At 62.9% G+C, this 111,855-nt stretch carries 114 protein-coding genes (1 of these 114 running past the window's edge); 55 read left to right on the top strand and 59 right to left on the bottom strand.

Features of this window, described 5'->3' with window-relative positions; all coding sequences use genetic code 11:
- Positions 1-300 precede the first annotated feature (300 nt).
- Positions 301-1,491 carry a Xaa-Pro peptidase family protein gene (locus EN885_RS04660; RefSeq protein WP_128244098.1) on the top strand — a complete coding sequence of 397 codons (1,191 nt, stop codon included), beginning with the start codon at positions 301-303 and terminating at the stop codon, positions 1,489-1,491.
- A gap of 353 nt (positions 1,492-1,844) precedes the next feature.
- Here the strand turns inward: EN885_RS04660 and EN885_RS04650 are convergent, their stop codons facing one another.
- From EN885_RS04650 to EN885_RS04630, 5 genes are all read right to left on the bottom strand, one after another.
- Positions 1,845-2,090, bottom strand: coding sequence for a hypothetical protein (locus tag EN885_RS04650; RefSeq protein WP_128244100.1), 246 nt, complete (start codon positions 2,088-2,090; stop codon positions 1,845-1,847).
- Between the two features lie 85 nt (positions 2,091-2,175).
- Positions 2,176-2,877, bottom strand: coding sequence for a Crp/Fnr family transcriptional regulator (locus EN885_RS04645; protein ID WP_128244101.1), 702 nt, complete (start codon positions 2,875-2,877; stop codon positions 2,176-2,178).
- A gap of 211 nt (positions 2,878-3,088) precedes the next feature.
- Positions 3,089-3,511 carry a cupin domain-containing protein gene (locus EN885_RS04640; RefSeq protein WP_128244102.1) on the bottom strand — a complete coding sequence of 141 codons (423 nt, stop codon included), beginning with the start codon at positions 3,509-3,511 and terminating at the stop codon, positions 3,089-3,091.
- Positions 3,512-3,515: 4 nt separating this feature from the next.
- Positions 3,516-4,442, bottom strand: coding sequence for a phosphoenolpyruvate hydrolase family protein (locus tag EN885_RS04635; RefSeq protein WP_128244103.1), 927 nt, complete (start codon positions 4,440-4,442; stop codon positions 3,516-3,518).
- Between the two features lie 11 nt (positions 4,443-4,453).
- Complete coding sequence (locus tag EN885_RS04630; protein WP_128244104.1) at positions 4,454-5,650, bottom strand: Tm-1-like ATP-binding domain-containing protein; 1,197 nt, start codon at positions 5,648-5,650, stop codon at positions 4,454-4,456.
- Positions 5,651-5,946: 296 nt separating this feature from the next.
- Between EN885_RS04630 and EN885_RS04620 the strand changes: the two genes are divergently transcribed.
- The 7 genes from EN885_RS04620 (at position 5,947) to EN885_RS04590 (ending at position 12,638) form a co-directional block, all read left to right on the top strand.
- On the top strand, positions 5,947-6,627 hold the full coding sequence (locus EN885_RS04620; RefSeq protein ID WP_128243652.1) for a TetR/AcrR family transcriptional regulator: 681 nt from the start codon (positions 5,947-5,949) through the stop codon (positions 6,625-6,627).
- A gap of 357 nt (positions 6,628-6,984) precedes the next feature.
- Positions 6,985-8,301, top strand: coding sequence for an ABC transporter substrate-binding protein (locus tag EN885_RS04615; RefSeq protein WP_095488235.1), 1,317 nt, complete (start codon positions 6,985-6,987; stop codon positions 8,299-8,301).
- Positions 8,302-8,374: 73 nt separating this feature from the next.
- On the top strand, positions 8,375-9,280 hold the full coding sequence (locus EN885_RS04610; RefSeq protein WP_029348308.1) for a sugar ABC transporter permease: 906 nt from the start codon (positions 8,375-8,377) through the stop codon (positions 9,278-9,280).
- A gap of 1 nt (position 9,281) precedes the next feature.
- Positions 9,282-10,241, top strand: a complete 960-nt coding sequence (locus tag EN885_RS04605) for a carbohydrate ABC transporter permease (RefSeq protein ID WP_128243651.1) — start codon at positions 9,282-9,284, stop codon at positions 10,239-10,241.
- A complete protein-coding gene (locus tag EN885_RS04600; protein ID WP_128243650.1) occupies positions 10,238-10,447 on the top strand; it encodes a hypothetical protein in 210 nt (69 codons plus the stop codon). Before EN885_RS04605 ends, EN885_RS04600 begins: the two co-directional genes overlap by 4 nt.
- Positions 10,444-11,553: an ABC transporter ATP-binding protein gene (locus EN885_RS04595; RefSeq protein ID WP_128243649.1), complete on the top strand. Its 1,110-nt coding sequence runs from the start codon at positions 10,444-10,446 to the stop codon at positions 11,551-11,553. The genes EN885_RS04600 and EN885_RS04595 overlap by 4 nt, the downstream gene beginning before the upstream one ends.
- Positions 11,553-12,638 (top strand): ABC transporter ATP-binding protein, encoded by a 1,086-nt coding sequence (locus EN885_RS04590; protein WP_128243648.1) that lies wholly within the window; start codon positions 11,553-11,555, stop codon positions 12,636-12,638. The genes EN885_RS04595 and EN885_RS04590 overlap by 1 nt, the downstream gene beginning before the upstream one ends.
- A 53-nt stretch (positions 12,639-12,691) precedes the next feature.
- Here the strand turns inward: EN885_RS04590 and EN885_RS04585 are convergent, their stop codons facing one another.
- Positions 12,692-13,663, bottom strand: a complete 972-nt coding sequence (locus EN885_RS04585) for an AraC family transcriptional regulator (protein WP_095488245.1) — start codon at positions 13,661-13,663, stop codon at positions 12,692-12,694.
- Positions 13,664-13,755: 92 nt separating this feature from the next.
- Between EN885_RS04585 and EN885_RS04580 the strand changes: the two genes are divergently transcribed.
- Positions 13,756-14,967, top strand: coding sequence for an MFS transporter (locus EN885_RS04580; protein WP_128243647.1), 1,212 nt, complete (start codon positions 13,756-13,758; stop codon positions 14,965-14,967).
- Between the two features lie 63 nt (positions 14,968-15,030).
- Here EN885_RS04580 and EN885_RS04575 read toward each other — a convergent pair whose 3' ends face one another.
- On the bottom strand, positions 15,031-15,603 hold the full coding sequence (locus EN885_RS04575; protein WP_128243646.1) for a helix-turn-helix domain-containing protein: 573 nt from the start codon (positions 15,601-15,603) through the stop codon (positions 15,031-15,033).
- Between the two features lie 94 nt (positions 15,604-15,697).
- On the opposite strand from EN885_RS04575, the gene EN885_RS04570 reads away from it, so the two are divergent.
- A complete protein-coding gene (locus EN885_RS04570) occupies positions 15,698-16,606 on the top strand; it encodes an SDR family oxidoreductase (protein WP_128243645.1) in 909 nt (302 codons plus the stop codon).
- Positions 16,607-16,643: 37 nt separating this feature from the next.
- Here the strand turns inward: EN885_RS04570 and EN885_RS04565 are convergent, their stop codons facing one another.
- Positions 16,644-16,991 (bottom strand): GFA family protein, encoded by a 348-nt coding sequence (locus EN885_RS04565; protein ID WP_127292778.1) that lies wholly within the window; start codon positions 16,989-16,991, stop codon positions 16,644-16,646.
- Positions 16,992-17,110: 119 nt separating this feature from the next.
- On the opposite strand from EN885_RS04565, the gene EN885_RS04560 reads away from it, so the two are divergent.
- Positions 17,111-18,406: an amidase gene (locus tag EN885_RS04560; RefSeq protein ID WP_128243644.1), complete on the top strand. Its 1,296-nt coding sequence runs from the start codon at positions 17,111-17,113 to the stop codon at positions 18,404-18,406.
- 11 nt (positions 18,407-18,417) lie between these two features.
- On the opposite strand, the gene EN885_RS04555 is transcribed toward EN885_RS04560, so the two are convergent.
- The 5 genes from EN885_RS04555 to EN885_RS04535 all read right to left on the bottom strand — a co-directional run bounded on the left by EN885_RS04555 (position 18,418) and on the right by EN885_RS04535 (position 22,671).
- Complete coding sequence (locus EN885_RS04555; RefSeq protein WP_164897780.1) at positions 18,418-18,804, bottom strand: hypothetical protein; 387 nt, start codon at positions 18,802-18,804, stop codon at positions 18,418-18,420.
- A 42-nt stretch (positions 18,805-18,846) separates the two neighbouring features.
- The gene (locus EN885_RS04550) at positions 18,847-19,827 is read right to left on the bottom strand and encodes a hydroxyacid dehydrogenase (RefSeq protein WP_128243643.1); all 981 of its coding nucleotides are present in this window, start codon (positions 19,825-19,827) and stop codon (positions 18,847-18,849) included.
- A 1-nt stretch (position 19,828) separates the two neighbouring features.
- Complete coding sequence (locus EN885_RS04545; protein ID WP_095488252.1) at positions 19,829-20,542, bottom strand: FadR/GntR family transcriptional regulator; 714 nt, start codon at positions 20,540-20,542, stop codon at positions 19,829-19,831.
- Between the two features lie 2 nt (positions 20,543-20,544).
- The gene (locus tag EN885_RS04540; RefSeq protein ID WP_128243642.1) at positions 20,545-21,714 is read right to left on the bottom strand and encodes a mandelate racemase/muconate lactonizing enzyme family protein; all 1,170 of its coding nucleotides are present in this window, start codon (positions 21,712-21,714) and stop codon (positions 20,545-20,547) included.
- A gap of 69 nt (positions 21,715-21,783) precedes the next feature.
- A complete protein-coding gene (locus EN885_RS04535; RefSeq protein WP_128243641.1) occupies positions 21,784-22,671 on the bottom strand; it encodes a sugar phosphate isomerase/epimerase in 888 nt (295 codons plus the stop codon).
- A gap of 397 nt (positions 22,672-23,068) precedes the next feature.
- Between EN885_RS04535 and EN885_RS04525 the strand changes: the two genes are divergently transcribed.
- The 3 genes from EN885_RS04525 (at position 23,069) to EN885_RS04515 (ending at position 26,551) form a co-directional block, all read left to right on the top strand.
- Positions 23,069-24,124 (top strand): sugar phosphate isomerase/epimerase, encoded by a 1,056-nt coding sequence (locus EN885_RS04525; RefSeq protein WP_128243640.1) that lies wholly within the window; start codon positions 23,069-23,071, stop codon positions 24,122-24,124.
- Positions 24,125-24,282: 158 nt separating this feature from the next.
- On the top strand, positions 24,283-25,470 hold the full coding sequence (locus EN885_RS04520) for a Gfo/Idh/MocA family oxidoreductase (RefSeq protein WP_126104829.1): 1,188 nt from the start codon (positions 24,283-24,285) through the stop codon (positions 25,468-25,470).
- Between the two features lie 226 nt (positions 25,471-25,696).
- The gene (locus EN885_RS04515; protein ID WP_126104830.1) at positions 25,697-26,551 is read left to right on the top strand and encodes a sugar phosphate isomerase/epimerase; all 855 of its coding nucleotides are present in this window, start codon (positions 25,697-25,699) and stop codon (positions 26,549-26,551) included.
- 20 nt (positions 26,552-26,571) lie between these two features.
- On the opposite strand, the gene phnE (EN885_RS04510) is transcribed toward EN885_RS04515, so the two are convergent.
- The 9 genes from phnE (EN885_RS04510) to EN885_RS04465 form a co-directional block, all read right to left on the bottom strand.
- Positions 26,572-28,131, bottom strand: a complete 1,560-nt coding sequence (gene phnE / locus EN885_RS04510; protein ID WP_128243639.1) for a phosphonate ABC transporter, permease protein PhnE — start codon at positions 28,129-28,131, stop codon at positions 26,572-26,574.
- Between the two features lie 4 nt (positions 28,132-28,135).
- Positions 28,136-29,110, bottom strand: coding sequence for a phosphonate ABC transporter, permease protein PhnE (phnE, locus tag EN885_RS04505; RefSeq protein WP_128243638.1), 975 nt, complete (start codon positions 29,108-29,110; stop codon positions 28,136-28,138).
- Positions 29,111-29,183: 73 nt separating this feature from the next.
- Positions 29,184-30,092, bottom strand: a complete 909-nt coding sequence (gene phnD, locus EN885_RS04500; RefSeq protein WP_126104833.1) for a phosphonate ABC transporter substrate-binding protein — start codon at positions 30,090-30,092, stop codon at positions 29,184-29,186.
- Between the two features lie 146 nt (positions 30,093-30,238).
- Positions 30,239-31,096 carry a phosphonate ABC transporter ATP-binding protein gene (phnC, locus tag EN885_RS04495; RefSeq protein WP_128243637.1) on the bottom strand — a complete coding sequence of 286 codons (858 nt, stop codon included), beginning with the start codon at positions 31,094-31,096 and terminating at the stop codon, positions 30,239-30,241.
- 123 nt (positions 31,097-31,219) lie between these two features.
- A complete protein-coding gene (locus tag EN885_RS04490) occupies positions 31,220-31,924 on the bottom strand; it encodes a DUF1868 domain-containing protein (protein WP_206616804.1) in 705 nt (234 codons plus the stop codon).
- Positions 31,925-32,001: 77 nt separating this feature from the next.
- The gene (locus EN885_RS04485) at positions 32,002-32,616 is read right to left on the bottom strand and encodes a DapH/DapD/GlmU-related protein (protein ID WP_128243636.1); all 615 of its coding nucleotides are present in this window, start codon (positions 32,614-32,616) and stop codon (positions 32,002-32,004) included.
- Positions 32,613-33,320 carry a phosphonate C-P lyase system protein PhnL gene (gene phnL, locus EN885_RS04480; protein ID WP_128243635.1) on the bottom strand — a complete coding sequence of 236 codons (708 nt, stop codon included), beginning with the start codon at positions 33,318-33,320 and terminating at the stop codon, positions 32,613-32,615. The genes EN885_RS04485 and phnL overlap by 4 nt, the downstream gene beginning before the upstream one ends.
- A 208-nt stretch (positions 33,321-33,528) precedes the next feature.
- On the bottom strand, positions 33,529-34,305 hold the full coding sequence (gene phnK / locus EN885_RS04470) for a phosphonate C-P lyase system protein PhnK (protein WP_065009749.1): 777 nt from the start codon (positions 34,303-34,305) through the stop codon (positions 33,529-33,531).
- Positions 34,302-35,201, bottom strand: a complete 900-nt coding sequence (locus tag EN885_RS04465) for an alpha-D-ribose 1-methylphosphonate 5-phosphate C-P-lyase PhnJ (protein WP_128243633.1) — start codon at positions 35,199-35,201, stop codon at positions 34,302-34,304. Before EN885_RS04465 ends, phnK begins: the two co-directional genes overlap by 4 nt.
- Positions 35,202-35,266: 65 nt before the next feature.
- Here EN885_RS04465 and EN885_RS04460 point away from each other — a divergent pair, with 65 nt between their 5' ends.
- Complete coding sequence (locus EN885_RS04460) at positions 35,267-35,470, top strand: hypothetical protein (protein WP_128243632.1); 204 nt, start codon at positions 35,267-35,269, stop codon at positions 35,468-35,470.
- A 2-nt stretch (positions 35,471-35,472) separates the two neighbouring features.
- Here EN885_RS04460 and EN885_RS04455 read toward each other — a convergent pair whose 3' ends face one another.
- From EN885_RS04455 to phnG, 3 genes are read right to left on the bottom strand one after another with little or no spacing between them, the layout of a single operon-like run.
- On the bottom strand, positions 35,473-36,585 hold the full coding sequence (locus EN885_RS04455; protein WP_128243631.1) for a carbon-phosphorus lyase complex subunit PhnI: 1,113 nt from the start codon (positions 36,583-36,585) through the stop codon (positions 35,473-35,475).
- A 1-nt stretch (position 36,586) separates the two neighbouring features.
- The gene (gene phnH / locus EN885_RS04450; protein ID WP_126104841.1) at positions 36,587-37,198 is read right to left on the bottom strand and encodes a phosphonate C-P lyase system protein PhnH; all 612 of its coding nucleotides are present in this window, start codon (positions 37,196-37,198) and stop codon (positions 36,587-36,589) included.
- Positions 37,198-37,659, bottom strand: a complete 462-nt coding sequence (phnG, locus tag EN885_RS04445; RefSeq protein ID WP_095488284.1) for a phosphonate C-P lyase system protein PhnG — start codon at positions 37,657-37,659, stop codon at positions 37,198-37,200. Before phnG ends, phnH begins: the two co-directional genes overlap by 1 nt.
- Before the next feature lie 123 nt (positions 37,660-37,782).
- On the opposite strand from phnG, the gene phnF reads away from it, so the two are divergent.
- A complete protein-coding gene (gene phnF, locus EN885_RS04440; RefSeq protein WP_128243630.1) occupies positions 37,783-38,526 on the top strand; it encodes a phosphonate metabolism transcriptional regulator PhnF in 744 nt (247 codons plus the stop codon).
- A 341-nt stretch (positions 38,527-38,867) separates the two neighbouring features.
- Here the strand turns inward: phnF and EN885_RS04435 are convergent, their stop codons facing one another.
- The 6 genes from EN885_RS04435 to EN885_RS04410 form a co-directional block, all read right to left on the bottom strand.
- Positions 38,868-39,887 carry a zinc-binding alcohol dehydrogenase family protein gene (locus EN885_RS04435; RefSeq protein WP_128243629.1) on the bottom strand — a complete coding sequence of 340 codons (1,020 nt, stop codon included), beginning with the start codon at positions 39,885-39,887 and terminating at the stop codon, positions 38,868-38,870.
- 68 nt (positions 39,888-39,955) lie between these two features.
- Positions 39,956-40,921 carry an ABC transporter permease gene (locus tag EN885_RS04430; RefSeq protein WP_095488290.1) on the bottom strand — a complete coding sequence of 322 codons (966 nt, stop codon included), beginning with the start codon at positions 40,919-40,921 and terminating at the stop codon, positions 39,956-39,958.
- Complete coding sequence (locus tag EN885_RS04425; RefSeq protein WP_128243628.1) at positions 40,918-42,471, bottom strand: sugar ABC transporter ATP-binding protein; 1,554 nt, start codon at positions 42,469-42,471, stop codon at positions 40,918-40,920. The genes EN885_RS04430 and EN885_RS04425 overlap by 4 nt, the downstream gene beginning before the upstream one ends.
- A gap of 92 nt (positions 42,472-42,563) precedes the next feature.
- A complete protein-coding gene (locus EN885_RS04420) occupies positions 42,564-43,559 on the bottom strand; it encodes an ABC transporter substrate-binding protein (RefSeq protein ID WP_128243627.1) in 996 nt (331 codons plus the stop codon).
- A 346-nt stretch (positions 43,560-43,905) separates the two neighbouring features.
- Positions 43,906-44,904: an aldo/keto reductase gene (locus EN885_RS04415; RefSeq protein ID WP_128243626.1), complete on the bottom strand. Its 999-nt coding sequence runs from the start codon at positions 44,902-44,904 to the stop codon at positions 43,906-43,908.
- Between the two features lie 64 nt (positions 44,905-44,968).
- Positions 44,969-46,474 carry an altronate dehydratase family protein gene (locus EN885_RS04410; RefSeq protein WP_128243625.1) on the bottom strand — a complete coding sequence of 502 codons (1,506 nt, stop codon included), beginning with the start codon at positions 46,472-46,474 and terminating at the stop codon, positions 44,969-44,971.
- Positions 46,475-46,745: 271 nt separating this feature from the next.
- Between EN885_RS04410 and EN885_RS04405 the strand changes: the two genes are divergently transcribed.
- The 7 genes from EN885_RS04405 (at position 46,746) to EN885_RS04375 (ending at position 53,040) form a co-directional block, all read left to right on the top strand.
- Positions 46,746-47,648, top strand: coding sequence for a GntR family transcriptional regulator (locus tag EN885_RS04405; RefSeq protein WP_126104849.1), 903 nt, complete (start codon positions 46,746-46,748; stop codon positions 47,646-47,648).
- 119 nt (positions 47,649-47,767) lie between these two features.
- Positions 47,768-48,124, top strand: a complete 357-nt coding sequence (locus EN885_RS04400) for a DUF2946 family protein (RefSeq protein ID WP_128243624.1) — start codon at positions 47,768-47,770, stop codon at positions 48,122-48,124.
- Positions 48,125-48,228: 104 nt separating this feature from the next.
- Positions 48,229-48,768: a copper chaperone PCu(A)C gene (locus tag EN885_RS04395; RefSeq protein WP_128243623.1), complete on the top strand. Its 540-nt coding sequence runs from the start codon at positions 48,229-48,231 to the stop codon at positions 48,766-48,768.
- A 57-nt stretch (positions 48,769-48,825) separates the two neighbouring features.
- Positions 48,826-49,344, top strand: a complete 519-nt coding sequence (locus EN885_RS04390) for a YcnI family protein (RefSeq protein ID WP_126104850.1) — start codon at positions 48,826-48,828, stop codon at positions 49,342-49,344.
- A 56-nt stretch (positions 49,345-49,400) separates the two neighbouring features.
- Positions 49,401-51,038 carry a copper resistance CopC/CopD family protein gene (locus EN885_RS04385; protein WP_128243622.1) on the top strand — a complete coding sequence of 546 codons (1,638 nt, stop codon included), beginning with the start codon at positions 49,401-49,403 and terminating at the stop codon, positions 51,036-51,038.
- A gap of 156 nt (positions 51,039-51,194) precedes the next feature.
- Complete coding sequence (gene gndA / locus EN885_RS04380; protein WP_128243621.1) at positions 51,195-52,622, top strand: NADP-dependent phosphogluconate dehydrogenase; 1,428 nt, start codon at positions 51,195-51,197, stop codon at positions 52,620-52,622.
- A 187-nt stretch (positions 52,623-52,809) separates the two neighbouring features.
- Positions 52,810-53,040 (top strand): hypothetical protein, encoded by a 231-nt coding sequence (locus EN885_RS04375; protein ID WP_095488311.1) that lies wholly within the window; start codon positions 52,810-52,812, stop codon positions 53,038-53,040.
- Positions 53,041-53,247: 207 nt separating this feature from the next.
- Here EN885_RS04375 and EN885_RS04370 read toward each other — a convergent pair whose 3' ends face one another.
- From EN885_RS04370 to EN885_RS04360, 3 genes are all read right to left on the bottom strand, one after another.
- Complete coding sequence (locus EN885_RS04370; RefSeq protein WP_128243620.1) at positions 53,248-54,156, bottom strand: alpha/beta hydrolase; 909 nt, start codon at positions 54,154-54,156, stop codon at positions 53,248-53,250.
- A 65-nt stretch (positions 54,157-54,221) separates the two neighbouring features.
- Complete coding sequence (locus EN885_RS04365) at positions 54,222-54,812, bottom strand: TetR/AcrR family transcriptional regulator (RefSeq protein WP_095488315.1); 591 nt, start codon at positions 54,810-54,812, stop codon at positions 54,222-54,224.
- Between the two features lie 79 nt (positions 54,813-54,891).
- Entirely contained in the window at positions 54,892-55,707 is an 816-nt protein-coding gene (locus EN885_RS04360) for an oxidoreductase (protein ID WP_337124255.1), read from the bottom strand.
- Between the two features lie 133 nt (positions 55,708-55,840).
- On the opposite strand from EN885_RS04360, the gene EN885_RS34650 reads away from it, so the two are divergent.
- A complete protein-coding gene (locus EN885_RS34650; RefSeq protein WP_280953389.1) occupies positions 55,841-55,966 on the top strand; it encodes a hypothetical protein in 126 nt (41 codons plus the stop codon).
- 237 nt (positions 55,967-56,203) lie between these two features.
- Here the strand turns inward: EN885_RS34650 and EN885_RS04355 are convergent, their stop codons facing one another.
- Positions 56,204-57,253, bottom strand: coding sequence for a LacI family transcriptional regulator (locus EN885_RS04355; protein ID WP_095488321.1), 1,050 nt, complete (start codon positions 57,251-57,253; stop codon positions 56,204-56,206).
- Between the two features lie 421 nt (positions 57,254-57,674).
- Between EN885_RS04355 and EN885_RS04350 the strand changes: the two genes are divergently transcribed.
- The 8 genes from EN885_RS04350 (at position 57,675) to EN885_RS04315 (ending at position 65,807) form a co-directional block, all read left to right on the top strand.
- Complete coding sequence (locus tag EN885_RS04350) at positions 57,675-58,913, top strand: ABC transporter substrate-binding protein (protein ID WP_128243619.1); 1,239 nt, start codon at positions 57,675-57,677, stop codon at positions 58,911-58,913.
- A gap of 114 nt (positions 58,914-59,027) precedes the next feature.
- Positions 59,028-59,921, top strand: a complete 894-nt coding sequence (locus EN885_RS04345; RefSeq protein ID WP_127204949.1) for a sugar ABC transporter permease — start codon at positions 59,028-59,030, stop codon at positions 59,919-59,921.
- Positions 59,914-60,849, top strand: coding sequence for a carbohydrate ABC transporter permease (locus EN885_RS04340; protein WP_127204948.1), 936 nt, complete (start codon positions 59,914-59,916; stop codon positions 60,847-60,849). Before EN885_RS04345 ends, EN885_RS04340 begins: the two co-directional genes overlap by 8 nt.
- Before the next feature lie 11 nt (positions 60,850-60,860).
- Entirely contained in the window at positions 60,861-61,970 is a 1,110-nt protein-coding gene (locus EN885_RS04335) for an ABC transporter ATP-binding protein (RefSeq protein ID WP_128243618.1), read from the top strand.
- Positions 61,971-62,038: 68 nt separating this feature from the next.
- Positions 62,039-62,785 (top strand): sugar phosphate isomerase/epimerase, encoded by a 747-nt coding sequence (locus EN885_RS04330; protein ID WP_127204946.1) that lies wholly within the window; start codon positions 62,039-62,041, stop codon positions 62,783-62,785.
- Between the two features lie 12 nt (positions 62,786-62,797).
- A complete protein-coding gene (locus tag EN885_RS04325) occupies positions 62,798-63,961 on the top strand; it encodes a Gfo/Idh/MocA family oxidoreductase (protein WP_127204945.1) in 1,164 nt (387 codons plus the stop codon).
- A gap of 150 nt (positions 63,962-64,111) precedes the next feature.
- Entirely contained in the window at positions 64,112-65,158 is a 1,047-nt protein-coding gene (gene mgrA, locus EN885_RS04320) for an L-glyceraldehyde 3-phosphate reductase (RefSeq protein ID WP_128243617.1), read from the top strand.
- Between the two features lie 244 nt (positions 65,159-65,402).
- Positions 65,403-65,807: a Fur family transcriptional regulator gene (locus EN885_RS04315; protein WP_127204944.1), complete on the top strand. Its 405-nt coding sequence runs from the start codon at positions 65,403-65,405 to the stop codon at positions 65,805-65,807.
- A gap of 7 nt (positions 65,808-65,814) precedes the next feature.
- On the opposite strand, the gene EN885_RS04310 is transcribed toward EN885_RS04315, so the two are convergent.
- A complete protein-coding gene (locus tag EN885_RS04310; RefSeq protein WP_127204943.1) occupies positions 65,815-66,303 on the bottom strand; it encodes a macro domain-containing protein in 489 nt (162 codons plus the stop codon).
- A 7-nt stretch (positions 66,304-66,310) separates the two neighbouring features.
- Entirely contained in the window at positions 66,311-69,277 is a 2,967-nt protein-coding gene (polA, locus tag EN885_RS04305; RefSeq protein ID WP_128243616.1) for a DNA polymerase I, read from the bottom strand.
- A gap of 403 nt (positions 69,278-69,680) precedes the next feature.
- Here polA and EN885_RS04300 point away from each other — a divergent pair, with 403 nt between their 5' ends.
- The 9 genes from EN885_RS04300 to EN885_RS04260 all read left to right on the top strand — a co-directional run bounded on the left by EN885_RS04300 (position 69,681) and on the right by EN885_RS04260 (position 77,860).
- Positions 69,681-71,066 carry a M20/M25/M40 family metallo-hydrolase gene (locus tag EN885_RS04300; protein WP_095488473.1) on the top strand — a complete coding sequence of 462 codons (1,386 nt, stop codon included), beginning with the start codon at positions 69,681-69,683 and terminating at the stop codon, positions 71,064-71,066.
- 118 nt (positions 71,067-71,184) lie between these two features.
- Positions 71,185-71,805 carry a ribonuclease D gene (locus EN885_RS04295; RefSeq protein ID WP_095488337.1) on the top strand — a complete coding sequence of 207 codons (621 nt, stop codon included), beginning with the start codon at positions 71,185-71,187 and terminating at the stop codon, positions 71,803-71,805.
- 52 nt (positions 71,806-71,857) lie between these two features.
- A complete protein-coding gene (locus EN885_RS04290; protein WP_127204940.1) occupies positions 71,858-72,106 on the top strand; it encodes a hypothetical protein in 249 nt (82 codons plus the stop codon).
- Between the two features lie 105 nt (positions 72,107-72,211).
- Positions 72,212-72,466 (top strand): GlsB/YeaQ/YmgE family stress response membrane protein, encoded by a 255-nt coding sequence (locus EN885_RS04285; protein ID WP_127204939.1) that lies wholly within the window; start codon positions 72,212-72,214, stop codon positions 72,464-72,466.
- Between the two features lie 25 nt (positions 72,467-72,491).
- A complete protein-coding gene (locus EN885_RS04280; RefSeq protein WP_127204938.1) occupies positions 72,492-72,638 on the top strand; it encodes a hypothetical protein in 147 nt (48 codons plus the stop codon).
- A gap of 303 nt (positions 72,639-72,941) precedes the next feature.
- Entirely contained in the window at positions 72,942-73,712 is a 771-nt protein-coding gene (locus EN885_RS04275; RefSeq protein ID WP_245492997.1) for a lactonase family protein, read from the top strand.
- A 198-nt stretch (positions 73,713-73,910) separates the two neighbouring features.
- Positions 73,911-74,300 carry a hypothetical protein gene (locus tag EN885_RS04270; RefSeq protein ID WP_095488347.1) on the top strand — a complete coding sequence of 130 codons (390 nt, stop codon included), beginning with the start codon at positions 73,911-73,913 and terminating at the stop codon, positions 74,298-74,300.
- A 453-nt stretch (positions 74,301-74,753) separates the two neighbouring features.
- Positions 74,754-77,003: a transglycosylase domain-containing protein gene (locus EN885_RS04265; RefSeq protein ID WP_128243614.1), complete on the top strand. Its 2,250-nt coding sequence runs from the start codon at positions 74,754-74,756 to the stop codon at positions 77,001-77,003.
- Between the two features lie 104 nt (positions 77,004-77,107).
- Entirely contained in the window at positions 77,108-77,860 is a 753-nt protein-coding gene (locus tag EN885_RS04260; RefSeq protein ID WP_023675240.1) for an SDR family oxidoreductase, read from the top strand.
- 20 nt (positions 77,861-77,880) lie between these two features.
- On the opposite strand, the gene EN885_RS04255 is transcribed toward EN885_RS04260, so the two are convergent.
- A complete protein-coding gene (locus EN885_RS04255) occupies positions 77,881-78,801 on the bottom strand; it encodes a zinc-binding dehydrogenase (protein ID WP_128243653.1) in 921 nt (306 codons plus the stop codon).
- Positions 78,802-79,041: 240 nt separating this feature from the next.
- On the opposite strand from EN885_RS04255, the gene EN885_RS04250 reads away from it, so the two are divergent.
- Entirely contained in the window at positions 79,042-79,851 is an 810-nt protein-coding gene (locus EN885_RS04250; RefSeq protein ID WP_128243613.1) for a helix-turn-helix transcriptional regulator, read from the top strand.
- A gap of 97 nt (positions 79,852-79,948) precedes the next feature.
- On the opposite strand, the gene ybaL is transcribed toward EN885_RS04250, so the two are convergent.
- Both ybaL and EN885_RS04240 read right to left on the bottom strand, forming a co-directional pair.
- Positions 79,949-81,727 (bottom strand): YbaL family putative K(+) efflux transporter, encoded by a 1,779-nt coding sequence (gene ybaL / locus EN885_RS04245; RefSeq protein WP_128243612.1) that lies wholly within the window; start codon positions 81,725-81,727, stop codon positions 79,949-79,951.
- A 203-nt stretch (positions 81,728-81,930) separates the two neighbouring features.
- Positions 81,931-82,380, bottom strand: a complete 450-nt coding sequence (locus EN885_RS04240) for a host attachment family protein (protein ID WP_128243611.1) — start codon at positions 82,378-82,380, stop codon at positions 81,931-81,933.
- Positions 82,381-82,820: 440 nt separating this feature from the next.
- On the opposite strand from EN885_RS04240, the gene cysG reads away from it, so the two are divergent.
- The 5 genes from cysG (at position 82,821) to EN885_RS04215 (ending at position 87,754) form a co-directional block, all read left to right on the top strand.
- Positions 82,821-84,272 (top strand): siroheme synthase CysG, encoded by a 1,452-nt coding sequence (gene cysG, locus EN885_RS04235; protein WP_128335160.1) that lies wholly within the window; start codon positions 82,821-82,823, stop codon positions 84,270-84,272.
- Entirely contained in the window at positions 84,269-84,574 is a 306-nt protein-coding gene (locus EN885_RS04230; protein WP_095488360.1) for a DUF2849 domain-containing protein, read from the top strand. The genes cysG and EN885_RS04230 overlap by 4 nt, the downstream gene beginning before the upstream one ends.
- Positions 84,575-84,620: 46 nt before the next feature.
- The gene (locus EN885_RS04225) at positions 84,621-86,291 is read left to right on the top strand and encodes a nitrite/sulfite reductase (protein ID WP_128243610.1); all 1,671 of its coding nucleotides are present in this window, start codon (positions 84,621-84,623) and stop codon (positions 86,289-86,291) included.
- A complete protein-coding gene (locus EN885_RS04220; protein ID WP_128243609.1) occupies positions 86,266-87,030 on the top strand; it encodes a phosphoadenylyl-sulfate reductase in 765 nt (254 codons plus the stop codon). Before EN885_RS04225 ends, EN885_RS04220 begins: the two co-directional genes overlap by 26 nt.
- 187 nt (positions 87,031-87,217) lie before the next feature.
- The gene (locus EN885_RS04215) at positions 87,218-87,754 is read left to right on the top strand and encodes a DUF934 domain-containing protein (protein WP_095488366.1); all 537 of its coding nucleotides are present in this window, start codon (positions 87,218-87,220) and stop codon (positions 87,752-87,754) included.
- A 202-nt stretch (positions 87,755-87,956) separates the two neighbouring features.
- Here EN885_RS04215 and EN885_RS04210 read toward each other — a convergent pair whose 3' ends face one another.
- Together EN885_RS04210 and EN885_RS04205 are read right to left on the bottom strand one after the other, a co-directional pair.
- Positions 87,957-88,979: a fatty acid desaturase gene (locus tag EN885_RS04210; RefSeq protein WP_095488368.1), complete on the bottom strand. Its 1,023-nt coding sequence runs from the start codon at positions 88,977-88,979 to the stop codon at positions 87,957-87,959.
- A 147-nt stretch (positions 88,980-89,126) separates the two neighbouring features.
- Entirely contained in the window at positions 89,127-89,363 is a 237-nt protein-coding gene (locus tag EN885_RS04205; RefSeq protein ID WP_095488370.1) for a hypothetical protein, read from the bottom strand.
- A gap of 238 nt (positions 89,364-89,601) precedes the next feature.
- Here EN885_RS04205 and grpE point away from each other — a divergent pair, with 238 nt between their 5' ends.
- Positions 89,602-90,237, top strand: a complete 636-nt coding sequence (grpE, locus tag EN885_RS04200; protein WP_095488372.1) for a nucleotide exchange factor GrpE — start codon at positions 89,602-89,604, stop codon at positions 90,235-90,237.
- A gap of 141 nt (positions 90,238-90,378) precedes the next feature.
- On the opposite strand, the gene EN885_RS04195 is transcribed toward grpE, so the two are convergent.
- From EN885_RS04195 to sppA, 11 genes are all read right to left on the bottom strand, one after another.
- Complete coding sequence (locus EN885_RS04195) at positions 90,379-91,254, bottom strand: GNAT family N-acetyltransferase (protein ID WP_164897784.1); 876 nt, start codon at positions 91,252-91,254, stop codon at positions 90,379-90,381.
- Between the two features lie 177 nt (positions 91,255-91,431).
- Entirely contained in the window at positions 91,432-93,720 is a 2,289-nt protein-coding gene (locus EN885_RS04190) for a PAS domain-containing hybrid sensor histidine kinase/response regulator (RefSeq protein ID WP_128243607.1), read from the bottom strand.
- Between the two features lie 110 nt (positions 93,721-93,830).
- A complete protein-coding gene (locus tag EN885_RS04185; RefSeq protein ID WP_128243606.1) occupies positions 93,831-94,820 on the bottom strand; it encodes an MDR family oxidoreductase in 990 nt (329 codons plus the stop codon).
- Between the two features lie 52 nt (positions 94,821-94,872).
- Positions 94,873-95,373 carry a signal peptidase II gene (gene lspA, locus EN885_RS04180; RefSeq protein ID WP_128243605.1) on the bottom strand — a complete coding sequence of 167 codons (501 nt, stop codon included), beginning with the start codon at positions 95,371-95,373 and terminating at the stop codon, positions 94,873-94,875.
- Positions 95,374-95,381: 8 nt separating this feature from the next.
- Positions 95,382-96,239: an RNA methyltransferase gene (locus EN885_RS04175; RefSeq protein ID WP_128243604.1), complete on the bottom strand. Its 858-nt coding sequence runs from the start codon at positions 96,237-96,239 to the stop codon at positions 95,382-95,384.
- 2 nt (positions 96,240-96,241) lie between these two features.
- Entirely contained in the window at positions 96,242-97,285 is a 1,044-nt protein-coding gene (locus EN885_RS04170) for a class I SAM-dependent rRNA methyltransferase (protein WP_128243603.1), read from the bottom strand.
- Positions 97,286-97,374: 89 nt separating this feature from the next.
- Positions 97,375-97,857 carry a DUF1772 domain-containing protein gene (locus tag EN885_RS04165; protein ID WP_128243602.1) on the bottom strand — a complete coding sequence of 161 codons (483 nt, stop codon included), beginning with the start codon at positions 97,855-97,857 and terminating at the stop codon, positions 97,375-97,377.
- A 168-nt stretch (positions 97,858-98,025) separates the two neighbouring features.
- On the bottom strand, positions 98,026-99,006 hold the full coding sequence (locus EN885_RS04160) for an ornithine cyclodeaminase family protein (RefSeq protein WP_128244236.1): 981 nt from the start codon (positions 99,004-99,006) through the stop codon (positions 98,026-98,028).
- Positions 99,007-99,142: 136 nt separating this feature from the next.
- Positions 99,143-99,475, bottom strand: a complete 333-nt coding sequence (locus EN885_RS04155) for a LapA family protein (protein WP_095488390.1) — start codon at positions 99,473-99,475, stop codon at positions 99,143-99,145.
- A gap of 76 nt (positions 99,476-99,551) precedes the next feature.
- Complete coding sequence (locus tag EN885_RS04150; protein WP_023797441.1) at positions 99,552-99,836, bottom strand: integration host factor subunit beta; 285 nt, start codon at positions 99,834-99,836, stop codon at positions 99,552-99,554.
- A gap of 69 nt (positions 99,837-99,905) precedes the next feature.
- Positions 99,906-100,859, bottom strand: a complete 954-nt coding sequence (gene sppA, locus EN885_RS04145) for a signal peptide peptidase SppA (RefSeq protein ID WP_127295441.1) — start codon at positions 100,857-100,859, stop codon at positions 99,906-99,908.
- A gap of 318 nt (positions 100,860-101,177) precedes the next feature.
- Here sppA and lptC point away from each other — a divergent pair, with 318 nt between their 5' ends.
- The 6 genes from lptC (at position 101,178) to ptsN (ending at position 106,492) form a co-directional block, all read left to right on the top strand.
- Complete coding sequence (gene lptC, locus EN885_RS04140; protein ID WP_128244237.1) at positions 101,178-101,891, top strand: LPS export ABC transporter periplasmic protein LptC; 714 nt, start codon at positions 101,178-101,180, stop codon at positions 101,889-101,891.
- On the top strand, positions 101,878-102,486 hold the full coding sequence (locus tag EN885_RS04135) for an LptA/OstA family protein (protein ID WP_095488394.1): 609 nt from the start codon (positions 101,878-101,880) through the stop codon (positions 102,484-102,486). Before lptC ends, EN885_RS04135 begins: the two co-directional genes overlap by 14 nt.
- Positions 102,486-103,304 carry an LPS export ABC transporter ATP-binding protein gene (gene lptB, locus EN885_RS04130; protein WP_095488396.1) on the top strand — a complete coding sequence of 273 codons (819 nt, stop codon included), beginning with the start codon at positions 102,486-102,488 and terminating at the stop codon, positions 103,302-103,304. Before EN885_RS04135 ends, lptB begins: the two co-directional genes overlap by 1 nt.
- 188 nt (positions 103,305-103,492) lie before the next feature.
- On the top strand, positions 103,493-105,019 hold the full coding sequence (gene rpoN, locus EN885_RS04125; RefSeq protein WP_128244238.1) for an RNA polymerase factor sigma-54: 1,527 nt from the start codon (positions 103,493-103,495) through the stop codon (positions 105,017-105,019).
- Positions 105,020-105,287: 268 nt separating this feature from the next.
- The gene (gene raiA / locus EN885_RS04120; protein WP_095488399.1) at positions 105,288-105,872 is read left to right on the top strand and encodes a ribosome-associated translation inhibitor RaiA; all 585 of its coding nucleotides are present in this window, start codon (positions 105,288-105,290) and stop codon (positions 105,870-105,872) included.
- Positions 105,873-106,027: 155 nt separating this feature from the next.
- Entirely contained in the window at positions 106,028-106,492 is a 465-nt protein-coding gene (ptsN, locus tag EN885_RS04115) for a PTS IIA-like nitrogen regulatory protein PtsN (protein WP_095488401.1), read from the top strand.
- An 82-nt stretch (positions 106,493-106,574) separates the two neighbouring features.
- Here ptsN and EN885_RS04110 read toward each other — a convergent pair whose 3' ends face one another.
- Together EN885_RS04110 and EN885_RS04105 are read right to left on the bottom strand one after the other, a co-directional pair.
- On the bottom strand, positions 106,575-106,832 hold the full coding sequence (locus EN885_RS04110; RefSeq protein WP_095488403.1) for a DUF1150 family protein: 258 nt from the start codon (positions 106,830-106,832) through the stop codon (positions 106,575-106,577).
- A 63-nt stretch (positions 106,833-106,895) separates the two neighbouring features.
- Positions 106,896-107,321, bottom strand: a complete 426-nt coding sequence (locus EN885_RS04105) for an Hsp20 family protein (protein ID WP_023797450.1) — start codon at positions 107,319-107,321, stop codon at positions 106,896-106,898.
- A 143-nt stretch (positions 107,322-107,464) separates the two neighbouring features.
- On the opposite strand from EN885_RS04105, the gene EN885_RS04100 reads away from it, so the two are divergent.
- Positions 107,465-108,406 (top strand): nucleoside hydrolase, encoded by a 942-nt coding sequence (locus EN885_RS04100; RefSeq protein ID WP_128244239.1) that lies wholly within the window; start codon positions 107,465-107,467, stop codon positions 108,404-108,406.
- A gap of 153 nt (positions 108,407-108,559) precedes the next feature.
- Here the strand turns inward: EN885_RS04100 and EN885_RS04095 are convergent, their stop codons facing one another.
- The 4 genes from EN885_RS04095 to EN885_RS04080 form a co-directional block, all read right to left on the bottom strand.
- Positions 108,560-109,174 carry a LysE family translocator gene (locus EN885_RS04095; protein WP_095488407.1) on the bottom strand — a complete coding sequence of 205 codons (615 nt, stop codon included), beginning with the start codon at positions 109,172-109,174 and terminating at the stop codon, positions 108,560-108,562.
- A gap of 110 nt (positions 109,175-109,284) precedes the next feature.
- Positions 109,285-110,733 carry an amidase gene (locus EN885_RS04090; RefSeq protein WP_095488409.1) on the bottom strand — a complete coding sequence of 483 codons (1,449 nt, stop codon included), beginning with the start codon at positions 110,731-110,733 and terminating at the stop codon, positions 109,285-109,287.
- A gap of 9 nt (positions 110,734-110,742) precedes the next feature.
- A complete protein-coding gene (locus EN885_RS04085) occupies positions 110,743-111,651 on the bottom strand; it encodes a ribokinase (protein WP_095488411.1) in 909 nt (302 codons plus the stop codon).
- A 159-nt stretch (positions 111,652-111,810) separates the two neighbouring features.
- A protein-coding gene (locus tag EN885_RS04080) for a methylated-DNA--[protein]-cysteine S-methyltransferase (RefSeq protein WP_095488413.1) crosses the window boundary here: on the bottom strand, positions 111,811-111,855 show its end. It continues 834 nt past the right edge of the window; only the last 45 of its 879 coding nucleotides appear in the window; the start codon falls outside the window, past its right edge — the gene reads right to left on this strand; the stop codon is at positions 111,811-111,813.

Raw genomic sequence — 111,855 nt, 5'->3', positions numbered from 1 at the left:
GATTATGAGCCTTGCCGAGGGTTTCGCCAGAGAGGGAATTGGCGCATCCTGGCGTGGCTTTGAAAATTTCGTCCGCTGGACCAGTTACAGGGAAGCGGTTCATTGGAGCTTATCTGGTAGGACCAGATCAGGTTAAGCATCGCGATATACGACGACGGAGTGTGCCGAAACGGGCGTTTCACCTATTCTGGCTGGACCAGACTGGGCAAAGTAGTGCAGATTTGTCCGACAGCCGGAGTATCGTGACCAAGACAACCGGCGATGCGACCGGCCGGCCAGGGAATTCAGGGAGAAAGAAAGATGAACGTCGCCCCGGGCAAGAATGCCGTCAGCACCATTCCGTTCGATCATGCCAGGGTCGATCGGCTGATGGAGGAGGCCGGCATCGATGTGCTGCTCGCCACCTCCAAGCACAACACGCAATATCTGCTTGGCGGCTACAAGTTCATCTTCTTCGCCGCCATGGATGCGATCGGCCACAGCCGCTATCTGCCTGTTGTTGTCTACGAGAAGGGTGGGCCCGAGCATGCCGCCTATATCGGCAACCGCATGGAGGGCGGCGAGCACCAGAACAACCCGTTCTGGACGCCGACCTTGCACGCCGCCTGCTGGGGCACGCTCGACGCCGCCAATCTTGCGGTTGAGCACCTGACGAAAATCGGCAAGGGCAACGCCCGCATCGGCATCGAGCCGGCTTTCCTGCCGTCGGATGCCTACACCCTGATCCGCAAGGCGTTGCCGGACGCCAAGCTGATCGACGCGACTGATATGCTGGAGCGGATGCGTGCCATCAAGACGGAAGCTGAGCTGGAGAAGCTGCGCATCGCCTCCGAACTGATCACCGATTCCATGCTGGCAACCACTGCCTGGGCACGCGAAGGCACGACCAAGACCGAGATCATCGAGCAGCTCAGGCGCGAGGAGACCAATCGCGGCGCGCATTTCGAGTATTGCCTGCTGACGCTCGGCGCCAGCCATAACCGCGCCGGCTCACCACAGGCGTGGAAAAAGGGCGAGGTGATGTCGATCGATTCCGGCGGCAATTATCACGGCTATATCGGTGACCTCTGTCGCATGGGCATCTTAGGCGAGCCGGACGCTGAACTGGAGGATTTGCTGGCCGAGGTCGAGACGGTGCAGCAGGCTGCCTTTTCCAAGGTGCGCGCGGGCATGCTTGGCGGCGATATGATTTCCTATGCCGAGGGCGTGCTGAAAGCGTCGAAGGTCGCGCCGTATACCGATTTCTTTGCCCATGGCATGGGATTGATCACGCATGAAGCGCCGTTCCTGATGACCAACCATCCGGTGACATATGAAGGCACTTACGCCGAAAAGCCGCTGGAGAAAAACATGGTGCTCTCGGTCGAGACGACGATGCTCCACCCGACGCGCGGCTTCATCAAGCTCGAGGACACAGTGGCGGTGACAGATGCCGGTTACGTCATGTTCGGCGATCGGGGCAGGGGCTGGAACAGAGGTGGGATGGCTTAGCACGCGCTTTGCGATCAAAACCCAATCACTCTGAACGACCAAGGTCGACCCAAGCAGATCTTGCCAACGTTGTTCCTGGAAGCACGGCGTGAAATCGTTGGTGCGCCTCGACAGATCTCAGGGCTCCGTCGCGTCGAAATCAATCGCAAATCCAGCGTCGATCGCCCTTCGTGCAATGAGATCGCCAAGTTCCCAATCCGTGAGTTCGCAAAGCGGAAACATTCTCCTCACGGAGTGGTTAACCTCGGATATCGAAATGCTCGGCCTGCCGACGTTGTCGATCAGGTATCGGACGATCGCCTGGCGAACGTCCGATAAGGTAGGCGTCTGCCCCAGCGCGGGCATCTCCGGCCCTACGAATGAAGCCGTGGTTCTACGCCAACGGCCGTTGTTACGTCGAAAGCGACGGGCACACCGTGAGCGATGCATGCCTCCGCCAGCATCTCCTCCAACTCGAGATCGGTGGCCTTGCAAGCCGGCATGAGTGTTCGGATGGCGCGGATTGCCTGTGCGATCGAAAGGAAGCGGGCCTTGCCTCTGGAAAGGACATAGGCCTCGGCAGCCCTTTCAACCGTGACGGTGTGAAAAGTATTGGTCATCAAGATTTCCTCCCTGAAACCCGTTGCCAACATGATTTACGGCCAACTCGCGGCGGTCTTCAAGATTATGTCTGAAAGCGGACAATCAAGCGGAGGCCAGGCCGAAATAGCGTTGCTCCTCCTCGCCGTAAGCGCCATGGGTTAGCTTTATCATTCCGGCGCGGTCGACGATGGTGATCTCGCCGCGCTTGGCGTGAACCAACCCCCGATATTCAAGCATTTGAAGGGCAGTGGTAACCCCTGGGCGGCGAGAGCCAAGCATGGTCGCCAGAAATTCATGCGTCAGGTAGATCTTATTGCCTTCAGCGCGGTCATGGACCATCAGCAACCAGCGGGCCAGCCGTTCCTCGATTTTCGAATGACCGTTGACGAGTGCCGTCCGGGACGACTGGATAAGGAACGCGTGGGCATAGCGGAGCAGTGACTCGCGAAGGGTGGAGCTTTCTGCAACCGCAGAGCGAAGATTTTCAGCCGGCAGGATCCAGCCATTGCCGGCGACCTGGATATAGGTTTCATTGGAAGAGCTGTCCTGGCCGAGAATGACTGCAACCCCCGTCATGCCGTCATAGCCGATGATGCCGACTTCGCTTTGCCGGCCTCCGGTCATGGTGGCGACCACCGAAGCGATACCGGCTTCTGGAAAATACACATGCTCGATCGGCTGATAAGGGATTTCCAGCCGGGCTTTAATGCCCAGTTCGACGTGACGCATTGTCGGCTGCAAAAGCGCGAAATCCTCTGAGGAGAGGGCTTTCAATACCTGGTTGCGAAGCGGGAATTGAGGCACAGCTCTCTCCCTGACGGGCAAGAGCGCGTGCCTCTTACTGTCGGCTGCATCCGAAGCCGCTGGCGGCCGATATGGAATCATAGGCTTTTAATGCGCGATTGGCAAAGCCTCGCCGGCGCCGAAGCTGAGTTTCCTCACGAAGCGAGGCGAGATGGTTTGCCAGCAAACCGGCGGGAGGCATTCGACCTGCCACCGGCGACCCAGTTGCTAATTAATGACTCCCGCCGGGCGGCAGCAGTCTGAAATCCGGCAGGTCGCGCAGCGCCAGTTCCGGCCCGGCCGGCGAATAGACGACGAAGAGTTGCATGGGTCCGTCGCCGGTGTTCAGCGTCGAATGGAATCGGCTTTCCGGCACATAGATGGTGCAGCCGGGGCCGACCTTCGCAACGACCGGATTGCCCGTCTCGTCCTCGACCATCTGCTCGCCATTGCCCGATATGACGAAGATGATCTCCTCGGCACCGGGATGGTTGTGGCGCGTGTGGCCCTTGCCGGACGGCAGGTCGACGACGCCGCCGGAAAAACGCGTCGCGCCGTTCACCTCGGGCGCCACCGTCAGCGACAGTCTGCCCCAGTCGAAGCCGAAAGCGCTGACATCCTTCGGATAGACGAACACCTTGCTCTGGTCGGTCATCGTCTCATCCCTTCTTTTTCTTCGCAGTCGTTTTGGCACCGCTTTTTTTTGTTTGCGCATCGGATTTTCCCAAAACCGGTTCCCACTTTTGGGTCCGATGCTCGAGCGTGACGGCCTTGAAATCGGTGGTCTGCCTGGCGATCGCCGCTTCTGCCGGCAGCCGTTCCATGGAGCTCGCGCCATAGAAGCCATGCAGGCCCTTGCAGCGTTCGAGGATGTATCGGGCGTCGTCCGGCATCGAGATCGGCCCGCCATGGCAAAGCAGGATAACGTCCTTGCGCACCGAGCGCGCAGCGGCTGCGATCGCGTCGATCTCCGTCACGCAGTCGTCCAGCGACTTGGCCGACGTGGCGCCAATCGAGCCGCCGGTGGTCACCCCCATATGGGCGACAACGATGTCGGCGCCGGCCTTGGTCATGGCGCGCGCCTCGTCGGGGTTGAACACATAGGGCGTGGTCAGGAGGTCGAGCTCGTGTGCTGCGGCGATCATGTCGACCTCGAGGCCGAAGCCCATGCCGGTTTCCTCAAAACTCTGCCGCATCTGGCCGTCGAACAGGCCGATGGTCGGAAAGTTCTGCACGCCGGAAAAACCCATCGTTTTCAACTCGGCCAGCAGCAGCGGCATGATGACGAAGGGATCGGTGCCGTTGACGCCGGCCAGCACCGGCGTCTTCTTGACCACCGGCAGCACCTCGTAGGCCATTTCCTTGACGATCTCATTGGCGTTGCCATAGGCGAGAAGGCCGGCGGCCGAGCCGCGGCCGGCCATGCGGTAGCGGCCGGAGTTGTAGATGATGATCAGGTCGATGCCGCCGGCCTCCTCGGCCTTGGCCGACAGGCCGGTGCCGGCGCCGCCGCCGACGATCGGCACGCCGCCGGCAATCATCTTGCGGAACTTTTCCAGGATTTTCTTGCGCGGTATGGCGGCCATGTTTTCTTCTCTCACTGTCCGGCGATGTCGAGAAAGGCCGCTGTTGCCGCCTTGGCGAATTCGGAGTCGTTGATGTGCAGCGGCAGGCGCGTCACGCGTCGCGTGTTATCAGGCACGATCGTGCGCTCAATGGCCTCGAAGAGTGCTGCATCGGCTTCAGGGTCGAAAAAGGCGCCGCCTTCGATGTCGAGCGCCGAGACGCCCTTTTCGGGAATGAGGAACCGGACCGGTCCCTGACAGAGGCTCAGCCTTGCGCCGATCCATTCGCCGATCTTGCGGCTTTCGTCAGGTGTCGTGCGCATCAGCGTCACGTTCGGATTGTGCTCGTAAAACAGCCGCCCGCTATAGCGTTCCGGAATGGTCGGCGGCGCCCAGAAATTCACCATGTCGAGCGCACCGACCGAGCCGACATAGGGCAGTTTCGTGCGGGCGATCGCGCCGAAGCGGTCTTCGGTTGCAGGCAGCACGCCGCCGAACAAGAGGTCGCAGACCTCGGTTGTGGTAATGTCGATGACGCCGGACAGCAAGCCGCTGTCGGCCAGCTTTTCCATGGTGCGGCCGCCGGTGCCGGTGGCGTGGAAGACCAGGCAGTCATAGGTCGAGCGAAGCTGCTCGGCGATGGACGTCACGCATGGCGTGGTGACGCCGAACATGGTGAGCCCGATCGACGGCTTGCCGTCGGGCGGCGCCGCCGGTTTTGCAGCCATGCCTGATATCGCCTGGGCGGCATTGTGCAGCACGACACGAGAAAGCCGGTTCAGGCCGGCCATGTCGGTCACCGACGGCATCATGACGATGTCTGAGACATCGATGTAAGGCGCGGTGTCGCCCGAGGCGAGCGTCGAGACCATGATCTTCGGCAGGCCGAGCGGCAGAGCGCGCATGCCTGATGTGATGATCGAAGTGCCGCCACCACCGCCGATGCCGATCACACCTGATATATCGGTGCGCGATTGGACAAACCGGGTGAAGGCGATGGCCATTGCCGCGACCGCGGTGCCGCGGTCGTCGATGCCCAATACGGCACTGCTGCCACCGGGATGGTAGCCGGCGACCTCTTTGGCCGGGACATCGACCGGCACGGTGGCATCGCGCGTTCCGACATCGACACGGGCGACAGCAGCACCGGTGGCAGCGACCGCATCGGCCAGAAAAGCTAGTTCCTCACCCTTGGTGTCGGCGGTGCCCACCACATAGACGCGCTTCATGGGCGTGCCTCCCTGGGGGCTGGCTGAACGGTGGCCGCGTTCAGTACATGAGAACGGAGTGCGCTACGGCGCCCCCCTCTGTCCTGCCGGACATCTCCCCCACTTGGGTGGAGATCGGCAGTTCGCTCGATCGGCGCCTTCCATGCGATGTAGGAGATTGGCGAAGGTGCAGATGACAGCCAATCTCCCCCCTCGTGGGGGAGATGTCCGGCAGGACAGAGGGGGGCGCCGTGGGGCTTCAACGTAACCAGAGGGATGGCCATTGCAATTTTTTGAGACGCGCGTATCGTATTGACATGAATGTCTCACGTCAACAAGCGGCGGTTTCCGAAGACGCCGGCTCTGCCGCGCGCGGACCGCGGGCGCGCACAAGGCGGTTGATGCTGGAGACGGCGACAAGGCTGATGCAGGCGGGCGCCACGCCCTCGGTCAGCGAGGTCGCCGAAGCGGCGGAAGTCTCGCGCGCCACTGCCTATCGGTATTTTCCAAGCCAGGCGGCGCTGGTGCAAGCGGTGGTCAACGAAGGCCTCGGGCCGATCCTCACCTGGAGATCAGCCTCGACCGATCCCGAGCGCCGGGTGGTCGAACTGTTCGACACGGCCATGCCGCGCATCGAGGCCTTCGAGGCAACCTTCAAGGCGGCGCTGAAGCTGTCGCTCGACCAGTGGGCGCGGCGGCAGGCCGGCACACTGGGCGGCGAGCCGGCGTTTACGCGCGGCCATCGCGTCGATCTGCTCAAGGACGCAATCGCGCCGCTCAAGGACAGGCTGCCGCCACGCGAATTCAAGCGCCTGGCCCAGGCCCTGTCGCTGATCTTCGGCGTTGAAGTACTCATCGTGCTGAAGGATATATGGGGGCTGGACAGCCGCAAGATGATGTCGGTAGCGCAATGGGCGGCCGGCGCCCTGGTACGAGCTGCGGTGATGGAATCGATGACCGAAGGAGACAGAAGCGCGCCAGCGACAGCCACGAAATAGTCTTGATCTGGTTCGACCAGATGGCGTTGCCAGTTGCTGATAATAGTCGTGGTGCCGTAGCCAAAACAAGGCTCTTGCGTATCAAGGAGTAGGAAAATTTAAGAAAAACAGGCAGATGTTGCTGGAATCCGCTTGTCTGAGGGCCTGCCATCGTCCAAGAAAGAGCTTGACGTGCGCCGGAAATTGGTAATACCAGATCAGGACAATAAAGCGGATTAAAAGTGAGGGCTGCGAGCCATTTTCGGCTGGGCGAGGAGGCTCAAAACCGGAACGCTGCCGTCACGGGAGGAACTACCAGGGTCGGCTCGCCGCCGGCTCGCATGATACGGTAGAATGCGCACAAGGGAGGAAATCATTATGCGCAAGACAATGACCAGTATGCTTGCTGGTATCGGCTTAGTGCTCGCCTGCGGAACGTCCGTCTACGCGCAGGATAAGGAACTCACCATATTCTGGGCTGAATGGGATCCGGCAAACTATTTGCAGGAACTCGTCAACCTTTACGAGGCCGAAAGCGGCGTGAAGGTCACGGTCGAAACCACGCCTTGGCCCGACTTCCAGACCAAGGCGTTCACCGAGTTCAACGCCAAGGGCAGCGCCTACGACATGGTGGTCGGCGACTCCCAGTGGATCGGCGCCGCCTCTGAGGCCGGCCACTATGTCGACCTCACCGACTTCTTCAACAAGCACAATCTGAAGGAAGTGATGGCGCCGGCGACGGTGAAATACTACGCCGAATATCCGTCCAACTCCGGCAAATACTGGTCGATCCCGGCCGAGGGCGACGCGGTCGGCTGGTCCTATCGCAAGGACTGGTTCGAGGATCCGAAGGAGATGGAGGCCTTCAAGGCCAAGTACGGCTACGATCTCGGCATACCGAAGGACTGGAAGCAGCTGCGCGACATCGCCGAATTCTTCCACCGTCCCGACGAGAAGCGCTACGGCGTCGCCATCTATACCGATAACTCGTATGACGCTCTGGTGATGGGCGTCGAGAACGCCATCTTCTCCTTCGGCGGCGAACTTGGCGACTATGCCAGTTACAAGGTCGACGGGATCATCAACTCCGAGCAGAACGTCAAGGCGCTCGAGGCTTACAAGGAGCTCTACTCCTTCACTCCTCCTGGTTGGGCCAAGAGCTTCTTCATCGAGGACAACCAGGCGATCACCGAAAACCTGGCGGCGATGAGCATGAACTATTTCGCCTTCTTCCCGGCGCTCATCAACGAAGCCTCGAACCCGAATGCAAAGGCCACCGGCTTCTTCGCCAACCCTCCAGGACCGAACGGCGACCAGTTCGCCGCGCTCGGCGGCCAGGGCATCTCCGTCATCTCCTATTCCCAGAATCAGGAAGAGGCGATGAAGTTCCTGGAATGGTTCATCAAGGAAGATACGCAGAAGAAATGGGCGGAACTCGGCGGTTACACGGCAAGCGCCAAGGTGCTCGAGTCGCCTGAATTCCAAAACGCCACGCCTTACAACAAGGCCTTCTACGAAACCATGTTCAAGGTGAAGGACTTCTGGGCGACGCCGGAATATGCCGAGCTGCTCATCCAGATGAACCAACGCGTCTATCCGTACATCACCGGCAATCAGGGCACGGCCAAGGAAGTGCTCGATTCACTCGCCGCGGATTGGAACGCGACGTTCAAGAAATACAACCGCGTGAAGTAAACGGCATTAACGCTCGGAGGGGGCGGTAGCCTGCCCCTTCCGTTTTCTTTTCCGGACAAGGAAGGAACGGGCCTTGGCCACTGCAGTCATGACCACCCTGGATCCCAACTCGCGCTCCGCCGCCCGCGGCATGAGCGATCTCACGATCCGCAATCTCTTCATCATTCCGACGATCGTTTTCCTGATCGTCTTCAACATCTTTCCGCTGATCTATTCGCTCGGCTATTCGTTCACCGACTTTCGCGCATCGAGCCCGGCGGCGGCCAATTTCGTCGGACTGCAGAATTACCGCGAGCTGCTCAACGACCCGTTCATCTGGTCGAATTTCGCCATCACCGCCAAATATGTCATCGTCTCCGTCGTCGGCCAGGTCATCGTCGGCTTCGGCGTGGCGTTGCTGCTCAACCGCGATATCCCGTTGAAGGGCCTGCTGACGACCCTGCTGCTGTTGCCAATGATGCTGTCGATGGCTGTCGTCGGCCTGTTCTGGAAGCTGCTCTACGATCCGTCCTTCGGCATCATCAACTATACGCTCGGCCTCGGCTCCTTCGAGTGGCTGTCCAACCCCGACATGGCGCTCTACGCGGTTGCCATCACCGACATCTGGATGTGGTCACCCTTCGTGATGCTGCTGTCGCTCGCCGGCCTGTCGGCAGTGCCGAAGCACCTCTACGAGGCGGCGGCGATCGACCGCGCCGGCTCGTTCTACACCTTCTTTCGCATCACGCTGCCCTTGGTCGCGCCGATCCTGATGATCGCGATCATCTTTCGCACCATGGAGGCGTTCAAGACCTTCGATCTCGCCTACATCCTGACCAGCCAGCCAACCACCGAGGTGATCTCGATCCGGCTCTACAAGATGGCGTTCCAGGAGTGGCAGACCGGGCGCTCCTGCGCGCTAGCCTACATCGTGCTGATCATGATCCTGGCTATCACCAACATCTACGTCAAATACCTGAACAAGGTGAAGGAGCGCTAGAATGGCCGCTGTCACCACCTCTACCGAGCGTTCGCTCAACAAGCTCGCCATCGTCGGTGTGCTGATCATCACGATGATCTTCCTGGCGCCGATCTACTGGATAGCCTCGACGGCCTTCAAGCCGCGCAACCTTGCCACCACCATTCCGCCGACGGTGATGTTCCAGCCTGAGATATCACCCTTCGTAAAGCTCTTCACCAAGCGGTCGCAGTTGCGCACTGCGCCGACGCCGGAACAATACGCCGCCGCCCCGTGGTGGGAGCGGCTGGTGTTTGACGGCGGCGAGAAGGTGGTGCGCTCGGGCAGGGGCGAGGTGCAGTGGTCCGGTTATCCGAGCCGCTTCATGAACTCGCTGATCGTCGCCATCACCTCGACCGTCCTGGCCGTCGGCATGGGCACCTTCACGGCTTACGGGTTCTCGCGCTTCAAGATAAAGGGGGAACAGGACCTGCTCTTCTTCATCCTGTCGACGCGCATGCTGCCGCCGGTGGTGGTGGCGATCCCGATGTTCCTGATGTACCGGGTCGTCGGCCTCAACGACACGCATTGGGGCCTGATCATCCTCTACACCGCCTTCAACCTCAGCTTCTCTGTATGGCTGATGAAGGGGTTCATGGACGAAATTCCGAAGGAGTACGAGGAGGCGGCGCTCGTCGACGGCTACACGCGCATGGAAGCCTTCTTCAAGATCGTGCTGCCTGAGGCCGCCACCGGCATCGCCGCCACCGCCGTGTTCTGCTTCATCACGGCGTGGAACGAATATGCCTTCGCGCTGATCATGACCAACCGACGCGCCCAGACGGCACCGCCCTTCATTCCCAGCCAGGTCGGCTCCGGCCTGTCGGACTGGACGGTGATCGCCGCCGGAACCTTCCTGTTCCTGCTGCCTGTCGCGATCTTCACCTTCCTGCTCCGCAACCACCTCTTGCGCGGCATGTCCTTCGGAGCGATCCGCAAATGATCCGCCATGCTACAATCCAACGCACGGCCGAGATCGTGATGGTGTGCGGCATCATAGCGCTCTGCCAGCCGTGGAATCTCTTCCTGCATCGCTACGGGCTGACGATCATCATCGTCGGGCTGGTGACGTTCATGATCACCGGCTGGGTCGGTCCAAGGCAGAAGCCGCAGGCGACCCGCACCCCGGAAAAAGAAGGTCACGCATGACCCAGATCGAGCTTCGTGGCGTCCAGAAATTCTTTGGCGCCGTTCAGGTCATCAAGGACCTCAATCTCAAGATCGACGACAACGAGTTCATCGTGCTGCTCGGACAGTCGGGCTGCGGCAAGACGACGACGCTTCGCGCCATCGCCGGGCTGGAGACGATCGACGGCGGCGATGTCCTCATCGACGGCAAGCCGGTTCAGCATCTCAAGGCTGCCGACCGCGACATCGCCATGGTGTTCCAATCGTTCTCGCTCTATCCGCATATGAGCGTCTACGAGAACATCGCTTTTCCGTTGCGCGCCATGCGCAAGAGCAAGGCGGAGATCGACGGCGAGGTGCGCTCGGTCGCCAAAGTGCTGCAGATCACCGACCTGCTCGGCAAGAAGCCGTCGGCGCTGTCGGGCGGCGACATGCAGCGCGTGGCCATTGGCCGGGCGCTGGTGCGGCGGCCGAAAGCGATGCTGATGGACGAGCCGATCGGCGCGCTCGACGCCAAGCTGCGCGAGGAGATGCGCGCGGAGATCAAGCGGCTGCACATCAAGCAGGGCTCGACCACCATTTACGTCACCCACGACCAGATCGAGGCGATGAGCCTAGCCGACCGCATCGTCATCATGCATGAGGGCGTTCTGCAACAGGTAGGCAGCCCATCGGACGTGTATACGCACCCGGCCAATTTGTTCGTCGCGCAATTCGTTGGCTCGCCTGTGATGAACGTCGCCAACGCGGCGGTGACGATGAACGGCTCCGGCGCCAGGGTCACCGTCGACGGGGCCGCGGAAGGGTTCCTTTTCCCGTCCGAGCTGGTCGGCCAGCTCGACGCCGCGAACGTCGGGCAGGACCATCTTGCGCTCGGCATCCGCCCCGAAGGAGTGATGGTCTCGCGCGAGGCGGCGGACGGTTATCTGCCGGTCGAGGCGCACATCATCGAACCGCTAGGCTCCTACGACATTGTCGACCTCAAGGTTGGGGCACAGATGTTGCGTGCCCGCACCCGTTCCGGTTTCGTCGGCAAGCCGGGGGTCCAGGTCTTCGCCAAGCTCGACCCGGCGCAGGCGCACTTCTTCGACACGACAAGCGGCAATTCGCTGGGGGTGAGACTCTGATGGCCCATATCCAGCTCAAGAACATCTCGAAGACATTCGGCAATCACACCGCATTGACCGGGCTCAATCTCGACATTGCCGACGGCGAGTTCTTCGTGCTGCTCGGCGAGACCGGAGCCGGCAAGACGACGACGCTGCGCATGATCGCCGGCCTGGAAAAGCCGGACGAGGGGCAAATACTCATCGACGGCGCTGACGTCGCTGACTGGGGTGCGGCCGAGCGCGACGTGGCGCTGGTGCTGCAGCAATATTCGCTCTATCCGCGCTACACGGTGCGCGAAAACCTCGAATTCCCGCTGAAGCCAAAAATCCGCCGCATCGAGCCGGACGAGATCAAGACGCGCGTCGACCGCGTTGCCAAGACCTTGCGCATCGAGCATCTGCTCGAGCGCAAGACGGATCGCCTCTCTGGCGGCGAGATGCAGCGCGTCTCGATTGGTCGCGCCATCGTCAGGAAGCCCCGCGTATTCCTGATGGATGAGCCCCTTTCGGCGCTCGATGCCAAGCTGCGCGAGGCGCTGCGCACCGAGTTGAAGAACATCCAGATGAACCTTGGTCAGACGTTCCTGTTCGTGACGCACGACCAGATCGAGGCGATGTCGATGGGCGACAAGGTCGGCGTGCTCAACCATGGCCGCATCGCCCAGACCGGCACGCCGTATGAGATCTACAACAATCCGCGCGACACCTATGTGGCGAGCTTCGTCGGCTCGCCGCCGATGAACCTCATCGACGGCAAGCTCGTCAACGGCCGCGCGGTGATGGCACCGCTGAATTTCGAACTGCCTTTTGCGGGGGGGGCCAAGACGAGCGGTGCGACCGACGGTCGCCCGCTCGTCTTCGGCATTCGTCCCGAGGATGTCTATCTCGAGAGCGGGGCCCCGGTGGAAGCGCGCGTCCACGATGTCGAGAACCATGGCGTCGAAAAGATCCTGACGCTGCGGGTCGGCGATGCCATGCTGCGGGCCACGGTGCCGGCCAGAACCGATGTCGAGATCGAGCAGCCGGTGCGCTTTGCCTGGGATCCGGACAAGGTGGTGCTGTTCGACAAGGCTAGCGGAATAAGCCTCCGTCACGCGGGCTAGAGCGCGTCTGTTGGGCAGCAGGATGCTCGGCGGCTTGAAGCCCCTGGCCAGATTTAGCCGGCTTGGCGGGTCTCAGCCTGTTCCTCGGCCCGGAAATGGCTGGGAGCCGACCCGATGACGCGCTTGAACGCCCGACTGAAGGACGCGTCGGATTCATAGCCCAGGCGAGCGGCGACGACGGAAATCTTCAGCCGGTCGCGGACCAGCCATTGCCGAGCCTGGTGCATTCTCACCTGGGTGACATATCTGGCCGGGGTTTCACCGACGATCGTCGCGAAGCGTTCCGCGAAACCCGATCGCGAGGCGCCCATCATCCTGGCGAGCGTTTCCACGGTCCAATCGCGGTCCGGTTCGAGGTGGATTGCCGCCAGCACGCGGCCGATCTCGCGGTCTCTCACCGCCGCGATCCATCCGGACGAGTCGCCGCAGCCGCGCTCGACCCACGAGCGGATGACGGTGGCGGCGAGCACATCGGCAAGCCGTGCGAGGATGCCGCCGGATCCGACGCGCTCCATCGTCACTTCGCGGGCCATGGCTTCCAGCAGATGCGGGATGCCGGGTTCATAGGCTTCCAACTCGTGCGCGCGCATCACGTCCGGCATCATGCCGAGCAATGGGTGCAAACCGTCGAGATTGAAATACATGCTGCCGAAAAAAAGCAGCGTCCCCGGCCGGCGACCTTCATTGGACATGCAGTAAACGTCCTTGCAGACCTCGGCGACCTTGTAGCCCTGGATCGGCGAAGCCTCGATACCCGGCTCGCTCGCCAGGACGTGTGCTGCACCACGCGGCAGCAGCACCGCGTCGCCCGCCTTGAGCTCCACCCATTCGCCGGACGGCTGCAGCAGCCAACATCCCTTGCGGCCGATGAAATGAAACCGTGCCGCCGTCTGGGCCGGAAACTGGAGGCCCCAGGGCTCCTGCATTTCACAGCGGCCGTATTCGACGCCGTCGAGCCGTAACCCGCGCAATATGTCTGTCAGCGGATCGCCGGTGATCGGAACTTTGGACGAATAGTCAAGCATGATGGTGTTTCTAGCATGGAAACTCCAGGCGGTCACTCCCTATGTTGCATTGCAGCCAAATGCTGCGCTGCAAACAGACCGGAGATTCCATCATGACCGAACCCGCGACAGGCGTCATGGACGCCGTTCTTGATCCCGCGGAAACCGACGAACGAGCCGAGCCGGCGTGGGGGGCGGTCGTGTCCCTTGCGCTTGGGGTGTTTGGGCTGGTGACCGCAGAATTCCTGCCTGCCAGTCTGCTGACGCCGCTGGCGCAGGACCTCGGCGTGACGGAAGGGACTGCGGGCCAAGCGGTGACAGCGACGGCCGTTGTCGGCGCGATAGCCGCTCCGACCATGGCCATCATCACCAAACGCCTGGACCGCAGGCTGGTCATGTGGGGACTGACGGTGCTGCTGATCCTGTCGAACCTGGTGGCGGCGTTTGCCTCCTCGCTTCCCGTTCTTCTGATCGCTCGCATCATGCTCGGGATCAGTCTCGGCGGCTTCTGGTCGATGTCGGCGGCCATGGCGATGCGGCTTGTTCCGATGCGGCTGATGCCGCGCGCCATGTCGATCATTCTCACCGGCGTTTCGGTGGCGACGGTCTGCGCCGCCCCGGTCGGCGCCTATGTCGGCGACATCTGGGGATGGCGAACGGCCTTCATGATCGCGGCGGTTGTCGGCGCCCTGGCGCTGCTCGTGCAGATCGCCACCCTTCCGAATCTGCCGCCGGCGGGCGTGGCAAGTGTTCGGACCTTGCTGGACGTGATGAAGCGCCCGATGATCAGGATTGCGCTTCTGGTGGTCCTGCTGGTCGCTTCGGGACATTTTGCCGGCTTCACCTATGTCCGCCCGTTTCTCGAGAAGGTGCCTGCGCTGGACATCGAGACGATCTCGCTTGTGCTGCTCGCCTACGGCATCGGTGGCTTCTTCGGCAATTTTGCCGGTGGCTTCATGGCCGAGCGCAGCCTCAAAACCGCCGTCGGCCTGGCGCCTTTGCTGATTGCTGTGGCCGCGGTGTTGCTGCTTACTCTCGGAGCCTCGCCAGTCGTTGCGGCGATAGCGGTTGCCGCCTGGGGCTTTGCCTTCGGCGCGGTGCCGGTCGGGCTGCAAACCTGGCTGGTGCGAGCCGCTCCCGACCAGGCTGAAAGCGCCGGCGGGCTGATGGTCGCCACGTTCCAGGTGGCCATCGCGCTGGGCGCCGTTTTCGGCGGCCTGCTGGTCGACAACGCCGGCGTTGCCAGTGCGTTCGCCTATTGCGGGATCGCGACGTTGCTGGCGGCCTTGGCGGCGTTCTTGCTTGGCCCGAGGAGCGCAACCTAAGCCATCCGCACGTGCGTCCAACGTAGGACGCCTCTTGCCTCCAAGAAATGGCCCGAAAATCGGTTATGGTTTTCGGGCCGTGGCGATTGCGGCGACGAAACGGCCCAGACTGTCTTCGACATAGGATGCAACTTCGACTTTCGGGTCGAAACTCCACCAAAGCAGCGAACCTTGCCAGTGCGATGCCATCAGCAGGCCGATATCCAACGGCGTGTTGGCCACCGAAGCAAAGCAAGAGTCGAGGATGTCGCACAGGGATGCCTTCCACGATGCCCCGCGCGCGCGAAGCACGGGATCGCGCAGATCTTCACGCAGGACGAGCAGGCCCTCGGCATAGGATTCAATGCCGCCATAGTCTCGCGATAGCGCCACCAGCAACCCGATCGCGCCAGCAGGGGTTCTCTGTATCGCATCGGCAAGCTTCGTCGTCTTCTCATCCAGCCTATCCCATGCCTGCAGCAAGGTTCTTTGCCGGAGCGTAGCCTTGTTCTTGAAACGCTGCACCAGGGTCGAGCCGGAAAGTCCGCAAGCCTTGGACAGCCGTTCGAATGTGAGGCTCTCCGGGCCATGCGCGTGGATCAGCCGGTTCGCCGCTTCGAGCACGTCTTCGTCGGACTGGGTTTTTGGCCGGGGCATCTTGACATCCATTTATAACCGAATGATCATTTATATATTATGGCACCGGCAGAGACCTGCACCTCCTGGTCGAATCGAGCTTTGGGAGAGCCTAATGACGCTTCGTGGAAAAGTCGCTCTGGTCGCGGGCGCCACGCGTGGCGCCGGCCGAGGCATTGCAGTCGAACTGGGCGCTGCCGGCGCGACTGTTTACGTCACCGGCAGGTCGACGCGCGGGCATCCGTCCGAATATGCGCGTCCTGAAACCATCGAGGAAACGGCGGAACTGGTTTCGGCGCTTGGCGGCAAGGGCATTGCCGTGCAGGTCGATCATCTGATTTCGGAAGACGTGCGCAAATTGGTCGACCGAATCCGTGCGGAGCAGGGCCGTCTCGATATACTGGTCAACGACATCTGGGGCGGCGAAAAGCTGTTCGAATGGAACAAGCCGGTCTGGCAGCACAATCTCGAGAACGGCCTGCGCATGCTCAGGCTGGCAATCGACACGCACCTGATCACAGCTCACCACGCGCTGCCCTTGCTGATCGAGCGTCCGGGTGGGCTGCTTGTCGAGGTCACCGACGGCACCTCCGAGTATAATGCAGACCACTATCGGCTTTCCCCGTTCTATGACCTCGCCAAAGTGTCAGTGACCCGCATGGCCTGGGCCCATGCCCAGGATCTTGCCCCGCACGGTGCCACCTCGATTTCGCTGACACCCGGCTGGCTGCGTTCGGAAATGATGTTGGAAGCTTTTGGGGTGACGGAGGATAACTGGCGTGATGCGACAGCGAAGGTGCCGCATTTCATCATTTCGGAGACACCGCGCTTCGTCGGCCGCGCGGTGACGGCGCTGGCGACGGACGCCGATCTCTCACGCTGGAACGGGCAGTCGCTGTCCAGCGGCGGGCTGGCGCGGGTTTATGGCTTTACCGATCTCGACGGCTCGCGGCCCGACGCGTGGCGCTACGTTCCCGAGGTTCAGGACGCCGGCAAACCTGCCGATGCGACGGGGTACCGTTAGACCGCTCGAACGCTGGGAGCCGGCAATAGTTTCGGTTTCAGGCCGCGCGGCCGTCGAAGTCGAAAATCGACACAGCGTCCAGATCGAGATCGTCTATGCAATGGATGTTGACGTAGGCGCTTCGTTCGCTCCCTTCGCTGACATCCTCGGCGAAGGGATGGATGCCGCAGGTCCGGCAGAACCGGTGGGCGATGACATGGTTGCCGAAAGTGTACCGGCCAAGATCGTCACCCCAGGCAAGCACCCGCAATGCCGCATGCGGCACGGCCCATAGCAGTGCGCCCTTGCGCGAGCAGATCGAGCAATTGCATCGCACGGCTCCGGTCAGATCGCCTTCGACCTCGAAGGCGATCTGACCGCAGTGGCAGCTGCCTTTGTAGAGCATCAGGTCTCCTCCTTCTTTCGACAGGGTGCAAATGTGCTTGTGCCGGGTTATGTCTCTGCAGGTCACGCACCAGTCGTTGCCTGTAAGACGTTGCAGGCGTCCGGAGTCCGACACCGAAAATGCAATCTGCCCGCGACCGCCTCGAAGTCGTCCTTTCGCGTCTCGCCGTCCGCGCGGACAATGAAAGCGTATTCGTAAAACTCTATCCGGAAGCCGGGCGGGCAGCAGCCGATGCCGCCGATATCAGGCGCAAGGCCGGCGTGACGCTCGGACCGCTCGACGGAGCGATCGTGTCGATCAAGGATCTGTTCGACGTCGCCGGCGAGCCGACCACAGCCGGTTCGTTGTTGCTCGGCACCGCGGCGCCGGCGCTGCGGGATGCCGTCATCGTTCGACGATTACGGCAGGCGGGTGCCGTCATCTTCGGCAAGACCAACATGACCGAATTTGCCTTCACCGCGATCGGCGTCAATCCGCATTACGGCACGCCTGGCAATGCGACCGACACCAGCCGGATTGCGGGCGGCTCGTCCTCAGGCGCCGGCGTTTCGGTCGGCGAAGGCACGAGCGAGATCTCGATCGGTTCCGACACCGGCGGCTCGGTCCGCATTCCGGCGTCGCTGAACGGTGTCGTCGGCTTCAAGCCGACCGCACGGCGTGTGCCACGCGATGGCGTTTTCCCGCTGTCCAACACGCTCGACTCCATCGGCCCACTCGCGCGCACCGTTGCCGAATGTGCCGCAGCCGACGCGGTGATGGCGGGCGAGGAGCCTGTGGCACTGGTTCCGCTTCCGCTGGACGGCCTGCGCATCGGCGTTCCACGCGGCGTGCTCTTCGAGGATATGGAAGAAGAGGTCGCGGCGGCGTTCGACCGATGTGTTGGCAAGGTAGAGCTTGCGGGTGCGCGTCTCGCCGATCTGTCCATCGATGACCTCCTTGCCGATTTGCGCGCGGTAACCAAGCGGGCCTCGATCGCGGCAATGGAGGGCGCCGAGGTCCATGCAGATTGGCTGGCGGCAGGTGCGACGACACCGGTCGATCCGCGGGTGAGCGAGCCGCTGTCGCGCGCTGCCGCCGTTCCGGCCACAGCCTATATAAGGGCAATCCGCCGCCGCACGGCGCTTGTCGCCGCCATGGACGAGCGGCTGGCGTCGATCGATGTGCTGGCCCTGCCGACCACGCCGGTCACCGCCCCGACCATCGTGTCGATGACCAGCGACGAAGTTCTATGTGAACGTACGGAAGGCCTTCTGCTGCGCAACACGCAAGTCGCAAACCAGTTCGATCTCTGCGCGATCTCGCTGCCGATGCCGGGAATGGCGCGCCCGGCCGGGCTGATGCTGGTGGCGCGCAACGGCCACGACCCCCGTCTGCTGCGCATTGCGGCTGCGGTCGAGGCATTGCTTGGCCGTTGAAGACGTGAACGTCAGTGTGACGAACAATGGCCGCGTTCGCTGTCCCTGGACGCTCGTTCGATACCGGTCGCGACCAGCCATGGCAGAGTGTATCGCTTGCCGTTGAGGGTCTGGGTCCGGTTCTCGATCGAGCCGAAAACCACGACCTTGCCGGCGTAGAGCTTGTCCGAGAGATCGAGCGCCTTGTCCTCCCGCGGCAATTCATCGATGTCGATCGACACGCCCTTGATGATCTTACCCGTGGCAAGATCGAGCGCGCTGTTCGATGGAGAGGGCGCCATCACGCAGCGCAAGCCGTTGTCGCAATAGACATAACTGCTCTCCGCCACAGCGAGCGAGGGCAGGACGCAGATCGAAAAGATGGCAGCAAGCAGCGCCATGCGGCGAAGAACGAGCATGGGTCCAGCGTCGTGGAGAAATAGGGCGAAACGGCGGTGACGCTACGCGTCGGCCGGAAACCGCCGCCGGTAGTGCTCGACCACTTCGGGATTGCGCAGGTTGACCGGCAATTTGTTGGCCAGCACCAGCAAGGTTTCATCAGCCGACCCGACGCCCATGCGCATCATCGACTGCTCGGTGATCCCTGCCATATGCGGGGTGACGATGACATTGTCGAAGCCGAAATAGGGATGATTGGAAGGCAGCGGCTGCGTCGCGAAGACGTCGAGCGCGGCACCGCCGATACGGCCCTTGTGCAGCGCTTCGATCAGCGCGTCGTCGTCGATCACCGGCCCGCGCGAAATATTGATCAGCAGCGCATGTGGCTTCATGCGGGCGATGCGCTCGCGGTTGATCAGGCCGCGCGTCTCCGGTGTCAGCGGGCAGCACAGAACGATGATGTCGCTCTGCTCGACCAGCGCGTCGATCGACAGAAAGCCGACCCTGTCCAGCGCCGGCCCCATGCTGCGCGTCGTCGCCACCACGTTCAGGTCGAAACCATGCGCCGCGATATGGCCGACTGCCTGTCCGATGGCGCCGAAGCCGACAATGCCGATCGTCTTGCCGGCGAGCTCGCTGGCGAGAGTGGTGTGGTCGCGGCCGGCCAGCCAGCCCTTCGCCCGCAAGTCGCGGTCCACCATGCGGAAACGCCGAAGCAGCGCCAGGGCCGCGAACATCACGTATTCGGCGACCGACCGCGCATTGACTGCCGGCACGTTGGCGACCAGCACGCCGGCTGCAGTGGCCGCTTCCATGGGGACCACGTCGAGCCCAGCACCATGGCGGATTGCGGCCCGGAGCTTCGTCGTGCCCTCGAAAAGCGCTGATGGCAGCGGAGCGCGAACGATGATGATATCGGCGTCCCTCGCCTCAGTCGCCAGCGTGTGCGCATCGAGGGCGGAGGCGACAACGAGTTCACCGGCACCGGTCAGCATGGCGGAGGCGCGCGGGTGCAGCGTGTGCGTCGACAGGATTCTAGGCATATCAGACCTGTTCGAGCGCTGGGCTTTGAGCTTCTTCGCGGCCTTCGATCAGGCCTTTCCAATAGCTCTCCGCGCCTTGCAAATGGGCGCTCATCAGCGCCTGGGCGAGGTTGCCGTCGCGGCGCAGCAGCGCCTCATAGATCTGGATGTGCTCCGCATGCGAGCGCACGCTGCGTTCGGGATCGTTGAAATAGATCGGCAGGCGTTGCTCGCCCATCATGTAGTAGACGCTGCATATGTTGTGAAAAACGCTGTTCTTGGTTGCTCGCACGATCTCAAGGTGAAACTCGCGGTCCTCCTTGGCGAGGCCTTCGCCCGCAGCAATGCGATCCTCCGAAGCCTTCAGGATTTCGCGCAGCCGCTCGAAATTTTCCTCGGTGGCACGCGAGCAGGCAAGCTCAGCGGCCTTGATTTCGTGGATCTTGCGCAACTCGACCGTCTCGTAGATCATAATCGGGTCGAGCGGCAGGCCGGCCCGCGCAAACAGTGCCATCGCCTCAACGCTGGGCTGCTTGGTGTCGATATAGATGCCGGATTTGGCCCGGCGCTCGACGATGCGCATGGCTTCGAGGATGGCCAGCGCCTCGCGGATCTGGCCACGGCTGACGGCGAAATGCTCCGCCAGTTCACGCTCAGACGGCGTTCGGCCCGTCGCCTTGTCGGAATGGGAGAACAGATAGGCGGCGAGTTCCGCGAGGAGGTTCTTTTCTTTCATGATCAGCCGCGTAGCGCGTGCGCCTCCAGGAACCGTTCCGAAAGGGTGAATCCCAGTCCGGGCTTCTCGGGGATCGCTATCATACCGTCCTTTGCTTCGACAGTCTCTTCGATAAGATCGTGGATCATCGGGTTGGCGCCGAGCGAATATTCGACGGTAAAGCTAGCCGGCGAGGCAGCGCAGACATGCAGCCCGGCAAAGAAGCAAGGGGCGCCGGCCCACAGATGCGGCGCGAAGCGCAAATTGAAGGCGCTGGCGATGGTGCCGATCTTCATCGCCTCGCTGATGCCGCCGCAGAAGGCGGGATCCGGCTGGAAAATATCGGCCGCTTTGAGCATGGCGAGGTCGCGGAACGCGTAGCGCGTCGCTTCGCTTTCGCCGGTGGCGATCGGGATGGAGCCGGACGCCCGCACTTCGGCCATCCCAGGCTTATCGTCGGCGATGACCGGCTCTTCGAACCAGGCCAGATCGAGATCGCCGGCAAGATGGATGAAGCGCTTGGCCTCCGCCACAGTGTAGGTGCCATGCGCATCGACCATCAGGTCGACTTCGGGGCCGAGCGCCTGTCTGGCGGCGCGGACGCGGGCGGCGGAATTGTGCGGGGTGCCGTCCATCGCGCCGATCCGCATCTTCAGCGCCTTGAAGCCACCCTTGGCGATATAGGATTTCAACTGGTCGCCGATCGCCTCGGTGGACGCCCAGCCACCGGAAGCATAAGCCGGCATGCGTTCGAGCTTGCGGCCGCCGAGCAGCCGCCAGACCGGCACCCCCAGCGACTTGCCCAGAATATCCCACAATGCGATGTCGACGGCACTGATCGCCGCGACACTGATGCCGCGCCGCGCCAGTTGCGGCATGGCGTGGCCGTTTTGCGCGGCGCTGTCGTGGCGCACGCCATTGTAGAGCATCTCCCAGATCACCCCGATGTCAGCCGGATCGCAGCCAATCAGCTGCGGGCCGACCTCGTGGTTCAGCATGTGGACGAGGGCGCCATAGCTGCCGGTGCTGCCGGCGGCATTCTTGCCTTCACCCCAGCCGACCAGCCCATCGTCGGTCTCGATGCGCAGGATGGCGGCGTCGAACGTCGTCACCTGACCGAAGTCGCTGCGGTGCTGCTTCGCGGCTTCGATCGGTACGCGGACCCACCAGGCTTGGACCGTCTTGATGCGCATGTTCATCCTCTGCCTTGCCGCCGTTAGGGGCCGCCGTCAGGGCGGAAAGGCTCATTTCCAGACGATCGATTACTTGATCAGCGGCAGCAGCGTTTCAGCGTTGATGCGCATCTGGTCGGTGTAGAATTTCTCCGTGAGCACACTGGAACCGTGGTCTTGGATGAACTTGAGCTGCTCCGGCGAGATATCGACGGGATTGCGTTCGACCATGTCGGGATAGGGAGCGGCCGGCGTGCGGTCGACAGGGGCGACGAATTCGTTGGTCAGAGCGCCGTCGTAACCGACTTCCTTCAGCGTGCCGACGATCTTCGGCCAGTCGATCTGTCCAAGACCGGCGGCGAAGCGGTTGTTGTCGGCGACGTGGAAGTCGAACAGGCGCTTGCCGACCTGCCGGATGGCGTCATAGACGTTAAATTCTTCCATGTGGATGTGGTAAGCGTCGAGGCAGACACCGCATTCGGGGCTGACCGCATCGGCCAGCGCCAGCGCCTGAGCGCCACGGTTAAATAGATAGGTCTCGAAGCGGTTGAGCGGCTCGACCGCGATCTTGACGCCGACCTTCTTGGCATGGGTGAAGCACTCCCTGGTGGCGTCGACCACCCATTTCCATTCTTCTTCTTCGGTGCCGTCCGGCACCACCTTGCCGACGGTCGCGGGAACGAGCGTGATGATCTCGCCATTGAGCTCGCTGACCATGGTCAGCACGTCCTTGACGTACTGCACGGAGCGCTCGCGCTGGCCCTGGTCCTTGGCGGCGAGGTTGCGCTCGCCCAGCATCAACGTCACCGCCCCCCAGCAGCGGATGCCGTGCTCCTTCAGGAGCGCACGCGTCTCGTTGGTCTTGTATTGCTCGGGCTCGCCGGAAATCTCGATCGACTCATAGCCGAATTTCTTGATGCGCTTGAGCGTCGTCTCCAATGGCTCCGCCCGCATCCAGTTGTGCGTCGAAAGATGCATGGTCTGTCCTTCCCAGAATTCGCCTGTAACAGCTCGCCTGCAACGCACCCATCGGAGCGCGCAGCACGATTCCTCCCCAAGGCGCTCCAGCGTTCTTCGTAAACTGGTTCGACCAATTGGGCCTGAAGCGAGGTCTACAGCAATTTGATCTGAACGGCAAGAAGCGCAGGATTACCGCTCTGATTGCCTGGCTTACCTCGTTGATTCCATTGCAATATGTCGCGCAACTCGGTATAGTTGCAGGCTTCGGATGGCAAGCAAGGTGGCTTGACGAGATTTCGACATTTGGTAATACCAGAATAGCGGTGCGTAACGCACTGTGCGAAAAGACCAAAGAGGCTGGCCCTGCTTTCAATCGGCGCTATGCTTGGTCGTGGAAAAATTAGGGAGGATGCCGATGCCGTCGACGATGAAGGGGCCTGGGCTGTTTCTGGCGCAGTTCGCGGGCGATGCCGCGCCGTTCAACTCGCTGCCGTCGATCACCAGATGGGCGGCCGGCCTGGGCTACAAGGGCGTGCAGATCCCGACCTGGGACAGCCGGCTGTTCGACCTCGAGAAAGCGGCGTCTTCCCAGGCGTATTGCGACGAGGTGAAGGGCATCTGCACCGAGGCCGGCGTCGAGATCACCGAGCTGTCGACGCACCTGCAGGGGCAGTTGGTGGCGGTGCATCCGGCCTATGACGCGCAGTTCGACGGTTTCGCGCCGCCAGCGGTGCACAACAATCCTAAAGCCAGGCAGCAATGGGCGGTCGAACAGATGAAATTCGGTGCCCGGGCCTCGAAGAATCTTGGGCTCAAGGCGTCGGTGTCGTTTTGCGGAGCGTTGGCCTTTCCCTACCTTTATCCGTGGCCGCAACGGCCGGCGGGATTGATCGAGGAAGCATTTTCCGAACTCGGCAAACGCTGGAAGCCGATCCTCGATGTCTATGAGGACAATGGCGTCGACCTTGGCTACGAGATCCATCCGGGCGAAGACGTGTTCGACGGCGCGACGTTCGAGATGTTCCTCGACGCGGTGGGCGGCCACAAGCGCTGCAACATCAATTACGACCCGTCGCATTTCCTGCTGCAGCAGCTCGACTACCTCGAATTCATCGACATCTATCACGAGCGGATCAAGGCGTTCCACGTCAAGGATGCCGAGTTCAATCCGACCGGCCGGCAAGGCGTCTACTCCGGCTATCAGAGCTGGACAAACCGGGCCGGGCGTTTCCGCTCGCTCGGCGACGGGCAGGTGGATTTCGGCGGCATCTTCTCCAAGCTTGCTCAATATGACTATGATTCATGGGCGGTGCTGGAATGGGAGTGCTGCCTGAAGCATCCGGAGGACGGCGCGGCCGAAGGCGCGCCCTTCATCGAGCACCACATCATCCGGGTGACGGAAAAGGCCTTCGACGATTTCGCCGGCGGCGCGACCGACAAAAAGGTGCTGCGCGCCATGATGGGAATCTAGCACGGCTGTCCCTCCCCCTCGAGGGGAGGGTCGATCCGCGTAGCGGATCGGGGTGGGGTCGCTGGGCGTAGAGCTCGGCATGAACCGACCCCTCCCGGCCCTTCGGGCCACCCTCCCCTCAAGGGGGAGGGGTATCTCAGACGACGAGGGAGAAAATCATGGTCGGCGCATCGAAGTCGGAAACGGGAGGCGGCCCGATCCGCTACGGCATGGTCGGCGGCGGGCAAGGCGCCTTCATCGGTGCCGTGCACCGGATCGCGGCGCGCATGGACAATGAGTTCGTGCTGGTGGCAGGTGCCTTATCGTCGGATCCGGCACGTGCGAAAGCGTCCGCCGCGGAACTCGGGCTCGATCCCACGCGCAGCTACGGCTCTTTCGCTGAGATGGCCAAGGCCGAGGCCAAGCGACCGGACGGCATCGAAGCGGTAGCCATCGTCACACCCAACAATGTGCACGTGCCGGCGGCGAAGGCATTTCTCGAAGCCGGCATTCACGTCATTTGCGACAAGCCGCTGGCGACGACGTTGGCGGAAGCGAAGAAGCTGGCGGCACTGGTTGAAAAGACCGGCAAGGTCTTTGTGCTCACCCACAACTACACCGCCTATCCGATGATACGGCAGGCGCGCGAGATGGTGGCCAAGGGGCAGCTCGGCGACATCCGGATCGTGCAGTCGGAATATCCGCAAGACTGGCTGACCGAAGATCTCGCCGCCACCGGCCAGAAGCAGGCGTCCTGGCGCTCCGACCCCAAGCAGGCCGGCGCTGGCGGTGCGCTGGGCGACATCGGCACGCATGCCTACAATCTCGCGCGCTTCGTCTGCGGGCTGGAGCTTGATTCGCTATCGGCAGATCTCGATGCCTTCGTGCCGGGGCGGCAGCTCGACGACAATGTCAACGTGATGCTGCGCTTCAAGCCGGTCGGCAAGTCGCACCCGGCCAAGGGCATGATCTGGGCGAGCCAGGTGGCGCCCGGCCACGAGAACGGGCTGAAGCTGCGCATCTATGGGTCGAAGGGCGGGCTTGAATGGGTGCAGGCCGATCCGAACTATCTCTGGTACACGCCGTTCGGCCAGCCGAAGCAGTTGATCACCCGAAATGGCGCCGGCGCGCTGCCCGTCGCCGGGCGCGTCAGCCGGGTTCCGTCAGGCCATCCGGAAGGCTATCTCGAAGGCTTCGCCAACATCTACCAGGAGGCCGCCCGCGCCATCCGAGCGGCGCGCCGCAAAGGCGGCAAGCCGGCTAAGGATGTCGTCTTCCCGACCATACAGGATGGCGTCGAAGGCATGGCCTTCATCGAGGCCTGCGTGAAGTCGTCGAAGAAGAATGGAGCCTGGACGAAGCTTTAATCGCTGCGCCCGGTTAACGGGAAGCCCCCTCACCCGGATTGCCAGCCGAATTGCAAGGGCAATTCGGGGCAATCCGACCTCTCCCCGAGGGGAGAGGAGATCGCCGGCGCTGGCGTCTGCCTCTTCTCCCCAGCGGGGAGAAGGTGGCCGCGAAGCGGCCGGATGAGGGGGCTTGTGGCGAAGTCGGCGGAGGAGCCAGCCGGCTGTCAAAGGGGAGGGAGCGTCGATGAAAATCGGCATGTGCATGTTTTTGTGGACGACGGCCGTATCGAAGAAACACGAGTCATTGCTCAGAGATATCAAGGCGACCGGCTTTGATGGTGTCGAGATTCCGGTCTTTTCCGGCACGCCCGACGACTACACAAAACTTGGCGCGCTGCTCGACCGCATCGGACTGGAGCGCACCGCGGTTTCGGCAATGGGCGATCCGGCGATGAATCTGATCTCGGCCGATGGCGGAACGCGCAAGGCCGGCATCGATTATATGAGATGGGCGATCGACTGCTCCGCTGCGCTCGGCGCCAGCACGCTGAGCGGCCCGCTGCATTCGACACTCGGCGCCTTTTCCGGCAGTGGGCCGACGGCGGCGGAGAAGAAGCGCTCCGTTGCCTCGCAACGCGCCATCGGCGACCATGCCGGCAACAAGAACGTCACCATCGGGCTGGAAGCACTCAACCGCTTCGAATGCTATCTGCTCAACACGATGGACGACTTGTCGGAGCATGTCGACGCAATCGACCGGCCGCACATCAAGGCGATGTACGACACCTTCCACGCCAATATCGAGGAAGCCGACCCGATCGGCGCCTATACGCGCAACCGCAGGAATATCGTCCATATCCATATTTCGGAGAACGATCGCGGCGTGCCTGGGCGCGGCCACATTCCGTGGAAGGAGACGTTTTCGGCCATCCGCAAGAGCGGCTATGACGACTGGCTGACGATCGAGGCCTTCGGCCGCTCGCTCAGAGATTTGGCGGCGGCAACCAAGGTCTGGCGCGACTTTTCGGAAAGTCCGGAAGCCGTCTATCGCGACGGCTACAAGCACATCAAGAGCGGCTGGAAGAGGGCTGGTGCTTAGCACGCAGCTAAGCCTTCCTCTCAGGCGACCCGAGCTGCCGGCGGCAGGCCGGCGGGCGCTCGCTCGCGCCGCTCCTCGTTGCCGTTTCCGACCGATCCCATCAGTTTGCGGCGGAGAAAACTGGAAATGTTGTCGAAGATAAAGACGACAACCAGGATCAACAGAACCATATAGAAAACATTGGCCCAATTGGTGTTGGTGCGCATGGCCTCCCACAATTTCAGGCCGATGCCGCCGGCGCCGACAGCGCCTATGATCGTCGCTGACCGCGTGTTCGATTCCCAGAAATAGAGGGATTGGCTAAGGAATACCGGCAGAACCTGGGGCAGCACGCCATAGCGCTGCACCATTGCCGGCGTGGCGCCAACCGAGCGGATGCCCTCGCGCTGCTTGTCGTCGATGTTTTCCAGCGCCTCGGAATAGAGCTTGCCCAGGGTTCCGGTGTCGGTGAAGAAGATCGCCGACATGCCGGCCAGCGGCCCCGGACCGAAGCCACGCGTGAAGAACAGCGCCCAGATCAGCATGTCGACCGAGCGCAGGAAATCGAAGAAGCGTTTTGTTGCCTGGTTGGCAATCCGGCTCGGCGTGACGTTGCGCGCAGCCAGGAAGGCGAGCGGAAAGGCGACGATCGATGCCAGCACCGTGCCGACGAAAGCCATGACGACGGTCTGCAAAAGCTTCAGCCAGACGTCGCCGTGCTGCCACTCGGCGTTGTTGAGGATGTTGTCCCAGGCGAGCGCCGCGTTTGATCGCGACGGATCGATGCGTGCTCCGGAGATAATCAGTGAAGCGACCTCGCCGAACGGCTTTCCCCAGAATGGCGAGTTCGTGTCGAACACGAAATTGGCCCAGCCGAAGAAACGCCTCCAGGCAACGACTTCGTCGTTTTGGACTTCAGCGCGACCGAGAAATCCGAACGAGACATAGGCTGTCGAGCCTGGCCTGCGCTGCTCGATCCAGTCAGGCAGCGGTGTGCGCGGCGTCACAGAGCTGTCCTTGGCAATGTCGAAAATGACGCTTTCGGCGCCGCGCGTCACGGTGACAAGGTCTGGCGCGATGGCGATCTGACCATTGCCAAGAGTGACAGTCGCGGCCACGACGGCGTTTTCGCGCACCGTTTCAGGCACAGCCGGAGCGGATTGGCCTGACGGGACGGCTGGATTCTCGGCGGTCGGCGCGCCAGGCGCCATAAACGAATCCTGCGACGACTTGCCGGTCGCGCTCGCCGGTGCTGGCGCTGCGTCGACCCGCCGCTCGATCACCGCCATCTGCTTGGCCACCCAGTCGGGATTTGGATTGGATCCCAGCTTGGAAAAGCGGGAGTAGTCGATCGTCAGATGGTTGTCTTTGAATTCGATGTCAGGCCGGATTTCGTAAGACACCCAGTCGGCGAGATACGCGCCGGCAAGGTTCCAGTTCGCTTTTTCGAGAACGGTGACGATCGAGAAGAACCACGCGCAATAGAATGTGTAGAGGATGCAGAGAACGATACCGAGCGGGGTGGCGTAGCGCTTCCATAGGGATCGCCGGAACGCATTCGGATGGCGAGTGGCGATGTCGTTGATGGCGTCGGCGTTCATCGCATTACTCTCCGCGCCCGTATGCGAACGCTTGCCGGCCGACAAGACGATGTCTCAGCCACGCCGAAAACTGATCGACGGCGACAATCGTGCAGAACAGCAGGAAGACGATGGCGATGGTCTTGGCCTCATGGCCCCGGCTGATCGAAAGACGCAGGGATTCGCCGATGCCGCCGGCGCCGACGGCGCCGAGAATGGTCGAAGCGCGCACATTGATCTCGAAGCGGAGCAGGAAATAGCTCATGAAGTTGGGCAGAACCTGAGGCACGATGCCGAACCACACGCGTTCGACCCAGTTGGCGCCAACGGCTCGCAAACCTTCTTCAGGCTTCATGTCGGCATTCTCGACCACTTCGAAGAACATTTTTCCGAGTGCGCCGACGGTGTGGATGCTGACCGCGAGGATCGCCGGAATGGGTCCTAGCGAGAAGACCGCCAGAAAGAAGCCGGCGATGACGATTTCCGGAAAGGCGCGGACAATTTCAAGGAAGCGGCGCGTGGTGAAACGGAGCCAGCGGCTGGCCGTGATATTGCCCGCAGCCAGGAAGCAGAGCAGGAAACCGAATGTGGAGCCCACCAGCGTCGAAAACAGGGCAATGTTCAGCGTCTCGATCATCCGGTAGAAGTATTCCGGAACGTAGATGCTTTGGGTCAGGTAGACCCGGCCTTCGGGGTAGTCGAACTTGAGGCTGCCATCGTCGTAGGGGGACGGCAGGTCGAACAGCGCGCGCACCGGATCGAACCAGTCGCGCGGCTTCAATTCCGTGAAAAAGTCGGCGATATATGGAAGGCGGTCGAAGACCTTTCCGGCGTTGGTTTCGTTGGCGAACCAGAGCGAGCCAGAGAGCGCGAGAAACAGGAAAACCAGGCCTCCGATCGTGTAAAGGCGCCGGCGGGCGGCGAGGTCGCGCCAGTGCCGCTCGACAGTGGCTCCCTCCGGTGAAAGCGCAGGCGCACGGTAAACGTCGGTCGCACTCATTTATCGATCCCTGGCCCATGATGCGGCAACGCCGCCGGCGGCACATGGCCCCGGCGGCGTTGTGGCAGTTTACTTACGAGCCGATCTTCGCCTTACGGGCGTCGATGATTGCCTGATAGAATTCCGGGGTGACCGGCGAATAGCCCTTGAAGTCGCCGCCCTGTATCGCCGAGAAACAGGCTGGATCGGTTTCCGGAAGCTTGGTCAGGAAATCGGTGACCTTCTGTTTGGCGCCGGCATCGATCGACGCACGCAGCACCAGCGGGCCGTTCGGGATCATCGGCGACTGCCACAATTCGACAAGATCGTCCATCTTGAGGACGCCCTTGTCGACCATCTTGCGCAGATTGCCCGAGCTGTAGCCGTCCTTGAAGTCGCCGACGCCGGAAGCCCAGGTGGTGCCGGCATCGAAGGTGCCCTTCAGGACCTCGAGGACGAGCTGTTCATGGCCGCCACCAAAACCGGTCGACGCGAAGTAGCTCTTCACATCCATGCCGATGTCCTTGGGCAGTGAAGTGACCGGGATCAGGTAACCCGAAGTCGAATCGGGATCGGCGAAACCGAGTTTCTTGCCCTTCATGTCGGCGAGCGTCTTGATGCCGGAATCGGCACGGGCGACCATGACCGAATGATAGCCGGTCGAACCGTCGGTCTGGACCGTCGTCAGGATAGGCTCAACCGCGTCCTTGTTTTCGAGATAGATCTTGGCATAGGCGGAAGCGCCGAGCTCGGCATAGTCAAGCGTGCCGCCGAGCAGGCCCTGGATGACGCCGTCGTAGTCGGCGGCCGGGAACAGCGAGACTTTCTCGACGCCCAGCACTTCCTTGATGTGGTCGGCGAAGCACTGGTAGTTGCGCAGACGGTCGGCTTCGTTCTCGCCGCCCAGAATGCCGACGCGGAATTCCTTCAGGTCCTGTGCCTGAACCGCGCCCATCGCCATGGCGATGATGGAAACAGCACCGAAAAGCATCTTTCTAAACATGTCGCGTCTCTCCTGTTGGTTCCGGCATCGCGCCGGTAGCGTTCGAATTTTGACAGCGCCCTTGACGCGGGCTGGCGATCCAGGCGCTCTTTTGTTTGTCCGTGGTCTTTTCCGGATACCGGTATCCACTTGTCGGGATCATGGAACTAGTAGCCGGGAAATGCGGGCTCGAGCGGTCCGGCGGATGCGGCGATTTTTTGCTTGATGGTCACGCTGGTCGAGGTGATGGCCTCGGAGATCTCGCCGCCATTGCTGTCGGCGCCGTAGACCATGCGCACGGCTTCGCGGTTGAGGTCTTCGGGTGGGCCGTCGAACACGACCTTGCCGGCGGCCATGCCGATGATGCGGTTGCAATAGGTGCGCGCGGTATCCAGCGTGTGCAGATTGGTGACGACGGTGATGCCCTCGCGCAGATTGATGTCCTGCAGCGAATCCATAACCACCTTGGCGTTGAGCGGGTCGAGCGAGGCGATCGGCTCGTCAGCAAGGATCACCTTCGGCTGCTGCATCATGGCACGGGCAATCGCAACGCGCTGCTGCTGGCCGCCGGACAAGGTGCCGGCCGGCTGCAGCGCCGTGCGGGCAATGTCGAGACGCTCGAGCGCCGCGATCGCCTCGGCCCGTTCCTCGCGAGAAAAGACACCGAGCAGATTGACAACGGTCGAGCGGTGATTGAGCCGGCCGAGCAAGACGTTGGTCAGCACGTCGAGACGCGGCACCAGGTTGAACTGCTGGAAGATCATGGCGCAGTCGCGCTGCCAGCGCCTGAGCAGCGAGCCGCGCAGGCTGGAGACTTCGGCGCCGTCAAAGAAAATCGACCCTTGGCTGGGATCGATGAGGCGGTTGATCATGCGCAAAAGGGTCGACTTGCCGGCACCGGAACGGCCGATGATGCCGACCATCTGACCATGCGGGATCGAGATATCGACATTGCTGACGGCGGTGTTCTTGCCAAACCGGCGGGTGACGCCGCGGATTTCGAGCGTGGCTGAGGTTGTTGACATAGGCAAGTTCCAGTCCAGTCGCGTTTCGAAGGTCTGTTAACCTTCGCTAGCGCAGCCGCATGAACCTGCGGTGTCGGATTGATGTCAGTTTTGTTACTGCCCACAGGCAGAGACGTCGCGCCGTCAGCCCAGGACAAGAAGCTCCTCGAAATGCTTCATGTCCTTGAAGCTGCAAAATGCCGGAGGCCGCAGCTCGATCACCGGAGCCTGAAGGGCGAGCAGCGAGAGGTAGTCATCGAATAGCTGTTGCCATTGCGAGGCCCTTTCGTCGTCGAGGCGCCGGATCTGGTAGGCGAAAGTTATGTGGAAAGTATAGCTGTCGTGATCGGGATGCCGGTATCCGAACGGCACCGACAGGGCATCGCGCCACGCGCGCATGATGCGCTCGTCCTGGTCCGACACGCCGGTAACGGTAAGCCCGGTCGGCACGACATCGACAACCCTGACTTTGAACGCGCCATGGTCCCCGACGCCATTCAGGCGCTCCAGATAGAGCCGGGTCATGTCGTCGATGCTTGTGTCGAGGGGCACATCCTCAGGCCAGTAGGGAAGCCGGCGGCGATATTCGATGATGCCCTGGAACAGCGTCATATGCAGGCTGGAGATCGGCGTGAAGGCCAGCCTGTCGGCATCGGGCATAAGGCGCATCCGCTCACGCACTTCGATGACCGCCGTTTCGGAAGCTGAGCCGCTGACGAGATGGCAGACGACCGTGTTGCCGGGCTCGGTCAGGAAATTGCCTGACGTGTCGTAGCGCGTGCCGAGATGCACGGGAGGGTTCGGGTTCGAGCCGGCAAAGAATCCGGCGAGCGAAGGTTTGATGGGCATGGCGATCTCCAGGGAAAGACCGCCTTTGTCCGAGTCATGTGTCAGAGGTGTGAAACGGGCGTGGTCGCCCGCTTCGGTCAGCCGTATTTTTCCAGAAAGCCTTCTGCCGAAAGCGCGCGGAAATCGTCGAGCGCGGCGCGCAGGCGGGCATGGTCCCAGTCCCACCAGGCAAGTGCCTGATAGCGTTCCGCCGTGCGGCGGTCGAAGCGGTCGCGGATCGGTTTCGCCGGCACGCCGCCGACGATGGTGTAGGGCGCGACGTCCTTCGACACCACGGCGCCGGCGCCGACCGCCGCGCCATCGCCGACGGTGACGCCGGGCAGGATGGTCGAGCCGTGGCCAAGCCAAGTGTCGTGGCCGATGGTGACGCGCTTGGCGCGACGTTGGGCGAAGAATTCGCTCTCGTGCTCGGCGTCATCCCAATAGTCCGAAGCACGGTAGGTGAAATGATGCAGCGTCGGCCGCCATGTCGGGTGGTTGGTGGCGTTGATGCGCACATTGGCGGCAATGTTGGCAAATTTGCCGATCGTCGCGCACCAGACGCCGCAGTCCTGCATCATGTAGGAATAGTCGCCAATTGTGCTCTCGGAAACCCGGCAGCGGTCGGCGATCTCGGTCCAGCGGCCGAGCGTCGAGTTCTCGACTTCGGCCGTCTCGTGGACAAGCGGCGCTTCCGACAGTTTTCTGGTCATGCGGCGATTTTCCCGGGGGCAAAAGCGGTCACGTCGATGACGCGGTCGGCGACCGCCTCGCGCACGTCGTGGTCATGGAAGATGCCAAGCAGGGCGACGCCGGCCGCCTTCTTGGCCGCGATCAGCGCAATCACCACGTCGCGGTTCCTGGCATCGAGCGAAGCGGTCGGCTCGTCGAGCAGCAGGATCGGGTGCTCGGTGATGAAGCCGCGCGCGATGTTGACGCGCTGCTGCTCGCCGCCTGAAAAGGTCGCCGGCGGCAGCATCCAGAGTTTTTCGGGCAGGTTGAGCTGCGCCAGCAAGGCGCGCGCCTTATTGCGCGCGACCTCACGGTCCGCGCCGCGCTCGACCAGCGGTTCGGCGACGACATCGAGGGCGGAGACGCGCGGCACGGTGCGCAGGAATTGGCTGACATAGCCGATCGTGAGCCGGCGCACGGCAAGCACGGTGCGCGGGCTGGCCGTTGCGAGATCGATGAGCCCATCCTCGTGCTGGACGATGATCTGGCCTGCGTCGACGGCGTAGTTGCCGTAGAGCATCTTCAGGATCGAGCTCTTGCCGGCGCCAGAGGGGCCGCCGAGCACTGCACATTCACCGCTCCTGATCGAGAGCGAGACGCCGGCGACGACAGGCAGTTTGATGCCGTCGCGCAGATGCATGGTGAAGCTCTTGGCGACATCGGAGACGACGAGAGGGGTTGCCATCAGAAGGTGCTCCAAGCGTCGTTCGTTGGCGGGACAGCACCCCCCTCTGGCCTGCCGGCCATCTCCCCCTCAAGGGGGGAGATCGGCTGTCGTATTCGGTTTCGCCATTCTCCTGCGTTGCAGAAGGGGCGAGGCATGAAAGCTGCTAATCTCCCCCCTTGAGGGGGAGATGGCCGGCAGGCCAGAGGGGGGTGACTTGGCGCCATCGTCAAACCTGCAAAATCGAGGAAACCAGCAATTGCGTATAAGGCGCGCGCGGATCGTCGAGCACGCGGTCGGTGAGGCCGCTTTCGACGACGCGGCCATCCTTCATCACCATCATGCGTTGCGATAAAAGCCGCGCCACCGCGAGGTCGTGGGTGACGACGATGGCCGCGAGGCCAAGATCGGTGACCAGCCCGCGCAACAAATCGAGCAGGCGTGCCTGCACCGAGACGTCGAGGCCGCCGGTCGGCTCGTCCATGAACACCAGCCGCGGCCCGGTGACCAGGTTGCGGGCGATCTGCAGGCGCTGGCGCATGCCGCCGGAGAAGGCGCGCGGCTCGTCGTCGATGCGGTCTTCGTCAATCTCGACGCGCGACAGCCAGTCGACTGCGGTGGCGCGAATTTTTCCATAATGGCGGTCGCCCACCGCCATCAGCCGCTCGCCGACATTGGCGCCGGCGGACACCGTCATGCGCAGTCCGTCGGCGGGGTTCTGGTGGACGAAGCCCCAGTCGGTGCGCATCAGGAAGCGGCGCTCGGCCTCGCTCATCCGGTAGAGCTCGCGAAACTGGCCGTCGCGCATGCGGTAGCTGGCGGTGCCGGAGCTCGGCAACAATCTGGTCGAGAGGCAGTTCAGCAGCGTCGTTTTGCCGGAACCGGATTCGCCGACCACCGCCAGCACCTCGCCCGGCCACAGGTCGAAGGTGACGTTCTCGCATCCGACGCGCGAGCCATAGAATTTGGAGAGCGCTGAAACGCGCAGCAGCGGCTCGTCGGTCATTGCGCCGGCTCCGTTTTTTCCAGGGCAAGAGGGGTTTCAGGCGCAAGGTGGCCGCGATGGCCTTGTTCGCGCCGCTTCTCGCAATGGTCGGTGTCGGAACACACGAACATGTGGCCGCCATGGTCGTCGAGGATGACCTCGTCGAGATAGACGTTCTCGGCCGCGCACAGCGCGCAGGGCTGGTCGAAGGTCTGCACCTCGAACGGATGGTCCTCGAAGTCGAGACTGACCACCTCGGTGAAGGGCGGCACTGCATAGATACGCTTTTCGCGGCCGGCGCCGAACAATTGCAAAGCCGGCGAACGGTGCATCTTCGGATTGTCGAATTTCGGCGTCGGCGAGGGATCCATCACATAGCGGCCCTCGACCTTGACCGGATAGGCGTAGGTGGTGGCGATGCGGCCGTGCCTGGCAATGTCCTCGTAGAGCTTCACATGCATGAGGCCGTATTCCTCCAGCGCATGCATCTTGCGCGTTTCGGTCTCGCGCGGCTCGAGGAAGCGCAGCGGCTCGGGGATCGGCACCTGAAAGACCAGCACCTGGCCTGATGTCAGCGGATGTTCTGGGATGCGGTGGCGGGTCTGGATGATGGTCGCCTTCGCCGTCTCGGTGGTGACGGCGACATTGGCGACCTTCTTGAAGAAGGCACGGATCGAAACCGCATTGGTGGTGTCGTCGGCGCCCTGGTCGATGACTTTCAGCACATCGTCCGGGCCGATGATCGAAGCGGTGACCTGGACGCCGCCAGTGCCCCAGCCATAGGGCATCGGCATTTCGCGTGAGGCAAACGGCACCTGGTAGCCGGGAATGGCGATGCCCTTGAGGATCGCCCGGCGGATCATCCTTTTGGTCTGCTCGTCGAGATAGGCGAAGTTGTAGGTGGCGATGTCGGTCATGGCGATCACATCCGCACTGTGCTATCGAATCGGCGTCCAAGACGCGGAAACAGGGGCGAAATCGGATGACCCAAACCGGTTGGATGTATCTCGGAATTCTCCTGCTGGTGTTCGCCTGCGTGGTTGCCTTTATCCTTCGAAGAATGGTTTTTCCCGCAGCCAGGGTAGGCGCGCACAGCGATAGCATTGGCCCCAGCGGCGGCTACAGCGGAGGGCATGGCGACCATTCGCACGACAGCGGTGGCGGTGATGGCGGGTCGGGCGACTAGGCTCATTCCGCGGCCTCCTTCTTTTCTTCCAGCATGTCGGCATTTTCGCGGGCATCGTGCTCGGCGCGCATGCGGCGCACCAGGTCGAGCTCGGCCTGGAAATCGACATAGTGCGGCAGCTTCAGATGCTCGACGAAGCCGGTCGCCTGGACATTGTCGGAATGCGAGATGACGAACTCCTCGTCCTGGGCTGCGGCGACGACATCTTCGCCGAATTCCGAAGCACGTAACGCCCGGTCGCACAGCGCCATGGCCATCGCCTTGCGCTCGCTCTGGCCGAAGACGAGGCCGTAGCCGCGGGTGAATTGCGGCGGCGCCTTGGCTGAGCCCTTGAATTGGTTGACCATCTGGCACTCGGTGACACGCACGAAGCCGAGCGGTACGGCGAAGGGCAGCTCCGGCACGTCGAGTTCCAGCTCGACCTCGCCGATGCGAACCTCGCCGACGAAGGGATGGTTGCGGGCATAGCCGCGCTGGGTGGAGTAGCCGAGCGCCAACAAAAAACCCTCGTCGCCGCGTGACAGCGCCTGCAGGCGGATGTCGCGCGCCATCGGAAATTCTAGCGGCTCGCGGGTGATGTCGCCGGGGACATGGTCCTGCGGCATGTCGCCGTCGGGCTCGATCAGGCCTTCGCGGGCGAGGATCGCGGAAACGCGCGGCATGGCTTCAGCCTCGCTCTCGCGCTTCAGCGGCTCGGCGACGTCGCCGCCCGCGGCAAGCTCGGGATCGAGCAGCCGGTGGGTATAGTCGAAGGTCGGGCCGAGCAGCTGGCCGCCGGGCAGATCTTTGTAGGTCGCCGACACACGCCGCTCGACCAGCATCGCGCCGGTGTCAATCGCCCGTGTGTAGCCGAAGCGCGGCAGCGTCGTGCGATAGGCGCGAACGAGGAAGATCGCCTCGATCATGTCGCCGCGCGCCTGGACGATGGCGAGCGCCGCCAACTCCCTGTCGTAGAGCGAGCCTTCGCTCATCACCCGGTCGACACCGAGCGCCAGTTGCTCGACGATCTGGTCGAGGCGCAGCGCCGGCACGGAACGGTCGCCGCGCCGGCGGTCGGCGAGCAAGGAGTGGGCGTTGGCGATGGCCGCTTCGCCGCCTTTTACCGCGACATACATATCACGCCTCCATCGTCTTGATGCGCGTCGTGCGCGGCAGACAGGCAACGCCGTCCGGGGTGGCGAGGACGATGTCGACGCCACGCGGAAAGCGTTGGTTGTTCTGCTTCCACTGTTCGACGAAATGGCGCGGCATCTGCGCCGGCGCGATGCTTGCAGTCTTTTCGATGCCGGGACCTTCGAGCAACAGAGGGGCACCTGAAACGAGATCGCCGACTTGCAGGATCAGCGTCGTGGAGCGGTCGGGATAATCCTGGGTGCCTTGTGAGAAGCCGTCGAGCGCCATCATTTCGGCCGGCGTGGCGATCAGCGCGAAATGCGCATCGGCCGGCGTGTTGGCCAGGGGCGCGCCGGTGTGGAAGCCGAGCCAGGATTTCACCGCTGCCGGGGCCTGCAAAACGGGGTCGAGCCACAGCGGCGTGTCGTTGTCGCACAGCGCCAGCGCAATGGCGCCCGCGGTGGCTGACAGCGGCGCCGGCGGGCGGGCAAAGACCGGCAGAGGCTGCAGGGTGCCCGGCCGCGCCATCGCATCCATCACGGCGCGGAACACCGTCTGGGCGTTGAACACCGGATCGGCAAAGCCGCCTTCGATCGCTTGCGTTACGATGTCCATCAGTCTTCTCCGCGTACCATGGTGAAGAAATCGACCTTCGTTGCCGCCGTCTCGGCGCGACGCCGTTCACGTGCGCTGGCCAGTGCGGCCTGCAGCGGCGCAATGAGTTTGGTCTCGACCTCACGGCGCAGGGCAGGGTCCTGCCAGAGCGCGTCGGCGATCGCCGCCAGTTTTGCTTTCTGCCTGTCACGGCCCAGCGCGTAGCAGTGGCCGACCTGTCCGGAGGCGAGCCGGACGGTAGCGCGGGTGACCGTCGCCTCGCCAACGTTGAACGGCGCGCCGCCGCCGCCGATGCGGCCGCGCACGGTGACCAAGCCGGTTTCGGGGCCGCGCAGGAGTTCCGCCTCAGAAGGCAGGCCGGCCTCGTTCCACAGACGGACGATATCGTCGCCGGTCGATTGCGCCAGCGTTGCCATAACGGCCTTGCGCTGAGCCTGATCGCGCGCTTCCTGTCCTCGCATGGTTAACATTCCCTTGCATCGAAAATTTGTCTATTGATATAGACAACTATACAAATTATACCTATTATCTAATGCGTGTCTATGACGGGTGCATGACACGGGCGAAAAAGATCGGGGCAAGACATGATCGGGCAGCCCGGCAGCATAGAGCGGCGCAGCGGCGTCTCGCTGTGGCGGCAGATCGCCGACCAGATCCTGCATTCGATCGCCGTCGGCGACTTTGCCGAGAATACCGCGCTGCCGCCGGAAGTCGCACTGGCCGAGCGCTATGGTGTCAACCGCCATACGGTGCGCAGCGCCATCGCAGCACTGGTGCAGGATGGCGTGCTCAGGGCCGAGCAGGGGCGCGGCACTTTCGTGCTTTCGCGCAAGCGGCTGTCCTATCCGATCGGCGCCCGCACCCGTTTTTCGGAGGGCTTGCAGGGGCAGGCGTCCGAGCGCCGCAGCGTGCTGCTCGAATCGGCGGTCGAGCCGGCCAGCCGGCGCGTCGCCGAAGGGCTGGGGCTTGCCAAGGGTTCGAATGTGATACGCCTTGAGACACGCGGCGAAGCCGATGGACAGCCGGTCTCGCGTGCCACCGGCTGGTTCGAGGCGGGACGCTTCGCCGGCATCGATGCTGCCATGGCTGAAACAGGATCGATCACCGCCTCGCTCCAGCGTTTCGGCATCAGTGACTATCTCAGGCAATCGACGGTGCTGTCGGCGCGCCATGCGGATGCCGCCGACCTTGCCGATCTCGATCTGCAGCCCGGCGCCATCGTGCTGGTCACGGTCGCCGTCAACGTCACGCCGGACGGCCAGCCGATCCAGTTCGCCGAAACGCGGTTTCCGGCTGAGCGCGTCGAGTTCAAACTGTCGGCGCTGTAGGTAGTGCCGGCCTTATACGAGACCGTGATTTATCTGACCCACGCCGATATCATACCAGCTCGGTCGCGCTTACATGTCAGCGGCTTGGCGTTTGAGGACCGCCTTCCCCCACTCCGTCTCGGCTTCGCCGAGCCACCTCTCCCCCCTCCGGAGGGAGAGGAAGGGAGCCCGCTGACGGCGAGAGAAGTAGGGAGTCTGGTTGAGGAGCGTTGGCTGCAATAGGCTCGCACCCTTCCTCTACCCCGTCGATCGGGGGAGAGGTGGCTCGGCGAAGCCGAGACGGAGTGGGGGTCGACCTGCGCGGGGCGTTGTCATTCGGGCCGGGTTCACCGCCTGCCGTGTTATGACCCGACCTCGATTACCGCCTTGATCAGGCCGGATTTCTCATGCGCCCAGCGGGCGAGGTCGCGCGGCGTCTCGCCAAGCGTCGTGCGATGGGTGACGAGCTTTGCCAGCGGCACAGCACCATCGCGGATCGAGGCGGCGACATGGTCGAAGTCGGCGCGCAGCGCGTTGCGGCTGCCGATCAACGTCATCTCGCGCTTGTGGAATTCGGGATCGGAAAAGACGATGTCGTCCTTGACGACGCTGACCAGGACCAGCGTCCCGCCATGGGCGACATGGGCGAAGGCCGACTGAACGGACTGGGTGTTGCCGGTGGCGTCGAAAACCACGTCAAAACCTTCGCCGCCGGTCGCCTCCCGCACCAGATCGGTCGCAGACGCCTGCGAACCGTCGAGGGTCGCGAAGCCGAGTTCGTTTGCGGCGAAACCCAGCCTCTCCGCGCTCATGTCGAGCAGCGTCACGTCGAGACCGGCGATGCGGGCAAACAGCGCCGTGCCGAGGCCGATCGGCCCAGCTCCGATGACCAGCGTGCGCGCGCCTGGCTGCGCCAGCGAGCGCCGCACGGCATGCGCCCCGATCGCCAGGAATTCGACGGCGGCGGCATCGGCCAGCGACAGGCCGTTTGCCGGATAGAGATTTTGCGCCGGCACCAGGATCCGTTCGCACATGGCGCCGTCGCGGTGGACGCCGAGCACCTCGATCTTCACACAGCAATTTGGCTTGCCTTGCCGGCAGGCGATGCATTTGCCGCAAGCGAGATAGGGGTTGATGATCACTGGTTCGCCGACGGACAGATCGACGCCTTCGCCGGCCTGGATCACAGTGCCAGAAACCTCGTGGCCCATGATGCGGGGATAGGCGAGGAACGGATGCTTGCCCTCGAAGATGTGATAGTCGGTGCCGCAGATGCCGACATGACTGACCGCGACCAGCGCCCAGCCAGGGGGCGGAGTGCCTGGCGCCGGGCGGTCTTCCAGAACAAGCTCACCGGGCGAGCGGCAGACGACGGCTTTCATGCTTTGATCCAGTCGGTTCATGGCACCGCCGGCCCCGGTTGCGCCGGGCCGGCGGTTGTTAAGATAGTCTACTTGCCGCGGCGGCGCAGGCCGTCGAAATAGACGATGACGATGATCAGCACGCCGGTAATGATGCGCTGCCAGAAGGCATTGACGTTCAAGAGATTGGCGCCGTTGTTGATGGTGGCGAGGATGAAGGCGCCGAGCAGCGGCCCGTGCACCGAGCCGACGGCGCCGAACAGCGAGGTGCCGCCGATCACCGACGAGGCGATCGCCTGCAACTCCCAGCCCTCGGCCTGCGTCGGATTGCCGATGCCGATGCGCGACGCGAGCAGCACGCCGACGAAAGCCGCACACAGGCCCGACAGCGTATAGGCCATGTAGATGGTGCGCTGGACATTGACGCCGGACAGACGCGAGGCCTCGGCGTTGGAGCCGACCGAGAACAGATACCGGCCCCAGCGGCTGTGATGCAGGAAGATGTAGGCGGGGATGCCGACCAGGATCACCATCCAGAACAGATTGGGGACGCCGAGAAACGAGCTGCGCGAAAACAACTGGAAGGCGTCGTTGTTGATCGAGATCGAGTTGCCGTTGGTCATCAAAAGGCCAATGCCACGCAGCGAGGTCAGTGTCGCCAGCGTGATGATGAAGGGCGGCAGGCCCATCCTGACGATGCCGAAGCCGTGGAACATGCCGATGGCGACACCGACCAGCAAGGTGACCAGGATGGCGAGGAAGACCGGCACCCCGGCGTTGATCAGCATCGCCACGATGACGGTGGCGAAGCCGACCACGGCGCCGACGGAAAGGTCGATGCCTCCGGTGATGATGACGAAGGTCTGGCCGACCGCCAGGATGGCTATCATCGAGCCCTGCCGCAGCAGGTTCGAGATATTGTTGGCGGAGGCGAAGCTCGGCGTCGCCACCGACAGGATGATCCACAAAAGAACCAGCAGCGCCAGCAGCGTCAGCCCGAACAGCGCGTTGTAGTTGCGTTTCGGCCTTTCGGCCGGGATCGCCTCGGTGCTCATATCTGTCCTCCCGGTTTTTCTTGTTTCTCGGCGAGCGCCTGATTGAGAATGTCCTCATGATTGGCGGTGCGGAAACCATGCGTGGCCACCAGCTTGCCGCGCCGGAATACATGCAGCGTGTCGGCCAGTTCATAGACCTCGGGCAGATAGGACGAGATCAGGATGATGCCGGCGCCCTTGGACAACAGTTCGCCGAACAGACGGTAGATCTCCGCCTTGGTGCCGACATCGACGCCAACTGTCGGCTCGTCGAAGATGAACAGCTTGGCGCCGTGCGCCAGCCATCTGCCGATGACGATCTTCTGCTGGTTGCCGCCGGACAGGCTGGAGGCGAGCGCGTTGCGCGTCGGCGTCTTGATCCTGAGATTGGCGATCTGGCGATCCGCCTCGGTCTTCTCCTGTGCGCTGGAGATCAGCAGATTGCTGGAGATGCGCTTGTAGATCGGCAGATTGAGATTGAGGCCGACCGGCAGGTTGAGGCAGAGGCCCTGGTCACGGCGGCTTTCCGGCGCCAGCGCCATGCCGAGCCTGATAGCGTCATGCTCGGAGTTGACCTGAACCTCCTTGCCCTCCCAGAGGATCTGGCCGGCCAACTTGCGATGACGGCCGTAGAGCGTGGTGACGAACTCGCTGCGCCCGGCACCGATCAGGCCGTAGAGCCCGACGATTTCGCCGGCCCGGACCGTCATCGAGACATTTTCGAAGCCCTTGCCGGAGAGATTTCTGGCTTCGAGGAGCGTCGCGCCCGGGGTAAAATGCTCCTTGTGGTAGACTTGCTCGATCGAGCGGTTGATCATCATCTTGACCAGCTCGGCGTCGTTGGTCTCGGCGATGTTCCTGGTGCCGACAAGCGTGCCGTCGCGCAGCACCGAGACGCGGTCGGCGAGCTCGAACACCTCTTCCATGCGGTGGCTGATGTAGATGATGGTGACGCCTTCGCCCTTTAGCCGGCGGATCAGCGTGAACAGCTGATCGGCTTCCTTCCGGGTGAGATAGGCAGTCGGTTCGTCGAAGATCAGGAACTTGGTGCCGCGCACGGTGGCGCGGGCGGCGGCGATCAGCTGCTGCTGGCCTATGGTCAGGTCACCCAGCACGACATGCGCCGGCAGATCGAAGCCGAGATCGTCGATGATGTTCTGCGCTTCCCTGACCATGGCCCGCTGCTGCAGGATGCCGAAGCGGGAATCCTCCTCGCCAAGGAACATGTTGGCCGCGACAGTGAGATGGCGGCACAGAACGACCTCCTGATGCACGGCATTGATGCCGAGCGCCATCGCCTCATGCGGCGTCGCCAGCGCTGCCGGCTTGCCCTCCCAGATGACGTCGCCGGAGGTGCGCGGCATGACACCGGTCAGCAGCTTGATCAGGGTGGATTTGCCGGCACCGTTCTCGCCGACAATGGCGTGGATTTCGCTGGCCTTGAAGGCGAGGTTAACCGGCTTCAGCGCGTGCGTGCCAGGATATCGCTTTTCCAGTCCCTTGAGTTCGAGGATCGTCCTGCCCGGCTCCAGCGTTAGGGCCGGATGCAGTTCCTGCGCCGTCGACGTCATGACAATCCTCCCAGATTGGCCTCACGATTGGCACTTGGTTGGAGTGTTTCCGGGGCAGAAAGGCCCCGGAAACAATGCACCTACGCCGATGCTCAGTCGAGTTTCGGATTGAGCAGCGCGTCGATCTTCGGATCCTTCATATTGGCCTTGGTGACCAGGTTGGCGCCGGTGTCGACATTGGCCTCGACCTTCTCGCCCTTCGAGGCGGCGAGCGCCGTCTTGATACCGTCATAGCCCATCCGGTACGGATCCTGGACGACGAGAGCCGAAATGACGCCGTCGTTGAGGAACTTGATCAGCTTCTCGTCGCTGTCGAAGCCGACGAGCCCGACCTTGCCGGCCAGGCTGTTCTCGGCGATCGCCTGACCGACGCCCTGCGCCATGATCAGGTTGGAGGCGAAAATGCCCTTGAGGTTCGGATTGGCGGTGATCAGGTCGGTCGCGATGTTGAGGCCGGTCGTGGCCTGGCCGTCGGCATATTTGTCGGCGACGAGCTTGAGGCCCGGATATTTGGCGGCAAGCTGCTCCTTGAAGCCCTGGGCGCGCTGTTCGAGCGACCCGGCACCCGGAAGCGCGGTGATCAGGGCGACGTCGCCCTCGACTTTGCCGCCATTGGCCTCGCCGATGGCTGCCGCTAGGCCGTCGGCGGCGACGCGGCCGCCCTGGATATTGTCGGTGGTCAGGAACGAGGTGAAGGCCTTGGAGTCGGCGCCGGAGTCGATGCCGATGATCTTGACCTTGGTGGCTGCCTCATCGATCGGCTTGCCGAGCGCCTTGGCTTCGGTCGGTGCGATGACGACGGCAGCTGGGTCGCCGGCGACGGCGTTTTCAAGGATCGAGATCTGGCCGTTGACATCGGTCTCCGCCTGGGCGCCGAGTTCCGGCACGTTGACGCCGAGGTCCTTGCCGGCCTTCCGGGCGCCGGCCAGGACGATCTGCCAGTAGAAAGAGGTGGTGTCCTTGACGATGATCGGAATGGTCACGTCCGCCGCCGAAGCCGGCGGCGAATGCATCACGCCGGCAAGCATCGAGGCGGCAGCGAGCGCAACGAATGCGCGGCGGTTGAGAATGCTGGTCACGAATTTCATTAGGTTTCCTCCCTAAGTCGCCCGGTGAACGTTGCGGAAGCTCGGTTTGGATAGGCGCTGCCCGAACGGAACTTTATCAATAAAAAACATTTACCGCATTTTGATAGTGCATAGGATGGGCCGGCGCAAGCGGTGTTTCGTATCGGTCTCCAGATGGCTAGACCGGAAGGAGCCTCCTTGCCGATCCTCATTTCCACCCCTACAGATCCTCTTCGAAAGGTATGGAATATTAATTCCACCAACCAGTCAATATGGAATATTCATTCTTTTTTGAGGCGTACGATTGTGACGCCTCCTGATCGCACCGTCCACCGTTTAACCGGCGAACGGCGAAGGCCGCAGCGCATCAGCCAAGTTTCTGTACGACTGTGTAGGGATCATATTTGGCGAACTCTGTTTCGGGCACCGGGATGTCGAGCAGTTGAAGATTTCGCGCCAGATTGGCCGGTTTGGCGGTGCCCGTCAGCACAGAAGCTACCACAGGCTCATGCAGCGGGAACTGGAACGCCGCCGCGGCAAGCGGATAGCCGCCCTCGGCAGCGATTTTTTCCATGGCACCGACGCGGTCGAGAATGTTCTGGGTGGCCGGCAGGTAGTCGAAATGCGCACCCGGCACCGGGCCGGTCGCCAAGATGCCGGAATTGAAGACGCCACCGATGATCAGCGAGGTCTGCCGCTGTCGGCAAAACGGCAGCAATTCGGCTTCGGCGGTGCGGTCGAGCAGCGAATAGCGGCTGGCAAGCAGGATGCAGTCGAGCGGTGCCTGGCGCAGTACATCGAGACAGATCTGCACCTCGTTGACGCCAAGGCCGTAGGCGGAAATGACCTTGGACGACTTCAGTTCTTCCAGCGCCTTCAGCCCGCCGTCCATCAACTGGCGGAAATGCAGCTTCGTTTTCTCGACGCCATGCGTGTAGACGCCGATGTCGTGGACGAACAGGATGTCGATTCGATTGAGGCCAAGCCGCGCATAGCTGAACTCGACCGAGCGCATGATGCCGTCGTAGGAATAGTCGTAGTCGAGCGCAAAGGGCAGCGGATCGACATAGGAGTGGTCCGGAACCTGGTCTTCCGGCACCGGCCGGAACAAGCGCCCAACCTTGGTCGACAGCACGTAGGAGTCCCGCGGCTTGTCGCGCAGGAAATCGCCGAAGCGGCGTTCCGAGAGGCCGAAACCGTAGAAGGGCGCCGTATCGAAATAGCGCAAGCCGGTGTCCCAGGCGACCTGCAGCGTCTGCATCGCCGCCTCGCGCGGGCAAGCTCGGTAGAGGCCGCCGACCGCCGCGCCGCCGAAGCTGACCTCGGTTATTTCCAGCGCGGTGCTGCCGACACGGCGTTTCTTCATGCAAAGCCTCCCACCGGCCATTTTGCCTGGCCCGTCTATTGTCGTAAGTCAGTTAGTGGCTGGTCTAGAGGGTCGCGCCGAGGTGCCAGGGCACGAACTCGTTGTCGCCGTAGCCGAACTCCTCGCTCTTGGTCTTGCGGCCGGAAGCCGTCGCGACGATCAGCTCGAAGATCTCGCGGCCCATGCCGGCAATGGTCTTTTCGCCCGAGGCGATGACGCCGCAATTCACGTCCATGTCCTCTTCCATCTGATGATACATGGTCGAGTTGGTGGCGACCTTGATCGACGGTGTCGGCCGGCAGCCGAAGCAGGAGCCGCGGCCGGTGGTGAAGACGATGACATTGGCGCCGCCCGCAACTTGGCCGGTGGCTGAAACCGGATCGTAGCCGGGCGTGTCCATGAACACTAAGCCGTGTCCGGTGACCTTCTCCGCATAGCCGAAGACGCCGTTGAGCGGCGTCTGGCCGCCCTTGGCGACCGCGCCAAGCGACTTCTCCAAAATGGTGGTCAGGCCGCCGCGCTTGTTGCCGGGCGAGGGATTGTTGTCGATGGAGGCGCCATGCTTGGCGACATGGTCTTCCCACCACTTCACATAGCCGTCCAGCTTGGCTGCGATCTCCGGGGTCGCCGCGCGATAGGCGAGCAGATGCTCGGCGCCGTAGATTTCCGTGGTCTCGGAGAGGATGCCGATGCCGCCGACGCCCGCCAGGATGTCGACCGCGGCGCCCAGCGCCGGATTGGCGGTTATGCCGGACATGCCGTCCGAGCCGCCGCATTGCAGGCCGACGACGATTTCGCTGACCGGGATAGGCTCACGCTCAAGCTTGCCGACCTCCTCGGCGATCTCGGCCAGCACCAGCATCGCCTTCTCGACAGATTTGCGCGAGCCGCCGGCTTCCTGGATGTTGAAATGGCGTTTTCCGGCGGCGACACCCTTCTGGCCATAGAGGGTGAGCTGATTGACCTCGCAGCCGAGCCCAACCATCAGCACGCCGCCGAAATTCGGATGGCGGGCATAGCCGGCAAGCGTGCGGTGTAGCACCATCATGCCGTCGCCGGTGGCGCTCATGCCGCAGCCCTGGCCGTGAACGATAGGGACAAAGCCGTCGATCCCCGGATATCTGGGCAGGAGCGTGCGGTTCGCCTCATCGGCGATGGCGTGGCAAACGGTGGCCGAGCAATTGACGCTGGCGAGAATGCCGATGAAGTTGCGCGTGCCGGCGCGGCCGTCGGCGCGGCGATAGCCCATGAAGGTGCGGGTGCGATCGGCCTCGGTCGCGTGCACGGCTTCGCTCGGCGGCACCACCGGCAGACGCCCGGACTCGAAGACCAGATTGTGCGAATGAACATGCTCGCCAGGCGCGATGGCTTCAGTGGCGCGGCCGATCGCCTGAGCGTATTTGACCACGGCCTCGCCAGCGGCGATCGGCTTGATCGCAACCTTGTGCCCGGGTTCGATCAACGCTGTGGCAACGGCGCCGCCCGGCAGCACCGCGCCGATCTCAATGCGGCCATTGGCGACCGCGACATTGTCAGCGGGAGACAGAAGAATGCTGTTTGCGGCGTTCACGGGCAGTTTCCTGGGTGTTCCTGGGATGTGCGAGCGGATTGACACGCGCCTGTTAAAAGATAATGTCTTTTATCGTGAAAAAACAGTTTTGCGTCAATTGTTTTTTCGCGAAAGCGTCGTGCGTTCTTAATGGATGTGCAGAAGGGCCGGACACTGGAACCTGGGCTGACTTCCGAAAAGCGATTCCGCTTCTTGGGGGCCTGCGCTAGCAACGTTGTCCATATTGCGCTTCAAGCCGGCCGCCGCAAGCGCTGGCGCAATGAGGCAGGGGATGTCAAAGAGCAACAACGTCTACAAGGACGCCTACAATCGCGGTCTGCGGCTGCTCGATGAAACGAAAAGTCTGCCGTCGGAGCCCGAGTTGGGCACGCTGCTCGGCGTCAGCCGCACGACCATCCGCACCATCCTTGCGCGCATGGAAGAGACGGGGCTGATCGCCTGGAACAAGCGTAGCAAGACGGTTTTGCGCGTGCCGCGACCGGACGATTTTTTCCCCGAGGAAGAGACCGACACGCTGTCGCAGATCATCGAGCGCTCTTTCATGCGGCGGCTGCTTGCCGGCGGCGCCGAGCCCGGCATGCAGATCAACGAGCTCGAGCTGGCGCGCGAGATCGGCGTCGGCACCACCAGCGTGCGCGAGTTCCTGATCCGCTTTTCCCGCTTCGGGCTGATCGAGAAACGCCGCAACAGCCATTGGGTGCTGAAAGGTTTTACCCGCGCTTTCGCGCTGGAATTGACCGAAATCCGCGAGATGTTCGAATTGCGCTCGGCCGCCGCCTTCGCCGCCCTGCCCGAAGACAGCCCGGTCTGGGCCGACCTCGACCTCCTGGAAGGCGAGCATCGCCTGCTGGCGCGCGAGATCGCCACGCGCTTCAATGAATTCTCGGAGCTCGACGAGCGCTTTCACCGGCTGATCCACCGCGCATCGCACAACCGCTTCATCGTCGATTTCTACGACGTCATCGCCATGATTTTCCACTACCACTACCAATGGAACAAGGCGCAGGAGCGCGAGCGCAACGAGGTGGCCGTCACGGAGCATCTGGCCTATATCGCCGCGCTCAAATCGCGCGATCTCGGCAAGGTCGACGCCGCCTGCCGCAAGCATCTGAAGTCGGCGCGCAATACGCTGCTGACTTCGATCCCCGAGGGCCAGCAGCCGCACCGGGCTTAAAGCGCCGCGTTGCCGCAGCAATGATTTGGCGATTTTCCACCTGCTGAGCCCGTGCTAGATATCTGGCCGTTGCTGCGTGGAGAGGCAGGTCTTTGAATATCCGGCGGAGACGATGGAGCATGCCGGCCGCGTTCGCCGCGGCCTATTTGCTCGTGCTCCAGTCGGTACTTGGCGCATTCGCCTTCGGCACTGAGCCGGATGCTTCGCAACTCGACGCTTTCGGCAATGTCATCTGCACCCAGGAGGGCGCCGCCCAGCTTCCGGGCGGCGATCCGCACCAGCAGCACATGCCGGCCTGCTGCATGCTTGGCTGCGGTGTGGCCTCGGCTACTTACGTGCCGCCGCCCGCTGCCGGGATGGTGTCCGGCAATTTTCCCGTCGAAACCGTCGCGTTTGTGCTGCCGGCGTTCCGGCACCTCGATTTCAGCCGCGACCGCTCGCCGTCGAATCCGCGCGCGCCGCCGGCGTCGGCCTGATCCGTTCCAGATCGCCTTGCGAAAGCCTTCGCAAGCGCATTCATTCAACATCGAAACTGTTCGCGACCGGCCGACGGCGCGATTTCTCAGTTCTTGGAGCTATCATGTCTCACTCTTTCCGCGCGCCGTTCGGCCGCAACAGCCTCTTCCTGCGCCGCTTCGAGGAGCGGCTCGGCATCACCGTGTTCGTCCTCGCCCTCCTGTTCGTCAGCGCCCAGGCCGTTTTCGCGCATGAGTTCAGGGTTGGCGACCTCGAGGTCGGGCATCCCTGGTCGCGCGCCACACCGCCCGGCGCCAAAGTGGCTGGCGGCTATTTCACCGTCACCAACACCGGCAGTTCGCCGGACCGGCTGTTGTCGATTTCCTCCGACATTTCGGCCAAGGCCGAACTGCATGAAATGGGCGTGAGCGATGGCGTCATGACCATGCGGCCGGTCACCGGCGGCCTTGAAATTCCAGCCGGCGGTAAAGTCGCGCTGGCACCCGGCGGCTATCATCTGATGTTCGTCGGGCTGAAACGGCAACCAAAGCAAGGCGAGACGTTTCCAGCCACGCTGACCTTCGAGAAGGCCGGCGCCGTCACCGTCGACTTCGCTGTGGAAGTCATCGGTGAAACGGGCGGTATGGACAATCACGCTAACTGATCCGGCACGCCAACTGACGCGGTCAGATCCGGATAATTCGAAATTTGAGGGACCATCATGAACAGATATCTTTTGTCGGCCGGCGCGTTTTTTGTCTTGGGGACAAGCGCGGCCTTTGCCCACATCACACTCGAAACGCAGGAGGCGGCGGTCGGTTCGACCTACAAGGCCGTCCTGCGCGTGCCGCATGGCTGCGACGGCAAGGCGACGACCGCCGTGCGCGTGCAGATCCCGGAAGGGGTGATTTCGGTGAAGCCGATGCCGAAGCCGGGCTGGACGCTGCAGGTCAAGAAAGGCAGATACGAGAAATCCTATCAGCTCCATGGTCAAGAGGTGAGCAACGGCGTCAAGGAAGTCGACTGGAGCGGCGGCAGCCTGCCGGACGAATTCTACGACGAATTCGTCTTCCGCGGGACTCTGGCGGTAGACCTGCCGGCCGGCCAAATGCTCTACTTCCCGGTGGTGCAGGAATGCGACGGCGTTGCCGAGCGCTGGATCGAGATTCCGGCAGGCGGCCAGGATGAGGATGCGCTGGAATATCCGGCGCCCGGCCTCAAGCTTTCGCCGAAGAAATGATTTTTTGGCGGCGCGCTTTGTTCGAAAGAGCGCGCCGCCGCCTTTGTGACATTGACATGAGCCTGGCATCTTTTCGGTGGACGACCTGCAGGTTCGGCAAGCGCGCCGGTTGGCTTGCCATTGGCCTGCTGACCGCGATCGTGCTGCTCGCCGTCATTACCGCGCCAAATCAGGCTTTTGCCCACGCAGCGCTGGTCACAGCCGACCCGGCCGACGGCACGGCGCTGGCACAGAGCCCAGCGCAGTTCTCGCTGACCTTCAGCGAGCCGGTCTCGCCGCTGGTGCTGACCCTGGTGCGGGCTGACGGGACGCCGGTTCCGCTGACATCCTTTCGGCTCAATGGCCAGACGGTCGAGATCGACAATCCGCAGACGCTTGGATCCGGCACACATGTGCTGAGCTGGCGGGTGATTTCCGCCGATGGCCATCCGGTCGGCGGCTCGGTGCTGTTTTCCATCGGCGCGCCGAGTGCTGAGCCGGCCGTGCCCGAAGCTGTCGACCGGGGTCTGAGGTCGGCGATCTGGATCGGCAAGGTCTTTCTCTATGTCGGCCTCTTTCTCGGCGTCGGCGGTGCCTTTGCCATCGCCTGGCTGGCGAAGGGCGGGCGTTCCGGCCAGCGCTTCGTCATCGCCGCAATCCTGTGCGGCCTTGTCGCGGCACCCTTGTCGCTCGGCTTGCAGGGACTGGACGCGCTCGGTGCGCCGCTCGTCCGGCTGGCGCAGCCCGGCGTCTGGCAGGCCGGGCTCGGCACAAGCTTGGGCTGGACCGTGCTGGTCGCGCTGGTGGCGCTCGGGCTTGGCCTGCTGTCGCTGGTCGGGCCGCGCGGCGGGGCAAAACTCTCTGCCCTTGCCGGCTTGGCCGGTGTCGGTGCCGCTCTCGCCGCCAGCGGGCATGCAAGTGCCGCCGAACCGCAATGGCTGACAAGGCCGATGGTGTTTCTGCACGGTGCCGGCATTGCCTTCTGGGCCGGGGCGCTGGCGCCGCTCGGTCTCGCCATCAGGTGGAAGCCGGTCGAGGCCGCACCTTTCCTGCGCCGGTTTTCCCAAGCCATCCTGCCTGTCGTGGCCATGCTCGCAGCGACCGGCATCGTGCTCGCCATCATCCAGGTGCAGGCGCCCGCAGCTTTGCTCGAGAGCGCCTATGGCCGGTTGCTGCTGGTCAAGCTGGCGCTGCTGTTCTTTCTGCTCACGCTCGCTGCGACCAACCGCTGGAAACTCACCGCTCCGGCCGAAGCGGGAGAGACGGAAGTGCAAAGGAGGCTGGTCCGCTCCATCGGCGTTGAAATGCTGATCATTCTGGCGATCTTCGGCGTTGCCGCCGGCTGGCGCTTCACGCCGCCGCCACGCGCCCTGGCGATCGCAGCAGCGCAGCCGGCATCGATCCATATCCACACGCCGAAGGCGATGGCCGACCTCAGCATCACGCCCGGCCATGTTGGGCCGGTTGCGGCGTCTATCGTCATCATGACCGGCGATTTCGGCCCGCTAGACGCTGAGCAAGTGACGTTGGTGTTGTCAAAACCCGATGCCGGCATCGAGCCGATCAAACGCGCGGCGACAAAGCGCGGCGATGGCACCTGGCGTGTCGACGATCTCGTCGTCCCGGTCCCGGGCCGATGGACGGCGCGGCTCGATGTTCTCGTCTCGGATTTCGAGATCGTGAAGATAGAGGCCCCGATCGATATCAGGCGATGAGGACCAGCCGGCAGTCTGCGCAACACATTTCGGCGAGGCGGTTGACGCAGGCTTGAAGGCCCGTCATTCATTTTCGACAAGAATGGCATCCCAAGAAGAACGGGCATCGCTACAAATCGCGGCCTCAACAAAAGATCCGAAAGCAGGGAAGAAACGATGGAAAAAGCCGAAATCGGCCTGATCGGCCTTGGCACGATGGGCTCCAACCTGGCGCTCAACATCGCCGAGAAGGGGCACCGCATAGCCGTCTTCAACCGCACCGCCGCGCGCACCGACGCCTTTGTCGAGAATGCCGGCGCGCTGAAGAACATGGTCGTGCCCTGCTACAGCCTGGAGGAGCTCGCCGCCGCCATCCGGCCGCCGCGTCCGATCATCATCATGGTGCTGGCCGGCAAGCCGGTCGACGAGCAGATCGCGGCGCTGCGCGGCGTGCTGTCGGCCAACGACATCGTCATCGATGCCGGCAACGCCAATTTCCGCGACACGATGCGGCGCTTTTCCGAGCTTTCCGATTCGGGTCTCACCTTCATCGGCATGGGCGTGTCCGGCGGCGAGGAGGGCGCGCGCCATGGACCGTCGATCATGGTCGGCGGCACGGAAGAGTCCTGGAAACGCGTCGAAAAGGTGCTGACCGCCATTTCGGCCAAGTTCAGGGATGAGCCCTGCGCGGCATGGCTTGGCACCGATGGCGCCGGGCATTTCGTCAAGACCATCCACAACGGCATCGAATATGCCGACATGCAGATGATCGCCGAGATCTACGGCATCTTGCGCGACGGCTTAGGCATGGGGCCGAAGGAGATCGCACAAGTGTTTGCCGGCTGGAACAAGGGCCGGCTCAACTCCTATCTGATCGAGATCACCGCCAAGGTGCTGGCCGCCGACGATCGGAAGGCCGGCAAGCCGATGGTCGACATCATCCTCGACCGCGCCGGCCAGAAGGGCACCGGCAAGTGGTCGGTCATCGAGGCGCAGCAGCTCGGCATTCCGGCCACAGCGATCGAGGCGGCGGTGGCGGCGCGCGTCTTGTCGTCGATCAAGGACGAGCGCCTGGCCGCCCAAAATGCCTATGGCAATGGCGGCGTGACCAAGATTGCCGGCGACAAGGCTGCTCTTCTCGGGGATCTCGAACTGGCGCTGTTCGCCGGCAAGATCGCGGCCTACGCGCAGGGCTTCGCGGTGATGAGCGGCGCCTCGAAGGAGTTCAACTGGAACCTGCCAATGCCGACCATCGCCAAGATCTGGCGGGCCGGCTGCATCATCCGTTCGCAAATGCTGGACACGATGGCAGAAGCCTTCGGCGCGGGCGGGGCGGTCACCAATCTGCTGACGGCGCCGGCCTTCATTGCGATGATGCAGGAGGCGCATCCATCGCTCCGCCGCATCGTGGCAAGGGCGTCGGAGGCTGGCTCGCCAGTGCCGGCGCTGTCGTCCGCGCTGGCCTATTTCGACAGCTACCGACAGGGTCGCGGCACCTCGAACCTGATCCAGGCGCAACGCGATTTCTTCGGAGCGCACGGCTTCGAGCGCATCGACGAGCCGGGTGCATTCCATGGCCCGTGGGGGAGCGGAGCGGCGGGTTAGCGCCGCGACTTGGACCTAGAGTCCAATTTTGCGGTTGCCAGAAAGCAGACATCTCCAGCGACCAACTGGGTGTCGGGTCGCGCCAGGAACCTGCTATGCCGGTAGAGACGATTGACCGTCTCATCGGTATCGGCGGAGCCGCGAATCTGTGGTAAGCCGCCGCTCAACCAACCAAAGGACGACACCTGTGAGCGAACCGACCGTGGCCCAGGCGACCGAAAGTATCTATGCCTCCCTCCGGGCGGACAATGCCGACATCGACGCACATATCGCGACGCTTAAAGCGGCGCTGACACGAGAAGGGATAAAACAGGCGGTGTTCGATCCGACCAAGCTGGCGCAGAACAACCGCTCGGGGCGCAAGTTGATGCAGGCCTATTTTCGGCAGCGCGGCGTGAGCGTGAGGTTTTCGGACTAGTAGAGCCGCGCGCGGGTGATCTCAAGCGCGCCGTTGGGAGGTTCTTGGGCCGGTCCGGCGGTTCGCCATCTGGACGTCGGGACTGCGCCTGGTATTGGCCGTTGAGGCCGCCTTGAGGCTGTCGTGAAAGCTGCCGGTCACCTGCCGATATGCAGCGTGGTGCAGGCATGGCCGGCCTTGGGCGCGGTCATCGGAGTTCCGCACCGTTCAGCCGCTGTTGAGTGCTTCGTCCAGTGCCGTCGTCTGGGCCTTGACGAAGGCCCGGGAGATGGCGGCTTTCGCTTCGATGGCGTCGAAGTTGTGGTAGGCGCCGGGCACTACGTGCAGGGTGCTGGCGACGCCGGCCTGCTGCAGTCGCCGGGCGTAGGTGACGTCCTCGTCGTGGAACAGGTCGTTGGTGCCGACGCCGATCCATGCGGGCGGCAGGCCGGAGAGGTCGTCATAGCGGGCCGGCGCGGCTAGCGGGGGCACGTTGCCGTCCGCGGTGGCTGGGCCGAGGTAGGAGCGCCAGCCGAACCGGTTGCTGGCCGGGCTCCAGAGGCGGAGCCGCCGCGGGTCGATGTCGATGCGGGTGGTGGTCCGGTCATCCAGCATTGGGTAGGACAGCAGTTGCAGGACCGGACGGATCTCGCCGCGTTCCTTCGCCAGCAGCGCCAACGCGGCGGCCAGACCGCCGCCGGCGCTGGCGCCGCCGATGGCGATGCGTGCGGGGTCGATGTCGGGTTGGCCGGCGAGCCATTGCAGCGCGGTGTAGCAGTCTTCCAGCGGCGCCGGGAACGGGTGCTCGGGCGCGAGCCGGTACTCCACCGAGACGACGACGATGTTGAGCTGATCGGCGATCAGGCGGCAGAAGGCGCTGTCCTGCGCCGCGTCGCCGAGCACCATTCCGCCGCCGTGGATCCACAACAGTGCAGGAGTCCGAGGCCGGGCCGAAGCCGGGCGAAAGACGTGTACCGACACGTTGGCGTCCACGGATACGACCTGCGCGTCCGGCCGCCGGGTGATCCCGGTGAGCTTGGTGAGGACACGGAGCGCGGGAAGCGTTCCGGCGGTGATGATGGTGCGGGGAAGGAACCGCGCGGCTCGCAGTTGTGGGTTGAAGGGTTGCTCGGTCATCGTGGTTCCTGTCTGATGGAGGGCGACGTCGCCGGGTGTGCCGGGGCTTGTCACAGAAATGAGGGTCATGGTCGGAGCTCGGCGTCCACCAGGGCCAGGGCGTTGCGGAGGCCCTGCTCGAGGAGGTCGTCGGAGAGTTGTCGGTCGGTCAGGGCGCGGCAGAGTTGTAGCGTCCCGGCCATCAGGCCGAGGAGGCTGAGCGCCTTCACGCGGGCCGAGGGCGGATCTTCGGGTGCCATGCGGGCGGCGAGGCCGTCGATGACGACCAGCACGCCGTCGGTGTACGCCTGCCTGATTGCGTCCGCGCTGCGCCCGATCTCGTCGAGCAGGGCGGCGTTGGGGCAGCCGTCGCCGGGGTTGTCACGGTGGTGGGCCGACAGGTACCAGCGCACGATCTGTTCGAGGCCGGCCAGGCCGGGCTCCGCCAGCTCGACGATGTTCGCGTGCAGTGTGTGCAGTTGGTCGGTGACCGCCTCCGCGACGAGGCCGTCCTTGGATTCGAAGTGGGCGTAGAAGGCGCCGTTGGTCAGGTCCGCGTCCTTCATCAGCGTCGCGACTCCGGAGCCGTCGATACCGTCCCGCTTGAGCCGTCGACCGGCCGTCGCAACGATCCGCTGCCTTGTCTCCTGCTTGTGTTCTTTCGTGTAACGCACCATGCGTTCCTCCATCTCAACCGGGCTTCGCGCTCCGGATACCGCTATGTCTTGGTCAGTTGTCAGTGGATCTAAGCAGCGATCAGCTCGGCATCCGGTTGAATCTGCGGATGACGCGGTCGAAGATCCGGGCCGGGGCGACGCGGTGCACCGCGTTGATGATCCGGGCGGTCGTACCGGCGGTGCGCCGTAGTTTTGGGTTCCGGTCGGTGGCCGCCGCGACGATCACCTTGGCGACGACGGCGGGGTCGTCGCCGCTGCTGAGGTTCTTCTCCAGCAGCTCGTCGTAGTTGCGCCGTCCCGCCGCGTAGAGCGGCATGGGGGTGTCGGCCTCCACGCTGTGGCCTGCGAACGGAGTGTTGATCGGGCCGGGCTCGACGAGCAGGACCCGGACGCCGTAATCGCGAACCTCGTGGTCCAGCGATTGGGAGTAGCCTTCGACCGCGTGCTTGGTCGAGACGTAGAGGGCCATGAACGGGCTGGGGACGAATCCGCTGAGGGAGGAGACATTGATGATGCGTCCGCGGCCTTGGACGCGCATGTGCGGCAGGACCGCCTTGGTCGTCCGCATGATGCCGTAGACGTTAATGTCGAAGATGTCCTGCGTCTGGGTAATCGAGAACTCCTCGGCTGCGCCGGTTGTGCCAACGCCGGCGTTGTTGACCAGGACGTCGATGTGGCCGAGCCGATCGATCACCTGCTTGACCGCTGAGGCGACCGATTCGTCGCTGGTCACGTCGAGGTCGAGGTAGGTCACCCCGGCGGGCGCGGTGAGTTGCGCGGTGTTGCGGCCGGTTCCGATCACCTGGAAACCTGCGGCGGCCAAGGCGATCGCTGTGGCCTTGCCGATGCCTGAGGTGGCGCCTGTTACGAGCGCAACCTGCGGAGTTGTTGTCATCATGAGCTCCTGAAGTTTTGAATTACGTTCGTACGACAATAGCCGTTTGGTAGTCGCAAAGCAACGATTAAATTATGTTCGTACTTTCATGGAGGGCGAGACGAGGACCACAGCGGGCCGGACGGGCGAAGGTATGCCGGTCTCGCATGAGCCGGCCTTCGTGGCCGACGTGGATTGCATCTGCGATCCAGCGACCGTGGTCGAGATCCTGGAGGGCTATCTGGCGAGGCTGATCGTCGATGGCCGCAGCCTCTGTTGAAATCATTGATGTTGCAGCTGATTTGCAATCCGGTGCGTGTGCCATCCGAACGGTGGTCCCGTCGGAGTGACCGCTATCCGCGTTTCGACGCCAAAAAGCAGACAGGCGCTTTCGGCCCCAAGGCTGCCAGTCAGCAGCGCGTTTTTTGCAGGCAAGTGGAATCACTGGCGTCGCAGAAATGCGGCTAAGGCAAATAGATGGAGCCGGATGCCCAGTTCAATTTGAACGTATCCCGCTCTAGTCGGGACGGCGATAGGCCAGGACTTCGGTCGGCACGCTCAGGCTCTGCAGTGAGCCAGGTGCGGCGCCGCCGATCCAGCCCAGCACGGAACGGGCCAGCTCGGCGCCGGCCAGCCGGAAGTCCTCGTTGACGACCAGCAATTCCCTGCGGAACAGATGCAGCAGGTCCGACGATTGCTTGGACACCACATCGACGTCCCGGCCGAGCTTGAGGCCGGCGTCCTCGATGCCGGCGACGATGGCGAGTGTCGCGGCGGCGGCGCTGCTGACGAAGCCATCCGGCCTGACGTCGCGACGCATCAGCTGCGCGGTCCTCATCCTGATCTGCTCGATCGAGTGGTCGATCGAAACGGTGTTGAACGGGATCTCGCTGGCGCCGACCTCGCTCAGCGCATCGGTAAAGCCGTTCAGCGCATGGCGGTGATAGGTCAGCTCGACTGGTGGTGCCAGCAGAGCCAGCCTGCGGCGGCCGATGCCGGCCAGGTGGCGCACAGCCTCGGTCGCGAACGCGTAGTTGTCGAAATCATGATAGGGGTGGATCAACCCCATATCGGTGCGGCCGTGCGTGGCAAAGGGGATGCCACGCTCCAGCAGGTAACGGGCCCTGGGGTCATTCGGCTGGGTTCGCGAAATGATGACGCCGTCGGCGGAGCCGGTTTCCACCAGATAGCGTATCGGGTCCAGGGGATCCTGCGAGCGTGAGTACGGCGTGACGATCAGGTGATAGGGCGTGTCGGCGATGACTTCCGAGACACCGTAGATGATATCCGAGACAAAGCTCATGATCTCGTGCTCGGTGTTGAGCACGAGACTGATGACGTTGGTCTTTCCGGTCCGCAGGCGCACGCCGGCACGGTTGGGGCGGTAGCCGATCTGCTTGGCGACGAGCTGGACGCGCCGCCTGGTCTCGGCGCCGATTTCGGGCGCGTCCTTCAGCGCCCGCGACACGGTGGTGACGCCCAGCCCGGTCATGAAGGCAAGCGTCTTCAGCGTCGGCCGGCCCTGTCCCGACGCCTCGTCGTCCTTTTCCGTTCGATGTCTGTCCATTCACCCCGCCCGTCAGGCGCATAGCAGTTGCCGTGCAGGCCGGCAATCGGCGGATTGCGGCTCGCCAGCGACTCTCCGCCTGGTGAACATCCTATATACTGAAACGTTACAGATTGTCACTTGCCATCGCGCAGCGGTTCGGGGCAGGTTCTCTGCACGCGCGACGTTTCATTCGAGGCAAAGTCGTTGGACGTTGGCAAGGGCTTGCCAGCGGGAAACAGAATTTGGCCGACTTTCATGCGTGCAGCATCATTTTTTGCGGTGCAACCTGTCTTGCTGCGACGCAACGGCCGGCAATTGGCCTGCGGATTTGTTCGCGGCTCGAAAAAAATGTCGAGCCGCTCCTATTTCGGGGGTTGCACGCCCAACGCAATTGCCGTATCGAAAATCTGTAACGTTTCAGATTCTGGGAGGAGCCGAAATGCGATACCAAGTCATGACCGCTGCGTTGGCGGTGACAACCGCGCTGCAATTCGCCGGCCCGTCGGCAGCGACGGATCTGGAAGTCACCCATTGGTGGACTTCGGGCGGCGAAGCGGCGGCGGTCGCCGAGTTCGCCAAGGCATTCGACGCGACAGGTAATCATTGGGTCGACGGCGCTATCGCCGGCTCCGGCGGCACGGCACGGCCGATCATGATCAGCCGCATCACCGGCGGCGATCCGATGGGCGCCACCCAGTTCAACCATGGCCGGCAAGCGGAAGAATTGGTGCAGGCCGGTCTGATGCGGGACTTGACCGATCTCGCCACCAGGGACAAGTGGGCGGAAATCGTGCAGCCGAAGAGCCTGCTCGACGGCTGCACCCTCGACGGCAAGATCTATTGCGTGCCGGTCAACATTCACTCCTGGCAGTGGCTGTGGCTGTCGAACGCGGCATTCGAAAAGGCCGGTGTGCCGGTGCCGAAGAATTGGAATGAATATGTTGCAGCTGCGCCCGCGCTGGAGAAGGCAGGCATCATACCGCTCGCGCTCGGCGGGCAGCCCTGGCAATCCTCGGGCGCCTTCGATGTGCTGCTCACGGCGGTCGGCGGCACGGACACTTTCTTGAAGGTTTATCGCGACAAGGATGCGGAATTCGCCGCCGGGCCCGAGGTCGCCAAGGTGTTCAAGGCCGCGGACGATGCCCGCAAGATGGCAAAGAACACCAATGTGCAGGACTGGAACCAGGCCACCAATCTCGTCATCTCCGCCAAGGCCGGCGGCCAGATCATGGGCGACTGGGCGCAGGGCGAGTTCCAGGTTGCCGGCCAGACCGCCGGCAAGGACTATACGTGTCTTCCCGGCCTTGGCCTGAACGAGGTCATCGCCACCGGCGGCGATGCCTTCTACTTCCCGCTGCTGCAGGACGCTGAAAAATCCAAGGCGCAGGAAGCGCTGGCCGAAACGCTGCTCGATCCCAAGACGCAGGTCGCCTTCAATCTCAAGAAGGGCTCGCTGCCGGTGCGCGGCGATATCGACCTCAAGGCCGCGAACGACTGCATGAAGAAAGGGCTCGACATCCTGGCCAAGGGCAGCGTGATGCCCTGGACGGACCAGCTGCTGTCGCAGGACACCCAAAAGCAGAAAGAGGACCTTTTCTCCGAGTTCTTCGCCAAGCCGGACATGACCGTGGAAGAAGCGCAAAAGCGCTTCGCCGACATCGTCGCCTCAGCGGACTGACGATCGACGAACCGCTCGCTCCCGGCCCGCCGCGGGGCCGGGAGCTCAGGGTCAAGGCCCTAACCCTTCGGCCTTGACCCTCCCGTCCTTACCCAATCCAGCCCGGCTGTGCAGATGAGCAAGAGCGAACGTCCCAATCAACTCTTCCGCAACCTTAACGCCAAGGTTGCCTCTATTCCGATGGTCCTCACCGCACTGGTGATCTTCGTCGGCGGCAGCGCGTGGACGGTGCTCTATTCCTTCACCAATTCGAAGCTGCTGCCGCGGCTGAACTTCGTCGGGCTCGACCAGTATTATCGGCTATGGTCGACGCCGCGTTGGCTGGTCTCCATTGAGAACCTCCTGGTCTACGGCGTGCTGTCGCTGGTGTTCTCTCTCGTGATCGGCTTCCTGCTGGCGGCGCTGCTCGACCAGAAGATCCGCTTCGAGGACACGTTCCGCACCATCTTCCTCTATCCCTTCGCGCTCTCGTTCATCGTCACCGGCCTTGTCTGGCAATGGCTGCTCAATCCGGAGTTCGGAATCCAGGGGGTGGTGCGCGGCCTCGGCTGGGAGAGCTTCAACTTCGATCCGCTCTACAATTCCGACATCGTCATCTACGGCATATTGATCGCCGCGCTCTGGCAAGGCACGGGGCTCATCATGTGCCTGATGCTGGCAGGCCTGCGCGGCATCGACGAGGATATCTGGAAGGCCGCGCGGGTGGATGGGATACCCACCTTGAAGACGTATCTCTTCATCATCATTCCGATGATGCGCCCGGTCTTCATCACCGCGCTGGTCATCATCGCTGCCGGCATTGTCAAGGTCTATGACCTGGTTGTCGCGCAGACCAGCGGCGGTCCCGGCATCGCCTCCGAAGTGCCGGCCAAATATGTCTATGACTACATGTTCTTCGCCCAGAACCTGGGCCAGGGCTTCGCCGCCTCGACCATGATGCTGCTGTCGGTGGTGGTCGTCATCGTGCCGTGGGCCTATCTCGAATTCGGAGGCAAGAAGCGTGTCTGACCATGCCGTTTCCCTGCCTGCCGGCACGGGCTCTATCGGGCTTGAGGCATCCGGGCCGCGAGGGCCGAAGCCGCGGCATGTGTTCTCGCGCCGCAACATCTTCCTCTATGGCACGCTCATCGTGGTGGCGCTGTACTATCTCCTGCCGCTCTATGTGATGGTGGTGACGTCGCTCAAGGGCATGCCGGAGATCCGCCTCGGCAACATCTTCTCACCGCCGCTCGAGATCACCTTTGAGCCTTGGGTGAAGGCCTGGTCCAGCGCCTGCACCGGCCTCAACTGCGACGGGCTCTCGCGCGGCTTCTGGAATTCGGTGCGCATCACCGTTCCGTCGGTCATCCTGTCGATCGCGATCGCTTCCGTGAACGGCTATGCGCTCGCCAACTGGCGCTTCAAGGGGGCCGACACTTTCTTCGTCATCCTGATCGTCGGCGCCTTCATCCCCTATCAGGTGATGATCTATCCGATCGTCATCATCCTGCGCGAAGTCGGCCTCTACGGCAGCCTAAGCGGCCTGGTGATCGTCCATTCCATCTTCGGCATGCCGATCCTGACATTGTTGTTCCGCAACTATTTTTCTTCCATGCCGGAGGAACTGTTCCGGGCGGCGCGCGTCGACGGCGCCGGCTTCTGGGGCATCTATTTCCGTATCATGCTGCCGATGTCGCTGCCGATCTTCGTCGTCGCCATCATCCTGCAGGTGACCGGCATCTGGAACGACTTCCTGTTCGGTGTGGTCTACACCCGCCCCGACACCTATCCGATGACGGTGCAGCTCAACAACATCGTCAACTCGGTGCAAGGCGTGAAGGAATACAACGTCAACATGGCCGCCACCATCCTGACCGGCCTGGTACCGCTCGTCGTCTACTTCATTTCCGGCAAGCTCTTCGTGCGTGGCATCGCCGCCGGCGCGGTGAAAGGATGATGATGACAAGAATGGAAAATCCCATTGGTTCAATCCAGAATCCCAGTGTCTCGATCCAGGACCTGTCGCTGAATTTCGGCGCGGTGTCGGTGCTGGAGACGCTCAACATCGATGTCGCCGAGGGCGAGTTCATCGTGCTGCTCGGGCCGTCCGGCTGCGGCAAGTCGACCTTGCTCAACTGCATCGCCGGCCTGCTCGACGTTTCGGACGGCCGCATCTTCATCAAGGGCAAGAACGTCACCTGGGAGGAGCCCAAGGACCGTGGCATCGGCATGGTGTTCCAGTCCTATGCGCTCTATCCGCAGATGACGGTGGAGAAGAACCTGTCCTTCGGGCTGCGCGTCGCCGGCATCGCCAAGGACGAGATCGCCAAGCGGATCGCGCGGGCCGCCGAGATCCTGCAGATCGAGCCACTGCTGCAACGCAAGCCGTCGGCGCTTTCGGGCGGCCAGCGCCAGCGTGTGGCCATCGGGCGGGCGCTGGTGCGCGACGTCGACGTCTTCCTCTTCGATGAGCCGCTCTCCAATCTCGACGCCAAGCTGCGGGCGGAGCTGCGTGTCGAAATCAAACTGCTGCACAGCAAGCTGCAGAACACCATGATCTATGTCACCCACGACCAGATCGAGGCGATGACGCTGGCCGACCGCATCGCGGTGATGAAGGGCGGCGTGATCCAGCAGCTCGACGCACCGCAGACGATCTACAATCGCCCGGTCAACCGTTTCGTCGCCGGCTTCCTCGGCTCGCCGGCGATGAATTTCCTCGACGGCCGGCTGGAGAAGGACGATGGCAACTGGCACTTCGTCGTGGAGGATGTGCGGATCCCGCTTGCCACCTACGCTTTCGAAAAGGAGCCCGTGCCGGGGGCGGCCGTGTTCGGTATCCGGCCCGAGCATGTCGCGTTCAACAGCGGCGCTGGATGGCCGTTCACAGCCATGTCAAATGTCGTGGTCGTCGAGCCCATGGGTTCCGACACGCTGGTCTGGCTGAAGCTCGGAAATCAGAATTTCACGGTGCGGGTGACATCTGAGCGCACGCCAAACAGCGCCGACACCGTGAGCATCGGTTTTGATCCGACGCGCGCTTCGCTGTTCGACGCCGCAACCGGCACCCGCCTTTAACTCTCCAGAACCTCAATCCCAAGAATTTCACCTCAAACACATCCATCCCCAGAGAACGGACAGAGACGATGAATTGGTCATTCCAACTTTACAGCGCCCGCAATTTCCAACCTTGGGAAGGGGTGCTCCAGATGCTCGGCGAGCTCGGCTACGCGCAAGTCGAGGGGTTCGGCGGCGTCTATGACGACCCCAAGGCATTTCGTGCCGAACTCGACAAGAACGGCCTCACCATGCCGACCGGCCATTTCTCGATGGATGCGCTCGAGAAGGATTTCGACGGCGTGCGCAAAATCGCCGATGCGCTCGGCATCACACTGCTGATCTGCCCCTATTTGGTCGCCGAGAGCAGGCCGACCGACACGGAAGGCTGGCGCGGCTTCGGAGCACGCCTGGCCAAGGTCGGCGAGACGGCTGAGAAAGCCGGCTACGGCTTTGCCTGGCACAACCATGATTTCGAGTTCAAGAAGCTTGCCGACGGCTCGGTGCCGCAGGACCATATCCTGGCGGCAGCGCCCGACATCGGCTGGGAGATGGACGTGGCCTGGGTGGTGCGCGGCGGCGACGATCCGCTGCCCTGGATCGAGAAGTATGGCAAACGCATCGCCGCCGTCCATGTCAAGGACATTGCCAAGCCCGGCGAGGGACTCGATGAGGACGGCTGGTCGGATGTCGGCCACGGCACGATCGACTGGGCTGGTCTGATCAAGGCGCTACGCGCCAAGAGCGCCGCCAAATACTACGTCATGGAACAGGACAACCCCAACGACATCGCGCGCTTCGCCCGCCGCTCGATCGCAGCCGCCAAGACCTATTAGGAGCAAACCAGCATGGCAAAAAAACTTGGGATCGGCGTCATCGGCTGCGGCAACATTTCGAAGGCGTATTTCTCGTTTGCGCCGCTGTTTCGCGGCATCGAGATGCGCGCCTGCGCGGATATCAACATGGATGCGGCCAAGGCGCGGGCGAAGGAGTTTAAGCTGCGCGCCGACACAGTCGAAGGGCTGCTCAAGGCTGACGATATCGACATCATCGTCAACCTCACCGTTCCGGCGGTGCACTATGAGGTGTCGAAACAGATCCTCGATGCCGGCAAGCACGTCTATTCGGAAAAGCCGTTCGTGCTGTCGGTCAAGGAAGGGCTCGACCTGAAGAAGCTGGCGGAGAGAGATGGACTGCGCATCGGCTCTGCGCCCGACACTTTCCTCGGCGGCGCGCATCAGCTTGTCCGCAACCTGATCGACACTGGCAAGCTCGGCAAGATCACCAGCGGCACATGCCATGTGATGAGCCATGGGATGGAGCATTGGCACCCCAATCCGGACTTCTTCTTCCAGCCTGGCGCTGGTCCGGTGCTCGATATCGGACCCTATTACATCACCAATTTGATCCAGCTGATCGGGCCGGTGAAGCAGGTGGCAGCCTTCGCTTCGATCCCGAAGACAGAGCGCACGATCTCGTCCAAGCCTCGCGCCGGCGAAAAAATCCTGGTCGCAACGCCGACGACGATCCACGGCGTGATGGAGTTCGAGAATGGCGCCGTGGTGACGCTCAACACCAGCTGGGACGTGTGGAGCCATGGCCATGCGCCGATGGAGCTCTACGGCGAGTTGGGCACGGTGTTCTTGCCGGATCCGAATTTCTTCGGCGGCGACGTTCGCGTCACCGACGCCGCCAAGCCGGTCAAGAAGCTGCCGAAATGGAAGCATCCGTTCGGCGTGCCCAACCAGATGCATTCGCATGGCATGATGGCCAACTACCGCACCGCCGGTCTCGCCGACATGGCACTGGCGATTGCGGAAGGCCGGCCGCATCGATGCTCGATGGAACTGGCGCTGCATGCCGTCGATGTGATGACCGGCATGTTGCGGTCGGGCGCGAGCGGAAAGTTCGTTGCCATGCAGACCACCTGCGAACGGCCTGCGGCACTGGGCGTCAAGGATGCGGAAGGGCTCTTGGCAAAGAAGAAAGGGCTCTTGGCGAAGAAGAAATAGGGTAAGCGCTTCAGTGATTGCGACACGTGCTGTTTACCGTCGACCCCTCTCCCCATAGAAACGGGGAGAGGCTAAGGGTGAGGGGCAGAGCCGACTCACCCTTTTTCGCGGTGGCAACTGCCGGGCTCGCTTTTGATTTGAGGATCTCCCATGCCCTATGTGCCCGCCGAAAACCGCTACGAGAAAATGATCTACAATCGCTGCGGGCGATCCGGCCTGAAATTGCCGGCGATCTCGCTCGGGCTCTGGCACAATTTCGGAAACGACACGCCGCATCGGACCAAGCAGGCGATCGCGCGCAAAGCCTTCGATCTCGGCATCACGCATTTTGACCTCGCCAATAATTACGGCCCGCCGCCCGGTTCGGCGGAGACGGCTTTTGGCGAAATCCTGTGGACGGATTTCTCCTCCTATCGCGACGAGCTGATCATCTCGACCAAGGCCGGCTATGAGATGTGGGCCGGACCCTACGGCGAATGGGGCGGGCGCAAATATGTGCTGGCCAGCCTCGACCAGAGCCTGAAGCGGATGGGGCTCGACTATGTCGACATCTTCTATTCGCACCGCTTCGACCCCGATACTCCGCTGGAAGAAACGATGGGTGCGCTCGATCACGCGGTGCGCTCGGGCAAGGCGCTTTATGCCGGCATCTCCTCCTACAATTCGCAGCGCACGCGCGAGGCCGCCGACATATTGAAGCAGCTCGGCACGCCTTGCGTCATCCATCAGCCGAGCTATTCGATGCTCAATCGCTGGGTCGAGGACGACGGTCTGCTCGATACGCTGGAGGGGCTCGGCGTCGGCTCCATCGTGTTCACGCCGCTGGCGCAAGGCATGCTGACCGACAAATATCTCGGCGGTATCCCGCAGGGCAGCCGCGCCAGCCAGGGCAAGTCGCTGAAGGCGGCCTTCATCAACGACAAGACCATCGCCAACATCAAGGCGCTGAACGCGATTGCCGGCCGACGCGGGCAGACGCTGGCGCAGATGGCGCTGGCCTGGGTGCTGCGCAAGGGCCGGGTGACCTCGGCGCTGATCGGCGCCAGCCGGCCGGAGCAGGTCGAGGACTGCGTCGGCGCGCTGAAGGTGCTCGACTTCAGCGATGCCGAGCTCGCCGAAATCGACACCTACGCACGCGAAGCCGACATCAATCTGTGGGCCGCCTCCGCCGAGCGCCAGGGTCCGCCACGGAAGTGATCCACTATGGAAGTGACTGGCAACGCATAGCCGAACACGTGCGGCGGGAACTTTCCCGCCGTTTTTACTCGGCCCGCCAATGTCTGCCTCGAAGTTTGGGCCAGCTCGGAGTTGGTCGGCTTCTGGGCCATGCCGTCACAGAAACAGTAGCAAAAACGCCCGTTCGTCGCTATCTGGATAGGACTGGAGCCGCTTGTATGCGGAAATGACGTGCGAGCGGCGCGAACGGGTTGGAAACAGGATCATGGCGGCAAGGGATGTGCTGACGAAAAACCAGTTGTGCGTGCTCGAGAAACTCGAGGCCGCCAGCGGTCCGCTCAGCGCCTATACATTGCTCGACCAGCTTCGCGAGCGGGGCTTCCGCGCACCGCTGCAGGTCTATCGCGCGCTCGACACGCTGGTTAAGTCCGGTTTCGTGCACAGGCTCGAAAGCCTCAATTCCTTTGTCGCCTGCGCCGAGCCGCACGACCACAGCCATTCGATGACCGCCTTTGCCATCTGCGACACATGCGGGCAGGTGACCGAATTTTCCGACCATGATGTCGGGCACCGGCTCGACGAATGGGTGCGCTCGACCGGCTTTGCCGCCAAGAAGGCGGTGATCGAGTTCCGCGGGACGTGCGCGAAGTGCCTGGCCAAGGCGGCTTGAGGCGCCTCTACTTCAGCGGCGGCGTTGTGGCGTTTTCGAACTCGTTCAAGAAAGTCTCATAGACCACGTACCGCGTGGTCCGATGTGCCAGCTGCTCGACAAGCAGGGGTCTTACCTCGTCCTGCCAGGATAGTTTGCCAAGTCCTGAGCCGATTTTCGGCAAGGCAACGGATTCCACCGAGTTCCTGTCGGCCCATTTTGCAAGCCCGCGAATTGCTTTGCGCAGGTAGGGAAGCGTGGCGTGGTACATATCCGGTTGCGTTGCTAAATAGATGAATCCTGGCTGGTCGCCGTCTGGCTCTGACGTCCAAAGCTGACCACCTGTAAACTTGCCGGTCCGAGCGTGTTTTTTGAACGCGGCCTGCACATTTGGCCACTTCCTCGAAATCTTCAGTGCAAGTCCGGTACCAAGGCCCTCTTGATTGCCTTCTGCCACCCCTTGGGCGATGTAGTTTTCCTCTGCTGCAAGCAGGTCTCCAGCGACAAAAACGATCATCGCACTTTCAATGCGCCTCTTCCCAATTGTTGGCGGCGCGGGCGTCGACATGCAGCGGCACCGACATCGAGACCGCCGGCATCGCGGCGTTCTCCATCACATGGCGCACGACGGGGATCGTCGCCTCGACCTCCGCTTCCACCGTCTCGAAGACCAGCTCGTCATGCACTTGCAGCAGCATGCGGGCGGAAAGCTTCGCCTTTTCCAGCGCGTCGTCCATACGTATCATGGCGCGGCGGATGATGTCGGCGGCGGTGCCCTGCAGGCGTGCGTTGATCGAGGCGCGCTCGTTGAAGGCACGGATTGAAGGGTTCGACGACCGTATCTCCGGATAATGGATGCGGCGGCCGAAGATCGTTTCGACGAAGCCGTGCTCGCGGGCATAGGCCTTGGTTGCGTCGATATAGTCGCGGATGCCGGGGAAGCGCTCGAAATATTTCTTGATGTAGGCGCCCGCCTCCTCGCGCGGGATCGAGAGCTGGTTGGCCAGGCCAAAGGCGGAAATTCCGTAGATGATGCCAAAATTGATCGCCTTGGCGCGGCGGCGTATTTCCGAGGGCATGCCCTCGACCGGCACGTTGAACATCTCCGACGCGGTGATGGCGTGGATGTCGGCGCCGTCGGCAAACGCCTGCTTGAGCTGCGGGATCTCGGCGACATGGGCGAGCACACGCAGCTCGATCTGGCTGTAGTCGGCGGAAACCAGCTTGTTGCCCTTGTCGGCGATGAAAGCCGTCCTGATCTTCCGCCCCTCGACCGTGCGTACCGGAATGTTCTGCAAATTGGGATCGGAGGACGACAGCCGGCCGGTCGTCGTCGCGGCAAGGGCGTAGGAGGTGTGGACGCGCTTCGTATCGGGATGGACGAAACCGGGCAGCGCATCGGTATAGGTCGATTTTAGTTTGGTCAGCTGGCGCCAGTCGACGATCTTGCGCGGCAGCTCGTGGCCTTCGGCGGCGAGGTCTTCCAGGAGCTGCGCCGAGGTCGACCACTGGCCGGTCTTGGTCTTGGAGCCGCCGGGCAGGCCCATCCTGCCGAACAAGATGTCGCCGAGCTGTTTCGGCGAGCCGATATTGATGCGCTCGCCGACGAGCTGGTAGATTTCATCCTCTAGCCGCGCGGCGCCCTGTGCCAGTTCGCCGGAGAGCCGCGACAGGATCTGCCGGTCGACGGAGATGCCGCGCTGCTCCATCCTTGCCAGCACCGGCACCAGCGGCCGTTCCAGCCGCTCGTAGACCGAGACGAGGCCCTTGGCGGCAAGCCGTGGTTTCAGCACCCGCCAGAGCCTGAGCGTCACATCGGCGTGCTCGGCGGCATAGGCCGTTGCCTTGTCGATATCGACCTGGTCGAAGCCGACGAAGCTCCTTCCCGAGCCGGCCAGTTCCTTGAGCGGAATGGTCGAGTGGCCGAGCCATTTTTCCGAGAGAGCCGCCATGCTGTGGCCGCCGGACGTGCCTGCATCAAGCACGTAGGAAATCAGCATGGTGTCGTCGAAGGGGGCGATATCGATGCCGTGGCGGCTCATGACGACGAGGTCGTATTTCAGCTCCTGAACGATCTTGAGAACCGACCTGTCCTCCAGCAGCGGCTTCAGAATGCCAAGCGCCTCACGGATCGGAATCTGGTTTTCGACCACTCCGCCGCCGAGCAGGTCGCCGTTGCCGCTTTTGTGGGCGAGCGGCACATAGGCGGCGCGACCGGGCGCGGTGGCCATGGAGAGGCCGATCAGCTCGGCCTGCATTGGGTCAGCTGAGGTGGTCTCGCTGTCGAAGGCGACGATGCCGGTCTCCATCGCCTCGGCCACCCACGCCTTCAGCGCTGCTGTGTCGCGGATGGTGACGTAGGCGCTGGTGTCGATCTTGCTGGCGGTGGCGTCCTCGAAGCGAAGCGCCGAGAGAAGCGAAGGGGTGTCGCCTTCCTTGGGTTCCACCTTGACGGTGGCCGGCACCGCTTCCCCGGCTTCGTCTGTCACTGCGCCTGCCGCGCTTTCGGCGGCTGCCGGCACTCCAAACCCGACATCGGGACCATGCGCGGTGTCGGCGCGCTCGATAATGACGGGAACGGCCTTGACATCAGCCGCATCCGTTCCGGTCGCTTCCGCCACGCGGCGGGTCAGCGAGGAGAATTCCATCGTCTTGAGGAAGCCGATCAGCTTTGGCCCGTCGGGCGGGTGCAACACGAAATCATCGAGCCCACCGATCCCCGGCACGTCGTTCTTCAGCGTCACCAGTTCACGCGAGATGCGCGCCTTGTCGGCATTGACGATGATCGATTCGCGACGCTTGTCCTGCTTGATCTCGCCGGCGCGCGCCAGCAGCCCGTCGAGGTCGCCGAACTGCTCGAGCAATTGCGCCGCCGTCTTCGGCCCGATGCCGGGCACGCCCGGAACATTGTCGACCGAATCGCCGGTCAGCGCCTGCAGGTCGATCATCTTTTCGGGCGGCACGCCCCATTTCTCGACGACTTCGGGAATGCCGATCTGGCGGTCCTTCATCGGGTCGTACATGCCGACCGTTGCGCCGACCAGCTGCATCAGGTCCTTGTCGGAGGAGATGATGGTGGTGTCGGCGCCGGCTTCGCAGGCAAGCCGGCAATAGGTGGCGATCAGGTCGTCGGCCTCGAAGCCTTCCATCTCGATGCAAGGCAGGTTGAAGGCCCTGGTCGCCTGGCGGATCAGGCCGAATTGCGGGATCAAATCCTCCGGCGGCGCCGAGCGGTTGGCCTTGTATTCCGGGTAGAGATCGTTGCGGAAGGTTTTCGACGAATAGTCGAAGATGACGGCGAAATGCGTCGGCACCACGCCGACATCGGTGTTGCGGGCGTCCTGCGTCAGCTTCCACACCATGTTGCAGAAGCCGAGCACGGCACTGGTCGGCAGCCCGTCGGATTTGCGGGTGAGTGGCGGCAGTGCGTGATAGGCACGGAAGATGTAGCCGGAGCCGTCGACAAGGAAGAGATGATCGCCTTTTTTCATGGGACGAAGGGATAGCGCGGCGCAGCGCCGTGGTCCATGCCAAAGGCGGCCTCAACCACCGGTTCCCGCAACATCCCTGACAAGTCGATCGGATCACGGGTATGTTACAAAAGTGTAATCTTCGTGCCCTTGAATCGCCACGTTCGGAGACACAGATAAACGCCATCGGCATTTTTCGCCGAAGTCCGGAGCAAGGCCCGTCCCCCGCCTATCCCGGACACTTGCGGCAGCCTATCCCCCCTCTCCGGGCTGCCGCATCGTTTCGAGTAAAGGCCGCCGTGGTTCCCCCTCCACCACGGCGGCATTTTTTTACCTTTCGACGCCCGTGGTCCAACGACCGCCGGCTTTTCGTTTCTGCCTCGCAGCTTTAGGGTTGCCGCTCAGAATCGAAAGGCTGATAAAAATGTCCACAATTTCCCCCGTCCTCGACCGTCTCGACAAAAATCTCGACGAGAGCCTGGAGCGCCTGTTCGGCCTGCTCAGGATCAAGTCGATCTCCACCGATCCGGCCTACGCCGCCGACTGCCGCAAGGCGGCGGAATGGCTGGTGGCGGAACTCAAGCTGATCGGGTTCGATGCCAGCGTGCGTGACACGCCAGGCCACCCGATGGTGGTGGCGCATCATGACGGGCCGGCGGGCGCGCCGCATGTCCTGTTCTACGGCCATTATGACGTGCAGCCGGTCGACCCGATCGAGCTCTGGGAAAGCGACCCGTTCTCGCCTTCGGTGAAGGAGATCGAGCCCGGCCACCAGGTGATCACGGGGCGTGGCTCGGCCGACGACAAGGGGCAATTGATGACCTTCGTCGAGGCTTGCCGTGCCTGGAAGCAGGTGCATGGCGGGCTGCCATGCCGCATCACGATCCTGTTCGAGGGCGAGGAGGAGTCCGGCTCGCCCTCGCTGAAGCCGTTCCTCGAAGCAAACGCCGCCGAACTCAAGGCCGACTTCGCGCTTGTCTGCGACACCGGCATGTGGGACCGCGATACGCCGTCGATCTGCGTCGCGCTGCGGGGGCTGGTCGGCGAGGAGATCACGGTGAAAGCCGCCGACCGCGACTTGCATTCCGGTCTCTATGGCGGTGCTGCCGCCAATCCAATTCGCATCCTGGCCAGGATCCTGGCCGACATCCACGACAAGGACGGCCATGTCACCATTCCGGGGTTCTATAACGGTGTCGAGGAGACCCCTTCGCAGATCCTGAAGTCATGGGAGACGCTCGGCGAGACCGCCGAGACATTCCTTGGGCCTGTCGGACTGTCGATCCCGTCTGGCGAAAAGGGCCGCTCGGTGCTCGAGCTCACCTGGGCGCGACCGACGGCCGAGTTCAACGGCATTACCGGCGGCTATACCGGCAAGGGGTTCAAGACAGTGATCGCAGCGGAAGCCTCGGCAAAAGTGTCCTTCCGCCTCGTCCACAAGCAAGACCCGGAAAGGATCCGCGCCGCTTTCCAGGCCTTCGTGAGGGAGCGCATCCCGGCCGACTGCTCAGTCGATTTCCACCCACATGGCGGCTCGCCGGCGATCCAGCTTTCCTACGACTCGCCGTTTCTCGCCAAGGCCAAGGACGCGCTGTCCGACGAGTGGCCGAAGCCGGCGGTGACGACGGGAAGCGGCGGCTCGATCCCGGTGGTCGGCGATTTCCAGACCTATCTCGGCATCGAATCCTTGCTGGTCGGTTTCGGGCTCGACGATGACCGCATCCATTCGCCGAACGAGAAGTACGAGATGAGTTCCTTCCACAAGGGACAACGCTCCTGGGCACGCATTCTCGATGCGCTGACACGCTGACAGGGCAAGAATTCAACTTTCTGTTGATTTTTCATCGGATCGCGGCGAGGACGGGCTAGAGCGACGTGCGTCCGGTTGGGTGCACAAATCACCGCACGGGCTGCGACCGGAGAATACGATGAGCGATATCCGCTTCCATAAGAACGACCTGCCCGGGCTCTTGCACTACGACGTCGGGTCGGTCGCAATCGACACGGAGACGCTGGGGCTCAATCCGCATCGCGACCGGCTTTGCGTGGTTCAGATCTCGCCGGGCGACGGTTCCGCCGACGTCATCCAGATCGCGCCCGGCCAGAAGAAGGCGCCAAACCTCGTCAGCCTGCTCAGGAACCGCAGCATAACCAAGCTCTTCCATTTCGGCCGTTTCGATCTCGCCGTGCTCTATAATGCCTTCGGCGTCATGCCGGAGCCGGTGTTCTGCACCAAGATCGCCTCGCGGCTTACCCGAACCTACACCGACCGGCACGGGCTGAAGGACATCTGCTTTGAGCTTCTCGGCGTCAGCCTGTCGAAGGCGCAGCAATCGTCGGACTGGGCGGCGGAGACGCTGTCTCCCGAACAACTCGAATACGCAGCCTCCGACGTGCTCTATCTGCACCAGCTGCGCGATGTGCTGACGGCCCGGCTGGCGCGCGACAACCGGACCAAGGAGGCCGAGGCCTGCTTCCGCTTCCTGCCGACGCGTGCGAAACTCGACCTGATGGGCTGGGATGAGGCAGACATCTTCGCCCACAGCTAAGGTGGAACCAGATGTTCGCCGCGACGTTCTGTCGGTCCACGGAGGGGATGAAATGGCTGCCCGGAAACCAATCGAAACGGCACCCAAGGATGGTTCCAAGGTCACCGTCTACTGGAAGGACAGCGACGGCGTGATGAACGAATCCATCGCGCAGTACCGGTCGCTCGACCGGCTGAAAGCGGCCGGCGGCGACTGGGACGAGAACGACACCGGCTGGTGGGCCTATACGGACGGTCATACGCAAAAGAAGATCGAGCCGATCAGCTGGCGGCCTGCATCGGGGGATGACGACGACGAATGACGCCGCTGGCGGGGCCGTCTCCTTTCCAATAGTTTGGGCCTGTTGCAATCGGGGGTCGATTCGGAGCTTGCTGCTCCGCGACCGTTCGCTCAGGAGGGATCTGCAATGGGCACTGAGAGCCTGCTTGTCTTCATCATCATCGGTGCGATCGCCGGCTGGCTCGCCGGCCTGATCGTCAAGGGTTTCGGCCTCGGCCTGGTCGGCAATATCGTCGTCGGCATTGTCGGTGCCTTTATCGCTGGCTGGCTCTTCCCAAGGCTGGGATTCGCGATAGGCGGCGGCATATTTGCCTCCATCGTCCACGCCACGATCGGCGCGGTCATCCTGCTCGTGCTGATCAAGCTGGTGAAGCAGGCCTGATCCTTCGAAAGACATCAAGGGCGCCATGAAACAGAACACGCTCTATCTCATTATCGGCGCTCTCGTCGTCGTGGTCATCGCGCTCGGCATCTATGTCTATCGCGAGCAAACCAGGCCGAAGGGCGTTGAGCTTAAGATCGACGATAAAGGTATTTCGATCCTGCAGAACTGAGCGCGCCGGGTTCTGCCGCGCAAGGGTGCCGATGACATTACCCCATCCTGTCCGTCGTTCTCGCCCTTCAGGCCAGGCTCTCAGGTGATATCCCGAATCGACTTCAAAGCCAGCGATTCTGTACGAGCCGCGCTCTCGACCATCGGACGCACGGAAGACCTGCGCTTTTCGCCGGACAATCGATTGCTGGCAATTGCTGGATACACGCGAGAGCGCTGTCTGATCCTGCGGGTCGACGTCGAAGCGGCGCCGAGCGGCCCACGAGTCACCGTCCATGATTTCATGGAGCTGACGTCGGAAAGCATGGGCGAGGTCCACGGTCTCGATTTCATCGATGACCGAACCCTGGTGATTGCCAATCGTGATGGGCTGGTTGCGATATTTGCCTTGCCCTCGGGAGAGCCGGCCGGCCGCCAGTGCGACATTGTACCCATTCGCGAGATCACGGGCGGGCTGTTTTGCAAGCTGAAAACGCCAGGGTCGGTCGCGGCCAGGCATGAGTCGCGTGGCCGAGTCAGCCTCCTGGTCTGCAACAATTATAGGGACCGGGTCACGCGGCATGTCGTCGACCGGTGGGGCTACCGCGCGTGGAAGAACCAGGCGCTTCTGAAGCGCGGCCTGAGCATACCCGATGGCATTGCGCTCAGTCATGATGGCCAATGGATCGCCGTCAGCAGCCACGGCACCAACGATGTGAAGCTCTACAACATGTCCGCGCGGCTGGGGCCGGATACCGAACCCGCCGGAATCCTGCAGAACGCCAATTACCCGCATGGCCTGCGTTTTACGGGCGATGACCGGCAGATCCTTGTCGCCGATGCAGGCAGCCCACTGCTTCACGTGTACGATCGCGACGCGGGCTGGAGCGGCAGCCGCACGCCCTCCCGCTCTGTTGCCGTCCTTGACGACGAGACTTTCGGGCGCGGCAGGGCCAGTGTCGAAGAAGGCGGCCCGAAGGGTCTCGACATCGATCGCTCGAACAGCGTTGTGGCGGTGACCTGCGAAGTGCAGACGCTGGCCTTCTTCTCGCTGACATCGATAACCGGTCGACCACCGAAGTTTGAGCCCAGTTAATGCAAGTCATTGGTTTTGTTGCCGCTATTGCCGACGAGACCAAAAATTGACGCCAAGGCAGGGCCGCTCCATCCTTCGACGCGCCCGGAGAGAAAAGCCAGGCCGAATATCGAATGAGAGTGACGTATCGACACATCCGCGGTATGATCTTGGCACAGGGAGTTTTGGGGCCAACCCACCTACTTTTAGGAGGTTGCCATGAGGCACCAAACACTGGACCAACTGCATACGGTGGCAAAGGTACACAGAGACCCAACACCTCCTGGAATGGACCGAACCCAGCGTCTCGAACGTTGGTCAAAACTTCTCGAACGGCAGCCCAATCGGCTCCTTACCGCACTTACCGGGACCGAATATCGTTCGTCGCCCGAGCGCGACGTAATGCGTGGCGAAGGCTCGCCAATATCGGTTGCCTTCGACGATCCGATTCTGCGCGATGAGGGGTTGAAAGACGACACTTATGGCGAAGCAAAGCGTTTCTTCGAACTGACCGACGATCAGCTCCACGAAATCGTCTGCTACTGCCATGTGGGCGAGACGATGCAATCATCCCGGGCAGCGCTTTGCGTTCGTGATGCGATCGACTAACGGATGATCCACCAAGGTGAATGACTTTGGTGACAAGTCATATGCAGATTCAATTGTTTAGAGCGCGATCGAATGTAAACCCACTTTACCGGTCGCGCTCTAATGACGGCATAAATTACGGCTACCTTGCTATGAGCGGTTCGCGCCGAACGACGGTGGCTGAGCAGTTGACGCCGAATGCGAGAAGGCGCCGCCGTCTCGCCAGGGATTCCGTTGTTGCAGACCGCCAGAAGCAAGAAACGCAGCGGTGACATGCATAACGCATTGAATTAACTTTGAACCATTTAACCCGCCCTTAAATCGCCGCATCTACTCTCCACCCCGGACGCCATGGAGCGACGTGCGACCGTTCGGACGCACAGAGTACGCTCTTGAAGCTTCGCATCGTGCTTTCCGAAAATCGATTCCGATTTCGGGCCGATGCGATAGGCATCGGGATAGACAGCACAGCGCATGGCGAACCGCAGAGACAGCCGCATCGAACCCAGCTTCGAGGGACCGCCACGGGCGAAATCCTCGGCCGGTTTTTCGGTGAGCGAGGAGGATCGCGTCGTGCCGAGCAACCGCAAGACCTCTGCAAAGCGCCAATCGGCCAAGACAAAATCGTCGCGTCGCGGACGCGGCAAAAGCGGGCGCGGCCTGTTCGGCGTGCTCGGCCGGTTGTTCTACTGGTGCTTCGTGCTGGCCATCTGGGGCGGGATCGCGACTGCCGGCATCGTCGTCTATTACGGTGCGAAAATGCCGGCTGCCACCACCTGGGCCATTCCCGACCGCGCGCCCAATATCAGGATCGTCTCCGTCGACGGAAAACTGCTCGCCAATCGCGGCATGAGCGGCGGCGAAGCCGTCGGCCTGCATGAAATGTCGGCCTATATTCCCGAGGCTGTCATCGCCATCGAAGATCGCCGCTTCTATTCGCATTTGGGCATCGATCCGATCGGTCTGTCCAGAGCCATGGTGGCCAACGTTGTCGGCGGGCGTTTTTCGCAGGGCGGCTCGACGCTGACCCAGCAATTGGCGAAAAACCTGTTCCTGACACCCGATCGCACGCTGGAACGCAAGGTGCAGGAAGTGCTTTTGGCACTGTGGCTCGAGCACAAGCACACCAAGGACCAGATCCTCGAAATGTATCTCAACCGGGTCTATTTCGGCTCCGGAGCCTATGGTGTCGAGGCGGCCTCGCGCCGCTATTTCGGCAAGAGCGCGCGCGATGTCACGCTGCCCGAGGCCGCACTCCTCGCTGGCCTGTTGAAGGCGCCGTCGCGACTGTCTCCGGCGCGTGACCCGAAGGCGGCCGAGCAGCGCTCGCAGCTCGTTCTTGCCGCCATGCGCGACGAAGGCAAGATCAGCGCCAAGGAACTGACCACGGCGATGAGCGCGCCGGCGACACGGGTGGCATCCTACTGGACGGGCTCGGAAAACTATGTCGCCGACACAATCGTGGAAGAACTGCCCGACCTGATCGGCGATGTGCGCAGCGACATCATAGTCGACACCACCGTCGACCTCACGCTGCAGAAGCTCGCCGAACAATCGATCCGCCGGCTGATCGACGGGAGCGGCAAGAAGCTCAATGCCAGCCAGGGTGTGCTGGTGTCGATCGACAATTCCGGCGCGGTGCGTGCCATGGTCGGCGGCTATGATTATTCGACCAGCCAGTTCGACCGTGCCTCGGAGGCGCGCCGCCAGCCGGGCTCGGCGTTCAAGCCCTTTGTTTACATGGCGGCACTGGAGGCCGGCCGCACGCCCGACAGCGTGCGCAATGACGCGCCGATCAGAATAGGCAAATGGACGCCAACCAATTACGGCGGCAAGTATTTCGGCAAGGTGACGCTGGCGACGGCGCTGGCGAAGTCGCTGAACTCGGTGGCCGCCCAGCTGACCATGGAAGTCGGACCTGACGCCGTGGTCGAGGCGGCGCATCGCATGGGCATCCAGTCCGACCTCACGGCCAACACCTCGATCGCGCTCGGCACATCTGAAGTGACGCCGCTGGAATTGACGTCGGCCTATGTCCCCTTCGCCAATGGCGGCTACCGGCCGGAGGTCCATTTCATCCGCCGCGTGACGACAACCGGCGGCAACGTGCTCTACGACAACAATGGCGGCGGCGCCCCGCGCGTCGTCAAGCCCGAGATCGTCGGTATGATGAACTCGATGATGACCGGCACGGTCGAAATCGGCACTGCCAGGAAGGCGGCCTTTGCCTGGCCGGCAGCCGGCAAGACCGGCACCAGCCAGAATTCGCGCGATGCCTGGTTCATCGGCTATACCGCCAATCTCACCACCGGCGTCTGGTTCGGCAATGACGATGGCAGCCCGATGAAGAAGGTCACCGGCGGCGCGCTGCCGGCGCAGGCCTGGCATGAGTTCATGGTCGCTGCGCATGAAGGCGTGCCGGTGCGGCCGCTGCCTGGAACATGGAGGTCGACGCCTCCGGATACGATCGTGCAGGACGAAATACCGTCCAACACGGCGCAACCGGTGCCGTCCGCTTCGGTTGGCCAATCCGCGCCGTCCGCCCAAAAAGCGTCATCGCCTCGCGCTGTGCGTCCCGCCGAAACGATCGATGGCGGCGGCTTCGGCATCCCGGGCGGTGACAGCGCCACCGCATCGATCAAGCGCCCGGTGCCGCCGGGCGATGTCGGCGGCCCGGTCAAGAAGCGGCAGACCTCGATCCTCGACATCCTCACCGGCGGCTGACCCCGTCGTCATCGCCGCCGTGTTCCGCTACATCTCCGGGTTAAAAGTGCTAGAGCGTACTTTGTGCGTCCAAAGGGACGCACGTCGCCCTAGAGAGATCGCGAATGGCCGAAACCGACACCAGAAAGACAATCGTGCTGACCGGCGCAAGCCGCGGCATCGGCCATGCCACGGTCAAGCGCTTTTCGCGCGAAGGCTGGCGCGTCATCACCTGCTCGCGCCAGGCCTTTGCCGAGGACTGCCCGTGGCCGGCCGGTCCGGAAGACCACATCAAGGTCGATCTCGCCGACCAGGAGGATGTCGGCATCGCGATCTCGGAAATCCGCCATCGGCTGGAGGCGCATGGCGGCCAGCTTCATGCGCTGGTCAACAATGCCGGCATCTCGCCGAAGCTCAAGGACGGCAACAGCCGCATGAATTCGATTGACACGCCGATGCATGTCTGGCGCGACGTCTTCCAGGTCAATTTCTTCGCGCCGATCATGCTGGCGCGGGGGTTGTTCAAGGAGTTGGCGTCGGCCAAGGGGTCGATCGTCAACGTCACCTCGATCGCCGGCACCCGCGTGCATCCCTTCGCCGGCACCGCCTATGCGACATCGAAGGCGGCGCTCGGCTCGCTGACGCGCGAAATGGCCCATGATTTCGGCCCGCACGGCATTCGCGTCAACGCCATTGCGCCGGGCGAGATCGATACGGCGATCCTGTCGCCGGGCACCGAAAAGATCGTCGAGACGATTCCCCTGCGGCGGCTGGGCACCACGGCCGAAGTCGCCGACATCATCTTCTTCCTGTGCTCGCAGCAGGCGTCCTATGTGACGGGCTCGGAAATCCACATCAATGGCGGCCAGCACGTGTGAGACTTGAGGCTAAGGACTGCTCATCCGGTTATGGTGAGAACAGCCTTACCGCTGATGCTGCGCCGTCGCAGTGCGTCCAGGGTTTGGGCGATGTCTGTCCACTGCACGGTCAAGGCCACGCGGGTTTCTAGCCGGCCAGCCGCGACCAGAGCGAGCAGCGAGGCGATGTCCGCGCCAATGCCCGGACCAGAGGCGTAGTACGCGAAAGTCTGAAGCCTCGCCCCCTCGTGACCCGGAACGAACTGGCGGAATCCAACTGATGTGAGTTCGCCACTGCTCGAACCGAACATGACGATGATCCCGCCGGGTGTGACACGTTCGATCGCGTGTGCGAGGCTTTCACCGCCGACTGACTCGGCGATCAGCGAAAACGGCCCCTCAGCCAATTCGATCGACTCGACAACTTGTTCGGCACCCAGGCGGCGGAGATCCTCGCCGTGCCGGGCGGCGGCGATCGCGGTCACAGACGCGCCCTGCTGGCGGGCGATCTGGATCTGGAAACGACCGACCGCACCGCTTGCGCCGGTGATCAGGACCTGCTGGCCGGCCAGCTCGCCGCCATGGCGCAAAGTCCTTAGCGCCGTCGTACCCGCGACCGGAAGCGTGGCTGCGGAAACGAAGCTGACGTCATCCGGCAGGACGGCGAGGCGGTCGGTTGAAACGGCGACACGTTCGGCCCAGCCGGCCTGGTCGACCAAAGCCGCAACCCGGGTGCCTACGGCTGGCCCGGAGCCATCGGCTGCTGCCCGTTCGACAACCCCAACGATGTCCTGGCCGGGTATCCAGCCGTTCGGACGTATGGTGAGCAGGCGCAGTTCGCCGCGGTTCAACGAGGTTGCGTGGACCGAGACAAGCGCCTCGTTCGCGAAGGGCTGAGGTTCCTCGAACTCGGCGAACCTCAGCCCGGTGGCGCTGTCGGGAGACGTGACTAGGGCGAGCATGGGGATCATACCTTCTGGCCGGTTTGTGGACGCCAGCTTCCCCTGGAAATCACGGCAAGCTGACCCTCTCAGAGTACCCATCGAGATCGCAAGTCATGCCGGCGACGGGCGCGCGCAGCGTCAACGCGATCAACTGCTGCCTGCCATATTTTTGACCGTGGGGCGCAAACCGGAGCCTATCGACTTCCTCGGTTAAAGAATTTAGCTATTATGGCAATTGATCGCTAAAAATCGCCAATCATGAGACAGCCTCTTCGCTACCCATGGCTCAATTTCGATGTGGATGATGTGCTCGCGCCGGCAATCGCTGTGCGCGTTGACGTCACCGAAACCAGAGCGGAGGTGCCCGTCCATCGGCACCGCAAAGGCCAACTCGTCTTCGCGCTCGGAGGCGGCGTCACATGCCACGTTCCAAGCGGCCTATGGATGGTGCCGCCTCATTGCGGGGTCTGGATTCCCGGCGACATGGAGCACAGCAATGTTGCGACGGCCAACGCCCTGATTTTTTTCGTGTACGTTGAGCCGGGAGCCGCCGATCTGCCGGACCGGTGCTGCACCCTTTCGATCTCGCCGCTGCTCCGCGAACTGATCATCGAGCTGTCCGATGGCGTGCAGGAAGACCGCGCGAGGGATGAGCTTTTGACCAAGACCCTGCTTACCGAACTGCCGCGTATGCCTGTCCAGCGGCTGCATCTGCCGATCTCGTCCGAGCCACGCTTGAGGAGGATCGCCGAAGCGTTGGCGCAAGACCCTGCCGACCGTAGCACTCTGGCAGAATGGGCCAACCGCGTTGCGCTCAGCGAGAGCAGTCTCGCCCGCCTCGTGGTTAAGGAGACGGGGCTGAGCTTCGGGCGCTGGCGCCAGCAATTGCACTTGATCGTCGCAATTCGAGAACTGGCCTCCGGTGCCAGCGTCCAGCAGGTCTCGGGTGATCTCGGCTATGGTTCCGTCACGGCCTTCATCACCATGTTCAAGAAGGCGCTTGGGAAGCCGCCGGCAAAATACCTCGGCAGTATCAGTCAAAATGGTGGCTCTGCATTCGTGGCGTGATCAACTCGCCTGCGGGCGGACGGTTGAGATCGACTGTGCAATCTGTCGCCGGCCATCGGCCAGCGGCGACCAGTACGCACGTTCGTGCAGGATCGGCTCAGGCAGCGGACGGTTCAGCCGCCTCTGGCTTGCGGCCAAGCACCTCTTCCACAATCCCACGGGCGATCTCGCGCTCACCCATGATCACGGTGTCGGCTCCGAGCCCTTTGAGATGCTCGACCTCGGCATCGGAATGGGCGCGGGCAATGACGTTGATCTTCGGGTTGGCGGCGCGGGCCCGCAGCACGATCTGTCCCGCCTCGAAGGCATTGGGGATGGCGAGGATCAGCAGCTTCGCACCCTCGGGATTGGCAGCGGCGAACACCTCGCTATTCGCGGCGTTGCCGGACACGGTCTCGATGCCGTCGTCCCTGAGCTTCGCCAGCGTCTTGTCGGCATCCTCGATGACGAGGAAGGGCAGGGCGGTCTCCTTCAATGACGCGCCGACGAGGCTGCCGACACGGCCATAGCCGACCAGGATGGAATGGCCGGTAAGCGCTGTCTTGGGCGGTGGGCCGTCCTCTTTCACAGGTGCCGCAACCGACGCCAACTGGCCTGGCTCCGTCGCGGGGCCAATCGGCTTTGCCTCGCCGAGCGGCGCCGTCTTGCCGGCGCGCCTTTCCAGCCATGGTTTCATCCAGTCGATGGCAAGGAACATCAGCGGGTTGAGGACGATCGACAAGATAGCACCCGCGAGGATGAGGTCGCGTCCTTGTTCTGGCAGCAGCTTCAGCCCGACGCCGAGCTCAGCCAGAATGAACGAGAATTCGCCGATCTGGGCAAGACTTGCCGAAATCATCAGCGCGGTCGGGATCGGATAGCGGAAGGCGACGACGATGGCGAAGGCGGCCAACGATTTACCGATGACGATGATGGCCAGTGTCGCCAGGACCGGCCAGCCATTGCTGATCAGGCTGAGCGGGTCGAACAGCATGCCGACCGAAACGAAGAACAGCACGGAAAAGGCGTCGCGCAGCGGCAGTGATTCCTCGGCCGCCCGATGGCTGAGTTCGGATTCACTCATGATCATGCCAGCGAAGAACGCGCCCAGCGCCAGCGACACGCCGAATAGCTTGGCCGCGCCGAAGGCGACGCCGAGCGCGATGGCAAGCACCGCCAGCCGGAACAATTCCCGCGACCCGGTATGGGCGACGTAGTGCAGAATCCAGGGGATGACACGGCGGCCGACCACCAGCATAACGACGACAAAGGCCGCGACCTTGGCCAGCGTGACGCCAACGACGCCCCAAATGCCGTAGCTGGCCGGCAGCGACAGCAGGCTGCTATGGGCCTCCACTTGCTGCTGGCCGCCCAGCACGCCAGCCAACGCCGGCAAAAGCACCAGCGCCAGCACCATCGCCAGGTCCTCGACGATCAGCCAGCCGACGGCGATGCGGCCGCGCTCGGTCTCGATCAGCCGCCGTTCCTGCAAGGCACGCAACAGCACCACGGTCGAGGCGACAGAAAGCGCCAGCCCGAACACCAGTCCAGCGCCCATCGACCAGCCGAGCATCCAGGCAAGAATGGCGCCGAGCGCTGTCGCGAAGCCGATCTGCACGATGGCGCCGGGCACGGCGATGGCGCGGACCGACAACAGATCCTTCAACGAGAAGTGCAGGCCGACGCCGAACATCAACAGGATCACGCCGATTTCGGCGAGTTCATTGGCAAGGCCGGCATCGGCGACGAAGCCCGGCGTGTTCGGCCCGACCAGCACGCCGGCGATGAGGTAACCAACCAGCGGCGGGATGCGGAAGCGATTGGCAATTGCGCCGAAGACGAAAGCCAGCCCCAGACCGGCGACGATGGTGGCGATAAGGGGCGTGTCATGCGGCATGGTCTATGGAGCGCCTTTCAAAAATCACGATGTCGGATATGCGTCGCCAAAAAGTCGCCGCTTTGGCAATATGGGGGCTCGGGTGGCCGCGAGGCAACCCATAATGCCATGAAATCGATGACAAGAATGGCAGAAGGCAAGCCGCCTCGAGGCTGGCATGGTTGCTGCAAAAGAGAAACGGCTAGCGCGCCTGATGCCAGCGATCAGGCCGCCTGCAGCAGGTTCTCGATGTCGACGATGGTGTGGTTGGTCAGTGTCTTCGGAATTTCCACTGTGATCTTCTCGGCAACTTCCTTGTGCAGTTTTCGGCGGATGTCGCCCAGCACCTGCGGCGGTGCGATCAGCACCATTTCCTTGAAGGCGCCGCGGTGCGCAAGCTTGTACAGCCGCTCGGCAATTTCGTCGGCGAAACGCTCCTTGCCGAGACGATGCCAGTCAGTGTCCTCGACTGCGCTGCGGTGGACGGAAGGGCCGTCGCTGTAGCGGCCGGGGCGGTCCGAACCCTGCTCTCGCGTCGCCGGATTTGCCTGTTCCATCTCCTGCACGACCTGGAGGTCGGGATATTGGGTGTCGCCACGGTTCTCGAGGAACAGCGCCTTCTCGCCGTCGGCCACCACGATCCACAGTCCGCGTTTCAGCTTGAGGTTGTTCACGGAGCGCTCCTTTTTTCTGTTTTTCATGGTTTTCTAGGCCCGTCTCTGGAGCCATTGCCGCAGCTGGACAGCCAGGCTCGGATTCGCAGGGCAAACGCGCGTCGAGGCAGGAATGTTCCGATGACGACAAGAACAGCGAGCGGGCCAACCAACCAATGAGGATGACGGTGTTTCGCGCATGTCGGCTTTAATCTACTAAATTGGTAGAATTTAGAAAAAATTGTTTTGCGATGCACCTCGCTTGCCGCTAGAACGGCCGCAGATCAAGGCCCGCAACAGCGGCTTGGATCCGCTCCATTCGTGGGTGTGGAATTTTTTTCTCCTGCCTTTGGTGCTTGCAGAAAAGCGATTGCTTCGCACGAAGCGATGCGCGAGTGCTTTCCTTCTGCTTTTTCGCTCCCGCGCGTAGAACTGACGGCGTATTCAGGATTCCACTCGCCATGCCGCAGGCCACATCCAAGCTCAACGCCTTTCCCGTCTTCATGCGGGTCGAGGGCGAAGCCGTGGCCATTGTCGGCGGCGGCGAGGAGGCTCTGGCCAAGGCGCGGCTGATCGGCCAGTCGAGCGCGCTGCTGCGCATCATAGCCGATGCCGCCGAGCCCGAGTTGCTGGCCTTCATCGCCGCGACCGGCGCCATCCACATCGCTGCCGCCTATGATGCCGCGCATCTCGAAGGCGCGGTGATGGTGTTTGCCGCCAGCGGCAATGAGGCGCTCGACCGTCGCGTTGCCGAGGATGCGCGCCGGCTGGGCATTCCGGTCAATGCCGTCGACCGGCCGGAGCTGTGCGATTTCTTCACTCCGGCGCTGGTCAACCGCGCGCCTGTCGCCATTGCAATCGGCACGGAAGGGGCCGGCCCGGTGCTTGCCCAAATGCTGCGCAGCCGCATCGACCGCATGCTGTCGCCGTCGCTCGGGCCGCTTGCTTCGCTTGCTGCCTCGTTGCGCGGCACCGCCGAGAGATTGCTGCCGAAAGGCAATGCCCGCCGCCGCTTCTGGAGCGACTTTTTCGGCGGCTCGCCGGCCCGCGCCATGGCGGCCGGCCAGCTTTCGCAGGCGCATGATGCCGCCGTCGATCTGTTGCTTTCGAATGCGCCGGCATCGGGCCATGTTGCCTTGGTGGGGGCTGGTCCGGGCGCCGAAGACCTGCTGACGCTGCGCGCTCACCGCCTGCTGATGGAAGCCGACGTCATCGTCCATGATGCGCTGGTGCCGGAGGCGATCGTCGCCATGGGCCGCCGCGACGCCGAGCGCCTGCCGGTAGGCAAACGCAAGGGCTGCCACACCAAGAGCCAGGCCGAGATCAACGCGCTGCTGATCGAACTCGGCCGCGACGGCAAGCGCGTCGTGCGGCTGAAGTCCGGTGATCCGCTGGTGTTCGGGCGGGCGGGCGAGGAAATGGCAGCGCTGCGCGATGCCGGCGTCGCCTATGAGGTGGTTCCGGGCGTCACCGCGGCCTTCGCCGCCGCCGCTGATTTCGAGTTGCCGCTGACGCTGCGCGGCGTGTCGTCGTCGATGGTGTTCACCACCGGCCACGACCTCAAGGGAAATTCGTTGCCCGACTGGGCAAAGCTCGCCATTTCCGGCGCCACCGTCGCCGTCTATATGGGCCGCTCGGTCGCGGCCGAGGTTGCCGGCCGGCTGATCGAGGCTGGCCTGTCGCCGGATACGGCGGTCGCGGTGGTCGAGAATGCCAGCCTTGCCAACCGCCGCCGTTTCCACGGCACGCTCGCCGACCTGCCGTCGCTGGAGGTCCGCGCCGACCTTACCGGGCCGGTCATGACGATCATCGGCGATGCGGTCGCCGGCGCCAACTTTGAACGTTCCGAGCCGCTCGCGACACACAGGCATGAAGGCGCGGCCCAAACGGCCGTCGAAGGAGCTGAACGATGAAAGTTCTGACCGCAAACCGCCTCGCCGATGGCGAAGCCGTCTGGTACGCCAATGGCGGCTGGGCCGAGACCATCGACCATGCCGACGTCGCCCATGACAAGGGGGCTGAAGACCGGCTGGAGGCGATCGGCGCCACGGCCTATGCCAACAACGAAGTGGTCGACGTCAATCTGATCGACGTGACCGTCGCCAATGGCGTGGTCGAGCCGGTCCGGCTGCGTGAAAAGATCCGCGCCGCCGGCCCGACCAACCGCAACGACCTAGGCAAGCAGGCGCGCCCGGAAGCCGCTCGGGCGGCGTAAACGACCACATTGATGAAACGGGCGAACGCGCCCGGAAAGACCAGACATGTACCGTTACGATGAGTTCGATCACGATTTCGTCCAGGCCCGCGTCGCCGAGTTCAGCGACCAGGTCGCGCGGCGGCTTGCCGGTGAGATCACCGAGGATCAGTTCCGGCCGCTGAGGTTGATGAATGGCGTTTACCTGCAATTGCACGCCTATATGCTGCGCATCGCGGTGCCTTACGGCACGCTGAACAGCAAGCAGCTGCGCATGCTCGGCCATATCGCCCGCAAATACGACAAGGGCTACGGCCATTTCACGACGCGCCAGAACATCCAGTTCAACTGGCCGGCGCTGTCGGATATTCCGGCGATCCTGGCCGATCTGGCCAGCGTCGAGATGCACGCCATCCAGACCAGTGGCAATTGCATCCGCAACATCACCGCCGACCATTTCGCCGGCGCCGCCGCCGACGAAGTCGCCGATCCGCGCCCCTATGCGGAAATCCTGCGCCAATGGTCGTCGGTTCATCCGGAGTTCTCGTTCCTGCCGAGAAAATTCAAGATCGCGGTGACCGGCGCCGAGCGCGACCGCGCCGCCATCCAGACGCATGACATCGGCCTGCATTTGAAGAAGAACGCGGCCGGCGAACTCGGTTTCGCCGTCTATGTCGGCGGTGGCCAGGGCCGCACGCCGATGATCGCCAAGAAAATCCGCGACTTCCTGCCCGAGGCCGACCTTCTGTCCTACTGCACAGCGATCCTGCGCGTTTACAACCTCTACGGCCGCCGCGATAACAAATACAAGGCGCGCATCAAGATCCTCGTCCACGAAACCGGGGTCGAGGAGATCACCCGCCAGGTCGAGGCCGAATGGCAGGAGCTGAAGGATGCGGACCTGAAGCTGCCGGAAGCCGACATTCGCGCCATCGATGCCTATTTCGCGCCGCCGGCGCTGACGGACCGGCCGGAAGGCGACGAGGCGGTCAAGCTTGCCCGCCTCGATTCCAAGAGCTTTTCGGAATGGCTCGACCAGAACGTGGTGACCCACCGCCATCCCGATTATGCCGCCGTCACCATCTCGCTCAAGGGCATCGGCGAAGCGCCGGGCGATGCCTCCGACAGCCAGATGGAAGCGATCGCCGACCTTGCCGAAAAGTACGCCTTCGACGAGCTGCGCGTCAGCCACGAGCAGAATCTGATCCTGCCGCATGTTGCGCGCGCCGACCTCAAGGCGGTCTATGACGCTCTGGTTGACATCGGACTGGCGACGGCCAATTCAAACCTGATCACCGACATCATCTCCTGCCCTGGCCTCGATTATTGCGCGTTGGCCACGGCGCGCTCCATTCCGGTGGCACAGGAAATCTCGCTTCGTTTCGCTTCGCTTGATCGGCAGCGCGAGATCGGTGAATTGAAGCTGAAGATTTCCGGCTGCATCAACGCCTGCGGCCATCACCATGTCGGCCATATCGGCATCCTCGGCGTCGAGAAGAAGGGCGCCGAGCTCTATCAGGTCACGCTCGGCGGCTCGGCCGACGAGAACACATCGGTCGGCGAGATCATCGGCCGAGGCTTCTCGTCGGCAGAGATCACCGACGCCATCGAGCAGATCGTCGAGACCTATCTCGGCCTCCGGCTCGACAGAAACGAAAAATTCATCGACGCCTACCGCCGTGTCGGTCCCGCGCCGTTCAAGGAGGCGCTCTATGCTGGCGAAGCCAAGGCCGCTTGATCGTATCGTCGACGTAGAGGCCGGCATCGCTGCCGAAGCGGCGGGGCTCGATGTGCTCTATGGTCATCTGAAGCCGCTGGAGATCATCGAGCGGTCGGCCCAGGAATTCTTTTACGGTGAAATCGCCGCGGTTTCCTCCTTCGGCGCCGATTCAGCCGTGCTGCTGCACATGATCGCCAAGATCGACCGGACGCTGCCGATCATCTTCCTCGACACCGGCAAGCACTTCGAGGAGACGCTCGGCTATCGCGACGCGCTCGTTGCCGATTTCGGGCTGACCGATATAAGGGTGATCACGCCCGAAGAAGCGGCGCTCGAACGGATCGATCCGACCGGTAATCTGAACGAGACCGACACCGACGCCTGCTGCGATGTCCGCAAGGTCGAGCCGCTGGCGCGCGGCGTTGAGCCGTTCCGCGCCTGGTTCACCGGCCGCAAGCGTTTTCAGGCGACGACGCGGGCGGCGCTTCCGGTGTTCGAGGCGGTCGGCTCGCGCATCCGCATCAATCCGCTGGCGCATTGGACGACCGCTGACCAGGCCAACTACATGCGCGCCCATGCGCTGCGCGAAAACCCGCTGGTCGCCTATGGCTATCTCTCGATCGGCTGCTTCCCGTGCACGCAGCCGGTGCAGCCGGGTGAGGACGCGCGCAGCGGCCGCTGGGCAGGGCATGCCAAGACCGAGTGCGGCATCCATCTGTCGGGGCTGGAGAAGTCACTGACCGACGCGTCGCTTTAGGGTATGTTGATATTCAGGTGAGGTCGGCCTGCGAATGGCGGCTTCCTGCGCTTCCGGTGCTCACGTACCCAAAGTACGCTCCGCTCCGGTTCTCGGAAGCCACCATTCTCGGCTCGGCCTGACCTGAATCTCAACACACCCTCGGGCGTTTTGAACTTTAGAATTTTGTGGACTTGGGAATTTCTCGATGAGTGAATCGATAGCGGAAAACGCCACCCGCCTCTGGACCCCGACAGGTTTTAGCGAGGACGAGTGGAGCCATGCCGAGAGCGCCGACGCACTGTCCGGCAATGGCCGCTTCATCCTGCCGCTGCAGGTGTTTCTCGACCTCGACCCGGTGGTGCGCCGGTCGGCGAAGGAGCGCATCGGTGTCCTGCTTCAGCCCGGCGACCAGCTCGAAAAGATCGCCGACCTGCTCGACCAGACATCGCTGGTGGCGTTGGCCTTCCCGGCTTTCAGTGACGGCCGGTCTTTCTCCAAGGGCGAATTGCTGCGCAGCCGCCACCGTTTCGAGGGCGCGGTCCGCGCCACCGGGCAGGTTCTGGTCGATCAGCTACCGCATATGCTGCGCCTCGGCTTCGATGAGTTCGAGGTGTCGCATCCGGTGCTCTTGAAAAGGCTCGAGGCCGGCCGCACTGGCGGCCTGCCTCTGCACTATCAGCCGACCGAGAAGCCGGAGGCCAAAGGCCCCAAATATTCCTGGCGGCGCGTGCGCGCCGACTGATCGCCTGCGCCGGCCACGGCGAGATCCTGATGCGCGACGAACGCAAAGCGGCTTGAGTCGGCTCTTGGAAAACCGCCGCACTTAGAGCGGTTCAGCTTTTGATAGAATCGCCGAACCGCTCTAAGTATTTATTTTTACGCAATTCCGGACGGAAAACCGCTACGCACTTTTCCTGGAATTGCTCTAGGTGCGGCTGCGCGTTTTATGCAGTCATCCGCGCTTCGCGAAACGACACCAGCTTGCTGCGGCTCTCATCCCACAGTGCGAGCTTGACGCAGCGCAGGCTGTCGAGAAGCGTGACGCGGCCGATTTCGCGCAGTTCCGGATAGTCCCTCAGGACCTCCTGGAGCCGGTAGCACGGCACCTTGGCGGAGAGGTGATGCACGTGATGGACGCCGATATTGCCGGTGAACCAGTTCAGCACCGGCGGCAGGTCATAGTAGGACGAGCCGTGCAGCGCCGCATGCTGGAATTCCCATTCGGAATCCTTCGCCCACTCGGTCTCTTCGAACTGGTGCTGGACGTAGAACAGCCAGATGCCGGCGGAACCGGCGAGGACGACGATGGGCAAATGGACAACCAGGAACGCTTCGAGGCCGACGAACCAAATGAGGGCAGCGGCGGCAACCGCGATGGCCACATTGGTGGCCATTGAGGAAACCCAGGGCGTGAGGCCGCCTCGCATCATGCCGACCGGCAGTCGCTGCTCAAAGATGAAAAGCCAAATCGGGCCGAGGCCGAACATGACCAGCGGATGGCGATAGAGACGATAGGCAAGGCGGCCCCGCCAGGACATTTGCCGGTATTCGGCAACAGTCAGCGTCCTGATGTCGCCCGTGCCGCGCTCATCGAGATTGCCGGCGCTGGCGTGATGGGTTGCGTGGGCGCGTCGCCAGCAATCGTAGGGGGTCAAGGTCAGGATGCCCAGCCCGCGGCCGATCCAGTCGTCGGCAGTGCGGTTGGCGAAGAAGGAGCCGTGGCCGCAATCATGCTGGATCATGAAGATCCGCACCAGAAAGCCGGCGGCGGGTAGGATGAGGATCAGACCCCACCAATGACCATGGGCATAGGCAGCCGTGGACAGGGCCCACAGCGTGGCAAAGGGGATAAGTGTGATGGCAAGTTCGACGGCGCTGCGCCGCCTGTCAGGCGTCTTGTAGCGCGCCAGGATCTTCAACCAGGCACGTTTGCTGTTCGCCACAGCTTCGGGGGAAATCATGTTCATCAGGAAGCATAGACGGACCATACCGTCGCCGCAAGGCAGGGATCACGCCAAGTTACTGCGCGTAATTGTCGCGCGACGCGCAAGAGGCTGCATGTGGAAGGGCATGCTTGGTTCCGACGGCACGCGACGACAGGCGAATGTGCTCGTCTACCGCCGGCGGCCACCGGCGGCTACGCTGCTCTCGATACCGTCCAGGCGGTCGAGCAATTCCTTGAAACGATCGGGAATATCGTTCTCCATCCGAAACGCCGGCAACGCACGCAGAAAGCCCATCGTTGCCTCGGTGCCGAACTGGCGCCTGATGCCGGCCGCGAGCCTTTCACGTCTTTCATCATTATTGCGGTCGCCATTCTTGTTGCGGTCGCCGTTGTTGCGGGTCGTCATCTCAAAATCCTGTGTCGGCTTCGAAACTCTTCCAGCAGACGAATGGTTCCCCCATCGCAGCATCTTGGCAAGCAAAGCTAGCGGTTACAGTAAAATTTGAATTAATATCGAAAGGTCTTCATGATGCGTCGTCAAAGCGCGAGCGGCCTCTCCAGTATCGCTTGCCCCTTGATTTTTGGCCGCCAAACCTCGATATCGGGCACAAAATCCACATCATTCGAAATGACGGGAAACGGCGATGAGCGACCAGGCAAAAGACGAACGCGCGCCCGATGAAGCCGAGACGGTCGGGGCTGCCACCGAACACACGGAAGGCAGCGTCGACGGCGACTACGAAGCGCTTGTGCGGCTGTTGAAGGAAAACGACGAGTTGAAGGACCGCGCGCTCCGCGTCGCGGCCGAGATGGAGAATCTGCGCCGCCGTACCGCCCGCGACGTGCACGACGCGCGTGCCTATGCCGTTGCCAATTTCGCCCGTGACATGCTGTCGGTATCGGACAATCTGCGCCGCGCGCTGGACGCGATCCCAGCTGAGACCAAGGCGTCGGGCGATGCCGGCTTCAAGGCGCTGATCGAGGGCGTCGAGCTCACCGAGCGCGCCATGCTGTCGGCGCTGGAGCGGCACGGCGTGAAGAAGCTCGAGCCGGAAGGCGAGAAATTCGACCCGAATTTCCACCAGGCGATGTTCGAGGTGCCCAATCCAGAGGTGCCGGCCAACACGGTGGTCCAAGTCGTGCAGCCAGGCTATTCGATCGGTGAGCGGGTGCTGCGGCCGGCCATGGTCGGCGTTGCCAAGGGCGGCCCCAAGCATGTGGCTGGTGAAGCGCCGGTCGAGCCAGGGCCGGTGAATGAGCAGGCTGAGAAGGATGCTTAAATTAGACTAGGGGAGTAGGGGAATAGGGCAGTACGGGAGTAGGGAATAGCGCTACGCACGGCAAAGTAGAGCAATTGCCTACTCCGGCCGTTGCCTTCTCTCCCCCTACTCCCCTACTGCCTTATTCTCCTACTGCCCTACTCAGGCCGCGAAGCGCTGGGCTTCCCCGCCATAATAGCTGACGTAGCGGGCGCCGATCTCCTTGACCGGCATCACCACGAACACGTCGACCGTCGAGAATTCGCGGTCGATGACGCAGCCGTCGCCGATGCGCGCTCCGACGCGCAGATAGCCCTTGACCAGCGGTGGCATAGCCGCGATCGCGGCCTTGGCGTTGACCGCCTCGATCGGCATTAAATCCATGGAACAGTAGCGGCCGGCGACCGCGCGCACGTCCCAGGCCGAGTTCGTCCGGCAATGATTGGCGAGATAGGTCAGCGCTTCGGCGTGCGCCGCCGGCACGGTGCCTTGGAAAGAGGCGCAACCGGTCATCACGCCGATGCCGTAATGGTTGATATAGGCCCAAATGCCTTGCCAGAGCGCCTCGATGGTGCGCTTCGAGCGGTATTCCAGCAAGACGCAGGAGCGACCGAGCTCGAGGAAACGCTGGCCGGGGTGACGGGCGATAAGATTGGTCAGCTCGAATTCGCCCTCGGAATAGAAGCCGCCGGCCGCTGCCGCGATTTCCTGCCGCAGCAGGCGGTACGTGCCGACAATGCGGCGGTGCTCGGGACCCGACAGCGAGGTGTCGAAGACGAGCAAATGATCACAAAGCGGATCGAAATGATCAGCATCGCGGCGGTCCTGCGCCTGGAACAGGTTCTTCCTGGCGCCAAGCTCGTCGTAGAAAACCCGGTAGCGCACTTCCTGCGCGGCAGCGATCTCGGCCTCGTTGCGGGCGAGCCGCACTTCGAGGTTGCCTATGCGGCCGAGCGCTTCGCCTTTTATGACGGCATCGACGTTCCGCCCGGTGAGCAAAGCACCGCTGGCGTTCGGCCGAGCGTCACATTCCGGCATAACTGTATGCACGAGTGATTCTCCTTCGAGCCATCCCTCTTGGCACGGGGATACGGTGTAGGTGCAACAGGATTGTGACAGTACCGTGATACGGCGTTGCCGGCAATACTTCGTCGGCTGGGTAATCCTTCAACCGGCTATGTTACGCCGGGAAACTTGGTAGGACAGCTCGGCGGATCACGCCGCCACCTGGCCTTCGACCGCATGGACAAGCGCGTCGGGGTCGAGCGGCTTGGTGACGAAGCCGCTGGCGCCATGGGCAAGCACGGCGTGGCGGGTCTTTTCCTGACTATCCGCCGACAGCACCATGATCGGAACCGGCGGCACGGCGGTTTCCTCCTCGTGGCGGCGGATTGCGGCGATGGCGTCCAGCCCGTCCATGACAGGCATGTGCAGGTCCATCAGCACCACGTCGAAGCGGTGCTTGTGGCCGGTGCCAGTGACGGCCTCGACGGCGGCCTTGCCGTTGCCGACCACTTTCACGCGGTGCCCGGCCTTCAGCAGCGTGGCCCGGGCAAGCATGGCGTTGATGTCGTTGTCCTCGGCGATCAGCACGGACAGGCCCTGCCGGCGGCCGGCGATGGCGCGGACGGATGGCGCGCCGCGCTTTTCCGCCTGTGGCTGGGTGAGGGCGGGTACGCTGCTGGTCAAAAGCACGCGCAGCAACGTCTCGCCACGCACCGGCCTTGCCAGGAAGGTGGAGTAGCCGCTGGCGCGGAACTCGCCCAACATGCCGCGATCGGTCGGTGCGATCAGCGTGATCGCCTCGCAATCGGCAAAGCCGCTCTGGCGAAGGCGCTTGAGCAACCTGCCGTCGCTGTCCTCCATGGCCGCGTCGACCAGAAGCACGTCGCAGCCTTCGGCGAAGGGTTCTGCCTGGGCGGCGGTCGCGGCCAGATCGACCATGCCGCCATTGGCGCGGATGGTGCGAGCGATGGCGTCGGCCTCGATGGCGTTCTTCGACAGGATCACGGCGCGCCGGCCAGACAGCGCATTCTGGCGCATCTGCGGTGCTTCGATGGCCGATATTACGGGGATTTCGAAAACGAATTCGGAACCTTGGCCGAGCCGGCTCGACACCGAAATCGTGCCGCCCATGGCGGTCACCAGGCGCTTGGAGATGGCAAGACCGAGACCGGCGCCACCATGCGCGCGGGTTGACGAGCCATCGACCTGTTCGAATTCCTCGAAAATGCGCTCCAGGTCGTCCTCGCTGAGGCCGGGACCGGTGTCGGTGACGCTGAAGCGTATGCGATCGGTGGTTTCGGTGCGGGCACGGGCGACGGTCACCAGCACGCCGCCGCTGTCGGTGAACTTGATGGCATTGCCGATCAGGTTGAGCAGCACCTGCCTGACTCTTCCCGGATCGGCTGATATCATTTGCGGCACGTCGGGCTCGACATGGCAGCCAACGCCGATATTCTTGGCGAAGGCGCGCGCCGCTAGGAGCTCGATGATGTTGTCGGCGATCTCGCGCACGGACATTGGCTGCGGTTCGGGATCGAAGCGGCCAGCCTCGATCTTGGAATAGTCGAGCAGATCCTCGATCAGCGCCAGCAGCGCGCTGGCCGAGGTCGATACGGCGCCGACATAGGTCCGTTGTTCAGGCGAGAGATTGGTGTCCGCCAGCAGCCTGGCCATGCCCATGATGCCGTTCATCGGCGTGCGGATCTCGTGGCTGACGGTGGCGAGGAAGCGCGATTTGGCCTGGCTCGCATATTCGGCTCGCTCACGGGCGGTGATCAGCGACGATTCTGCGTGCTTGCGGGCGGTAATGTCGCGGGCGATGGCGCGATGCGAGACGGCGCCGCTCTCCTTGTCGCGCACGGACAGTTCGATCCATGAGAACCAGCGCGGGCCGCTCGGCATGTTAATGGCGACGTCGGTGGAACTCAGGCATTCGTGGTCGGAAAAGGCGGCATCGGGAACGATGCCGACGTCGATGCCGAGCTCGGCCAGAGTCCTGCCGGCAAGGTCGCGCTGGTCGCTTCCGACAAGATCGGCGAAAACCTTGTTGGCATAGACGATGTGGCCGTCACGGTCGCGGTGGACGACGAGATCGCCAAGCGCGTCGATCAGCCCGCGAAAGCGTTCCTCGCTCTCCTGCATCTCCCACATGCGGTCGGCCAGGGTCTCGACCTCGGCGCGGCTGCGAGCTGCGGTCTCGCCAAGGAGGGCAACGGCGCGACGATCCGTGCGCCTGGCACGCAAATGCACGGCAAGACCGGCCATGCCAGTCGCCAAAAGCCCGACGGTGATGAAGATCGGCGCTCCGGTCAGATGCGACAGGCCTGCCAGCACGACGATGGCGACGAGCGTCAGGAACGGCAGGCCTTCACGATTGGCAGCGGGCAGTTCGGGCGCTAGTGGCGGCGCTGCAATATGCTGCCGCCTTGGCGCCTCCGGGCCGATCCCATCGACGCTTTCGGCGCTCTCCGTTTCTCTGATGCCGGATTCCGTGACCATGCGAAATCCTTGCCAGACAGAGATTATGGAAAATTGCGGCCGATCGTTCGAATTTTATCGGTCGCGCGGTTTTTGCCTTCCTTTCTTGCAAAAACGGCAGACGACGGAACTCACATGTCCACCACCACGCGGCCACGGATCTTGCCGTCGACGATGTCGTGCGCGGCGTGGATGATGCCGTCGAAGCCAATGGTCGTGGACAGGCTGGCGAGTTTCTGGAGGTCGAGGTCCGTGCCGATGCGGCGCCACGCCTCCATGCGGACCGCTTTTGGCGCCATCACCGAATCGATGCCGAGCAGACAAACGCCGCGCAGGATGAACGGGGCGACGCTCGCCGGCAGATCCATGCCGCTGGCCAGGCCGCAGGCGGCGACGGCGCCGCCATAGGAGGTCATCGAAAGGACGTTGGCCAGCGTATGACTGCCGACCGCATCGACGCCGCCGGCCCAGCGTTCCTTGGCGAGCGGCTTTGCCGGCTGGGCAAGCTCGTCGCGCGAAATCACTTCCGCAGCACCCAGGTCGATCAGATAGGGGCTTTCAGCGCTGCGGCCGGTCGAGGCGATGACGTGATAGCCGAGGCTGGACAGGATCGAGACCGCGACCGAGCCGACGCCGCCGGCCGCGCCCGTCACCACCACCGGACCGCGATCGGGCACGATGCCGTGCCGTTCCAGCGCCATGACGCAAAGCATGGCGGTGTAGCCGGCGGTGCCGATCGCCATGGCATCATGCGGGCTCATGCCCTGAGGCAGCGGCACCAGCCAGTCGCCCTTGACACGGGCGCGCTCGGCATAGGCGCCAAAATGCGTTTCGCCGACGCCCCAGCCGTTCAATATGACCTTGTCCCCCTTGCGCCAGTCGGCATGGGAGGACGAGATGACGGTGCCGGCGAAATCGATGCCCGGCACCAGCGGCCAACGGCGGATCACCGGGGCCTTGCCTGATATGGCGAGGCCATCCTTATAGTTCACCGTCGTCGCCTCGACGGCGACGGTGACATCGCCTTCCATCAGGTCGGCTTCGGTGAGGTCGGTCACCGCGACCGACTGTTTCTTCTCGGCGTCGCGCGAAACGAGGATGGCTTTGAAGGTTTCGGGCATGTCTTCTCCTCGGGCTTCTCGAATGGGCACTGTATGGCGGCGGAAGGCCAGGTCAATCGCTTGAGGGCTTGGCCTCGCGCCGCCACCCGATGAGTTCGTCGAAGACGACCAGCACCGCGCCGACCGCGATGAAGGCGTCGGCGAGGTTGAAGATGGCGAAGGACCACACCGGGGTGTGGAACAGGATGTAGTCGATCACGTGACCATAGGTAGCGCGGTCGAACAGATTGCCGAGCGCGCCGCCGACGATCAGCGCAAAGCCGATGCGGGTCAGCACGTGGCCGGGCGGAGTGCGGGCCGCGAGATAGAGCACGAAAGCGACGACGAAAGTGGCGATGACCACCAGGCCGGTGTCGCCGAAGGACGAAAACATCGAGAAGGCAATGCCGGTGTTGTAGGTGCGATACAATGCCAGGAACGGCACAAGATCGACCTTTTCCTGAAAGGCGAGGCTGGTCTCGACCAGGTATTTCACCCATTGGTCGAGCGCTATCGCGGCGGCAACCAGCAGCACGTAGGGGAGCCATGATTTTGCCGTTTGGGATTTCACCATTTGGGATGTCACGGTTTGGCGTCCTCCGAGGCAAGTTTCAGCGCGCCGCGCCGGATCTCGAACAGCATGACGCCGGTGGCTACCGCGAGATTGAGCGAATCGGCGCGGCCGGCCTGTGGAATCCGCAGCAACCTGTCGCAGCTTTCGGCCAGGCGGTCGGGCAGGCCCTGCTGTTCGTTGCCCATCATCAGCAGCACCGGGCCTTTGGAAAAATCGACCGAACGGTAGTCAACGGCACCCTTCAGATGCGTGCCGGCAACGAGGCCAGGAAAGCTTTTTCGCCACGCGAGGAAGGTTTCCGGCGTCGCCTTGGCGACCGGCACCGCGAAGATCGAGCCCATGGTGGCGCGCACGGTTTCGACGGAAAAAGGATCGGTGGTCTCGCCGACCAGGATGATGCCCTTGGCGCCGACGGCATCGACGGTGCGGATGACGGTGCCGAGATTGCCGGGATCGCGCACGCGATCGAGCGCCACCCAGACATCGCTGTCTTGAGCGCGGATGTCTTTCAGCGGCAGGAACTTCTGCGAAAAGACGCCGACCACCATTTGCGGGTTGTCGCGACGGGTGATGGCGACGAGCACTTTTTCCGAAACTTCGAGCACGGTGCCGCCGGCGGCGACCGTGCGCGCCGCGACCTTTTCGACTGCCGCATTGCCGCGTCCGGCCTTGGCGAAGACCAGCGTCCGGATCGCCCAGCCGAGGTCGAGCGCGTCGATGACCAGCTTCAGCCCCTCGGCCATGAAGGCGTTCTGCTGGTCGCGGAATTTCTTCAGCGCCAGCGCTTTGATGTCCTTGACCAGCGGATTGGCGAGGCTGGTGACCTCTTTCACCTGTCCGGGCGCGCCTGCATGCCGCTCGCTCATTGTCAGGCCACCCAGCGCGAGAACAGCGAGGTCGACAGCGCCCGGCCGGCGGATTTCTCGCGGATGATCAGCTCGCCGGATTCGACCGTGCCGCCCATGCCTGCGAAAGTGTCGCGCATCAAGGCATGGATGGCGAAGAAGGAAGCGCGGATCGAATAGGCGGTCAGCACCACAGCAATCGGCTTCGGCGTCAGGATCGAGCGGCAGAGGTCGGTCAGATCAGGCAGATCCTCGAACAACTGCCAGACCTCGCCCTTGGGGCCACGGCCATAGGCGGGCGGATCGAACAGGACGATGTCGTAGCGGCTGCCGCGGCGCTCCTCTCGCTCAGCGAATTTCATGGCATCGTCGACGATCCAGCGGATCGGCTTTTGCGACAGGCCCGCCATCTCCTGGTTCTCCCTGGCCCAGCCGATCGCCTTCTTGGACGCATCGACATGGGTCACCTCGGCGCCGGCACGCGCCGCCACCAGTGAGGCAAGGCCGGTATAGCCGAACAGATTCAGCACCTTGACCGGTCGCTTTGCCGCCGCGATCAGCCCGGCCATGTGGTCCCAGTGCGAGGCCTGCTCGGGGAACACGCCGACATGGCGAAACGAGGTGAAGCGGCCGAGATAATCGATGCCGTCATGCTTCATCGGCCAGGTCTCGCCGAGCGGCGTCCTCGGGAAGCGCCAGCGGCCGATGCCTTCCTCGTCGGTGTCGCCGGTGAAAATGGCGTCGGCGCGGTCCCAGTCCTTGGCCGGCAACGCTTTTTGCCAGATCGCCTGGCCTTCGGGCCGGACGATGCGATAGGGACCGTACTGCTCGAGCTTTTGCCCGGCGCCGCTGTCGAGAAGCGCATAGTCGGCGTTGGGCGCCACTTCGAGGATCAGCGGCAGGTGTTCGACCGGCAGGGCGCCGTCGCGGCGCGAAAGGACGCGCGGCGTGGGCTTCGGAACAGACCGATCGTCCGGTTTTGTGCCGGTTCCGCGCGGCTGTTCCGCCCCGCCCTTTGCGGGCTGATGCGAGCGGCTGTCGCGGCGTTTGTCGCGAAAAGGTTTCAAAAAGAGCATCTCCGGGGCGACTTGGCCCGCTTCTGCCACAGCACATTCACCGGTGCAACAAACGCGGTCGCTGGAGATTTCCGAAACGATCAGCCGCGCTTGATCCAAAGCAGGGCGATAACCAACGATACGAAACCGACGGCCTTGAAGCCGGCGACGACCATATGGCCGGTTTCCCAGCGCCGCCGGATCGCTTCGAAGTTTTCCGGGATCGGTCCAGGCACCCAGGTGGCTAAAACATCGTTCGCCGGTTTGACGAGAGCGGACCACGTCGCAAGAGACACAGCAAAGAGCACGGCGGCGGCCAAGGCGAACCAGAACGCCGGACGGTCGTTGCGCAGCATCCATGCGAGAAGTGCCGGGCAGGCGATCGCTGCCACATCAAGCGGCGCGCCAATCACGGCAAACAGCTGGAACTGGGCGTTGAAGACAGTCGTCTCGCGCCAGAGAGAAGGCGGCCACTTCAGCCGAGGAGCCGATTCCAGGACATGGGCGAAGGATGGTCCAAGGCTGAGCGCCGCGACGACAGCGGCCAAGATGGACCAGAACAACAGGAACCCGCGTATCTCCATAACGTCCGAACAACGGCGTGACGCCGGAGACGTTCCCGTCCGAACGGGAGTAGGGGAATAGGGGAATAAGGGAGTAGGGGAATAAGGGAATAAGGGAATAAGCGAGTAATGGAATAGGGAAAGTATGACTAGCACGAAGCCGTACGGTTGGTATGGCTCCCTACTCCCCTACTCCCCTACTCCCCTACTCTTGAGCGTCTTGTACACGGCAATGCCGGCGGCGAGGTCTTCAAGGGCCGCGCCGACCGATTTGAACAGCGTGATCTCACCGGGGCTCTGCCGGCCCTTCTTCTGGCCGCGCGCCAGTTCATGCAGATCGGCGACGATGGCTTGCGCCTTCAGCACGCCCGAGGCCAGTGGTTGGACGATGTCGCCCGCCTCCTTGGTGGCGCCGGCCCGGGTATCGACATAGACGCGGGCACGCGCAATTGCATCGTCGTCGCTCTCGCGCATATCAGGCGTGAAGCCGCCGACCAGATCGACATGGGTTCCCGGCTTCAACAGCGCGCCCTTGATCAGCGGTGTGGTCGTGATCGTCGCCGACGAAACGATGTCGGCCTGGCCGAGTTCGGCGTCGAGATCGCTCGCGGCGGTGGCCGCAAAACCCTCGGCGCGCAATTTCGCCGCGACCTTTTCGGCATTGGCCGGCGTGCGGTTCCAGATGCGGATCGTCGTGATCGGCCGCACCGCCGAATGCGCCTTGGCGAGGAACGGCGACAGCGCGCCGGCGCCGACCACCAGCAGCCGTGAAGCGTCCTCGCAGGCCAGATAGGAGGCGGCCAGCGCCGAGGCGCAGGCCGTGCGCCACTGCGTCAGCCGCTGGCCGTCAATCATGGCTTCGGGCTCGCCCGTCGCGCCGTCGAGCAAGAGGTAAAGCCCCATCACCGCCGGTTTGCCTACGGCGTTGTTGTCGGGCGACACCGTGACGATCTTGACGCCGATATGGCCGTCTGCCGAAGTGCCGGCCGCATTGAAGTCGGTCCAGGCCGGCATCAGGAGCAGGGTCGAGGCCGCGCCGTCGGGCCGTTCGACTGTATGATGATGCCTGACCGGTTGCACCGCGCCATCGCGAAAGGCCGCGCGCAGCGTCTCGACCAGTCCGGGAAAGGTCAGTGCATGGTCGACCTCGGCCGCCGAAATGGTCAGCATGGGGAAACTCCACAGAGAGAAATACGCCTCGGCATGACCACGAAAATCGGAACCGATTTTCGGAAAAGATCATGCGCAAATCACATGGAACAGCGCCCTTTGCGCGTCAAAAAAAGACGCGCGGCGCTGTATTGGCTCAGCTCGTCGGCTTCGGCAAGGCCGGGCCCTGTGGTGCAGCCGGTGCGCGGCTGACCGCCTGGCGCAGGTTCTCGGCTTCGACACCGCGCTGGCGCGCCAGCTTGCGATAGCGGCCCTGCTTGACCCAGGTTGCCAGGCTGCCGACGATCATACCGATGGCGAGAGCCAGGAACAGGAAGATGAAAAGCGGCAGCGTCATCGTCAGCGCCGGATTGCCGGGATTGAACGGGTCCAGGGTGAAGGCAACCGGATCGCGGTTGGCGACCGCCAGCGCAATCAGGATGACGGCCAGCGGCACGAAGACCACGATGAGCATGAAGCGATTGAACATGGAATTTCCTGTCGAAGGCGGGCTCTACCGAGGGCCGGGCCCTACTGAAAAGGCCGGCGCGTGACCCGCGCGGCGCCTATTTGCCGCTGTTCAGCCTTTCACGCAATTCCTTGCCGGTCTTGAAGAACGGCACCCATTTCTCCTCGACCTCGACGGATTCGCCGGTCCGCGGATTGCGGCCGGTGCGGGCGGGGCGGTTTTTCACCGAGAAAGCGCCGAAACCGCGCAGCTCGACCCGGTTGCCTTCGGCAAGCGCGTCGGTGATCTCGTCGAAAATCGCGCCGACAATGTTTTCGACGTCGCGCAGAAAAAGGTGCGGGTTGCGTGTGGCGATGATCTGCACAAGTTCGGATTTGATCATGAGAAGGCTCCCCGTGAAAACACTGTGGTCAAAATTATGAGGATGATTTTATTTGCTTTTTCACTCGTCTCAAGGGTGCCAGACGGAAACGAGACCGTCAAGAAACAAGCGGTCGGCACCAAGTTCGTGGATGATGTCACCGCCATAGTCGGGCAGGCCGAGCGCACTGCCGATGGTTCGCGCCATCGCCTTGGAGAACAGGAAGCCGCCGCTTTCGGTATCCTTCCACTCCACCACCTTGAGCTTGGCATCGACGCCCTTGGTTGCGAGCCAGTCGATCGCTTCGGTCTCGCCGCCGACCGCGTCGATCAATTTATTGGCAAGAGCCTGCCGGCCGGTGAAGATCGAGCCGTCGGCCAGCGCCAGCGCCTCCGGCTTGGTCATGTTGCGGCGTTCGGCGACGATGCCGACGAACCAGTCGTAGCTGTCCAGGATGAGCTTGCGGACCATTGTGCGCTCGTCGTCATTGGTCGGCTTGAAGGGCGATGGCGAGGCTTTCAACGGCGACGATTTCACTTCCTCGAGCTTGATGCCGAGCTTGTCCATAAGGCCGCTGACGTCCGGATACTGGATCAGCACGCCGATCGAGCCGACGATCGACGATTTGCGCGCGACGATATGATCGGCTCCGGTGGCGATCATATAGCCCGCCGATGCGGCCAGCGTGCCGACTTCGGCCACGACCGGCTTCTCGGCGGCCAGCTTGCGCACTTCCTCGTAAATCGATTCGCCCCCGACGGTGGTGCCGCCCGGTGAATCGATCGACAGGATCACAGCTTTCACCCTCGATGATTGACGGATGTCATCCAGCCGTTTGATCAGGTCTTCGTCTTCGGTGATGGTGCCCTCGATCTTGACCTTGGCGATATGGTCGACCGCCGTGCCGGTGAAGTCGTCACCGTAGATCCAGGTCGAAAGGGCAATCAGCCCGGCCGCTGCGACAACAAGCGCTGTGACGCGCCAGAATGTCAGCTTGCGGCGCAAGCGGCGGCGGTCGATCAGGTCGTCGGCTCTCAGTGCCATGGTCAGCCTCATAGTCGGTGGGAGCAGATGCTTTTAAAGCAACCATCCGCGCCCGGCTACCGATTCCTGACGAGCTCGCTCCAAAGACAGGGTGTCGACGTTCGCGAGCCGGCGTTTCAAGTGACATCAAGACCAATCCACAGGCCCTAACGCTGTCCCGCTGTATCTGGTATGACGTGCAAGTTGTGGCGGTTTCATTTTCGTTTGTGCCACAGCAACCGTCACACTTTTGCGGTTTTCCTCCGCTTGTGCTTGCTTGAGGGCGCCGGCATCCCACCTATAGGGTGCTTGGCGGCAGGGGTTTAAAAGAAAGCAGTTATGTTAGCGCGACCGATCGAACCGACCAACACCGAGACGGAGTTGGCCCCCCCGAACGTAGGCCCGACGCGGGTCGACGCCTTCGGCATTGCCCAGCGCCATTCGCGCCGCGTGCGTATCTTGAAGCTGGCGGTGCCGCTGGTCGCTGCCGTGATCGCGGTCGCCTTCCCGGTCTATTCGTATCTCGCGGCGCCTGTCTCGATCCAGGTCCAGGCCGACGGCAGCGCCTTCGCCGATGGCAAGCTGGTGATGGCCAACCCCAAGCTCAACGGGTTCACCAAGCAGAAACTGCCCTATTCCATGACCGCCTTCCGCGCCATACAGGACGTGAGCAAGCAAGGCATCATCGATCTGGAGGGCATCGACGCCAAGCTGCCGATCTCGGCCGACAATGTGGCGGCCGTCAATGCCTCGCGCGGCACCTACAATCGCGATGGCAACACGATGAGCCTGACCAGCGATGTCACCATAACCACCACCGACGGCTTGGAGGCAAAGTTCAAATCGGTCTTTCTCGACATGGGCAAAGGCACTATGAAGACGAGTGATCCGGTCGACGTCAGCCGTGGCGGGTCGCGGATTACCGCAGATTCGATGTCGATCCAGGACAACGGCAAGATCGTGGTTTTCGAGAACAGAGTGCGTGTCAACATCGATCCCGCCAGCTTGAAGGCGGCAGAGGCAATGAGCGGAGCATCCAATGCGGTTCAGTAGTTCGGCACGGCTTGTGGCCGCGGCTTCGGCGTTGCCGGCCCTAGCGCTGGTTTTGGGGCTGGGCTTGGGGATGACGCCGGCTCTGGCGCAGTCCAAGGCCACCAGCCAGCTGTCGGGCCTCAAACTGTCCGGCGACAAGCCCATCCAGATCGAAAGCGACAAGCTCGAGGTTCGCCAGGCGGATAGCGTCGCCGTGTTTACAGGCAATGTAAGCGTCGTCCAGGGTCCGACCGTGCTCAAGGCCGGCAAGATGACGGTCTATTACGTCAAGGATGCCGGCGCTGCCGCCAAGGGCACGGAGGCCGCCGGTGCCGCGATGACCGGCTCGGCCAACATCGACCGCCTGGAGGTCGCCAACAAGGTCTATATCAAATCGGATGACCAAGTCGCCACCGGCGACCGCGGCACTTTCGACATGAAGACGGAAGTGCTGGTGCTTTCAGGCAGCAAGGTCGTGCTTTCGCAAGGCGACAATGTGCTGGTCGGCTGCAAGCTCACCGTGCAGATGAAGAGCGGCCTGGCCCAGGTCGACGCCTGCGGGGGCCGCGTCATGATGTCGATCACGCCGCCGAAGTCGGGAGCGGCGAAGCCCTGATGGCCGACGTAGCATCGCTGATGGCGCGTCTCTCAGGACGCGCCGCCGGCAAACTTGCGGCGCCGGCCACGGTCACTGTCGACACGGTAAAGTTCAAGGGAACCTTGATCGCGAAGGGCCTGACCAAGAGCTACAAGGGCCGCAAAGTCGTCAGCGGCGTGACGATCGGCGTGCGCGCCGGTGAGGCGGTCGGGTTGCTCGGCCCCAACGGCGCCGGCAAGACGACCTGCTTCTACATGGTCACCGGCCTGGTGCCGGTCGACGAAGGCACGATCGAAATCGACGGCTTCGATGTCACCTCGATGCCGATGTACCGCCGTGCCCGCCTCGGCATCGGCTACCTTCCGCAGGAAGCGTCGATCTTTCGCGGCCTGACCGTCGAGCAAAACATCCGTGCCGTGCTCGAAGTGGTCGAAAAGAGCCGCAAGGAGCGCGAACGCAGTCTCGACGAATTGCTCGAGGAGTTTCACATCAGCCATCTGCGCAAGGCCCCGTCGCTGTCGCTTTCCGGCGGCGAGCGGCGGCGCCTAGAAATCGCGCGCGCACTGGCGACCCGACCGGCATACATGTTGCTCGACGAACCTTTCGCCGGCATCGATCCGATCGCCGTCGCCGATATCCAGCAACTCGTGCGCCATCTGACGGCGCGGGGCATCGGCGTGCTCATCACCGATCACAATGTCCGCGAGACGCTCGGCCTGATCGACCGCGCCTACATTATCCATGCCGGCCAGGTGTTGACCCATGGTCGGGCCGACGAAGTTGTCGCAAACCCGGATGTGCGGCGGCTTTATCTCGGTGAAGGATTTACACTCTGAGCGTGAATATTTCTGTCCAAGCGCGCTTTTTGACGCGTGACAGGCCTTTTTCTCCGATTTCTCGTCCGAATAACGCGCCGACAGGCGAGTTTTGATCGCCATCGCCTTGACAAGCAAAAGCCGGGCCAGTTTCTATGCCCAACTCCTTCCGGCAGTCCGGATGCGTAGACAGGGCGTTTAACCGAACCATGGCGTTGGCGGCAAAACTACAGCTACGACAGTCCCAGTCGCTGGTGATGACGCCGCAACTCATGCAGTCGATACGGCTGCTGCAGTTCACCCACATCGAGCTGGAACGGTTCATCGACGACGAAATCGAGCGCAATCCTCTGCTCGAGCGCGCCGAGCCGCAGGACGACGCCGTCAGCGACCAGGCGCAGAAGGTCGACGTCGCGCCGGAAACGGCCCCCGGCGGCGACTGGTTCGAGACGGAAACGGCGTGGAGTGCCGAGGCGATCTCGGAAAAGCTCGATACTTCGCTGGAAAACCTGTTTCCCGACGACCCCGGCACCAGCGAGCGGCTCGGTCCCGACCTGACGGCCCAATGGAAGTCGGCCTCCGGCAATGGTTCCGCGTCCTCGTCCGACGGCTTCGACGTCGCAGACATGGCGGCCGCCGCCATCACGCTGCGCGAGCATGTCGGCGAACAGGTCGCGCTTGCCTTCGCTGACCCGGCAGCACGACTGATCGCCAGCGAACTGGCCGATGGTCTCGACGAGGCCGGCTATATGCGCGCCGACATGGCCGAGATCGCCGCCCGTCTCGGCACCGACAAAACAGCAGTGACGAATGCGCTCGCTGTCTGCCAAACGTTCGAGCCGGCCGGCATCTTTGCCCGCGACCTCGCCGAATGCCTGTCGCTGCAGCTCGCCGTGCGCGACCGGCTCGACCCGGCGATGAAGGCTTTGATTGCCAATCTCGAACTCCTGGCGCGGCGCGATTTCCAGACCCTGAAACGGATTTGTGGGGTCGACGAGGAGGATCTGCTCGACATGCTGGCCGAGATACGTGCGCTCGATCCGCGCCCAGGGATGGCGTTTTCGGGCGGCGCCAGCGACGCGATCGTCGCCGATGTCGAAGTGCGGGCGGCCAATGACGGGAGCTGGGTGATCGAACTCAACTCTGAAACGCTGCCGCGCGTGCTGGTCGACCATATCTATTTCGCCCAAGTTTCACCGCATGCGAAGAACCAGACGGAAAAGGATTTCCTGGCGGAATGCCTGCAGAATGCCAATTGGCTGACGCGTAGCCTCGACCAGCGGGCGAAGACCATCCTCAAGGTCGCCTCGGAAATCGTGCGCCAGCAAGACGCTTTCCTCGTCCATGGCGTGCGTCACCTGAAGCCGCTCAACCTGCGCACGGTGGCCGATGCCATCGGCATGCACGAATCGACCGTCAGCCGGGTCACCGCCAACAAATACATGCTGACGCCGCGCGGCGTGTTCGAACTGCGCTATTTCTTCACCGCCTCGATCGCTTCGTCGGGTGGCGGCGACGCGCATTCGTCGGAGGCGGTGCGCGACCGCATCAAGCAGTTGATCGACGAGGAGAAAACCGTCGACGTGCTTTCCGACGACGCGATTGTGGATATGTTGCGGGAAAGCGGCGTCGATATCGCCAGGCGCACGGTCGCCAAGTATCGGGAGGGCATGAATATTCCCTCGTCGGTGCAGAGACGGCGTGAAAAACGCGCCTTGGCCAGCGCCGGGCGGTGATCTCCGACGGAATTTCCACAGCTTTTGCGCTTCATTGACAAGCCGCAACGAAGTGGCTAGAAGCCCGCCCGCATGAGACGGGCTACTGCCCGCATGCGGATGGTCCGTCACGACGTTGGCCACGGGACGGTCAAAGAAGGCGGCTTGTGATCAACCGGAAAGTTCGGATTTAAAATCGGCGCAAGTGACGCCGCAAAGCTTGTGCGCACAGATCACGGGTATAAACTCGGGACAGTTTGAAGCCTGAGCAAGGAAGGTCAGTTTTCAGATGACACTGCGCATATCAGGAAAACACATGGATATCGGCGATGCGTTCCGTACGCGCATCAACGACCGTGTCGGGGAAGTGATCGGGAAATATTTCGATCGGGGCTTTTCAGGTCAAATCGTAGTCGTCAAATCGGGATCGCGCTACACGGCCGATTGCATGATCCGGCTGGATTCCGGCGCTTCGCTGCAGGCGACCGGTGAAGCCCAGGACCCGACGCTCGCTTTCGAGGCCTCGGCGGATCGCCTTGAAACCCGCCTTCGGCGCTACAAGCGTCGGCTGAAGTCACATAATTTAGGCAATGCCAATGGCGAGCTCACCGACATCGCCTATACGGTGATGGCGCCGCTTGCCGACGATGATGAGGAAATACCGGAGAATTTCGCGCCAGCCATCGTTGCCGAATCAACCATGACGCTGCGGACCATGTCGGTGGCGTCAGCCGTGATCGAGCTCGACACCAAGGACACCCCGGTCCTCGTCTTTCGCAATGCCGGAAACGAGCATCTCAATATCGTCTATCGTCGGCCGGACGGAAATATCGGCTGGATCGACCCATCTACGACCAAAGTCGCGCAGGGATGACGACCCAGGGTCGCACAGAGATGACGACCCAGGGTCGCACAAAGATGACGACCCAAGGTCGCACAGAGATGACGACCCAGGCCGCACTGGGATAAGGAACCAGCCGCACGCGAGAGTGAGGACTGGCGACGGCAGGCGAACAAGGGATTTCAAGTATGGATCTGAGCGATCTTATCAACGTTCCGGCGATTTTGCCGGCGTTGAAGGCGAACTCCAAGAAGCAACTGCTGCAAATGCTGTCCGAAAGGGCGGCGGCGATTTCCGGCATTCCGGAACGGGAGGTGTTCGACACCATCCTGCAGCGTGAACGGCTGGGCTCGACCGGTGTCGGCAACGGCATCGCCATTCCGCATGGCAAGCTGGCCGGGGTGAAGCGGATCGCCGGCGTTTTCGCCCGGCTGGAGACGCCGGTCGATTTCGAGGCGCTGGACGACCAGCCGGTCGATCTGGTGTTCCTGCTTTTGGCGCCCGAAGGCGCCGGCGCCGATCACCTCAAGGCGCTGTCGCGTATCGCGCGGGTGCTGCGCGACGCCGACACGGTGGCCAAGATCAGGGGCACCCGCGACGCCGCAGCGATCCACGCGCTTTTATCGGATACACAGGCCTCGCACGCGGCCTGAGCTTTTTTTGATCAGATCCGTTGAAGGGCCGCCGTGGGCGGCCCTGTCCGTTCCAACCAGATCGCTGTGCCGTATTGTTAATTTAGTGGATGGCGACGGGGGTCAGGTCGTTTTCCAGGGCGCCGGCCAGCGCCCGGTCGCGAGCGTCCGAAAGCAGGATCGGCTGGCCATTGGCGGCAAACAGGGCCCACAGTTCCAGGCCGGGCGCGATTTCGCCGAGGCCCGGGAAACGGCCGCGCAGATCGTCGCTCGACACTTTCCTGAGATAGGCGACCGTGCCTTCGCCGAGATGAGCGAATTCGCCGCTGGTCATGATGAGATTTTCGTCAGTTCTGGTCATTTAAGCCTCCTTGGCGCGAGGACGCCACTCAAGGCCGCCTCGCATGAGAGCCATCGGCAAAAGTCAGTCTTTCACCGATATGTTTATTTTCCGTACCAGCCGTTCGGACTCGGGCCGATCGAGATCGATCGACAAAAGGCCGTTCTTCAGCTCCGCCGCGATCACCCGCATGCCGTCGGCCAGCACGAAACAGCGCTGGAACTGGCGCGCGGCAATGCCGCGATGAAGAAATTCGCGCTCGGTATCGTCGTTCTGACGGCCGCGCACGACCAACTGGTTTTCCTCCGTGGTCACATCGAGATCGTTTTCAGCGAAACCGGCGACAGCGAGCGTGATACGCAGCCTTTCGGCCTTGCCGTCGGCACCGCTGAGGCGCTCGATGTTATAGGGAGGGTAGCTGTCACCTGACTTCGCCAGACGTTCCAGGGTCTTTTCCATGGCGTCGAAACCCAGAAGAAGCGGGCTGGAGAAAGGCGTCATTCGGCTCATGTTACACTGTCCTCTCAAGAGCGACATAAAGCGGAAAAACCCGGATGGCATTTTTCCCGATGGTCTTGATATGGTCCGCCCCGCGGTCAAGTTCAAGCCGTCGAAAGCCCCGCCCAAAAAGACTCCCCAAACAAGGAATTGAAATGCCCCAATCCCGCAAGATCATCATCGACACGGATCCCGGCCAGGATGACGCCGTCGCCATATTGCTGGCACTCGGCAGCGCCGAGCTGGAGATCGTCGGTATGACCGCCGTTGCCGGCAACGTGCCGCTGAGGCTCACCGAAAAGAATGCACGCAAGATCTGCGAACTGGCCCGCAGGCCTGACATCAAGGTCTATGCGGGCGCCATCCGGCCGCTGGCGCGCGAACTGGTCACCGCCGAGGAGGTGCATGGCGAGACCGGCCTCAACGGACCGCAATTGCCCGAGCCGACAATGAAGCTGCAGGACCAGTATGCGGTCGATTTCATCGTCGAGACGCTGATGAAGGAAGAGAGCGGCACGATCACGCTCTGCGCGCTCGGACCGCTCACCAACATCGCGCTGGCGCTGATCCGCGAGCCGAAGATCGCGCCGCGCATCAAGGAAATCGTGCTGATGGGCGGCGGCTTCTTCGAAGGCGGCAATGTCACCCCGACCGCCGAATTCAACATCTATGTCGACCCCCATGCCGCCGATGTCGTGTTCAAATCAGGCATCCCGATCGTCATGATGCCGCTCGACGCTACCCATAAGGCGCTGACCACGGCCAAGCGCACCCAGGCCTTCCGCAAGCTCGGCACCAGGGTCGGCACGGCCACGGCGGAGATGCTGGAATTCTTCGAGCGCTTCGATGAGGAGAAGTACGGCACCGATGGCGGCCCGCTGCACGACCCTTGCGTCATTGCCTATCTGTTGAAGCCGGAACTGTTCGGGGGCCGCGACTGCAACGTCACCGTGGAAACCGCCTCCGAGCTCACCATGGGCATGACCGTGATCGACTGGTGGGGCGTGACCAAGCGGCCGAAGAACGCCATGGTGATGCGGGACATCGACCATGATGCGTTTTTCGCGCTGCTGCTGGAAAGGCTGGGGCGGCTGTGAAAGCCTCCTTCTCCCCGTTCACGGGGAGAAGTCCCGGCAGGGGGATGAGGGGCGGCGCACCCGTCGGTATTTTTGCTTGCAACCTTGGAGCTGCCCCTCACCCGGTCGCTGCGCGACCACCCTCTCCCCGTAAACGGGGCGAGGGAAGGGCTCTCACTTCGCCTTTGAAAACGCCAGCCACAACCCGCCGCCAACCAGGAAACTGCCGCTGATCCGCGACAGCAGCTTGACGCGGCCGGCCGACAACAGGCGTCCGGCGCGGCCGGCGGCGAGCGCGAAGGTCGAATCCGACACGGCGGCGAAGATCAGGGCGGTGAGACCCATGACGACGATCTGCAATGTGTAGTTGCCTTCAGGGGCGATGAACTGCGGAAAGAAGGCGCCGAAGAACACCAGCGTCTTGGGATTGCTGATCGCTACCAGCAGGCCCTGCAGGAAGAAGCCGCCGCGCGGCGTCTTCGCCGATCCGTCGGCGTTCAGCTTGCCCTTCGAGCGGAACATCTGCACGCCCATCCAGATCAGATAGGCGGCGCCGATCAGCCTGACCCACTCGAACCAATGGCCCATGCCCGCGATCAATGAGGTCAATCCGATGCCGACAATGGCGATCATGATGGCCAGCCCGGCCTGTGTGCCGGCGACGTTGGCGAGGCCGGCGCGGGAGCCATGGCGGATGCTGTTGGCGATGATCAGCGTGACCGTCGGTCCGGGCACCAGGACAATGACGATGCAGGCAACGACATAGGTAGCGTAGAGTTCCAGCGACATGGTTTTCCTCGACAATATACGGCTTTGCGACGCGGCCGACCGTGATCAATGCATGACAGCAACGACGGTGCAAGCCGGCAGCATATGTCGCTGGCAGCCTTGACCTGGATTTAGGCTCCGGCCGGCCACGGCAGCGTCACCTCGTAGGCCGCCGCTGCTCTCAGCACGGCCATGTCGCCGCGCGGCCGCCCGATCAATTGCATGCCCATCGGCCTGCCTCTGGCATCGAAGCCCGCCGGTACGTTGACCGCAGGGCAGCCGCCCAGCGTGGCGAGCGCTGAAACCTGCATCCAGCGGTGATAGCTGTCCATGGCACGCCCGGCCACTTGTGTCGGCCAGTGGGTGGAGACTTCGAAGGGGAAGACCTGCGCGGTCGGCAGCGCAATGAGGTCGAAGCGGTCGAAGAGCGACAGCAGGGTTTTGTGCCACGACGAGCGCCTCACCGTGGCAGCGTGGATCTGCGGCGCCGTGAGGCGCAGCGCATGTTCCACCTCCCACACGGCCTCCGGCTTCAGAAGACTGCGTTTCAAGGGATCGTCGTAATGCGCCTTGAGCGCACAACCGCTGCTCGCCTGGCGCAGCGTCACAAAGGCCTGCCATAGCGCTTCGAAGTCGAAATCCGGCACCAGCGCTTCGGTCTGAAAGGATATGTTGGCGAAGCGGCCGAGAGCGGCCTCGCAAAGATCAAGGATGCCGGGTTCAACCGGCAGATGGCCGCCAAGATCGCCGAACCAGGCGATGCGGCCGCCGGCCGCCGCCGTTTGCAGCCCTTCGAGGAACGAGCCGTGCTTGTGATGTGAGAGCGGCGCGCGAGGGTCGTAGCCGGCCTGCTCGTCTAGCAGCAGCGCCATGTCGCGCACGCTGCGGCCCATCGGCCCTTCGACGCCCATCTGTGCGTGAAAGACGTCGAGGTCCGGGCCCGCCGGGACCAGTCCTTGCGACGGGCGAAAGCCAAAGACATTGTTGTAGGCGGCCGGGTTGCGCAGCGAGCCGCCAAAGTCGCTGCCGTCGGCGACAGGCACCATGTCGAGCGCCAGCGCGACCGCCGCGCCGCCGCTCGAACCGCCGGCGGTCAAGGCTGGGTCGAAAGCGTTGAGCGTCGGGCCGAACACGGCGTTGTAAGTGTTGGAGCCAAGCCCGAATTCGGGAACATTGGTCTTGCCAATGATGATGGCGCCGGCCTTGCGGACGCGTTCGACGAAGAAATCATCCTCTTGCGGCACGAAATCGGCGAAGATCGGCGAGCCGAAGCTGGTCCTGAGGCCCTTGGTCTGCGCGAGATCCTTGATGGCGATTGGCAGGCCGAACAGGGGGCCGGAATGCCCTGCATGCGCCAGATGGGCGTCTGCCTGATCGGCCTCGCGCAAGATGTCGGCACGGTCGCGCAGCGAGACGATGGCGTTGACCAGCGGATTCACTGCGTCGATCCGGTCGAGGAATGCCGTCACCACCTCGCGGACGGAAAGCTGACGGCGCCGGATCGCGCCGGCAAGGTCCACGGCGGACAGGCGGCAGATATCGCCGGCAGGCGGCACGGCGTGTTTTGTGGCAGGACGCATGGCTCTCACCTAGCTGGCGGATTTTTGTAGCGCCGCGTCGACTTCCTTCGCCTGCGGGATCGACGGCTGGGCGCCGGGCTTCAGGCAAGCGAGCGAACCAGCGGCTGCAGCACGGGCGAGCGCCTGTTCGAGCAGCAGGCCGGACGACAGGCCGGCGGCGAAATAGCCGCAAAACGTGTCGCCGGCGCCGACCGTGTCGACCGGAGTGATCTTCAGCGCCGGAACCATCAGAAGATCGGCTGGCGTGGCAGCCAGAACGCCGTCACCGCCGAGCGTGACGACGATTGTGCGGCCGGTCTTCCCGGCGTAATCGCGCATCCGCGCCGGGCGATCGCGACCGCTCAGCGACAGCGCCTCGCCATAGAGATCGAATTCGGTTTCGTTGGCGACGACATAGTCGGCCTTGCCGAGGAAGGCGGTCGCCTCTGCACGGAAGGGTGCCGTGTTGAGCACGGTGATCGCGCCTGCCGCCCGTGCCGCGTCCAGTGCGGCATCGACGGTGTGCAGCGGGATCTCCTGCTGCAAGAGCACGACATCGCCCTTTTTCATGAAAGCCTTGGAAAGATCGCCCGTCACGACCGAATCATTGGCGCCCGGCACCACGGCAATGACGTTCTCGCCGTCGTCGGCGACCATGATCAATGCCGTGCCGGTCGAGGCGAATGTTTCACCGACACCAGACAGGTCGATCTTGCCGTCCCGCAGCAGCGCCAGCGCTTCAGTGGCGAAGTTGTCCTTGCCGACGGCGCCGACCATGCGCACCTTGGCGCCGGCGCGTGCGGCGGCCAGCGCCTGGTTGGCGCCCTTGCCGCCAGGTGCGGTGGTGAAGCCGGAGCCCCGAACCGTCTCACCCGGTGCGGGCAAGCGGTCGACATTGGCGATAAGGTCGAGGTTGATCGAGCCGACAACGATTATCAAGTGGTGCCTCCCTGCTGACTGCGCGGGAAGCTAGCCCGGAAGACAGCTGCTTTCCAGAGCGGGCAGTCATTTCGCGGGTTAACGAAAAACACCGGCGAAAGCGTCTCGCCGGTGTCGCAAGGTCTGTTTGGGTATCAGCGCACGAGGCCGTGAACTATTTCAAGGCGCGACCTGTCCCGCTTCCCAGCCAAGGATGGCGCGTTT

The sequence above is a fragment of the Mesorhizobium sp. M6A.T.Cr.TU.014.01.1.1 genome (genome assembly GCF_004022765.1).
In the GTDB taxonomy this organism is placed as follows: domain Bacteria; phylum Pseudomonadota; class Alphaproteobacteria; order Rhizobiales; family Rhizobiaceae; genus Mesorhizobium; species Mesorhizobium mediterraneum.
This window is presented reverse-complemented; position numbering and strand designations above follow the sequence as displayed.

Bases quoted from the DNA above. Each gene is read 5' to 3' on its own strand.
- EN885_RS04090 (WP_095488409.1), bottom strand. From the start codon at position 110,733: ATGCGTCCTGCCACAAAACACGCCGTGCCGCCTGCCGGCGATATCTGC.
- lspA (WP_128243605.1), bottom strand. From the start codon at position 95,373: ATGGTGAAATCCCAAACGGCAAAATCATGGCTCCCCTACGTGCTGCTG.
- EN885_RS04325 (WP_127204945.1), top strand. From the start codon at position 62,798: ATGGCAAAAAAACTTGGGATCGGCGTCATCGGCTGCGGCAACATTTCG.
- phnF (WP_128243630.1), top strand. From the start codon at position 37,783: ATGATCGGGCAGCCCGGCAGCATAGAGCGGCGCAGCGGCGTCTCGCTG.
- EN885_RS04545 (WP_095488252.1), bottom strand. From the start codon at position 20,542: ATGAAAGAAAAGAACCTCCTCGCGGAACTCGCCGCCTATCTGTTCTCC.
- EN885_RS04280 (WP_127204938.1), top strand. From the start codon at position 72,492: ATGAAACAGAACACGCTCTATCTCATTATCGGCGCTCTCGTCGTCGTG.
- EN885_RS04310 (WP_127204943.1), bottom strand. From the start codon at position 66,303: ATGATCGTTTTTGTCGCTGGAGACCTGCTTGCAGCAGAGGAAAACTAC.
- EN885_RS04150 (WP_023797441.1), bottom strand. From the start codon at position 99,836: ATGATCAAATCCGAACTTGTGCAGATCATCGCCACACGCAACCCGCAC.
- phnH (WP_126104841.1), bottom strand. From the start codon at position 37,198: ATGGACATCGTAACGCAAGCGATCGAAGGCGGCTTTGCCGATCCGGTG.
- EN885_RS04635 (WP_128244103.1), bottom strand. From the start codon at position 4,442: ATGGCCGCCATACCGCGCAAGAAAATCCTGGAAAAGTTCCGCAAGATG.
- EN885_RS04485 (WP_128243636.1), bottom strand. From the start codon at position 32,616: ATGACCAGAAAACTGTCGGAAGCGCCGCTTGTCCACGAGACGGCCGAA.
- phnL (WP_128243635.1), bottom strand. From the start codon at position 33,320: ATGGCAACCCCTCTCGTCGTCTCCGATGTCGCCAAGAGCTTCACCATG.
- mgrA (WP_128243617.1), top strand. From the start codon at position 64,112: ATGCCCTATGTGCCCGCCGAAAACCGCTACGAGAAAATGATCTACAAT.
- EN885_RS04225 (WP_128243610.1), top strand. From the start codon at position 84,621: ATGTACCGTTACGATGAGTTCGATCACGATTTCGTCCAGGCCCGCGTC.
- EN885_RS04185 (WP_128243606.1), bottom strand. From the start codon at position 94,820: ATGCCCGAAACCTTCAAAGCCATCCTCGTTTCGCGCGACGCCGAGAAG.
- EN885_RS04490 (WP_206616804.1), bottom strand. From the start codon at position 31,924: ATGCCCATCAAACCTTCGCTCGCCGGATTCTTTGCCGGCTCGAACCCG.
- EN885_RS04560 (WP_128243644.1), top strand. From the start codon at position 17,111: ATGCAATCTGCCCGCGACCGCCTCGAAGTCGTCCTTTCGCGTCTCGCC.
- EN885_RS04355 (WP_095488321.1), bottom strand. From the start codon at position 57,253: ATGGACAGACATCGAACGGAAAAGGACGACGAGGCGTCGGGACAGGGC.
- EN885_RS04385 (WP_128243622.1), top strand. From the start codon at position 49,401: ATGAGCCTGGCATCTTTTCGGTGGACGACCTGCAGGTTCGGCAAGCGC.
- EN885_RS04605 (WP_128243651.1), top strand. From the start codon at position 9,282: ATGGCCGCTGTCACCACCTCTACCGAGCGTTCGCTCAACAAGCTCGCC.
- EN885_RS04270 (WP_095488347.1), top strand. From the start codon at position 73,911: ATGAGGCACCAAACACTGGACCAACTGCATACGGTGGCAAAGGTACAC.
- EN885_RS04460 (WP_128243632.1), top strand. From the start codon at position 35,267: ATGACCCAAACCGGTTGGATGTATCTCGGAATTCTCCTGCTGGTGTTC.
- EN885_RS04155 (WP_095488390.1), bottom strand. From the start codon at position 99,475: ATGTTCAATCGCTTCATGCTCATCGTGGTCTTCGTGCCGCTGGCCGTC.
- EN885_RS04345 (WP_127204949.1), top strand. From the start codon at position 59,028: ATGAGCAAGAGCGAACGTCCCAATCAACTCTTCCGCAACCTTAACGCC.
- phnE (WP_128243638.1), bottom strand. From the start codon at position 29,110: ATGAGTGCGACCGACGTTTACCGTGCGCCTGCGCTTTCACCGGAGGGA.
- EN885_RS04360 (WP_337124255.1), bottom strand. From the start codon at position 55,707: ATGACAACAACTCCGCAGGTTGCGCTCGTAACAGGCGCCACCTCAGGC.
- EN885_RS04330 (WP_127204946.1), top strand. From the start codon at position 62,039: ATGAATTGGTCATTCCAACTTTACAGCGCCCGCAATTTCCAACCTTGG.
- EN885_RS04570 (WP_128243645.1), top strand. From the start codon at position 15,698: ATGACGCTTCGTGGAAAAGTCGCTCTGGTCGCGGGCGCCACGCGTGGC.
- lptC (WP_128244237.1), top strand. From the start codon at position 101,178: ATGTTAGCGCGACCGATCGAACCGACCAACACCGAGACGGAGTTGGCC.
- EN885_RS04175 (WP_128243604.1), bottom strand. From the start codon at position 96,239: ATGAGCGAGCGGCATGCAGGCGCGCCCGGACAGGTGAAAGAGGTCACC.
- phnG (WP_095488284.1), bottom strand. From the start codon at position 37,659: ATGCGAGGACAGGAAGCGCGCGATCAGGCTCAGCGCAAGGCCGTTATG.
- EN885_RS04425 (WP_128243628.1), bottom strand. From the start codon at position 42,471: ATGACGTCGACGGCGCAGGAACTGCATCCGGCCCTAACGCTGGAGCCG.
- EN885_RS04195 (WP_164897784.1), bottom strand. From the start codon at position 91,254: ATGCCGGAATGTGACGCTCGGCCGAACGCCAGCGGTGCTTTGCTCACC.
- EN885_RS04615 (WP_095488235.1), top strand. From the start codon at position 6,985: ATGCGCAAGACAATGACCAGTATGCTTGCTGGTATCGGCTTAGTGCTC.
- ptsN (WP_095488401.1), top strand. From the start codon at position 106,028: ATGGATCTGAGCGATCTTATCAACGTTCCGGCGATTTTGCCGGCGTTG.
- EN885_RS04415 (WP_128243626.1), bottom strand. From the start codon at position 44,904: ATGAAGAAACGCCGTGTCGGCAGCACCGCGCTGGAAATAACCGAGGTC.
- EN885_RS04095 (WP_095488407.1), bottom strand. From the start codon at position 109,174: ATGTCGCTGGAACTCTACGCTACCTATGTCGTTGCCTGCATCGTCATT.
- phnK (WP_065009749.1), bottom strand. From the start codon at position 34,305: ATGACCGACGAGCCGCTGCTGCGCGTTTCAGCGCTCTCCAAATTCTAT.
- EN885_RS34650 (WP_280953389.1), top strand. From the start codon at position 55,841: ATGCCGGTCTCGCATGAGCCGGCCTTCGTGGCCGACGTGGATTGCATC.
- EN885_RS04650 (WP_128244100.1), bottom strand. From the start codon at position 2,090: ATGACCAATACTTTTCACACCGTCACGGTTGAAAGGGCTGCCGAGGCC.
- EN885_RS04660 (WP_128244098.1), top strand. From the start codon at position 301: ATGAACGTCGCCCCGGGCAAGAATGCCGTCAGCACCATTCCGTTCGAT.
- EN885_RS04595 (WP_128243649.1), top strand. From the start codon at position 10,444: ATGACCCAGATCGAGCTTCGTGGCGTCCAGAAATTCTTTGGCGCCGTT.
- EN885_RS04190 (WP_128243607.1), bottom strand. From the start codon at position 93,720: ATGGTCACGGAATCCGGCATCAGAGAAACGGAGAGCGCCGAAAGCGTC.
- EN885_RS04315 (WP_127204944.1), top strand. From the start codon at position 65,403: ATGGCGGCAAGGGATGTGCTGACGAAAAACCAGTTGTGCGTGCTCGAG.
- phnD (WP_126104833.1), bottom strand. From the start codon at position 30,092: ATGTTTAGAAAGATGCTTTTCGGTGCTGTTTCCATCATCGCCATGGCG.
- EN885_RS04580 (WP_128243647.1), top strand. From the start codon at position 13,756: ATGACCGAACCCGCGACAGGCGTCATGGACGCCGTTCTTGATCCCGCG.
- EN885_RS04400 (WP_128243624.1), top strand. From the start codon at position 47,768: ATGCCGGCCGCGTTCGCCGCGGCCTATTTGCTCGTGCTCCAGTCGGTA.
- EN885_RS04250 (WP_128243613.1), top strand. From the start codon at position 79,042: ATGAGACAGCCTCTTCGCTACCCATGGCTCAATTTCGATGTGGATGAT.
- EN885_RS04160 (WP_128244236.1), bottom strand. From the start codon at position 99,006: ATGCTGACCATTTCGGCGGCCGAGGTCGACCATGCACTGACCTTTCCC.
- EN885_RS04555 (WP_164897780.1), bottom strand. From the start codon at position 18,804: ATGCTCGTTCTTCGCCGCATGGCGCTGCTTGCTGCCATCTTTTCGATC.
- EN885_RS04600 (WP_128243650.1), top strand. From the start codon at position 10,238: ATGATCCGCCATGCTACAATCCAACGCACGGCCGAGATCGTGATGGTG.
- EN885_RS04295 (WP_095488337.1), top strand. From the start codon at position 71,185: ATGAGCGATATCCGCTTCCATAAGAACGACCTGCCCGGGCTCTTGCAC.
- EN885_RS04105 (WP_023797450.1), bottom strand. From the start codon at position 107,321: ATGAGCCGAATGACGCCTTTCTCCAGCCCGCTTCTTCTGGGTTTCGAC.
- EN885_RS04275 (WP_245492997.1), top strand. From the start codon at position 72,942: ATGGGCGAGGTCCACGGTCTCGATTTCATCGATGACCGAACCCTGGTG.
- EN885_RS04100 (WP_128244239.1), top strand. From the start codon at position 107,465: ATGCCCCAATCCCGCAAGATCATCATCGACACGGATCCCGGCCAGGAT.
- EN885_RS04430 (WP_095488290.1), bottom strand. From the start codon at position 40,921: ATGAGCACCGAGGCGATCCCGGCCGAAAGGCCGAAACGCAACTACAAC.
- EN885_RS04265 (WP_128243614.1), top strand. From the start codon at position 74,754: ATGGCGAACCGCAGAGACAGCCGCATCGAACCCAGCTTCGAGGGACCG.
- EN885_RS04255 (WP_128243653.1), bottom strand. From the start codon at position 78,801: ATGCTCGCCCTAGTCACGTCTCCCGACAGCGCCACCGGGCTGAGGTTC.
- cysG (WP_128335160.1), top strand. From the start codon at position 82,821: ATGCCGCAGGCCACATCCAAGCTCAACGCCTTTCCCGTCTTCATGCGG.
- EN885_RS04215 (WP_095488366.1), top strand. From the start codon at position 87,218: ATGAGTGAATCGATAGCGGAAAACGCCACCCGCCTCTGGACCCCGACA.
- EN885_RS04455 (WP_128243631.1), bottom strand. From the start codon at position 36,585: ATGTATGTCGCGGTAAAAGGCGGCGAAGCGGCCATCGCCAACGCCCAC.
- raiA (WP_095488399.1), top strand. From the start codon at position 105,288: ATGACACTGCGCATATCAGGAAAACACATGGATATCGGCGATGCGTTC.
- EN885_RS04350 (WP_128243619.1), top strand. From the start codon at position 57,675: ATGCGATACCAAGTCATGACCGCTGCGTTGGCGGTGACAACCGCGCTG.
- EN885_RS04290 (WP_127204940.1), top strand. From the start codon at position 71,858: ATGGCTGCCCGGAAACCAATCGAAACGGCACCCAAGGATGGTTCCAAG.
- EN885_RS04165 (WP_128243602.1), bottom strand. From the start codon at position 97,857: ATGGAGATACGCGGGTTCCTGTTGTTCTGGTCCATCTTGGCCGCTGTC.
- EN885_RS04210 (WP_095488368.1), bottom strand. From the start codon at position 88,979: ATGAACATGATTTCCCCCGAAGCTGTGGCGAACAGCAAACGTGCCTGG.
- EN885_RS04640 (WP_128244102.1), bottom strand. From the start codon at position 3,511: ATGACCGACCAGAGCAAGGTGTTCGTCTATCCGAAGGATGTCAGCGCT.
- lptB (WP_095488396.1), top strand. From the start codon at position 102,486: ATGGCCGACGTAGCATCGCTGATGGCGCGTCTCTCAGGACGCGCCGCC.
- sppA (WP_127295441.1), bottom strand. From the start codon at position 100,859: ATGGCACTGAGAGCCGACGACCTGATCGACCGCCGCCGCTTGCGCCGC.
- EN885_RS04390 (WP_126104850.1), top strand. From the start codon at position 48,826: ATGAACAGATATCTTTTGTCGGCCGGCGCGTTTTTTGTCTTGGGGACA.
- EN885_RS04565 (WP_127292778.1), bottom strand. From the start codon at position 16,991: ATGCTCTACAAAGGCAGCTGCCACTGCGGTCAGATCGCCTTCGAGGTC.
- gndA (WP_128243621.1), top strand. From the start codon at position 51,195: ATGGAAAAAGCCGAAATCGGCCTGATCGGCCTTGGCACGATGGGCTCC.
- EN885_RS04630 (WP_128244104.1), bottom strand. From the start codon at position 5,650: ATGAAGCGCGTCTATGTGGTGGGCACCGCCGACACCAAGGGTGAGGAA.
- EN885_RS04465 (WP_128243633.1), bottom strand. From the start codon at position 35,201: ATGACCGACATCGCCACCTACAACTTCGCCTATCTCGACGAGCAGACC.
- EN885_RS04620 (WP_128243652.1), top strand. From the start codon at position 5,947: ATGAATGTCTCACGTCAACAAGCGGCGGTTTCCGAAGACGCCGGCTCT.
- EN885_RS04205 (WP_095488370.1), bottom strand. From the start codon at position 89,363: ATGACGACCCGCAACAACGGCGACCGCAACAAGAATGGCGACCGCAAT.
- EN885_RS04535 (WP_128243641.1), bottom strand. From the start codon at position 22,671: ATGCATCTTTCGACGCACAACTGGATGCGGGCGGAGCCATTGGAGACG.
- EN885_RS04525 (WP_128243640.1), top strand. From the start codon at position 23,069: ATGCCGTCGACGATGAAGGGGCCTGGGCTGTTTCTGGCGCAGTTCGCG.
- EN885_RS04110 (WP_095488403.1), bottom strand. From the start codon at position 106,832: ATGACCAGAACTGACGAAAATCTCATCATGACCAGCGGCGAATTCGCT.
- rpoN (WP_128244238.1), top strand. From the start codon at position 103,493: ATGGCGTTGGCGGCAAAACTACAGCTACGACAGTCCCAGTCGCTGGTG.
- EN885_RS04585 (WP_095488245.1), bottom strand. From the start codon at position 13,663: ATGCTTGACTATTCGTCCAAAGTTCCGATCACCGGCGATCCGCTGACA.
- EN885_RS04260 (WP_023675240.1), top strand. From the start codon at position 77,108: ATGGCCGAAACCGACACCAGAAAGACAATCGTGCTGACCGGCGCAAGC.
- EN885_RS04520 (WP_126104829.1), top strand. From the start codon at position 24,283: ATGGTCGGCGCATCGAAGTCGGAAACGGGAGGCGGCCCGATCCGCTAC.
- EN885_RS04550 (WP_128243643.1), bottom strand. From the start codon at position 19,827: ATGCCTAGAATCCTGTCGACGCACACGCTGCACCCGCGCGCCTCCGCC.
- EN885_RS04405 (WP_126104849.1), top strand. From the start codon at position 46,746: ATGTCAAAGAGCAACAACGTCTACAAGGACGCCTACAATCGCGGTCTG.
- EN885_RS04300 (WP_095488473.1), top strand. From the start codon at position 69,681: ATGTCCACAATTTCCCCCGTCCTCGACCGTCTCGACAAAAATCTCGAC.
- EN885_RS04365 (WP_095488315.1), bottom strand. From the start codon at position 54,812: ATGGTGCGTTACACGAAAGAACACAAGCAGGAGACAAGGCAGCGGATC.
- EN885_RS04285 (WP_127204939.1), top strand. From the start codon at position 72,212: ATGGGCACTGAGAGCCTGCTTGTCTTCATCATCATCGGTGCGATCGCC.
- EN885_RS04435 (WP_128243629.1), bottom strand. From the start codon at position 39,887: ATGAAAGCCGTCGTCTGCCGCTCGCCCGGTGAGCTTGTTCTGGAAGAC.
- EN885_RS04420 (WP_128243627.1), bottom strand. From the start codon at position 43,559: ATGAAATTCGTGACCAGCATTCTCAACCGCCGCGCATTCGTTGCGCTC.
- EN885_RS04230 (WP_095488360.1), top strand. From the start codon at position 84,269: ATGAAAGTTCTGACCGCAAACCGCCTCGCCGATGGCGAAGCCGTCTGG.
- EN885_RS04335 (WP_128243618.1), top strand. From the start codon at position 60,861: ATGGAAAATCCCATTGGTTCAATCCAGAATCCCAGTGTCTCGATCCAG.
- EN885_RS04220 (WP_128243609.1), top strand. From the start codon at position 86,266: ATGCTGGCGAAGCCAAGGCCGCTTGATCGTATCGTCGACGTAGAGGCC.
- EN885_RS04590 (WP_128243648.1), top strand. From the start codon at position 11,553: ATGGCCCATATCCAGCTCAAGAACATCTCGAAGACATTCGGCAATCAC.
- EN885_RS04540 (WP_128243642.1), bottom strand. From the start codon at position 21,714: ATGCGCATCAAGACGGTCCAAGCCTGGTGGGTCCGCGTACCGATCGAA.
- EN885_RS04575 (WP_128243646.1), bottom strand. From the start codon at position 15,603: ATGCCCCGGCCAAAAACCCAGTCCGACGAAGACGTGCTCGAAGCGGCG.
- EN885_RS04395 (WP_128243623.1), top strand. From the start codon at position 48,229: ATGTCTCACTCTTTCCGCGCGCCGTTCGGCCGCAACAGCCTCTTCCTG.
- grpE (WP_095488372.1), top strand. From the start codon at position 89,602: ATGAGCGACCAGGCAAAAGACGAACGCGCGCCCGATGAAGCCGAGACG.
- EN885_RS04515 (WP_126104830.1), top strand. From the start codon at position 25,697: ATGAAAATCGGCATGTGCATGTTTTTGTGGACGACGGCCGTATCGAAG.
- phnC (WP_128243637.1), bottom strand. From the start codon at position 31,096: ATGTCAACAACCTCAGCCACGCTCGAAATCCGCGGCGTCACCCGCCGG.
- polA (WP_128243616.1), bottom strand. From the start codon at position 69,277: ATGAAAAAAGGCGATCATCTCTTCCTTGTCGACGGCTCCGGCTACATC.
- EN885_RS04135 (WP_095488394.1), top strand. From the start codon at position 101,878: ATGCGGTTCAGTAGTTCGGCACGGCTTGTGGCCGCGGCTTCGGCGTTG.
- ybaL (WP_128243612.1), bottom strand. From the start codon at position 81,727: ATGCCGCATGACACGCCCCTTATCGCCACCATCGTCGCCGGTCTGGGG.
- phnE (WP_128243639.1), bottom strand. From the start codon at position 28,131: ATGAACGCCGACGCCATCAACGACATCGCCACTCGCCATCCGAATGCG.
- EN885_RS04370 (WP_128243620.1), bottom strand. From the start codon at position 54,156: ATGACCGAGCAACCCTTCAACCCACAACTGCGAGCCGCGCGGTTCCTT.